This window comes from Providencia sp. PROV261 (assembly GCF_028477945.1).
In the GTDB taxonomy this organism is placed as follows: Bacteria; Pseudomonadota; Gammaproteobacteria; order Enterobacterales; family Enterobacteriaceae; genus Providencia; species Providencia stuartii.
In genome coordinates, this window is sequence record NZ_JAMPMC010000010.1 from 1 (window position 1) to 115,343 (window position 115,343).

The 115,343-nt window shown below is 40.9% G+C and carries 110 protein-coding genes, 1 tRNA gene, 2 pseudogenes, 1 riboswitch and 1 other annotated feature (1 of these 115 running past the window's edge); of the genes and pseudogenes, 53 read left to right on the forward strand and 60 right to left on the reverse strand.

Annotated elements, in window-relative coordinates; genetic code table 11:
* The 7 genes and pseudogenes from PR675_RS05890 to osmB all read left to right on the forward strand — a co-directional run.
* Positions 1-320 (forward strand): annotated as a pseudogene (locus tag PR675_RS05890) (electron transport complex subunit RsxC); the annotation flags it as partial.
* A gap of 13 nt (positions 321-333) precedes the next feature.
* Positions 334-1,419 carry an electron transport complex subunit RsxD gene (rsxD, locus tag PR675_RS05895; protein WP_060561041.1) on the forward strand — a complete coding sequence of 362 codons (1,086 nt, stop codon included), beginning with the start codon at positions 334-336 and terminating at the stop codon, positions 1,417-1,419.
* A 9-nt stretch (positions 1,420-1,428) separates the two neighbouring features.
* Positions 1,429-2,055 (forward strand): electron transport complex subunit RsxG, encoded by a 627-nt coding sequence (gene rsxG / locus PR675_RS05900; protein ID WP_060561042.1) that lies wholly within the window; start codon positions 1,429-1,431, stop codon positions 2,053-2,055.
* A 2-nt stretch (positions 2,056-2,057) separates the two neighbouring features.
* Complete coding sequence (locus PR675_RS05905; RefSeq protein WP_004920103.1) at positions 2,058-2,774, forward strand: electron transport complex subunit E; 717 nt, start codon at positions 2,058-2,060, stop codon at positions 2,772-2,774.
* A gap of 15 nt (positions 2,775-2,789) precedes the next feature.
* A complete protein-coding gene (gene nth, locus PR675_RS05910; RefSeq protein ID WP_014656041.1) occupies positions 2,790-3,431 on the forward strand; it encodes an endonuclease III in 642 nt (213 codons plus the stop codon).
* 109 nt (positions 3,432-3,540) lie between these two features.
* Positions 3,541-5,484 carry an exoribonuclease II gene (locus PR675_RS05915; protein WP_060561043.1) on the forward strand — a complete coding sequence of 648 codons (1,944 nt, stop codon included), beginning with the start codon at positions 3,541-3,543 and terminating at the stop codon, positions 5,482-5,484.
* A gap of 190 nt (positions 5,485-5,674) precedes the next feature.
* Positions 5,675-5,893, forward strand: a complete 219-nt coding sequence (osmB, locus tag PR675_RS05920; RefSeq protein ID WP_004920113.1) for an osmotically-inducible lipoprotein OsmB — start codon at positions 5,675-5,677, stop codon at positions 5,891-5,893.
* Between the two features lie 42 nt (positions 5,894-5,935).
* Here osmB and yciH read toward each other — a convergent pair whose 3' ends face one another.
* From yciH to pgpB, 5 genes are all read right to left on the reverse strand, one after another.
* Positions 5,936-6,262, reverse strand: coding sequence for a stress response translation initiation inhibitor YciH (yciH, locus tag PR675_RS05925; RefSeq protein ID WP_004920116.1), 327 nt, complete (start codon positions 6,260-6,262; stop codon positions 5,936-5,938).
* Complete coding sequence (pyrF, locus tag PR675_RS05930; RefSeq protein ID WP_004920118.1) at positions 6,259-6,996, reverse strand: orotidine-5'-phosphate decarboxylase; 738 nt, start codon at positions 6,994-6,996, stop codon at positions 6,259-6,261. The genes yciH and pyrF overlap by 4 nt, the downstream gene beginning before the upstream one ends.
* A gap of 42 nt (positions 6,997-7,038) precedes the next feature.
* Entirely contained in the window at positions 7,039-8,208 is a 1,170-nt protein-coding gene (lapB, locus tag PR675_RS05935) for a lipopolysaccharide assembly protein LapB (RefSeq protein ID WP_060561044.1), read from the reverse strand.
* Between the two features lie 6 nt (positions 8,209-8,214).
* Entirely contained in the window at positions 8,215-8,532 is a 318-nt protein-coding gene (locus PR675_RS05940; protein WP_004920126.1) for a LapA family protein, read from the reverse strand.
* Positions 8,533-8,661: 129 nt separating this feature from the next.
* Entirely contained in the window at positions 8,662-9,393 is a 732-nt protein-coding gene (gene pgpB, locus PR675_RS05945) for a phosphatidylglycerophosphatase B (RefSeq protein ID WP_036940348.1), read from the reverse strand.
* Positions 9,394-9,597: 204 nt separating this feature from the next.
* Between pgpB and ribA the strand changes: the two genes are divergently transcribed.
* Both ribA and hemB read left to right on the forward strand, forming a co-directional pair.
* A complete protein-coding gene (ribA, locus tag PR675_RS05950; RefSeq protein WP_014656044.1) occupies positions 9,598-10,194 on the forward strand; it encodes a GTP cyclohydrolase II in 597 nt (198 codons plus the stop codon).
* A 191-nt stretch (positions 10,195-10,385) separates the two neighbouring features.
* Positions 10,386-11,369 (forward strand): porphobilinogen synthase, encoded by a 984-nt coding sequence (gene hemB, locus PR675_RS05955; protein WP_014656045.1) that lies wholly within the window; start codon positions 10,386-10,388, stop codon positions 11,367-11,369.
* A gap of 102 nt (positions 11,370-11,471) precedes the next feature.
* Here hemB and PR675_RS05960 read toward each other — a convergent pair whose 3' ends face one another.
* The 3 genes from PR675_RS05960 to cysB form a co-directional block, all read right to left on the reverse strand.
* Positions 11,472-11,927, reverse strand: a complete 456-nt coding sequence (locus PR675_RS05960) for a hypothetical protein (protein WP_004920143.1) — start codon at positions 11,925-11,927, stop codon at positions 11,472-11,474.
* Positions 11,928-12,233: 306 nt separating this feature from the next.
* Positions 12,234-14,906 carry an aconitate hydratase AcnA gene (gene acnA / locus PR675_RS05965; RefSeq protein ID WP_004920147.1) on the reverse strand — a complete coding sequence of 891 codons (2,673 nt, stop codon included), beginning with the start codon at positions 14,904-14,906 and terminating at the stop codon, positions 12,234-12,236.
* Between the two features lie 349 nt (positions 14,907-15,255).
* Positions 15,256-16,230 (reverse strand): HTH-type transcriptional regulator CysB, encoded by a 975-nt coding sequence (gene cysB, locus PR675_RS05970; RefSeq protein ID WP_004920151.1) that lies wholly within the window; start codon positions 16,228-16,230, stop codon positions 15,256-15,258.
* Positions 16,231-16,552: 322 nt separating this feature from the next.
* Here cysB and PR675_RS05975 point away from each other — a divergent pair, with 322 nt between their 5' ends.
* A complete protein-coding gene (locus PR675_RS05975; RefSeq protein ID WP_060561045.1) occupies positions 16,553-18,586 on the forward strand; it encodes a M13 family metallopeptidase in 2,034 nt (677 codons plus the stop codon).
* Between the two features lie 247 nt (positions 18,587-18,833).
* On the opposite strand, the gene sodC is transcribed toward PR675_RS05975, so the two are convergent.
* Both sodC and topA read right to left on the reverse strand, forming a co-directional pair.
* Positions 18,834-19,358, reverse strand: a complete 525-nt coding sequence (gene sodC, locus PR675_RS05980) for a superoxide dismutase family protein (RefSeq protein WP_060561046.1) — start codon at positions 19,356-19,358, stop codon at positions 18,834-18,836.
* A gap of 355 nt (positions 19,359-19,713) precedes the next feature.
* Positions 19,714-22,308, reverse strand: a complete 2,595-nt coding sequence (gene topA / locus PR675_RS05985; RefSeq protein ID WP_036940356.1) for a type I DNA topoisomerase — start codon at positions 22,306-22,308, stop codon at positions 19,714-19,716.
* 290 nt (positions 22,309-22,598) lie between these two features.
* On the opposite strand from topA, the gene PR675_RS05990 reads away from it, so the two are divergent.
* On the forward strand, positions 22,599-22,847 hold the full coding sequence (locus PR675_RS05990) for a DUF2498 family protein (RefSeq protein WP_004920169.1): 249 nt from the start codon (positions 22,599-22,601) through the stop codon (positions 22,845-22,847).
* 92 nt (positions 22,848-22,939) lie between these two features.
* Here PR675_RS05990 and sohB read toward each other — a convergent pair whose 3' ends face one another.
* The gene (gene sohB, locus PR675_RS05995) at positions 22,940-23,986 is read right to left on the reverse strand and encodes a protease SohB (protein WP_014656049.1); all 1,047 of its coding nucleotides are present in this window, start codon (positions 23,984-23,986) and stop codon (positions 22,940-22,942) included.
* Between the two features lie 178 nt (positions 23,987-24,164).
* On the opposite strand from sohB, the gene PR675_RS06000 reads away from it, so the two are divergent.
* Both PR675_RS06000 and cobO read left to right on the forward strand, forming a co-directional pair.
* On the forward strand, positions 24,165-24,929 hold the full coding sequence (locus PR675_RS06000) for a YciK family oxidoreductase (protein WP_060561047.1): 765 nt from the start codon (positions 24,165-24,167) through the stop codon (positions 24,927-24,929).
* A 5-nt stretch (positions 24,930-24,934) separates the two neighbouring features.
* Positions 24,935-25,525 (forward strand): cob(I)yrinic acid a,c-diamide adenosyltransferase, encoded by a 591-nt coding sequence (gene cobO, locus PR675_RS06005; protein WP_004920176.1) that lies wholly within the window; start codon positions 24,935-24,937, stop codon positions 25,523-25,525.
* Positions 25,526-25,571: 46 nt separating this feature from the next.
* Here the strand turns inward: cobO and PR675_RS06010 are convergent, their stop codons facing one another.
* The 4 genes from PR675_RS06010 to rnm form a co-directional block, all read right to left on the reverse strand.
* Positions 25,572-26,261, reverse strand: a complete 690-nt coding sequence (locus PR675_RS06010; protein ID WP_131728126.1) for a hypothetical protein — start codon at positions 26,259-26,261, stop codon at positions 25,572-25,574.
* Positions 26,262-26,646: 385 nt separating this feature from the next.
* Entirely contained in the window at positions 26,647-27,564 is a 918-nt protein-coding gene (rluB, locus tag PR675_RS06015; RefSeq protein WP_014656052.1) for a 23S rRNA pseudouridine(2605) synthase RluB, read from the reverse strand.
* Between the two features lie 140 nt (positions 27,565-27,704).
* A complete protein-coding gene (locus PR675_RS06020; protein WP_004920184.1) occupies positions 27,705-28,325 on the reverse strand; it encodes an L-threonylcarbamoyladenylate synthase in 621 nt (206 codons plus the stop codon).
* Positions 28,326-28,594: 269 nt separating this feature from the next.
* Positions 28,595-29,467, reverse strand: coding sequence for an RNase RNM (rnm, locus tag PR675_RS06025; protein WP_060561048.1), 873 nt, complete (start codon positions 29,465-29,467; stop codon positions 28,595-28,597).
* 168 nt (positions 29,468-29,635) lie between these two features.
* Positions 29,636-29,736 (forward strand) — a sequence feature (Trp leader region).
* Positions 29,737-29,763: 27 nt separating this feature from the next.
* Here rnm and PR675_RS06030 point away from each other — a divergent pair.
* From PR675_RS06030 to PR675_RS06055, 6 genes and pseudogenes are all read left to right on the forward strand, one after another.
* Complete coding sequence (locus PR675_RS06030) at positions 29,764-31,338, forward strand: anthranilate synthase component 1 (RefSeq protein WP_036940367.1); 1,575 nt, start codon at positions 29,764-29,766, stop codon at positions 31,336-31,338.
* Positions 31,338-32,967: pseudogene (trpD, locus tag PR675_RS06035) on the forward strand (bifunctional anthranilate synthase glutamate amidotransferase component TrpG/anthranilate phosphoribosyltransferase TrpD). Before PR675_RS06030 ends, trpD begins: the two are co-directional and overlap by 1 nt.
* Positions 32,968-32,969: 2 nt before the next feature.
* A complete protein-coding gene (gene trpCF / locus PR675_RS06040) occupies positions 32,970-34,331 on the forward strand; it encodes a bifunctional indole-3-glycerol-phosphate synthase TrpC/phosphoribosylanthranilate isomerase TrpF (RefSeq protein ID WP_060561049.1) in 1,362 nt (453 codons plus the stop codon).
* A gap of 80 nt (positions 34,332-34,411) precedes the next feature.
* Positions 34,412-35,602 carry a tryptophan synthase subunit beta gene (gene trpB / locus PR675_RS06045; RefSeq protein ID WP_014656054.1) on the forward strand — a complete coding sequence of 397 codons (1,191 nt, stop codon included), beginning with the start codon at positions 34,412-34,414 and terminating at the stop codon, positions 35,600-35,602.
* Positions 35,602-36,408, forward strand: coding sequence for a tryptophan synthase subunit alpha (trpA, locus tag PR675_RS06050; RefSeq protein ID WP_014656055.1), 807 nt, complete (start codon positions 35,602-35,604; stop codon positions 36,406-36,408). The genes trpB and trpA overlap by 1 nt, the downstream gene beginning before the upstream one ends.
* Before the next feature lie 227 nt (positions 36,409-36,635).
* Positions 36,636-36,950 carry a BON domain-containing protein gene (locus tag PR675_RS06055; protein ID WP_004920212.1) on the forward strand — a complete coding sequence of 105 codons (315 nt, stop codon included), beginning with the start codon at positions 36,636-36,638 and terminating at the stop codon, positions 36,948-36,950.
* Positions 36,951-37,269: 319 nt separating this feature from the next.
* Here PR675_RS06055 and ompW read toward each other — a convergent pair whose 3' ends face one another.
* On the reverse strand, positions 37,270-37,908 hold the full coding sequence (ompW, locus tag PR675_RS06060) for an outer membrane protein OmpW (RefSeq protein ID WP_014656056.1): 639 nt from the start codon (positions 37,906-37,908) through the stop codon (positions 37,270-37,272).
* A 415-nt stretch (positions 37,909-38,323) separates the two neighbouring features.
* Here ompW and PR675_RS06065 point away from each other — a divergent pair, with 415 nt between their 5' ends.
* A complete protein-coding gene (locus tag PR675_RS06065) occupies positions 38,324-39,076 on the forward strand; it encodes a YciC family protein (protein ID WP_004920220.1) in 753 nt (250 codons plus the stop codon).
* 72 nt (positions 39,077-39,148) lie between these two features.
* Here the strand turns inward: PR675_RS06065 and PR675_RS06070 are convergent, their stop codons facing one another.
* Complete coding sequence (locus PR675_RS06070) at positions 39,149-40,870, reverse strand: SulP family inorganic anion transporter (protein ID WP_040133199.1); 1,722 nt, start codon at positions 40,868-40,870, stop codon at positions 39,149-39,151.
* A 228-nt stretch (positions 40,871-41,098) separates the two neighbouring features.
* Between PR675_RS06070 and PR675_RS06075 the strand changes: the two genes are divergently transcribed.
* Positions 41,099-41,674, forward strand: a complete 576-nt coding sequence (locus tag PR675_RS06075) for a septation protein A (protein ID WP_060561050.1) — start codon at positions 41,099-41,101, stop codon at positions 41,672-41,674.
* Between the two features lie 43 nt (positions 41,675-41,717).
* Here the strand turns inward: PR675_RS06075 and PR675_RS06080 are convergent, their stop codons facing one another.
* The gene (locus tag PR675_RS06080) at positions 41,718-41,912 is read right to left on the reverse strand and encodes a YqaE/Pmp3 family membrane protein (RefSeq protein WP_004920230.1); all 195 of its coding nucleotides are present in this window, start codon (positions 41,910-41,912) and stop codon (positions 41,718-41,720) included.
* A gap of 288 nt (positions 41,913-42,200) precedes the next feature.
* On the opposite strand from PR675_RS06080, the gene yciA reads away from it, so the two are divergent.
* Entirely contained in the window at positions 42,201-42,617 is a 417-nt protein-coding gene (yciA, locus tag PR675_RS06085; protein ID WP_004920237.1) for an acyl-CoA thioester hydrolase YciA, read from the forward strand.
* A gap of 89 nt (positions 42,618-42,706) precedes the next feature.
* Here the strand turns inward: yciA and PR675_RS06090 are convergent, their stop codons facing one another.
* Both PR675_RS06090 and PR675_RS06095 read right to left on the reverse strand, forming a co-directional pair.
* A complete protein-coding gene (locus PR675_RS06090; RefSeq protein WP_004920238.1) occupies positions 42,707-43,444 on the reverse strand; it encodes a TonB family protein in 738 nt (245 codons plus the stop codon).
* Positions 43,445-43,569: 125 nt separating this feature from the next.
* Positions 43,570-43,743 (reverse strand): YciY family protein, encoded by a 174-nt coding sequence (locus PR675_RS06095; RefSeq protein WP_004920240.1) that lies wholly within the window; start codon positions 43,741-43,743, stop codon positions 43,570-43,572.
* 316 nt (positions 43,744-44,059) lie between these two features.
* Between PR675_RS06095 and cls the strand changes: the two genes are divergently transcribed.
* Positions 44,060-45,520, forward strand: coding sequence for a cardiolipin synthase (gene cls, locus PR675_RS06100; protein ID WP_060561051.1), 1,461 nt, complete (start codon positions 44,060-44,062; stop codon positions 45,518-45,520).
* A 21-nt stretch (positions 45,521-45,541) separates the two neighbouring features.
* Positions 45,542-45,874 carry an HI1450 family dsDNA-mimic protein gene (locus tag PR675_RS06105; RefSeq protein WP_040133201.1) on the forward strand — a complete coding sequence of 111 codons (333 nt, stop codon included), beginning with the start codon at positions 45,542-45,544 and terminating at the stop codon, positions 45,872-45,874.
* A 188-nt stretch (positions 45,875-46,062) separates the two neighbouring features.
* On the opposite strand, the gene oppF is transcribed toward PR675_RS06105, so the two are convergent.
* The 7 genes from oppF to PR675_RS06140 all read right to left on the reverse strand — a co-directional run bounded on the left by oppF (position 46,063) and on the right by PR675_RS06140 (position 54,607).
* Positions 46,063-47,064, reverse strand: a complete 1,002-nt coding sequence (oppF, locus tag PR675_RS06110) for a murein tripeptide/oligopeptide ABC transporter ATP binding protein OppF (protein WP_004920250.1) — start codon at positions 47,062-47,064, stop codon at positions 46,063-46,065.
* The gene (locus PR675_RS06115; RefSeq protein ID WP_004920252.1) at positions 47,061-48,050 is read right to left on the reverse strand and encodes an ABC transporter ATP-binding protein; all 990 of its coding nucleotides are present in this window, start codon (positions 48,048-48,050) and stop codon (positions 47,061-47,063) included. The genes oppF and PR675_RS06115 overlap by 4 nt, the downstream gene beginning before the upstream one ends.
* Before the next feature lie 11 nt (positions 48,051-48,061).
* Entirely contained in the window at positions 48,062-48,970 is a 909-nt protein-coding gene (gene oppC, locus PR675_RS06120) for an oligopeptide ABC transporter permease OppC (RefSeq protein ID WP_014656062.1), read from the reverse strand.
* A 15-nt stretch (positions 48,971-48,985) separates the two neighbouring features.
* Positions 48,986-49,906, reverse strand: a complete 921-nt coding sequence (gene oppB / locus PR675_RS06125) for an oligopeptide ABC transporter permease OppB (RefSeq protein ID WP_004920256.1) — start codon at positions 49,904-49,906, stop codon at positions 48,986-48,988.
* Positions 49,907-49,984: 78 nt separating this feature from the next.
* The gene (oppA, locus tag PR675_RS06130) at positions 49,985-51,625 is read right to left on the reverse strand and encodes an oligopeptide ABC transporter substrate-binding protein OppA (protein ID WP_014656063.1); all 1,641 of its coding nucleotides are present in this window, start codon (positions 51,623-51,625) and stop codon (positions 49,985-49,987) included.
* A gap of 92 nt (positions 51,626-51,717) precedes the next feature.
* Positions 51,718-53,331, reverse strand: coding sequence for an ABC transporter substrate-binding protein (locus tag PR675_RS06135; RefSeq protein ID WP_036940383.1), 1,614 nt, complete (start codon positions 53,329-53,331; stop codon positions 51,718-51,720).
* A gap of 631 nt (positions 53,332-53,962) precedes the next feature.
* A complete protein-coding gene (locus PR675_RS06140) occupies positions 53,963-54,607 on the reverse strand; it encodes a YchE family NAAT transporter (protein ID WP_014656065.1) in 645 nt (214 codons plus the stop codon).
* Between the two features lie 494 nt (positions 54,608-55,101).
* On the opposite strand from PR675_RS06140, the gene adhE reads away from it, so the two are divergent.
* Positions 55,102-57,762 (forward strand): bifunctional acetaldehyde-CoA/alcohol dehydrogenase, encoded by a 2,661-nt coding sequence (gene adhE / locus PR675_RS06145; protein ID WP_004920270.1) that lies wholly within the window; start codon positions 55,102-55,104, stop codon positions 57,760-57,762.
* A gap of 158 nt (positions 57,763-57,920) precedes the next feature.
* On the opposite strand, the gene PR675_RS06150 is transcribed toward adhE, so the two are convergent.
* A complete protein-coding gene (locus tag PR675_RS06150; RefSeq protein ID WP_060561052.1) occupies positions 57,921-58,550 on the reverse strand; it encodes a thymidine kinase in 630 nt (209 codons plus the stop codon).
* Between the two features lie 555 nt (positions 58,551-59,105).
* On the opposite strand from PR675_RS06150, the gene PR675_RS06155 reads away from it, so the two are divergent.
* Positions 59,106-59,516: an H-NS family histone-like protein gene (locus PR675_RS06155; RefSeq protein ID WP_004920278.1), complete on the forward strand. Its 411-nt coding sequence runs from the start codon at positions 59,106-59,108 to the stop codon at positions 59,514-59,516.
* 435 nt (positions 59,517-59,951) lie between these two features.
* Here the strand turns inward: PR675_RS06155 and galU are convergent, their stop codons facing one another.
* Both galU and rssB read right to left on the reverse strand, forming a co-directional pair.
* A complete protein-coding gene (gene galU / locus PR675_RS06160; protein WP_169342231.1) occupies positions 59,952-60,881 on the reverse strand; it encodes a UTP--glucose-1-phosphate uridylyltransferase GalU in 930 nt (309 codons plus the stop codon).
* A 171-nt stretch (positions 60,882-61,052) separates the two neighbouring features.
* Positions 61,053-62,051, reverse strand: a complete 999-nt coding sequence (rssB, locus tag PR675_RS06165; RefSeq protein ID WP_014656067.1) for a two-component system response regulator RssB — start codon at positions 62,049-62,051, stop codon at positions 61,053-61,055.
* A gap of 130 nt (positions 62,052-62,181) precedes the next feature.
* On the opposite strand from rssB, the gene PR675_RS06170 reads away from it, so the two are divergent.
* The 3 genes from PR675_RS06170 to PR675_RS06180 all read left to right on the forward strand — a co-directional run bounded on the left by PR675_RS06170 (position 62,182) and on the right by PR675_RS06180 (position 63,933).
* Positions 62,182-62,661 (forward strand): YchJ family protein, encoded by a 480-nt coding sequence (locus PR675_RS06170; RefSeq protein WP_014656068.1) that lies wholly within the window; start codon positions 62,182-62,184, stop codon positions 62,659-62,661.
* Positions 62,662-62,860: 199 nt separating this feature from the next.
* Positions 62,861-63,709 (forward strand): formyltetrahydrofolate deformylase, encoded by an 849-nt coding sequence (purU, locus tag PR675_RS06175; RefSeq protein WP_272582705.1) that lies wholly within the window; start codon positions 62,861-62,863, stop codon positions 63,707-63,709.
* A 139-nt stretch (positions 63,710-63,848) separates the two neighbouring features.
* Positions 63,849-63,933, forward strand: a tRNA-Tyr gene (locus PR675_RS06180).
* A gap of 1 nt (position 63,934) precedes the next feature.
* Here PR675_RS06180 and PR675_RS06185 read toward each other — a convergent pair.
* A complete protein-coding gene (locus PR675_RS06185; RefSeq protein WP_041705365.1) occupies positions 63,935-64,810 on the reverse strand; it encodes a LysR family transcriptional regulator in 876 nt (291 codons plus the stop codon).
* A gap of 461 nt (positions 64,811-65,271) precedes the next feature.
* Here PR675_RS06185 and xthA point away from each other — a divergent pair, with 461 nt between their 5' ends.
* Positions 65,272-66,087 carry an exodeoxyribonuclease III gene (xthA, locus tag PR675_RS06190; RefSeq protein WP_004920298.1) on the forward strand — a complete coding sequence of 272 codons (816 nt, stop codon included), beginning with the start codon at positions 65,272-65,274 and terminating at the stop codon, positions 66,085-66,087.
* 81 nt (positions 66,088-66,168) lie between these two features.
* Here xthA and PR675_RS06195 read toward each other — a convergent pair whose 3' ends face one another.
* Genes PR675_RS06195 through PR675_RS06205 form a run of 3 tightly spaced genes read right to left on the reverse strand, consistent with a single transcriptional unit; the run spans position 66,169 to position 69,714 of the window.
* Complete coding sequence (locus PR675_RS06195; protein WP_014656070.1) at positions 66,169-68,100, reverse strand: DNA topoisomerase III; 1,932 nt, start codon at positions 68,098-68,100, stop codon at positions 66,169-66,171.
* 3 nt (positions 68,101-68,103) lie between these two features.
* The gene (gene selD / locus PR675_RS06200; protein WP_004920307.1) at positions 68,104-69,144 is read right to left on the reverse strand and encodes a selenide, water dikinase SelD; all 1,041 of its coding nucleotides are present in this window, start codon (positions 69,142-69,144) and stop codon (positions 68,104-68,106) included.
* Between the two features lie 18 nt (positions 69,145-69,162).
* The gene (locus tag PR675_RS06205) at positions 69,163-69,714 is read right to left on the reverse strand and encodes an NAD(P)H nitroreductase (RefSeq protein WP_014656072.1); all 552 of its coding nucleotides are present in this window, start codon (positions 69,712-69,714) and stop codon (positions 69,163-69,165) included.
* A gap of 321 nt (positions 69,715-70,035) precedes the next feature.
* Here PR675_RS06205 and sppA point away from each other — a divergent pair, with 321 nt between their 5' ends.
* The 3 genes from sppA (at position 70,036) to pncA (ending at position 73,760) form a co-directional block, all read left to right on the forward strand.
* Positions 70,036-71,904 carry a signal peptide peptidase SppA gene (sppA, locus tag PR675_RS06210; protein WP_014656073.1) on the forward strand — a complete coding sequence of 623 codons (1,869 nt, stop codon included), beginning with the start codon at positions 70,036-70,038 and terminating at the stop codon, positions 71,902-71,904.
* A gap of 193 nt (positions 71,905-72,097) precedes the next feature.
* Positions 72,098-73,117 (forward strand): asparaginase, encoded by a 1,020-nt coding sequence (gene ansA, locus PR675_RS06215; protein ID WP_004920319.1) that lies wholly within the window; start codon positions 72,098-72,100, stop codon positions 73,115-73,117.
* Positions 73,104-73,760: a bifunctional nicotinamidase/pyrazinamidase gene (gene pncA, locus PR675_RS06220; protein ID WP_014656074.1), complete on the forward strand. Its 657-nt coding sequence runs from the start codon at positions 73,104-73,106 to the stop codon at positions 73,758-73,760. Before ansA ends, pncA begins: the two co-directional genes overlap by 14 nt.
* A 230-nt stretch (positions 73,761-73,990) precedes the next feature.
* Here pncA and PR675_RS06225 read toward each other — a convergent pair whose 3' ends face one another.
* Both PR675_RS06225 and msrB read right to left on the reverse strand, forming a co-directional pair.
* Positions 73,991-74,296, reverse strand: coding sequence for a YeaC family protein (locus PR675_RS06225; protein WP_004920326.1), 306 nt, complete (start codon positions 74,294-74,296; stop codon positions 73,991-73,993).
* A 115-nt stretch (positions 74,297-74,411) separates the two neighbouring features.
* Entirely contained in the window at positions 74,412-74,825 is a 414-nt protein-coding gene (gene msrB, locus PR675_RS06230) for a peptide-methionine (R)-S-oxide reductase MsrB (RefSeq protein WP_004920330.1), read from the reverse strand.
* A gap of 355 nt (positions 74,826-75,180) precedes the next feature.
* Here msrB and gapA point away from each other — a divergent pair, with 355 nt between their 5' ends.
* The 3 genes from gapA (at position 75,181) to PR675_RS06245 (ending at position 78,052) form a co-directional block, all read left to right on the forward strand.
* On the forward strand, positions 75,181-76,176 hold the full coding sequence (gapA, locus tag PR675_RS06235; RefSeq protein ID WP_004920333.1) for a glyceraldehyde-3-phosphate dehydrogenase: 996 nt from the start codon (positions 75,181-75,183) through the stop codon (positions 76,174-76,176).
* Between the two features lie 172 nt (positions 76,177-76,348).
* Positions 76,349-77,230, forward strand: coding sequence for a D-hexose-6-phosphate mutarotase (locus tag PR675_RS06240; RefSeq protein WP_004920336.1), 882 nt, complete (start codon positions 76,349-76,351; stop codon positions 77,228-77,230).
* 204 nt (positions 77,231-77,434) lie between these two features.
* Entirely contained in the window at positions 77,435-78,052 is a 618-nt protein-coding gene (locus PR675_RS06245) for a tetratricopeptide repeat protein (protein ID WP_014656075.1), read from the forward strand.
* A 135-nt stretch (positions 78,053-78,187) separates the two neighbouring features.
* On the opposite strand, the gene PR675_RS06250 is transcribed toward PR675_RS06245, so the two are convergent.
* From PR675_RS06250 to fadR, 4 genes are all read right to left on the reverse strand, one after another.
* Entirely contained in the window at positions 78,188-78,940 is a 753-nt protein-coding gene (locus PR675_RS06250) for a MipA/OmpV family protein (RefSeq protein ID WP_004920345.1), read from the reverse strand.
* A 136-nt stretch (positions 78,941-79,076) separates the two neighbouring features.
* Positions 79,077-80,147 carry an alanine racemase gene (gene alr / locus PR675_RS06255; RefSeq protein ID WP_060561053.1) on the reverse strand — a complete coding sequence of 357 codons (1,071 nt, stop codon included), beginning with the start codon at positions 80,145-80,147 and terminating at the stop codon, positions 79,077-79,079.
* A 47-nt stretch (positions 80,148-80,194) separates the two neighbouring features.
* Entirely contained in the window at positions 80,195-81,496 is a 1,302-nt protein-coding gene (locus tag PR675_RS06260) for a D-amino acid dehydrogenase (RefSeq protein WP_004920353.1), read from the reverse strand.
* Between the two features lie 1,120 nt (positions 81,497-82,616).
* Positions 82,617-83,333: a fatty acid metabolism transcriptional regulator FadR gene (fadR, locus tag PR675_RS06265; protein ID WP_272582706.1), complete on the reverse strand. Its 717-nt coding sequence runs from the start codon at positions 83,331-83,333 to the stop codon at positions 82,617-82,619.
* A gap of 221 nt (positions 83,334-83,554) precedes the next feature.
* Between fadR and nhaB the strand changes: the two genes are divergently transcribed.
* Entirely contained in the window at positions 83,555-85,102 is a 1,548-nt protein-coding gene (nhaB, locus tag PR675_RS06270) for a sodium/proton antiporter NhaB (protein WP_004920360.1), read from the forward strand.
* A gap of 239 nt (positions 85,103-85,341) precedes the next feature.
* On the forward strand, positions 85,342-85,863 hold the full coding sequence (gene dsbB, locus PR675_RS06275; protein WP_036940423.1) for a disulfide bond formation protein DsbB: 522 nt from the start codon (positions 85,342-85,344) through the stop codon (positions 85,861-85,863).
* 371 nt (positions 85,864-86,234) lie between these two features.
* On the opposite strand, the gene PR675_RS06280 is transcribed toward dsbB, so the two are convergent.
* The 3 genes from PR675_RS06280 to PR675_RS06290 form a co-directional block, all read right to left on the reverse strand.
* Positions 86,235-86,543, reverse strand: coding sequence for a DUF333 domain-containing protein (locus PR675_RS06280; RefSeq protein ID WP_053109997.1), 309 nt, complete (start codon positions 86,541-86,543; stop codon positions 86,235-86,237).
* A gap of 36 nt (positions 86,544-86,579) precedes the next feature.
* Positions 86,580-86,912 (reverse strand): SMR family transporter, encoded by a 333-nt coding sequence (locus tag PR675_RS06285; protein ID WP_004920375.1) that lies wholly within the window; start codon positions 86,910-86,912, stop codon positions 86,580-86,582.
* 144 nt (positions 86,913-87,056) lie between these two features.
* Positions 87,057-88,220, reverse strand: a complete 1,164-nt coding sequence (locus PR675_RS06290) for a sugar transporter (protein WP_230494553.1) — start codon at positions 88,218-88,220, stop codon at positions 87,057-87,059.
* On the opposite strand from PR675_RS06290, the gene PR675_RS06295 reads away from it, so the two are divergent.
* Positions 88,132-88,353: a hypothetical protein gene (locus PR675_RS06295; protein ID WP_223854892.1), complete on the forward strand. Its 222-nt coding sequence runs from the start codon at positions 88,132-88,134 to the stop codon at positions 88,351-88,353. The genes PR675_RS06290 and PR675_RS06295 overlap by 89 nt on opposite strands.
* 100 nt (positions 88,354-88,453) lie before the next feature.
* Here PR675_RS06295 and PR675_RS06300 read toward each other — a convergent pair whose 3' ends face one another.
* Complete coding sequence (locus tag PR675_RS06300) at positions 88,454-89,311, reverse strand: NAD(P)H-hydrate dehydratase (RefSeq protein WP_060561055.1); 858 nt, start codon at positions 89,309-89,311, stop codon at positions 88,454-88,456.
* 143 nt (positions 89,312-89,454) lie between these two features.
* On the opposite strand from PR675_RS06300, the gene PR675_RS06305 reads away from it, so the two are divergent.
* Entirely contained in the window at positions 89,455-89,676 is a 222-nt protein-coding gene (locus tag PR675_RS06305; RefSeq protein ID WP_014656083.1) for a DUF2594 family protein, read from the forward strand.
* 6 nt (positions 89,677-89,682) lie between these two features.
* Here the strand turns inward: PR675_RS06305 and PR675_RS06310 are convergent, their stop codons facing one another.
* The 6 genes from PR675_RS06310 to PR675_RS06335 all read right to left on the reverse strand — a co-directional run bounded on the left by PR675_RS06310 (position 89,683) and on the right by PR675_RS06335 (position 94,772).
* The gene (locus PR675_RS06310; protein ID WP_004920387.1) at positions 89,683-89,805 is read right to left on the reverse strand and encodes a hypothetical protein; all 123 of its coding nucleotides are present in this window, start codon (positions 89,803-89,805) and stop codon (positions 89,683-89,685) included.
* A gap of 48 nt (positions 89,806-89,853) precedes the next feature.
* Positions 89,854-90,135, reverse strand: coding sequence for a hypothetical protein (locus PR675_RS06315; RefSeq protein ID WP_004920390.1), 282 nt, complete (start codon positions 90,133-90,135; stop codon positions 89,854-89,856).
* Between the two features lie 229 nt (positions 90,136-90,364).
* Entirely contained in the window at positions 90,365-91,246 is an 882-nt protein-coding gene (gene htpX / locus PR675_RS06320; protein WP_004920393.1) for a protease HtpX, read from the reverse strand.
* 177 nt (positions 91,247-91,423) lie between these two features.
* Positions 91,424-93,466 carry a carboxy terminal-processing peptidase gene (gene prc, locus PR675_RS06325; RefSeq protein ID WP_004920397.1) on the reverse strand — a complete coding sequence of 681 codons (2,043 nt, stop codon included), beginning with the start codon at positions 93,464-93,466 and terminating at the stop codon, positions 91,424-91,426.
* A gap of 19 nt (positions 93,467-93,485) precedes the next feature.
* The gene (gene proQ / locus PR675_RS06330) at positions 93,486-94,178 is read right to left on the reverse strand and encodes an RNA chaperone ProQ (protein ID WP_004920399.1); all 693 of its coding nucleotides are present in this window, start codon (positions 94,176-94,178) and stop codon (positions 93,486-93,488) included.
* Between the two features lie 111 nt (positions 94,179-94,289).
* Positions 94,290-94,772 carry a GAF domain-containing protein gene (locus tag PR675_RS06335; protein WP_004920404.1) on the reverse strand — a complete coding sequence of 161 codons (483 nt, stop codon included), beginning with the start codon at positions 94,770-94,772 and terminating at the stop codon, positions 94,290-94,292.
* A gap of 136 nt (positions 94,773-94,908) precedes the next feature.
* Between PR675_RS06335 and yebS the strand changes: the two genes are divergently transcribed.
* The 3 genes from yebS to PR675_RS06350 all read left to right on the forward strand — a co-directional run bounded on the left by yebS (position 94,909) and on the right by PR675_RS06350 (position 98,830).
* Positions 94,909-96,135, forward strand: a complete 1,227-nt coding sequence (gene yebS, locus PR675_RS06340) for a membrane integrity lipid transport subunit YebS (RefSeq protein WP_014656085.1) — start codon at positions 94,909-94,911, stop codon at positions 96,133-96,135.
* A complete protein-coding gene (locus PR675_RS06345; protein WP_053109989.1) occupies positions 96,110-98,449 on the forward strand; it encodes an MlaD family protein in 2,340 nt (779 codons plus the stop codon). The genes yebS and PR675_RS06345 overlap by 26 nt, the downstream gene beginning before the upstream one ends.
* A gap of 147 nt (positions 98,450-98,596) precedes the next feature.
* Positions 98,597-98,830 (forward strand): DUF1480 family protein, encoded by a 234-nt coding sequence (locus PR675_RS06350; RefSeq protein WP_004920410.1) that lies wholly within the window; start codon positions 98,597-98,599, stop codon positions 98,828-98,830.
* Positions 98,831-99,202: 372 nt separating this feature from the next.
* On the opposite strand, the gene PR675_RS06355 is transcribed toward PR675_RS06350, so the two are convergent.
* From PR675_RS06355 to ftnA, 4 genes are all read right to left on the reverse strand, one after another.
* Positions 99,203-99,550, reverse strand: a complete 348-nt coding sequence (locus PR675_RS06355) for a DUF2511 domain-containing protein (RefSeq protein ID WP_004920411.1) — start codon at positions 99,548-99,550, stop codon at positions 99,203-99,205.
* 41 nt (positions 99,551-99,591) lie between these two features.
* On the reverse strand, positions 99,592-100,488 hold the full coding sequence (gene copD / locus PR675_RS06360) for a copper homeostasis membrane protein CopD (RefSeq protein ID WP_060561056.1): 897 nt from the start codon (positions 100,486-100,488) through the stop codon (positions 99,592-99,594).
* 2 nt (positions 100,489-100,490) lie between these two features.
* Positions 100,491-100,877, reverse strand: coding sequence for a copper homeostasis periplasmic binding protein CopC (copC, locus tag PR675_RS06365; protein WP_004920415.1), 387 nt, complete (start codon positions 100,875-100,877; stop codon positions 100,491-100,493).
* A 190-nt stretch (positions 100,878-101,067) separates the two neighbouring features.
* Entirely contained in the window at positions 101,068-101,571 is a 504-nt protein-coding gene (gene ftnA, locus PR675_RS06370; RefSeq protein WP_004920416.1) for a non-heme ferritin, read from the reverse strand.
* Positions 101,572-101,964: 393 nt separating this feature from the next.
* Here ftnA and PR675_RS06375 point away from each other — a divergent pair, with 393 nt between their 5' ends.
* Entirely contained in the window at positions 101,965-102,195 is a 231-nt protein-coding gene (locus tag PR675_RS06375; RefSeq protein ID WP_014656087.1) for a DNA polymerase III subunit theta, read from the forward strand.
* Positions 102,196-102,275: 80 nt separating this feature from the next.
* Here PR675_RS06375 and yebF read toward each other — a convergent pair whose 3' ends face one another.
* Together yebF and PR675_RS06385 are read right to left on the reverse strand one after the other, a co-directional pair.
* Positions 102,276-102,641 carry a protein YebF gene (gene yebF / locus PR675_RS06380; protein ID WP_004920419.1) on the reverse strand — a complete coding sequence of 122 codons (366 nt, stop codon included), beginning with the start codon at positions 102,639-102,641 and terminating at the stop codon, positions 102,276-102,278.
* A 177-nt stretch (positions 102,642-102,818) separates the two neighbouring features.
* Positions 102,819-103,004 carry a YoaH family protein gene (locus tag PR675_RS06385; RefSeq protein ID WP_004920422.1) on the reverse strand — a complete coding sequence of 62 codons (186 nt, stop codon included), beginning with the start codon at positions 103,002-103,004 and terminating at the stop codon, positions 102,819-102,821.
* Positions 103,005-103,159: 155 nt separating this feature from the next.
* Between PR675_RS06385 and pabB the strand changes: the two genes are divergently transcribed.
* From pabB to mntP, 8 genes are all read left to right on the forward strand, one after another.
* The gene (gene pabB, locus PR675_RS06390; RefSeq protein WP_014656088.1) at positions 103,160-104,536 is read left to right on the forward strand and encodes an aminodeoxychorismate synthase component 1; all 1,377 of its coding nucleotides are present in this window, start codon (positions 103,160-103,162) and stop codon (positions 104,534-104,536) included.
* Complete coding sequence (locus tag PR675_RS06395; protein WP_004920428.1) at positions 104,520-105,080, forward strand: CoA pyrophosphatase; 561 nt, start codon at positions 104,520-104,522, stop codon at positions 105,078-105,080. Before pabB ends, PR675_RS06395 begins: the two co-directional genes overlap by 17 nt.
* Before the next feature lie 173 nt (positions 105,081-105,253).
* Positions 105,254-106,618 (forward strand): L-serine ammonia-lyase, encoded by a 1,365-nt coding sequence (locus PR675_RS06400; RefSeq protein ID WP_036940434.1) that lies wholly within the window; start codon positions 105,254-105,256, stop codon positions 106,616-106,618.
* Between the two features lie 655 nt (positions 106,619-107,273).
* Complete coding sequence (manX, locus tag PR675_RS06405) at positions 107,274-108,245, forward strand: PTS mannose transporter subunit IIAB (RefSeq protein ID WP_204282976.1); 972 nt, start codon at positions 107,274-107,276, stop codon at positions 108,243-108,245.
* Between the two features lie 87 nt (positions 108,246-108,332).
* On the forward strand, positions 108,333-109,133 hold the full coding sequence (locus PR675_RS06410; protein WP_004920443.1) for a PTS mannose/fructose/sorbose transporter subunit IIC: 801 nt from the start codon (positions 108,333-108,335) through the stop codon (positions 109,131-109,133).
* Positions 109,134-109,146: 13 nt separating this feature from the next.
* Complete coding sequence (locus PR675_RS06415; protein WP_004920447.1) at positions 109,147-109,998, forward strand: PTS mannose transporter subunit IID; 852 nt, start codon at positions 109,147-109,149, stop codon at positions 109,996-109,998.
* Positions 109,999-110,088: 90 nt separating this feature from the next.
* Entirely contained in the window at positions 110,089-110,547 is a 459-nt protein-coding gene (locus PR675_RS06420; protein ID WP_004920450.1) for a DUF986 family protein, read from the forward strand.
* Between the two features lie 151 nt (positions 110,548-110,698).
* A riboswitch (yybP-ykoY riboswitch) is annotated at positions 110,699-110,877 on the forward strand.
* A 6-nt stretch (positions 110,878-110,883) separates the two neighbouring features.
* Positions 110,884-111,468: a manganese efflux pump MntP gene (mntP, locus tag PR675_RS06425; protein WP_014656091.1), complete on the forward strand. Its 585-nt coding sequence runs from the start codon at positions 110,884-110,886 to the stop codon at positions 111,466-111,468.
* 45 nt (positions 111,469-111,513) lie between these two features.
* Here the strand turns inward: mntP and rlmA are convergent, their stop codons facing one another.
* The 3 genes from rlmA to PR675_RS06440 form a co-directional block, all read right to left on the reverse strand.
* The gene (rlmA, locus tag PR675_RS06430; RefSeq protein ID WP_040133482.1) at positions 111,514-112,335 is read right to left on the reverse strand and encodes a 23S rRNA (guanine(745)-N(1))-methyltransferase; all 822 of its coding nucleotides are present in this window, start codon (positions 112,333-112,335) and stop codon (positions 111,514-111,516) included.
* A 107-nt stretch (positions 112,336-112,442) separates the two neighbouring features.
* Positions 112,443-112,640, reverse strand: a complete 198-nt coding sequence (locus PR675_RS06435) for a hypothetical protein (RefSeq protein ID WP_004920458.1) — start codon at positions 112,638-112,640, stop codon at positions 112,443-112,445.
* A gap of 585 nt (positions 112,641-113,225) precedes the next feature.
* The gene (locus PR675_RS06440) at positions 113,226-114,539 is read right to left on the reverse strand and encodes a serine hydrolase domain-containing protein (protein ID WP_004920462.1); all 1,314 of its coding nucleotides are present in this window, start codon (positions 114,537-114,539) and stop codon (positions 113,226-113,228) included.
* Between the two features lie 218 nt (positions 114,540-114,757).
* Here PR675_RS06440 and PR675_RS06445 point away from each other — a divergent pair, with 218 nt between their 5' ends.
* Positions 114,758-115,228: a GNAT family N-acetyltransferase gene (locus PR675_RS06445; RefSeq protein WP_004920466.1), complete on the forward strand. Its 471-nt coding sequence runs from the start codon at positions 114,758-114,760 to the stop codon at positions 115,226-115,228.
* 44 nt (positions 115,229-115,272) lie between these two features.
* On the opposite strand, the gene PR675_RS06450 is transcribed toward PR675_RS06445, so the two are convergent.
* On the reverse strand, positions 115,273-115,343 hold the 3' end of the coding sequence (locus tag PR675_RS06450; RefSeq protein WP_004920468.1) for a phosphatase. 667 nt of this gene lie beyond the right edge of the window; only the last 71 of its 738 coding nucleotides appear in the window; its start codon lies off the right edge, out of view; it ends in the stop codon at positions 115,273-115,275.

Genomic DNA, 115,343 nt, shown 5'->3' on the forward strand with positions numbered 1-115,343 from the left:
CTGCTATTGCCCGTGCCAAAGCGAAAAAAGCAGCGCAACAAGCAGAAGTTGAACCTGCAACGGCAGAAACTGAGCCAGCCGACATTGATCCGCGTAAAGCCGCAGTCGCTGCCGCTATTGCCCGTGCTAAAGCGAAAAAAGCAGCCCAAGAGAAAGCACAACTTGAGGCTCAAGTGAGTGAGGAGGAAATGCTGTCACCTGCTGCTGAACAACCCATTGAAGAAGAAACAGATCCTCGTAAAGTTGCGGTTGCTGCGGCGATAGCTCGCGTAAAAGCCAAACAAGCTCAAAAACAAAACGAACAAACAATGATAGAGTAAGTGATTAAACACCATGAAATTTAGGCCTATTGATCCAAATAACCGTCGTTTAAAAATCGCTAGCGCGCCATTTACCCATGATAACCAAAGCACTAGTCTTGTTATGCTTTGGGTTTTATTGGCTGCGATACCGGGTATTGCAGCACAAATTTACTTCTTTGGTATTGGCACTCTCTATCAAATTGTTTTAGCCATGCTGGCTGCTGTGATCACAGAAGGCATCGCTATCCGTTTACGTAAAAAGCCTGTTATTAACGTTCTTAAAGATAATTCAGCCATTGTTACCGCGCTATTACTGGGTGTGAGTCTACCGCCATTAGCGCCTTGGTGGATGATCGTTCTTGGAACTGCCTTTGCCGTGATCATTGCTAAACAATGTTATGGTGGTTTGGGGCAAAATCCATTTAACCCTGCAATGGTGGGTTATGTCGTATTACTAATTTCTTTTCCTGTACAAATGACCAGTTGGCTCCCGCCCTCTGAATTACAGACTCTTAATATCAATGCACTAGAGAGCCTTTCAATTATCTTCACTGGACATACTCCATCGGGGATCACGCTGGATGCCTTGCGAATGGGTGTCGATGGAATGAGCCAAGCAACACCATTAGACAGCTTTAAAACAGGGCTATTAACCCATTCGATTTCTGATGTTTTACAGCAACCAATTTTACAAGGCTCTCTGGCGGGTATTGGTTGGCAATGGGTCAATATTGCCTATTTAATCGGCGGCCTCATAATGTTAAACCGTCGGATTATTAGTTGGCAGATCCCTGTTTCATTCCTTGCCACCTTAGCATTCTGTTCAGTAGTCAGTTGGTTATTAGATGATGGTCGCTACTCGCCACCACTAGTACAGTTACTCTCCGGCGCAACTATGCTAGGGGCATTTTTTATTGCAACAGATCCAGTTACGGCATCGACGACACCAAAAGGCCGCTTGATTTACGGTGTAATGATTGGCTTATTAGTGTGGCTAATCCGTGTTTACGGTGGTTATCCCGATGCTGTCGCTTTCGCTGTGCTACTAACTAATATTGCGGTGCCTCTCATTGACCATTATACGCAACCTCGTGCATACGGGCATGGACATAAGTAAGGAGCCTATATGTTAAACACAATGCGTCGTCATGGAGCCATCTTGGCTATTTTTGCAGCCGGCACAACTGCACTTAGTGCGGCTGTTTATACCTTAACGAAAGAGACAATCGCACAACAAGCGGCGATCGTACAAAAACAGCTACTTGACCAAGTCGTACCAACTAGCCTGTATGATAATGCATTTGGGCAGGAGTGTTATTTAGTCGGAGCAGAAGCTGAGCTAGGCAGCAAGCAGCCACATCGGTTATATATTGCGAGAAAGAATGGTGAGCCTGTTGCCGCCGCCCTTGAATCTACAGCACCCGACGGCTATTCAGGTGCAATACATCTCTTAGTCGGTGCAGATTTTAATGGAAATGTGCTAGGTGTTAGAGTGACAGAGCATCATGAAACACCGGGTCTCGGCGATAAAATTGAAACACGAATTTCAAACTGGATCACTTTGCTCACAGGGAAAGTTGAATCCGACCATGACCCCAAATGGGCGGTTAAAAAAGATGGCGGTGATTTTGACCAATTTACTGGGGCAACCATAACCCCAAGAGCGGTTGTTAATGCGACCAAACGTACCGCCATTTTTATGCAAAAAATACCACAAAATCTCTCTAGCTATCCTATTTGTGGAGCTGAATAATTATGAGTCAATCTAAAGAACTTTTTGTACAGGGCTTATGGAAAAACAACTCGGCACTTGTACAGCTTTTAGGCCTATGCCCATTACTGGCTGTTTCATCAACAGCGACCAATGCATTAGGGTTAGGACTTGCTACAACATTAGTGCTGGTCTGTACCAATGTTGCCGTATCCGCATTTCGTCGTTGGGTACCAGCTGAAATTCGTATTCCTATTTATGTTATGATCATTGCCTCTGTCGTTAGTGCAGTACAGATGCTTATTAACGCCTATGCGTTTGGCCTATATGAATCGCTGGGCATATTTATTCCGCTGATTGTGACCAACTGTATTGTAATTGGTCGCGCTGAGGCTTATGCCTCACGGAATCCTGTACCACTTTCTGCTATTGATGGCCTTGCGATGGGGTTAGGTGCAACGGCAGCCTTGTTCGTTTTAGGGGCTATGCGCGAGATTTTAGGTAATGGCACACTGTTTGACGGTGCGGATTTACTACTAGGATCATGGGCCAAATCATTGCGAATAGAGGTTTTACACCTTGACTCACCATTTTTACTCGCTATGCTGCCACCGGGCGCCTTTATCGGCCTCGCCCTGATGCTTGCGGGCAAATATTTAATTGATGAGAAAATGAAAAAACGAGCCGCCCTAAAATCGGGCCAACAACCTGAACGTGAATACCAAAAAGAACAAGGATGCGGCAGCCATATTTCTAGATAAGATTAATTGTGAGCTATGAATAAATCAAAACGTATTGAGATATTGACTCGCCTGCGCGATAACAATCCCAATCCAACAACTGAGTTACAATTTAACTCCCCTTTTGAGCTGTTGATAGCGGTTTTGTTATCTGCACAGGCGACTGATGTCAGCGTTAATAAAGCAACAGCCAAATTATATCCTGTCGCTAATACTCCTGAAGCCATGCTCGCTTTGGGCGTCGATGGTATCAAAGAGTATATAAAAACAATTGGTCTGTTTAACACTAAAGCTGAAAGTGTTATCAAAACCTGCAAAATCTTAATTGAAAAGCATAATAGCCAAGTTCCTGAAGATCGCGCAGCTTTAGAGGCCTTACCCGGCGTTGGTCGTAAAACAGCAAATGTGGTGTTAAACACGGCTTTTGGCTGGCCAACCATTGCTGTTGATACGCATATTTTTCGAGTTTGTAATCGTACCAATTTTGCTCCAGGTAAAAATGTCGTTGAAGTCGAAGAAAAACTTCTCAAAGTCGTTCCCACAGAGTTTAAAGTCGACTGCCATCATTGGTTCATTTTACATGGTCGCTATACCTGTATCGCACGCAAACCGCGCTGTGGGTCTTGTATTATTGAAGATCTCTGCGAATTTAAAGATAAGGTGTACCCTGAGAATTAACATTACACTGCTCCCAGTTATTTGTTCACAATGCAAATTTTTTCTTGCTCTAAGACTTTGTCTTACGTAACAATGGGAGCCAAACTCAACCTCCATAAAAACGGTAAGTATGTTCCAAGACAACCCATTGCTCGCGCAACTTAAACAGCAACTGCACTCCCAAACGCCTCGCGTTGAAGGATTGGTAAAAAGCACCGATAAAGGTTTCGGTTTTCTCGAAGTAGATGGCCAAAAAAGCTACTTTGTTCCACCTCCACAAATGAAAAAAGTGATGCATGGCGATCGCGTTATCGCGGCCATTCATACAGACAAAGACCGTGAATTCGCTGAACCAGAAGAACTTGTTGAACCCTTTCTCAGCCGCTTTGTCGGGCGCATTCAGAAGAAAGATAATGACAACCGCTTATTTGTGATCCCTGATCATCCACTGCTAAAAGATGCTATTTCTTGTCGCCCAGTAAAAGACATCGACCATGAATTTGCTCAAGGTGATTGGGTTGTTGCACAGATGCGTCGCCATCCTTTAAAAGGTGATAAAGGTTTTTACGCTGATATCACTGAGTACATCACCGATGCTAATGACCATTTCGCCCCTTGGTGGGTCACTTTACGTCGTCATCAACTTGATCGTGCTGAGCCGCAAATGGTTCACAGTGAACGCGATGATGAAGGCATTGAGCGTGTTGACCTTACCGACCTGCATTTCGTGACTATCGACAGTGCAAGTACAGAAGATATGGATGATGCTCTGTATATTGAAAGAACAGCAGACGGTCATTTAAAACTTTATATCGCTATCGCGGATCCAACCAGTTATATCAAAGAAGGCAGTGAATTAGATAAGCTCGCTTTAGCTCGCGCTTATACGAACTACTTGCCTGGCTTTAATATTCCGATGTTACCTCGTGAGCTTTCAGATAACCTCTGCTCTTTACGCCCAAATGAGCGCCGTCCAGCATTAGTGTGTGCCGCAACCATTTTGGATGATGGTAACCTAGCTGAAGATATTCAGTTTTTCAGTGCATGGGTTGAGTCTAAATCAAAGCTGGTTTATGACGAAGTTTCCGATTGGCTAGAAAAATCAGGTAGCTGGCAACCAACTAATGATGTAGATCAGCAACAGATTGAATTACTGAAAGAAATGGCGGATAAGCGTCATCAATGGCGTCAACAAAATGCGTTAGTCTTTAAAGATCGCCCTGACTATCGTTTCTTGTTAGATGACAAAGGGAATGTTATTGACATCGTCGTCGAAAGCCGCCGTACGGCAAACCGTATTGTCGAAGAAGCGATGATCACCGCTAACTTGTGTGCCGCAACACAGCTCAAAAACACATTAGGTTTTGGCGTATTCAACGTTCATATGGGCTTTGAGCCATTACAAATAGAGCAAGTTGTACAAACATTGAAAGAGCATGGTATTGAGACAACGGCCGAATCCCTGCTCACCTTAGAAGGTTTCCGCCAACTACGCCGCCAATTAGATGCACAACCGACACAATTCTTAGATAGCCGCATTCGTCGATTCCAAACCTTTGCAGAAGTCAAAGGCGAACCCGGCCCTCACTTTGGATTAGGTTTTGAGGCTTACGCAACGTGGACATCACCAATCCGTAAATACACGGATATTGTTAACCATCGTCTACTTAAATCGGTTATTGCGGGTAAACCCTCAACTGATAAACCGACAGAAGAGTTATCGATTAAATTAGCGGAGCGTCGCCGAGCCAATCGCATGGCTGAACGTGATGTTGGTGATTGGTTATATGCGCGCTTTTTAAAACCTTTCGAAGGTACAGACAAGGCATTCCCTGCGGAAATTATCGATATCACACGTGGTGGTGTACGAGTGAGGTTAACCGACAATGGTGCCGTAGCCTTTATTCCAGCGCCGTTCTTACACGCTGTACGCGATGAGATCCAGTGCAGCCAAGAAACAGGTAGCGTGTTAATCAAAGGCGAACCCGCATACAAACTCAACGATATTATTAATGTTAATATCGCTGAAGTACGTATGGAAACTCGCAATATTGTTGCTCGCCCTGCCGCATAATTACTTTTGATGCTATAATAAATATGCTACTGGTTTTAGCAGTAGCATATTGTTTCTTACTTTTCCTTCTTAATGAGTTCCACTCAGATATATTGTCGCTTTTTATATACATTAATTCCCGATAATTCTGATTCGTATAATTACTGATTGTGATAATTTGGTAGCGTCCTTAAAACTCGGAGTCACTAAAATGAACACGACAAGTAAACGCATTATGACATTCACACTTGCAACCCTTATCGCAATAAGCGTTAGCGCATGCTCTAATATGTCAAAGCGAGATAAGAATACGGCTGTAGGTGCTGGCGTAGGTGCTGTAGGCGGTGCTATCCTAACGGGCGGTAGTGCACTGGGAACGGTTGGTGGCGCTGCAGTTGGTGGGATTATTGGTAACCAAGTCGGAAAATAAATCTATGGATAAGGGGGGATGCCCCCCTTATCCTATATTGTGTTATCCACCCGCTAACTTCACTTGATAACCTTTTGCTTCAAGAAGTTGCTTAATCAGCTCTCTCTTATCACCCTGAATTTCAATATCACCGTCTTTTACTGAGCCACCGCAACCACATTTTTTCTTTAATTCCGCGGCCAATTTAGCCAGTGCATCATCTTCAAGATCGAGTCCTGTCACCACGCAAACGCCCTTGCCTTTGCGACCCGATGTTTCACGGCGGATCCTGACAATACCATCTCCTTTTGGGCGTTGTGCTTTCGGTTTTTCCTCTTCGATGCGACCGATATCCGTGCTATACACTAAACGGCTATTTGTATCCTTCATGCACAATCCTTAATAGATTGGTTGATCTGCTTTAATGTGAGTGCAGGGTTATCACTACGCGTAATAGGACGGCCGATAACCATATAATCAACCCCGACTTTTAATGCTTCTTGAGGTGTCATGATACGGCGCTGATCCCCAACATCACTACCAATTGGGCGAATACCTGGTGTCACTAATTTAAAATCATCACCACACAATGATTTCAGTCTTGCAGCTTCATGTGCTGAACACACCACACCATCTAAGCCACATGCTTTTGTCAATAAAGCTAAACGTTCAGCATGCTCAGCTGGCGTAGCATTAATACCAATGCCAGTCAGATCGGATTGATCCATACTGGTTAAAACAGTGACCGCTGTTAATAATGGCGCCTCTTTTCCATAAGGCTCTAATGCCTGACGAGCCGCTTCCATCATACGGCTGCCACCACCAGCATGAACGTTAACCATCCAAACGCCCATTTCTGCTGCTGCCCCAACCGCACGCGCAACCGTATTAGGAATATCGTGAAATTTTAAATCGAGAAATACATCAAAACCACGTTGGTGTAGTGATTTCACAAATTGAGGGCCATTGAAGGTAAACATCTCTTTACCGACTTTCAAACGACATTCACGCGGATCAATAAGGTCAACAAATGCCAATGCCGCGTTTGCATCTTCATAATCGAGCGCAACAATAACTGGCGAGTGAGTAGATACGCGAGCGTGGTTCTCAGTTGAAGAAATCATTTAGTAGTAGCCTTAATCATATTTGGTAATAAAGTGACGCTGTCACTGCCCATCTAAACCACGAATTGGCTTAATGGTGTCCCATGAACGACAAGACGGGCAGTGCCAATATAATGAATGCGAAGTAAAACCACATTTGTGGCAACGATAGTCAGGTTTGGTTCTAATTTGTTCCCCGACCATTTTCCGCAGCAAAATCAGGCTCTCTTTTGCTCGCCCTTCTTCTGCTTCTTTTAAATGGTAATCCATCAAACGATAAAATAACCGCATTGTTGGGTGACGTTGAATCTGATCGTTAATATAACTTGCGGCGGCTTCATGACTTTGCTTCTCAACAATAATGTCGGCGAGATACAGTTCAGCGACTGCCCCCGTATTACCCGCAACACATTGACGGAGATACACTTCCCAAGCATCCATATCTGCGATTTGTTGATAGCAATCATAAAGTAAAGGTAAAGTTTCAGCCACCAGCTCTCTATCTTGTTCGTAGACTTGTTTAAGAACATTGATAGCTTTGTCGTAATGTTCCTGCTCGATAAAAATTCGCCCTTTCATAATTGAAACACGGGCACAATTTTTATCCGCCTGTTCGGCTTTATTCAGAAGGTTTAAAGCCCCATCAAGATCGTCACTGCCTAAGTGTTGATTGGCTAATTCACAATAAAAATGCGCAATATTTTCGCGTAACTCTTCATTACCCAATTTAACCAACTTAGTCGCCGTTTCGATTGCTTTCGTCCAATCACTGGTTAATTGAAAAATCGCCAATAATGACTGTAGTGCACTTTGCTTAAAATCCACCTCATCCGTCAATTGCTGGAACATATTTTCAGCACGATCGTAAACCCCTGCGGCCATATAATCACGACCGAGTTGTTGCGTGGCTAATAAGCGTTGTTCAAAGGATAATGCGGCACTTTCAACAAGTGACTGATGAATACGGATGGCTCGTTCAACTTCACCACGTGAACGAAATAAATTACCTAAGGTTAAATGCGCTTCAAAGGCGGAACTGTCTTCCTTGAGCATATCAAGGAATAAATCAACCGCTTTGTCTTGCTGATTTGATAAAAGAAAGTTAACGCCCGTAACATAATCACGTGACAGGCGGTTAGCATGTTGCTGCTTGTCTTGTTGAGCGCTTCGACGCCCCATATACCAGCCGTATGCAGCGGCGACAGGTAACAACAGAAACAGCAACTCAAACATACAAGATTATTCCTTGCTCTTTTGAGCCACAACTTCTGTAGATTCAGAGATGGTTTTATCATCCACACTCAATTGTGATTCAAGACGTCTAATTTTACGGCGTGCATTTTTCAAGCTCACCACAGCACGCAGATAAAATAGCCCTGCAACTAACCAACCCAGTACAAAGCCGACACCAAACAAAGAGGCTAAAAGTGAAGATAATGCAAAATCTCCTTGTGCAATCAGGTAGTTAAATGTAATAACCTGATTATTGCTTGAGCCTAGCGTGATTGAAATAATAAAAATAACCACAGCTAGTAATAATATCAGAAAATATTTCACATTCTTTCCCGTTATCCGTTCTTATGAAAACAAATTATCTACCTGATAAGGTAGCATTTCTGGCGCACTCAGACAAAGTAATTTATCTTATACGCCCACTTTGTTAATGTATATTGAACCTTATTTAACCTACATGTTTTTACTTTCACTCAAATTGGGTGTTTTATCCCTTAAGAGCGTACACGCCATCATCGCCAAAATTGCACTAATGATAATAGAAGCGATTGCATCTGAAGGCCAATGCATTCCTAATAATAACCGACTAAATACGATAGCTTCCGCCCATACCGCCAGCACGATGGCAAGTGCATATTGACGACGCTGCCAAAATAATCCAATCAATAAAAGTGCCCAGCCAGCCGCAAATAGTACATGCCCAGAAGGAAATGAGTAGCCAGTTTCCGCTTGCCAATGTTTGCGTAACCATGAAGGAACCTGATCACTTTGTTTAACGGTTTGTTTGATAACGTCTGCTCGCTGCTTTCTTTTTAAGTCATAAAATTCTGTCGCTGAAAGCCCATATTCTTTTTCTAGCCAAACCACATATGGGCGTGGCTCTTGGAAACTATTCTTAACAACGCTTTTGATCCCTTGTCCTACCAAAATACAGCATACAACAATAACAACCCATTGAAGGACACTTTTCAACTTTGGTTTACAGATATAAAGGGCCAAGGCTAATAATACGATAGAGGTTATCAGACTATAAGGGAGACCAGCCGTTTCTGTTAGCCAAAATAACCATTTAACCGATTCTACATTCTGAGACGGCAGCCAACTCCACCCTACCATCAGTAACGCTGTAGGAGGTATGATTAATAAAACAGCAAAGACTAATATCGGGTAAATTGATTTATTCATTTTATGCTATCCATGTCAGTTGACTGTTCGAATCAATAAAATTAGATTCACAAATGATTAACTCTGTTATAGTAATGCATAGTGGACTGTGTGCAAATAAATGTCTGCGCTATATGCTAGATGTCATATAGTATCGATAAGCAATATTTTTATCGATTAACGTTATTAATTAAGCAAGAGTTATCTCAACTAATGAATGAAAATATGCAGCTAAAACGCGTTGCCGAAGCCAAATTACCAACTCCTTTCGGCGAATTTTTAATGGTAGGGTTTGAGGAAATCGCAACAGGTCGTGACCATGTCGCACTGATTTTTGGCGATATTTCAGGTCCAGAGCCTGTTCTCAGTCGGATCCACTCGGAATGCTTAACCGGAGATGCATTATTCAGTTTACGCTGTGATTGTGGCTTCCAATTAGAAGCGGCACTGTCTCAGATCAGCAAAGAAGGTCGAGGCGTACTGCTCTATCATCGCCAAGAGGGTCGTAATATCGGCCTACTTAATAAAATTCGTGCTTATGCCTTGCAAGATCAAGGTCTAGACACCGTAGAAGCCAATCTCAAACTAGGCTTCAAAGCGGATGAACGCGACTTTACGCTCTGCTCTGACATGTATAAGTTATTAGGTATTAATGAGGTTCGCTTATTAACTAATAATCCAAAGAAAATAAATATCATGCGTGAAGCAGGTATTAATGTCGTTGAACGTGTGCCATTAATTGTTGGTCGCAATCCAAGTAATGCTCATTATCTCGATATTAAAGCTGAGAAAATGGGCCACATGTTATTTAAACATCAATAATCCTTCTCATAATGGAAGAGTATGACACTGCTCTTCCTTGACTAATATTAAAATGATAACAATCGGTTGTAGCACTTTTACCGATTGATATATTCACTTTCATTTCATAAGGTTTATACTGTTTATCAACAATGATCTCGATGAATAAATTTAATACGTTAAGTTTATTTTTCTGATAACAAGGAGCTACGGTGAATAACCTGCATTCTATCCAACGCATGAGAAGATTACGTAAGACTGAAAAAATGCGTGATCTCTTCCAAGAAACGCATCTTTCTCTTAATGACCTGTGCCTTCCAATCTTTGTTGAGGAAGGGCTTGATGATTATAAGCAAATTGACAGCATGCCAGGTGTTGTACGTATTCCAGAAAAACGTTTAGCTTATGAAATAGAGCGTATTGCCAAAGCAGGTATTAAATCTGTTATGACTTTTGGCGTCTCTCATCATTTGGATGAAACAGGGAGTGATGCTTGGCAAGAAAATGGCCTTGTCGCACGTATGTCTCGTATCTGTAAAGAGACAGTACCTGAAATGATTGTGATGTCGGATACCTGTTTTTGTGAATACACTTCACACGGCCATTGTGGGGTAATGCATGGCGATATCGTTGATAACGATGCCACTATCCATAATTTAGGTTTACAAGCTGTTGCAGCCGCCCGTGCAGGTGCTGATTTTATCGCCCCTTCTGCTGCAATGGATGGGCAAGTTGCCGCTATCCGCCAAGCTCTAGATGCAGCTGGTTTTAAAGATACCGCCATTATGTCTTATTCGACTAAATTTGCGTCAGCACTCTATGGCCCATTTAGAGACGCGGCAGGCTCTTGTTTAAAAGGGGATCGCAAAACCTATCAAATGAATCCAATGAACCGCCGTGAGGCAATTCATGAATCCTTAATTGACGTACAAGAAGGCGCGGATGCATTGATGGTTAAACCAGCAGGTGCCTACCTTGATATTATTCGTGACCTACGTGAACGTACTGAATTGCCTATCGGTGCTTATCAAGTCAGTGGTGAATATGCACAAATTAAATTTGCTGCAATGGCTGGGGCTATCGATGAAACCCGCGTCACTCTGGAAACATTAGGCTCTATCAAACGGGCTGGCGCTGATATGATTTTCACCTATTTTGCCCTGCAATTAGCTGAAGATAAAATTTTGTCACGATAATGAGCGCGTGAGAAATAACAACATGCCCGCTGTCGAGTCGATTAGCGGGCATGTTATTTTAATAAACAGCAATGTTTGAGGGTACTTAAACAAAATCGCCTGTTATGCTTTTTGTGCTGCCAGTTGCTCTGTAAAGCGCTGAGCATAATTTAACGCAATGCGAGGTTCATAGAGACCCGTAATAAGTAATTTCTGTTCGCCATTCAATGTATTAGCCACAACGCCCCATGATCCAATATCCTCTCTTGTTTGATAGATTTCATCTGGAACTGGCGATTTTTCTGGCATTGTCACTATCTCATTAGCGAAAGATAATGGTACGATTTCAAACGAGGCATAATCGGCATTTCGTCCTAATGGGAATTCCCTATCAACCAATAAACGAAGATCGCAGACTTCAGTTTCTGGGGTTTGCATGACAATGGAATAGAGATTCGGAATATGTTCAAGAATATCTCGGACTTCATCTAAATAATGATGATTTGGCGAGGTGGTAATTAAAATGTCAGCCGCCCAAAGCGCCCCTTTGTAAAAATCCGTTGCGTTAATATCTGCCATATATTAATACCTCACATTGGTGATTTTATTGGTTTTGTGACGTCTGATTTAATGTCAGCAACCCCACATTTATCTTGGCTAGTTTAAATATGAGCCATAATCTCTACTCGTTTTTGCCTCACGATAAAAAGTAAAACATACCTCTTTCCAATAACGAAATTTTTAAAATGATATCTCTGCATCACTCAATATAGATAGGCAATCATCATAGCCTAGACTCAATCCTCATATATTGCGAAATAACAATAAAAAACGCCCATCGTGCAAACAAACACAGATGGGCGTTGTTAACTTAGAGATTAAAAATTAATGGAGCATTTGGCGGATCACATAATGCAGGATGCCACCATGACGGTAATATTCCATTTCTGTTGAGGTATCAATACGGCAACGTGTTGCAATTTCTTTGACCTGTCCATCACCATAGGTAATTTTCACAATAATATGTTGACCCGGCTCAATGGATTGCAAGTGTTCTATATCGATACGTTCATCCCCTTTAAGGCCCAATGTCTTACGCGTTGTACCTTGTGGGAACTCTAATGGGATAACCCCCATACCAATTAAGTTAGAGCGGTGAATACGTTCGTACGATTCCGCAATAACGACACGGACACCAAGTAAATTAGTACCTTTAGCCGCCCAGTCACGGCTTGAACCAGAACCGTATTCTTTACCTGCAATGATAGCGAGAGGCAGCTTTTCCTTTTGATACAGCATCGCCGCATCATAGATCGCCATCTGTTTACCTGTAGGGATATGTTTCGTATATCCACCTTCAACCCCCGGCACCATTTCGTTGCGAATACGGATATTGGCGAACGTACCACGCATCATCACTTCATGGTTACCACGACGAGAGCCATATGAGTTAAAATCGGCGGCAGCTACGCCATGCTCTTGCAAATAACGCCCCGCTGGACTATCCGCTTTGATATTACCCGCAGGTGAAATATGGTCAGTCGTTACCGAATCACCCAATATTGCCAAGATATGTGCGCCATGAATATCTTGAACCACTTCCGGCTCTGCTTTCATCCCTTCAAAGAACGGTGGATGGCGAATATAAGTCGAATCTGGCTGCCAATCATACGTGGAAGAGCTTGCCACTTGTAATGCTTGCCATGCCTCATCACCATCGAAAACCGCACTGTACTCTTTGCGGAACATTTCTGTTTTAACTTTTTCAACGGCTTGAGCAATTTCAGCACTGGATGGCCAAATATCTTTTAGATAGACATCATGACCTTGTGCGTCTTTGCCTAATGAGTCAGTTTTAACATTAATATTCATGTTACCCGCTAACGCATAAGCAACCACCAGCGGGGGTGACGCTAACCAGTTCGTTTTGACTAAAGGATGGATACGGCCTTCAAAGTTACGGTTACCCGACAATACCGCACCAACGGTTAAATCCGCCTCTTTGATCGCTTGCTCAATCGGATCAGGTAATGGCCCAGAGTTACCTATACAGGTTGTACAGCCATACCCCACTAAGTTAAAGCCGAGTTTATCAAGATAAGGTGTTAGTCCTGCCAGAGCTAAATAATCCGTTACCACCTTAGAGCCTGGTGCCAACGAGGATTTCACCCAAGGTTGACGAGTTAGACCTTTTTCTACCGCTTTTTTAGCGAGTAAACCTGCCGCCATCAACACACTTGGGTTTGATGTGTTCGTACAAGAAGTAATCGCTGCAATCACAACAGCACCATCGGTCATTTCAAAGGTTTGTCCTTGATAATTGACTGTCGGATGTGCACCTTTCTCTTTTTTGTTAAGCTCCAGCTCAATAGCGGCTTGGAATGCTTGCGGAACTTGACCCAGTTCAACACGATCTTGTGGACGTTTAGGACCGGCTAAACTAGATTCCACCGTCGACATATCCAATTCTAATGTGCTCGTAAAGATAGGTTCATCACCCGCATGACGCCATAAACCTTGCTCTTTACAATAGGCTTCCACCAGCGCAATTTCATCATCGCTGCGCCCAGTTAACTTCATATAATCTAATGTGACGTTATCGACAGGGAAGAATCCACAAGTAGCACCATACTCAGGAGACATATTGGCGATAGTCGCCCTATCAGCCAGCGGAAGATCAGCTAAACCATCACCATAAAATTCAACAAATTTACCGACAACACCATGCTTACGTAGCATTTGTGTGACTGTCAGTACCAAGTCTGTCGCTGTAATACCTTCACGCAATTTACCCGTCAGTTTAAAACCGACAACGTCTGGGATCAGCATGGATACCGGTTGACCTAGCATTGCAGCTTCGGCTTCAATCCCACCAACCCCCCAGCCTAATACGCCAAGACCGTTGATCATCGTGGTATGCGAGTCGGTGCCCACAAGGGTATCTGGATAAGCATATAACTTCCCATCCACCTCTTCATACCAAACCGCTTTACCTAAATACTCTAAGTTGACTTGGTGGCAAATACCGGTTCCTGGTGGCACAACCCTAAAGCGATTAAAGGCTTTTTGCCCCCAACGTAAAAAGAGGTAGCGTTCATGGTTACGCTTCATCTCAATTTCAACGTTGTCATCAAATGCTTTATCCGTGGCAAATTCATCAACCATTACCGAGTGGTCAATGACCAGATCAACTGGCGAGAGAGGATTGACTTGCTCAACATTACCACCTAATGATTTAACCGCTTCACGCATTGCAGCTAAATCCACGACCGCAGGTACACCCGTAAAGTCTTGCATTAGTACCCGAGCTGGTCGGTAAGCAATTTCTCTATCTGCATGCCCTGTTTTCTGCCAATCAATAATGGCTTGCAGATCGGCTTCTACTACCGATTTGCCATCAATATTTCGCAATAAGTTTTCAAGTAATACTTTAAGGGATTTGGGTAGCTTTGTGGCATCACCGAGTTGCTGAGTCGCAATCGGTAGACTGAAGTAATTATAGAGCTTGCTTCCGACACTGAGTGTTGCTGCACTCTGTGTTTTAAGACTCAACGACATAACTCCTCCTTGGTTTTTTATGATGATTATCGGTCATCTTATTTACCTAACAAATTACAGTGAATTTGTTAATTAGTTGTAATTATAGTTGCTGAAAATATTTACTTTATGGATTTTGTGTCAAATCCATAAATTTGCTGTGCTTATCATCAAAAAAACAGTAAATGGCGGGGAAATTTAGCCAAGTGACTCATAAAAAGAGTAGTAGAATGCTAGGATTTTGAACTTGTCAATTGAACGCTGACATTGGAATAGCTAAATAGAGAACAAAAAAGTGAGTCACTAAGCTTCTAGTTGAATTCACATCAGTCACTAAAAGCTTAGCTCTCGTTTGAAAGGCAACCTAAAGTTAGATGATAGGCAATTTAATGTCTTTAAACATTTCCTCAATATCTTCATTGTTGCGCAGTGCAATCGCCCTATCTACAACATCACGGGTTAAATGAGGGGCAAATCGCCAAATAAAGTCATACATATAGCTACGTAAAAAACTGGTACGTTTGAAGCCAATTTTCGTTGTGCTATAACTGAATTTATCGCGCATATCGATGACAACCAGATCACTATCCAACTCTGGGTTAACCGCCATACTGGCAATAATCCCAATGCCCAACCCAAGCCTTACATAGGTCTTGATAACATCCGCATCTGTCGCCGTAAAAATAATTTTAGGTTCTAAATTGGCTTTTTGGAATGCCACATCTAATTCAGAACGCCCCGTAAAACCATGGGTATATGTTACGATTTGGTATTGTGCAACATCTTCAATCGTCACATTTTTCTTTTCGGCTAACGGATGCCCTTTTTGCACCACAACACAGCGGTTCCAGTGATAACAAGGTAGCATGATCAAGTCACTGTATAGGTGTAACGCTTCAGTAGCGATCGCAAAATCACTATTCCCTTTGCAAACTTCCTCTGCGATTTGCGTTGGGGAACCTTGTTGCATATGCAGTGAGACATGCGGATAGCGCTCGATAAAACCTTTGATTACCGGCGGAAGCGCATAACGTGCCTGAGTATGTGTTGTTGCAATATGCAAAGTGCCTTTATCTGGATAAGTATGCTCCCCTGCAACGGAACGGATCGCCTCAATTTTTGAAAGCACTTCCCGTGAAATACGGATAACTTCTTCCCCTGCTGGCGTAACATGAGTGAGATGTTTTCCGCTGCGAGCAAAAATTTGGATCCCCAATTCGTCTTCCAACATACGCACTTGTTTGCTAATACCCGGCTGTGAGGTAAATAACCCTTCAGCGGTTGCAGAGACATTCAAGTCATGATTAACCACCTCAACAATATAACGTAATTGCTGCAATTTCATTTTTAGGTCCACCTATACAGAGCCGTAAGGAATTCGCTATAGCTAAAAATTATTATTTATAACTAAAAGCTATATGTATATGATTTGATATAACCAATATATCATCATTATGCTGAGTGTGAATAGCTAGATGATAAAATTTCACCTAAAATAGTTTAAATTTGAAATTATCTTCATTGTTAACTAGTAAGAAAATGCAAAGTTACATTTAAATTTTCCCAATCTATGCTTGAATAGCTGATAGGCAGTTTTGCAAGATAAATGAATCGGCTTTAATCTTAAGTAATGGAAACAATAATTCTCAACGAAGAGAGGGTATTACATGCAGAAAAAAATTTTGGCGCTCCTTATCAGTATGTCAACCATCGCTATAGCGCCTAGCCTTTATGCCAAAGAAGTTTCTTATGGCGACCAAAAGATTGTTTTATCTGATAATATCGCTTCAGGGGATGATTTTTATCGCTACGTCAATCAGGACTGGATAAGCAAAGCGAAGATCCCAACAGGCATGCCGCGCATTAACTCATTTGTTGAGTTATACCTCACGACAGAGAAACAACTACAAAGCATTATCGATCAGTTGCAAAGCTCACCAGAGAACGAACTCAATCATAATCAACGCAATATTCGTAATTTATATGTAAGTTATCTTAATGAAGACGCGATAGAAAAAATAGGAATAAGCCCTCTCAAAGATGACCTTGATGCAATTACTAATGCAAAAAATCATAATGATATTAGTAAATTAATGGCACTTCCGGCCTATACGCCATTTATTTCTTATTGGGTAGACTTGGATGCTAAGCAGCCGGATACTTATGTTTTATACCTTGGGCAAGGCGGTTTAGGCTTACCGAACCGTAATTATTACCTCGACGATACCCCGCAGATGGAGGAGATCCGCAAAAATTATATCGCCTATATTGCCACTATCTTAAAACTGGCGGGCGAAAATGATGTTGAGAAAAAAGCCCAACAAATTTTCGCACTGGAAAAATCAATGGCACAGGCTCATTGGAGCCCAGAAGCGCGCCGTGACACAATCAAAAATTATCACCCAATGACACTGAACGATATGAAAAAGTTCACTCAAGGCTTTGCATGGGATAACTTTATTCAACAGTGGCAACTTTCAGACAAACAATTGAATAAGGTGATAGTTGAAACGGATACCGCAGTAGAGCAATTAGCCCAAATTTATGCCAATACCCCTGTATCGACACTTCAAGACTACCTACGTTTTCACTATTTAAGTGATCAAGCCCCCTATTTGAATCGCGATTTTTCTGACGCCCGCTTTGATTTTTATTCGCGTAAACTTAACGGCGTAGAAAAACAGCGGACACGCAAAGAGCGTGCTCTGGAAACCGTCAATCGCTTACAGGGCGAGCCTATGGGGCAAATCTATGTTGAGAAATATTTCAACCCTGAATCAAAAGCGAAAATTACCGATCTTGTCAGCTATGTCAGAGGAACGTTTAATTCTCGCTTAAAAGATAATGATTGGATGGATGATGCAACACGCCAAGAAGCGCTTAAAAAACTTGAGCAATTTACCGTTAAAGTGGGTTACCCTGACAAATGGAATGATTTCAGTAGTATCAATCTAAAACCCGATACGCTACTGGATAACTACAAACAGGTCTTAAACTGGGTCTATAACGACAATATGAGTAAGATAGGACAACCTGTCCGTAAATGGGAATGGGGGATGACGCCTCAAACCATTAATGCATACTTTAACCCAGTGCAAAATGAGATAGTGTTCCCAGCCGCAATACTACAGGCACCTTTCTTTGATCCTAATGTTGACCCTGCCTATAACTATGGCGCAATTGGCGCTGTAATTGGCCATGAAATGGGCCATGGGTTTGATGACCAAGGCAGCTTGTATGATGGTACTGGTCAGTTGCGTAACTGGTGGAGTGATGACTCTAAACAGCACTTTAAACAAAAAACCGATAAACTGGTTGAACAATATAATAGCTTCTCCGTTGATGGACAAAAGGTTAATGGTCAACTCACATTGGGTGAAAACATCGGTGATTTAGGCGGGCTGAACATTGCTCTGAGCGCTTATAAGCAATTCGTTAAAGAGAATTATCCAAATGGCGAAGCGCCAATTATTGATGGGACAACCGGTCTGCAACGATTCTTTATTTCTTGGGCAAGAACTTGGCAAGAGTTATCCAACAAAGAGTCCGAGCGTAATAAAATTTTGACCGACCCACATAGCCCTAACCAGTTCCGTGCCAATGGTGTTGTTCGTAATATGGATGAATGGTATCAAACTTTCGGTGTCGATAAAGACAGCAAATTATACCTTGAACCTGAACAACGCATTCGTATTTGGTAAATGCGCTTTCCCCCTTGATATCTGCGGCTTTCATTTGAAAGCCGCAACCTTCAATTCTCATATCGGTTATATCTACAGGTAATGTTCAATCGTATTAACCATCCCCTGTTAAAAACAAATAAATTTTCTTTAAGCACTTATTTTATTAGTTTTCAAATAGTTAAAAGCTCTGAGTATTTCAGAGCTTTTAGATTAAGTCTCAAAGTAGTACGGTTTTATCAATTACTGTTTAAATATACAGTGTCAACTATTTGATCACACCACAAGCCATGCGTGCACCACCACCACCTAACGCTTCAGGATGGTCGGAGTAATTATCCCCACCCGCGTGTACCATCAGTGCACGGTTTTCAATCTCTTTTAGTGTTTTTAAGCGCGGTGCTAATACGGCATAATCGGCATTACCTTTGGCATCAACCACTAAGCCCGGAAGATCCCCTAAGTGGCCTGTATTGTCATAAGGCCCTTTATGGACACCTGTTTTTGCCGGATCCATATGTCCACCTGCTTTTAATGATGGTACTGATTTGCCATCTTTTTCAGCAGGCTCACAGCTTGGGTTTTCATGGATATGGAAACCATGGATACCCGCTTCTAAACCTGCTAATTTTGGGGTAAACAATAATCCATAATCGGTTTCAGAAATAACAACTTCACCAATCGCCTTGCCTTCACCTTGTGGTGTAGCTTCTTTCAGTACTACTGTTGTTTCTGCTGCATTTGCTGCAAAAGCCGTTAATAAGCCGGCCAGTAAACACATTTTGAATTTCATTCTACCTCCAGTTGTGAGCTTTCTAACCTAATCGCTGCTTGTGATGTTTATTGCTTAAAAGCAAATACACATCAATAAATTATTATTTATTGATAATTGCTATTTATCAGCATAGCAAACCGTCATCATATTGCTTTGCGGTTAGCCACATAAATCAACACTTAAGCCAAATAAGTGCATTTTTAAGACGGCTCCTGAAAGGAGATCAAATCATCATAAAAATAAGATGGAGGGAGAGTCTGTCTGTGGTTAATGATAAAAACCTCGTAGGCTCACAGAAAATGATGAACAACAGAAATGAAAAAGGCGATAGAAATTAACCTATCGCCTTTTAATCGCTAACGTCAGTGAATGATTATTTCTCTTTCACTTCCCATTTGCCGTCTACAAAAAATGCACTCCAACCTGTAGCTTTGCCATTTTTCTCTGAAGAAACATATTGCTGTTTCGTCTTACGGCTAAAACGCACAACGGTTGGATTACCATCAGGATCTTTTGCAGGCGCGTCAGCTAAATAAACCAGCTTTTCAGGTAGTCTATCTCTAAAGCGTTGCAACTCCTCAACCAATGGCGCTCGCGTTTCTCGTGATTTCGGGAAGGTGTTTGCCGCTAGGAATACGCCAGCCGCACCATCGCGCAACACAAAATACGCATCTGATTTTTCGCAAGGTAATTCAGGTAATGGTACCGGATCCTCTTTTGGTGGAGCAATCTCACCATTTTTTAAGATCTTACGGGTGTTTTTACACTCTTCATTTGTGCACCCCATATAAGGCCCAAAGCGCCCTGTTTTTAGGTGCATTTCTGAACCGCATTTATCACACTCAATTACTGGGCCGTCATAACCCTTAATGCGGAACTCACCCTCTTCAATCTCATAACCTTCACAAGCTGGGTTGTTACCACACACATGCAGTTTGCGTTGATTATCAATCAGGTAGCTATCCATTGCTGTACCGCATTTTGGACAGCGACGCTTAGCACGCAGCGCGTTGGTTTCCGCATCATCCCCCTCAAGAATATTCAATACTTCATGTTCAGGGATCAAATTGATGGTTTTTTTGCAACGCTCTTTTGGTGGTAACGCATAGCCTTCACAACCGAGGAACACCCCTGTTGAAGCTGTACGGATCCCCATATGACGTTCACAATCAGGACAAGTAATTGAAGTGATCACCATAGGGTTCGTGCGCATTCCACCTTCTTCAGGATCTCTCTCTGCAATATCTAGCTGTTTGCTAAAATCAGAGAAAAATTCATCAAGCACCGCTTTCCACTCTGCTTCGTGATTAGCAATATGGTCAAGCTGATCTTCCATGCGCGCAGTAAAATCATAGTTCATTAGGTCATTGAAGTTTTCTTCCAACCTATCTGTCACGATTTCACCCATTTTCTCCGCATAAAAACGACGGTTCTCAACCTTAACGTAACCTCTATCTTGGATCGTAGAGATAATTGCCGCATAGGTTGATGGACGACCAATACCGCGCTTCTCAAGCTCCTTAACTAAGGAGGCTTCGCTAAAACGTGCTGGTGGTTTCGTAAAGTGCTGACTTGGCAACAATTCAACCAGCGACAATTCAGAGCCTACTTGGATTGGTGGCAATGTTTTGTCTTCATCATTTTTGCGCAGTGCAGGCATCACTCGCGTCCAACCATCGAAACGCAATGTACGGCCTTTCGCTTTTAGCTCAAAATCCCCTGCTTTCACCGTTAATGTTGTTGAATCATATTTTGCAGGCGTCATTTGACATGCCACAAATTGATTCCAAATTAACTGATAGAGCTTTTTCGCATCTGATTCCATATCTTTCAGTGCATCGGGTAGAACATCAACACTGGAAGGACGGATAGCTTCGTGCGCTTCTTGCGAATTATCTTTGCTAGTGTAAATATTGGCGTCTTTAGGCAGATATTTTTCGCCAAAATTATCGCTAATATAGCCACGTACCATATTTAATGCATCTTGGCTCAAGTTAGTTGAGTCAGTACGCATATAGGTAATATAACCCGCTTCATAAAGGCGCTGAGCCATCATCATGGTCTTCTTCACACCAAACCCAAGACGGGTGCTAGCGGCTTGTTGCAGCGTTGATGTGATAAAAGGCGCACTCGGCTTGCTGGATGTGGGTCGGTCTTCACGGTCAATCACTTGGAAGCGTGCTTTTTCTAGCAAACTCACCGCAGCGTCAGTTTGCGCCTTAGTGACTGGCTTGAACGCTTTGCCTAATTGATGCGTAACCTGCATACGTAATGCAGCCGTACTTTTATCCGCCAAATCCGCATGAAGTTCCCAATATTCTTCCGGCACAAACGCTTTAATTTCACGTTCACGTTCGACAATCAAACGTACCGCAACGGATTGTACGCGACCTGCAGATAACCCTCTCGCCACTTTTTTCCATAACAGCGGCGATACCATATAACCTACTACGCGATCCATGAAACGGCGAGCTTGTTGAGCATTAACTCTATCGATATTGAGTTCGCCAGGGCTATCAAACGCCTGAGTGATCGCATTTTTAGTAATTTCGTTAAACACAACACGGCTAAAGCGAGAGTCTTCACCACCAATCACTTCACGTAAGTGCCATGCAATAGCTTCCCCTTCGCGGTCAAGGTCCGTCGCAAGATAGACATGGTCTGCATCTGCCGCTAAAGCTTGTAATTCAGAAACCACCTTTTCCTTACCCGGTAAGATCTGATAGTTTGCTTTCCAACCATGGTAAGGATCGACCCCCATACGCTTCACAAGCGCGGCTTGAGGATCTTTTTTAACCTTTTTAGTTTTGTCGGTAGATGAGCCTGTACTCTTTTGTGAGCCGGACCCGCTTTTCGGCAGATCGCGAATGTGGCCAACGCTGCTTTTTACAACGTAGCCACTGCCAAGATACTTATTGATCGTTTTGGCTTTTGCCGGGGACTCCACGATAACAAGAGCTTTACCCATATTTACCTTTACCTAAATTTCTACAATGGCGCATTTCTACATGAAAATGCACAAAATGAAAATCTCTTTTTTATATTGCGGCACAATTGCAATATATCAATATAATTTCTTCAAATAGTTTGCGTTTACGCAAAAACTACCAAGCTAATCACGCTATGCTAAAAAGAACATAAAGTGTTCTAGCTGACTGATTTTAGCCATATAATGGCTAATTATTGCCAACGAAAAGCACACACTCTACCTGATAAAACGCCAGACGCAACCAATTATTTTTTTAAGGGGGCTAACTTATGGACAACAATATCCAATCTATAACACAAAATGAACTTCTCGAAAAAGCTAATGAGATCATAAGGAAACACGAAGACTTCATTCATGGCATGTTCGTTGATACGGTAGAGCAGCATCGTGATACCTTAGTGTTCAAAGGTGAATGCTTTTTAGATGCCAATGGTATTCCAACAGCGAAAAGCACGGCGGCATTCAACATGTATAAACATTTGTCTCATATTCTTTCTGAGCAATACCGTCTTAAGTAAAGAGACGTAGCCAAAAAATTACCGGCTAAGCGCCGGTAATTAATGATAGTTACGAAATCTATTTTTTGCGAGAAAACCGAATCTTAATTTAATTACATAAAAGGTTTTTGCCCGCGCTGCCACCAACGCAATAACAATTTATCAACATTTTCAGACATGCTACCCGTAAAACGTTCTAACATCTTTTTACCTTGTGTATAGCGAATACTGATGATTTCTTTAGTCTCTATTGCTGAAATAATAATATCGTCACTCACGCCAATTTGGTCAATTAAGCCTTTATCAAGTGCTTGAGTACCATACCAATATTCTCCAGTAGCCACCGCGTCAATATCTAATGATGGACGATTATGATGCACAAACTGTTTAAATAACTCGTGAGTTTCATTCAGATCTTCGATGAATTTCTTACGTCCTTGTTCGGTATTTTCACCAAGCATAGTTAATGTGCGTTTGTATTCACCCGCCGTATGCAATTCAACATCTACATCATGTTTTTTTAATAAACGGTGAATATTTGGCACTTGTGCAACTACCCCAATAGAACCAATGATGGCAAATGGAGCCGCAACAATCTTCGACGCAATACACGCCATCATATAACCGCCACTTGCGGCCACTTTATCAACCGCGATAGTCAACGGAATATTTTTTTCTTTTAAACGGGAAAGCTGTGATGCCGCTAAGCCGTATCCATGTACCATGCCCCCAGGACTTTCAAGACGCAGCAAAACTTCATCGTCTTGTTCCGCCACGGCTAGAATAGCGCTGATTTCTTCTCTTAAAGAGCCGACTTCACGAGCATCCATACTGCCTTTAAAATCTAAGACATATAAACACGGTTTTTTGACCGTTGATTGGCCTGCTTTTGCCCCTGCTTTTTCACTTTTCGCCTTTGCTTTCTGTTGCTTTTTAAAGGCTTTTACCCAAGCTTTATGCTCAGAATCATTCATTTTTACTTGCTGCATTTGGCGCTGGCGTTCTCGATAACGTTCCCCTAAGTCGGTAATTTTCAATTCACCTCGCCCACCTTGGCGACGCATTCCGACACCAAAAACAAAAACAGCCAAAGCAATAATTGCAACGACTATTGTGACGACTTTTGCCAAAAACAGTCCATACAGAGAGAAATACTCCACAAAATCATCCTTCTCATATTTATCTTGATAAAAATAGTCTCATGATTGCTATTAAACAACCAGTAAAATAACGTCGTTTCTATCGTAATCTTACTTAAATTTCTACGCTACATTAGCCAATAGCATCAATCAATGAGATGATATCGTAACTGTTAACAAATAGGATAGGAAAAATACCATGCTCCACTATCAACCTAAACATGACCTTTTAAGTGGCAAAACCCTTTTGGTTACTGGGGCCGGTGATGGAATTGGCCGTGAAGCCGCATTAACCTATGCTCGCTTCGGCGCCTCTTTGATTTTAGTCGGTAGGACACAGCATAAACTTGAAGCCGTTAGCCAAGAAATCGAAACATTAACCGGTAAGGCCGCAGATATCTATGTCGTTGACTTGTTGACAGCACCTCATGAACAATATGTTGAGTTAGCCAACGATATTGCTAAAAAACACCCTTATCTAGATGGCGTATTGCATAATGCAGGTCTTTTAGGGGTTGTTGCCCCAATTATCGAACAACCTGTCGATTTATGGCATGACGTTATGCAAGTTAATGTCAATGCGTCGTTTATGTTAACTCAAGTGCTGTTGCCTTTATTACTGAAAGCACCAACAGCATCGCTCGTTTTCACCAGTTCCAGCGTCGGTAAAAAAGGCCGTGCAGACTGGGGAGCCTACTCCGTTTCTAAATTTGCCACTGAAGGCTTAATGCAGATCCTTGCCGAAGAGTATAAAAACAGTGGCTTGCGTGTTAACTGTATCAATCCAGGGCGTACTCGCACCAGTATGCGTGCCAGTGCAGCACCAGATGAAGATCCAATGACTATCAAAGCACCAGCCGACATTATGCCAATTTACTTATATCTTATGAGTAATGATAGCTTGCGTAAAACAGGCATTAGTTTTGACGCTCAACCCGCTCAAAATGTTAAAACAACGGAGTAATTTTTATGTCTCAAAGCCGGCATGAAGAGCGTCAACAACGTTTGAAAGAAAAGGTTGATGCTCGAATTGAATCTGCGCAAATCGAACGAGGTATCTTGCTAGTTTTTACAGGAAACGGCAAAGGTAAAACAACAGCAGCGTTCGGTACAGTATGCCGTGCTGTCGGTCATGGACAAAAAGCCGCTGTCGTGCAATTTATTAAAGGCAGTTGGGATAATGGTGAGCGAGAATTATTAGAGCCTCACGGCGTTCCTTTTTATGTCATGTCTACCGGTTTTACCTGGGAGACTCAGGACAAAGAAGCTGATACTCTCGCTTGCCTTGATACATGGCAATATGCGCGGCGGTTACTGGCTGATCCATCCATCGATTTAGTGGTACTTGATGAGATCACCTATATGATTAGCTATGACTATCTGCCATTGGAAGAGGTTATAGACGCATTAACTGATCGCCCTGAGCACCAATCAGTGATTATTACTGGGCGAGGCTGTCACCGCGAACTGCTTACTTTAGCTGACACCGTTACTGAAATGCGCCCTGTGAAACATGCTTTTGATGCTGGAATAAAAGCACAAAAAGGGATTGACTGGTAATCGTATTCATCTGCCGATACATAGCAACTGTGTATCGGCAATTTAATTACATCATCAGAATGCCGGCACCGAAGATCGCTCGGGTTTGCTGCATAAACTCTGCATATTTGCATTTTTCAAGTAATGCCGTGCCATCATTTCTCATTTGGCTATAAATCACTGCCATGTGTGAAATTTTATTGTGGTATTCGTTATAATAGAACTGTTTTCGTTGTGGGTCTAAAGAGCGACGAAAACTATTAACCAACCCAACCACTTCTTGTGCATACATTTGCAGAACTTCATCGGTAAAATTAGGTGTCGTGAGTGGGTAATCGAAATGCACTGTGACCGATTGCTTTTCACCATGAGGCACTTTTTTCACCATTAATTGTGATATAAAGGCATCGCCACGGTGGATTAGGTCAGTCAGCTCCTTATGTGTTAAACACTTCGTTTTTACTTGGCTAACGGCAGCCGAGCTTGATAGCGCTTCTGGTGCTTGTTCACCAACTGGAATATCACAGTTAAACACATTATTATCAATGATATAATCGTTACTGCTATTTATTCTACCACTGAGTTGATAGTGACCCACCACCAGCGATTGTTTGTTCAGATGGTGAAGTGATGGGATCCCTTCTGTCCCATACACATAATTGTACGCGTAATAAAATTGCTGAGTTGGGTTGAGAATGCCACCTTTATTGCCTGGGTAAACAATAAACTGAACAGGTTCACCCGTCGTCGTTATCATAACGTGGACACCAGGCTTCAATAAGAGGCTTCCCACACTTTGATTAGGAACAACAATCGGATGGTAATCCATAAAAAAAATGAAACTATCTGATGTATCATTCGTAAAATAAAAACGCCCGCTTTCTGATATTATGCTTTGATTATTATCACATCCACTAATCATTACGCTTAAGCAAAGTATCATCAACGCCTTTATTAATCGAAAACTAAACATGTAGTATAATTTACCTTTGTTTATTCCTTTACATCATAACGGTAACTTAAACACAGAATATTCTCAAATGAGTTTGTATCATTTTGTGACAAATACATAACCAAAACTAATAAAAAAGGTTATAGATAACTCTATAACCTTTTCGATAAATCAACACAAGCCAAAGTCATTAAATGCGTGTACGACGCTTTGCTGTTGGTCGAGATGATTGACGTTTAGACGCAGGCCTTGCTGCTACTTGTGAATGGCGTTTAACCGCACGACGGATCTGGTTTGCTTTGATACGTCGTTGGTCTCGTTCAACAGCCACCTTAGTTTCTGTTTCAGCTTCAAGCCCAACCAACTCTCTTAGGTAATTGGTTTGTTGTAAGCCTAACTCAGTCCAGCCACCACGCGGCAGACCTTTAGGCAGGTCAATATCACCGTATCGCACCCGGATCAAGCGGCTGACTTGGACCCCAACGGCTTCCCACAAACGGCGTACTTCACGGTTACGCCCTTCTGTTAAGGTCACGTTATACCATTGGTTCATCCCTTCACCGCCACGGAAAGAAACCGTTTTAAATGCGGCCGGGCCATCTTCAAGCTGAACGCCTTGAGTTAATTGACGTATTTTTGCATCAGTGATTTCCCCAAATACACGAACAGCATATTCACGCTCAACTTCGCGACTTGGATGCATTAAACGGTTAGCCAGTTCACCATCGGTAGTAAACAGTAATAACCCACTTGTGTTCACATCGAGGCGACCAACCGCAATCCAGCGAGCTCCCACAAGTTTTGGTAAACGCGTAAATACTGTCGGGCGACCTTCTGGATCATGGCGAGTACACAGTTCACCTTCTGGCTTGTAATAAGCCATGACACGACAGATCTCTTTTTCAGGTTCTTTTATCGCTAATATCCGACCATCTAATCTAATTTTAGTCGCCGGTTTTACTTCAATACGATCACCTAGCGTCGCGATTTTACCATCGACACTAATGCGCCCTTCTTTTAGAAAAGTTTCAATTTCACGACGGGAACCATGCCCAGAGCGGGCAAGAATTTTTTGTAGCTTCTCAGTTTTTTGCGGTTTAGCGCTCATATAACCCTCAAATGTCGCCTTCACAGGCGTCAAATAGTTTTTCGTACACAGTGACGAAAAATAACGAATTGGAAAACCTGCGTATTATACACAGGTTTATGAGGATGCCCTATTATTAATCGACCCGCGATGATTATCGCTTATTCGAAAGGAGATGGGTCACCAGTACCGACACGAACGACAACTGGGCTATCATCCGTGAAATCAATTACTGTTGTGGGTTTTTGACCAATGTAACCACCGTGGATAACTAAATCGACCTGTTTACCGAGTAAATCACGGATCTCTTCAGGATCTGACTGCGTAAAGTCATCCCCCGGCATAATGAGGCTGGTTGACATTAATGGCTCACCAACAGCTTCAAGGAGGTCTCGAGCGATAGGATTAGACGGAACCCTTAACCCAATGGTTTTACGTTTTTCATTCATTAAGCGGCGAGGCACTTCTTTAGTTCCGCGCAGAATAAACGTGTAGTTGCCGGGCGTATTATTTTTAATTAACCGGAATGCCGTATTATCAACATGTGCATAATTTGATAGCTCAGAGAGATCTCTGCACATCAAAGTAAAGTTATGGTTGGCATCAAGTTGACGTATGCGACAAATACGCTGCAATGCCTCTTTCTCTTCCAACCGGCAGCCTATTGCATACCCAGAATCGGTTGGGTAAACGATAACGCCGCCCTTATTTAAAATTTCAACACTCTGGTTGATTAACCGAGCTTGGGGATTATCCGGATGGATATAAAAAAACTGACTCATACAGACCTCTGATCTTTAGTATTGACAGCATCATCCGGTAAAAACCTTAAAATGGCACTATCTATTTACAATAAGAAAACACATCTCTAAAAAGACGCACTACTTTAATGACTTTCCAAATCACTCAGGTTGTTTCACTGGAAATGAGAATATCGAGAGGATAACTATGTGGCTAGCATCGTGCTCGGTATATCACTCCCACTGCACACTCAACCCAAATTGAAGTATCACTGTTATATTTTACACCGCATTTATTATACATCAACGCATTATGTCGTTTTTACTTCGTCCCATAATGTCCAAACCGCCCGTTGATCATCAGGCAGCCACAGGTTACGCCCAAGTTCAATCCACGAACATGGACGATGGAAATCGGAGCCCATTGACGTTTTTAAATTCGCGGATTGTGCAAGTTCATCTAGATACTGCTTTTCATTGGCAGGTTGCTGACAATGAGACACTTCCATTGCATCCCCCTGACACTGTTTAAAATAAGCTATCAAGCGTTTCAGCCATTTATTCGAAAGTTGATATTTCGAGGGATGCGCGAGTACAGCCACGCCCCCAGCTTGCTGGATCACCTTAACGGCCTCATCAATGGTGCACCATTTTGCCGGAACATAGCCCGTTTTCCCCTTTGATAGATAACGCTTAAAAACGTTACTGATAGTTTTCTCTTTCCCCGTTTTTACCAAATATTGAGCAAAATGCGCTCTGGTGACTTGTCCACCTTGGGCTATTTCTAACGCATTTTCCCATGCATCCGCTATACCTGCTTTTTGTAGGCGACGGCCAATCTCCTTTCCGCGCTCGACCCGTAATACCGATTGCCGCTCTAATAGCTCAACCATTGCAGATGCTGTAAGTGAAAAATTTAATCCCACAATATGAATTTCAATATTTTCCCATAAGGTGGAAATTTCAACGCCATTAATCAAGGTTAAAGGGCGTTGTGCGTGTGAAAGGTATTCACGAGCCTCAATAACACCTTCACAGGTATCATGGTCAGTAATAGAAAGTACGTTAACCCCCATCTCAATTGCTCGCTCAACAACCTCAATGGGCGACAAATCACCGTCAGAAGCCTGAGTATGGCAATGTAAATCATATCGGGTCATTAATGGGCTCGAAAATTGTGACATAGCCTATTTCACTCCTTTTTCCCGTTTCTGGATATTTTTCCTAAATATAAATAACAAACCGCTTGACACAACTCACGCGATCCAGTTTACTAGTACACGAGACAAGTTACTGACCCGTATTAATGTGATTATCCAGAGAGGCACTGTATGAATATTCTTAATCTATCAAATCGTTGGTGGCGCAACTTCCCAAATTGGGCGGATGCCGCACACGCATAGATTAAATATGCCTAAGTGCCTAACCCGCCTTCACCCGCGGGTTTTTTTATGTCTAAAAACTGTTAAAAGGCAATAAAATGAATAACCAAAACACAACATTAGCACATTTTAGTTTTCTGGATAGTCCAATTAACTATCAGCAAGATCCAACATTGCTGTTTCATCACCTGTGCCACGACATTCCAGCAACTATGTTACTGGAGTCGGCAGAGATCAACAGCAAAGCCAATTTACAAAGCCTATTGATTGTCGAAAGTGCGCTACGCATTCGTGCATTTGGTCAACGGGTAGACGTTGAAGCATTGACTGAAAATGGTGCTCAATTACTCCCAGTCATCGCAACACAACTAGCTGATAAAGCTCAACATTATGAACTATCAGCACAACATTTGACGATGACATTTAGCCAACCGAATGGTGATCTTGACGAAGACAGCCGCTTAAAAAGCGCATCATGCTTAGATGTATTGCGTTTATTGCCAACATTGGCTCAAGCGACTTCACAAAAATCTGAAAACCTATTTGTCGGTGGGTTATTTGCCTATGATTTAATTGCCAGTTTTGAATCACTTCCTGAAGTGAAAACGATAAATAATTGCCCTGATTACTGTTTTTTTGTCGCAGAACACTATTTAGTGATCGACCATCAAAATCAAGCGGCACGCCTAAAGAGCGCTATTTTTTCGACTGTGGATAGCCATGTAGAAACGGTCACACAACGTCACAACGAGCTGATAGCGGCATGCCGTCCGTTCTTATCACCTCTTCCATTAGGGAAAACGGAACAATTTCACGTTGAAACCAACAAAAATGATCAGCAATACGGTGCGGTAGTCAATGCAATGAAACAAGCCATTTATCGTGGTGATATTTTCCAAGTCGTGCCATCACGGAAATTTTCAATGCCTTGTCCTTACCCATTAATTGCTTATCAAAAGTTAAAGGCACAAAACCCGAGTCCTTACATGTTTTTTATGCAAGATCAGGACTTTTCACTGTTTGGCGCATCACCTGAAAGCGCATTGAAATACAGTGCAAGTGACCGCAAAGTTGAGATCTACCCTATCGCAGGAACTCGCCCTCGTGGTCGTGATGCCTCGGGAGCGATTGACTTAGATCTTGATAGCCGCATCGAACTTTCTATGCGTACTGACCAAAAAGAGTTAGCTGAACACCTCATGTTAGTCGACTTAGCCCGTAATGACTTAGCGCGTATTTGTGAGCCTGGTAGTCGCTATGTTGCAAACCTCACAAAAGTCGACCGCTATTCATTTGTTATGCATCTAGTATCACAGGTGGTTGGCACACTACGCAGAGATCTCGATATCTTTCATGCATACCAAGCGTGTATGAATATGGGCACGCTGACCGGAGCGCCCAAAGTTCGCGCTATGCAATTAATTGCTGAATATGAGCAGGAGCGCAGAGGCTCTTACGGTGGCGCTGTAGGCTATTTTACTGGTAAAGGGGATTTTGATACTTGCATCGTGATCCGCTCAGCCTATGTGGAAAATGGTATTGCTACGGTACAAGCGGGCGGAGGTGTCGTTTTAGACTCCTCCCCGCAAGGCGAAGCCGATGAAACACGTAACAAAGCTCGCGCAGTGATCCGCGCAATTGCCCAAGCACACCAAGCAGAGGAGTTATTTTAATGGCTAACATACTATTACTCGACAATGTTGACTCCTTTACTTACAACCTCGTTGACCAATTGCGCTCAGGGGGCCATCAAGTGGTCATTTATCGCAATACCGTCAGCGCAGAACGTATTCTATCTGTCCTCAATAACATGGATTCCCCTTTGCTGGTGTTATCACCGGGACCTGGGAAGCCAAGTGACGCGGGTTGCATGCCAGCGGTCCTTCAGCAAGTGATCGGTAAATTACCAGTGATAGGTATTTGCTTAGGGCATCAAGCGATTATTGAAGCCTATGGCGGGCATGTTTCCTCTGCTGGAGAAATTTTGCATGGTAAATCATCCATGGCCACCCATGACCAACAAGCGATGTTTGATGGTCTCGATAACCCAATTCCCGTTGCGCGTTATCACTCTTTGGTCGGCAGCCAAATCCCTGAAAAACTGACAATTTGTGCACAATCTAACGGCATGGTTATGGCTGTTCGCAATGACAGTGATCGTGTTTGCGGTTTTCAGTTCCACCCCGAATCTATCCTAACAACTCAAGGGGCTATTTTACTGGAACAAACCGTTGCATGGGCGCTTTCAGCATCGATTGGCACAACAACACCATCATTTTAACCAGGGAAGAGACTCTATTATGCAAACTATTTTCGATAAACTATTCCGTGCACAAGCATTAACACAACAAGAAAGCCAACAGCTCTTTAATGGCATTATTCGCGGTGAATTAACGGAAGCCCAATTGGCTGGAGTGCTCGTCAGTATGAAAATGCGAGGTGAACAACCCGAAGAGATCGCAGGAGCCGCTTTAGCGTGCTTAGAAAACGCACAACCTTTTCCACGCCCTGACTACCCATTTAGTGATATCGTCGGTACTGGCGGTGATGGTGCCAATAGCATCAATATCTCAACGGCGAGTGCTTTTGTTGCCGCTCAAGCGGGGATCAAAGTCGCAAAACACGGTAACCGTAGCGTTTCTAGTCGTTCCGGCTCATCTGATCTACTCGCTGCTTTTGGTATTTCATTAGATTTAAGTGCACAAAGTGCGCGTGACGCATTGGATGAATTAGGCGTTTGCTTTTTATTCGCACCTCAATACCACAGCGGTTTCCGTCATGCGGCTCCTGTACGCTCTCAATTAAAGACACGCACGTTATTCAATGTGTTAGGCCCATTAATTAACCCTGCACGACCGCCTATTGCATTAATCGGTGTGTATCAAGCGTCATTAATTGAACCTGTAGCAAAAACGTTACAAATGCTTGGTTTTACTCGTGCAGCTGTGGTACACAGTGGTGGAATGGATGAAGTTTCTCTTCATGCAACCACGCAAGTTGCAGAATTAAACCAAGGCGCTCTGTCTTTCTATCAGCTCAATGCCGACGATTTTGGGTTGCAAGCTTATCAGCTATCTGATTTAGAAGGCGGAACGCCAGATGAAAATCGAATTTTGCTAAGTAATTTGTTACAGGGTCACGGAAAGCCTGCACATGAAGCCGCCGTTGCAGCCAATGTCGCCATGCTAATGCGGATCAATGGTTATGAAGACCTAAAAGCCAATAGTGAACACGCTCTAAATATTATTCGTAGTGGTGCTGCATTTGATCGCGTCACTGCGCTCGCTTCAAGGAACCAATAAAGATGAAAGCAACCGTACTGCAAAAAATTGTTGATGATAAGCTAATCTATCTGGAAGAGCGTAAACAACAACAACCTTTAGACAGCTTTATTGATAAAGTGCTCCCATCGAGCCGTCGTTTTTATGAAGCACTGTCCGCAAAACGCCCTGTATTTATACTGGAATGCAAAAAAGCATCACCATCAAAAGGGCTAATTAGGGAAGATTTTGATCCTGCCGTCATAGCGAACATTTATGCACCCTATGCGTCAGCTATTTCCGTCTTAACCGATGAAAAGTATTTTCAAGGGAATATGGCGTATTTGACCACTGTCAGTCGTACGGTTAAGCAGCCCGTTTTGTGTAAAGACTTCATTGTTGACCCATACCAAATCTACCTTGCGAGATATTATCAAGGCGATGCTATTTTACTGATGCTCTCTGTCGTGAGTGATGAGCAGTACATTGCACTTGCAGAAGTCGCACACCAACTGAATATGGGTGTACTGACTGAGGTGAGTAACGAAGAAGAGTTAGAGCGAGCCATAAAACTAAAAGCGCGAGTTGTTGGCATTAATAATCGTGACCTCCGCGATTTATCAATCGACCTCAATCGTACCCGCGAATTGGCACCGCGTCTGCCAGAAGGCACCATTATTATTAGTGAATCCGGCATTCACCGCCACCAGCACATTCAATCTTTGAGCCAGTTTGCCAACGGTTTTCTGATTGGTAGTGCTTTAATGGAGCAAGCCGATCTTAACAAAGGATTGCAAAAATTATTAATTGGGGAACATAAAGTTTGTGGCCTAACCCGAAGCCAAGATGCGCAAGCCGCCCTTGCTGCGGGAGCAACTTACGGCGGCTTAATTTTTGCTGAAAACTCCCCGCGAAAAGTGACCCTGTCACAAGCAAGGCAGATAATACATGCCGCTCCACTACAATATGTTGGTGTTTTCCGTGACCAATCTGCTGATTTTGTTGCCCATATGGTCGAACAGCTGGCTTTATCAGCAGTGCAGCTCCATGGTCATGAAGATGCCGATTATGTGAAAAATCTACGTAGCCATTTACCTGAGCATTGTGAAATCTGGAAAGCCGTCAATATGTCACAACCTGATTTCAGCCAGTTTGATGGGCAACCGATTGATTTGCTGCTACTTGATAATGGTCGTGGCGGCAGTGGTCAAACTTTCGATTGGAGCAAGATCCCAAATAGCAGCCAATTTCGCGTGATGGTTGCAGGAGGCTTAAATGCCGACAATTGCCGTCAGGCTGCGATACTATTATGCAATGGATTGGATTTTAACTCAGGCGTTGAAACTGAACCGGGCATCAAAAGCGAGAAAAAACTGAATCAAGTTTTCAGTTCATTAGCACTCTAATCATCAAGAAAAGTAGCGCAATAGTGACTAAGAACTGAAATTGAATATGAATAGCATGACATCAAGAGACGAATAATAATATGAGTAAATTAGACCCCTACTTTGGTGAATTCGGTGGACAATATGTTCCTGAGATTTTAATTCCAGCCCTTAACCAACTGGAAGATGCCTTTATTGAGGCTCAAAACGATCCGACATTTATTAAAGAATTTCATGATCTCCTTAAAAATTATGCCGGTCGCCCTACTGCATTAACACTCTGTAGGAATTTAACCGAAGGCACTAAAACGAAACTATATCTAAAACGTGAAGATCTACTTCATGGTGGCGCACATAAAACTAACCAAGTATTAGGCCAAGCATTATTAGCTAAGCGAATGGGTAAAACAGAAATTATTGCTGAAACGGGTGCAGGTCAACATGGCGTCGCAACCGCTCTAGCGTGTGCTTTGCTTAATATGAAGTGCCGTATTTATATGGGGGCAAAAGATGTTGAGCGCCAATCACCCAATGTTTTCCGTATGAAGCTAATGGGTGCGGAAGTGATCCCTGTACACAGTGGCTCAGCCACCTTAAAAGATGCTTGTAATGAAGCGCTTAGAGATTGGTCTGGCAGTTATGATAAGGCGCATTACTTGCTAGGAACAGCGGCAGGCCCACATCCATATCCAACCATTGTCCGTGATTTTCAGCGTATGATTGGCGATGAAGCAAAACAACAGGTACTCGAAAAAGAAGGAAGGCTGCCTGACGCCGTGATCGCTTGTATTGGTGGCGGCTCAAATGCAATTGGCCTCTTTGCATCATTTATTCCTGAAGAAAATGTGCGCCTTATCGGTGTGGAACCTGCGGGTTTGGGTATCGAAACAGGCCAACACGGTGCACCACTCAAGCATGGTCGCGTCGGCATCTACTTTGGTATGAAGTCACCGATGATGCAAACGGATGAAGGGCAAATTGAAGAGTCCTACTCTATTTCCGCTGGGCTTGATTTCCCATCTGTTGGACCACAGCATGCACATTTAAACAGTATTGGGCGAGCGGATTATGTTTCCATTACCGATGATGAAGCCTTAGCGGCCTTTAAATTGCTATCACGTAAGGAAGGTATCATCCCTGCATTAGAATCATCACATGCATTAGCGTATGCACTAAAACTCGCGGAAAAAGAGCCAAATAAAGAACAATTACTGATTGTGAACCTTTCTGGCCGTGGCGATAAAGATATTTTTACCGTACATGATATTTTAAAAAGTAAGGGAGAAATCTAATGGAACGTTATACTCAACTTTTTGAACGCTTGAACCGCGTTAACCAAGGTGCTTTCGTTCCGTTCGTAACATTAGGCGATCCTGACGCTGAGCTATCCTTAAAAATTGTAGATGCCCTAATTGCTGGTGGCGCTGATGCATTAGAAATTGGTATTCCTTTCTCCGATCCTCTCGCTGATGGTCCTACTATCCAAAATGCGAATTTAAGGGCGTTTAAAAGTGATATTACCCCAACATTGTGCTTTGAACTTTTGGCTCGGATAAGGCAGAAACACCCTGATATGCCCATTGGCTTACTTGTCTATGCCAATTTGGTCTTTAGTAATGGTATCGATAACTTTTATTCACGTTGTCAACAAGCTGGTGTCGATTCAGTATTGGTCGCAGATGTTCCTATGCGTGAGTCAAAGCCCTTTCGCGAGTCTGCCTTAGCACATGGTATTGCGCCTATTTTTATTTGCCCGCCAAATGCTGATGAGCCATTACTCAAGCAAATTGGTGAATATAGCCAGGGCTATACTTACTTATTATCAAGAGCAGGAGTGACAGGAACAGAAAAACGTGCTGAGACACCATTGACTAACTTAATTAGTCGGTTAAATGAGTATCAGGCAGCACCACCACTACAAGGATTTGGTATTTCTGAACCATCTCAAGTTAGCGAGGCAATCGCTAATGGCGCAGCTGGTGCCATTTCAGGCTCTGCCGTGGTTAAAATTATCGAAAATAATCTTCATCGCCCTGATATTATGCTGGCAGAACTTACCCAGTTCGTGGCAAAAATGAAGGCAGCAACACAAAAATAGCGAAATACCCCCACCCTCGATAAACGCCATATCCTGTATGGCGTTTTTTATTTACGATTTTAATTTGCCATTACGGGCGTCTATAAGTTGAATTTTTTCCACTTTCTACTGATACTAAAATTATCAGCGAGAAACTAATTGTAATCATTGTTTATTATGCTGATAAGATCTTGTTGGATGACTTAACCATCACGTATTTTGGCGTTTGACACGTTAGGAGATAAAGGATGAAACTATTCAAATCTGTTAGTGCATTACTTGTCGCTTTCTTTATGGCTTTCACGCTAGCTGCTTGTGCACCAACCGATAAATCTGAAGGCACCGGTGGCTACATTGATGATACTGTCATTACGACTAAAGTAAAATCTGCCCTACTGGCTGAGAAAAACCTAAAATCAACTCAGATTAGTGTTGAAACCTTTAAAGGACGCGTGCAATTAAGTGGCTTTGTCGATTCTAAAGCAGATGCAAATAAAGCCATAGAGGTCACTAAAAAAGTAAAAGGCGTCCAATCTGTCATTGACTCAATGAAAATCCGCTAATACATCATCAATCAACCATTATAAATATCAGCTCAAATTGGGCTGATATTTATATCAGAAATATATCTTACATATTTCCTAAAAATAATAATTACGTTACTTTAATACATTAACAATTGTTGGTATTTTGTTATTTTATCGTTATAAAAAATAGAGGTTATTATTTTCTATGAAATCGTATAATAGATAAATTACATTTTTAGTTAAAAAATTATTCCTAATTTATATCCAAAAAAATCCGAGAATAAATATTCTCGGATTTACTACTACATTCCATTTCAAGTTAGGCATCTGCCTATTATGCATCCTGCAAATTCGATTAGAAGCGATAACCTACGCCAAACATAAATACGAATGGGTCAAGGCGAGTATCAACTTTTTGTTGAGCGCCGTTAAATTTAAATTTAACATCCGTATCAATATCCATCCACCAAAGAGAGGCGTTTAACATCCAATTTTCAGTCAGCATGTAGTCCATACCGGCTTGCGCTGCAAAGCCCCAAGAGCTAGACAGGTCAAGGTCACTCAAGCCCAGCTGTTTTGCCCCTGAATTAAATTTCTCATCAAAGAAGAAAGTATAGTTAATACCTGCACCTAAATAAGGGCGTAATTTATCTTCTTTACTACCAAAATAATATTGTGCCATCAAAGTAGGTGGTAAATGATGAACTGTCGCAATATTGCCTAATTCACCTAAACTAACTTTATGCTCGAATGGCGTTGCAGCTAATAATTCCACACCGATATTATCGGTAACCATGTAGCTGAATGTCAGCCCTAATTGAGTATTATTATTTGCATTAAAATGACCTAGGCCACCTAATACATCATCAGAGCCTGCATTCGGACGGACAGTTGCAGTACCTGCACGGAAAATAAAATCGCCAGCTTCATGAGCAAATGAAGCAGCTGGTGCAAGCGTTGCGGCAGCTAAGACAAGCGCAGTGAGTTTTTTCATTATTAATCCCATTCCTGTGTTTATTATTTTGGTTTAAATATACCGTTTAATTTTATTTAATGTTCAAATCAAGATCACATCTTTTAATAAAGATAACCTAATCTGACTAAGTTGAATTTATTATTCCATTTATAATTTTTTTGATTTTGATGTAAATCAATTTTTGTTATATATACTTTAAAATAAGAATTGATTACCTCGCTTTTAAATTTAACACACCACTTAAAGTTGTATTTAAAATATCCCTTAATAAAGATAGTAAAAATAAATGAAATCGCCTTTGCTAATCAGCCTTCACGCTGACTGCTCCTTTTTTGCTCACCCCCAGTCTTTTCTGATCTTTCTCTACCTATGCGATAGATACTCAGTTACAATCAGCTAAAATTTTATCCCGTTTGTAGATAGGAGCAGTTACATGTCCATTTCGGCCAACTCACTCATCAATGATAGTGTGAATTTTTTCAAAAATCAGTTAGGTGGCCTATTCACAATAGCGCTGTTAGCAGCTGTTGTGAGCGTTATTATTTACGCTATATTGATACCCGATCCACAACTCTTTGTGACTTATCTTGAATCTCTTAAAAAACTCACTGAAGTAGGGAGTCAGGGCGCCCAATACTGGTTGGAAAATATGACAGATCAAGAAAAAAATGCGATCATCCATGTTTTCTTTGGTACACTCCTCCCCACTATCTTAGGTAGCACCATATTAATTTGTGGGGTTTTATCCTATATCAACCGTCTTTCACGTGGTGAAGATATTACTGCTATGCAAGCCCTATCCTCATCATTGCCAAAAATCCCTTCTATTTTTTTACTCGTCCTCATTTGCTCTTTGCTTGTGCAGATAGGGATTAACTTGTTTATCGTTCCTGGGGTTCTTCTTGCAATTGGCTTTTCCTTAGCCCCTGCCGTGCTAATCAGCGAAAATGTGAGTCCATTTAGCGCAATAGGTAAAAGCTGGAAAATAGCCTATGCAAATTGGCGTATCATCTTACCTATGATTATGATTTGGCTAGCATCACAAATGCTGATCGCTTTACTTTTTAATATGTTTGAACTGAATTATATCGTATCTAACGGGATTTCATTTTTTGTCAATAACCTGATTGCAGCCTTTGTCCTGCTTTATTTTTTCCGCCTATATATGCTGGTGAACCTCAAATAGTGTTGTTCACTGGCACCATAAAAAAACTGCACCTAGTTATTATTAGGTGCAGTTTTTCATTTTAAATCGAAACTAGAGCGTAACTTGTTCTTCCATCTCTTTTATCTGTTTTTGTTGCTTACTTTGGATCAAACGGATAGCAAAATAGATATCAGGTACGACTAACAGATCATCATCTGAGCGACTAATTTTATTTTTCTCTAGCCAACTGTTGATTGATGTTCTTCTCCCCGCGAGTACTAACGTCACTCCTTTTGCCTTTAATCCAGTCACGATATCGTTCAAGGCCGAAAAAACACTCACATCATTATGAGTGAAACTAACAGCAGCATCGACAATCACCCATGCAGGACGTTTAGGCTGGTTATCCAAATGCTTATTTAAACGCTCTTTAAAATAGTTAACGTTAAAATAGGTCAATGGAGAGTTAAACCGGTAGATAAGCACGTCTTCAACAGGTTGAACGCCATTATCTTTAGAAATCGAATGCAACATTCCTTGGTCATCGACCCCTAACAATTGGTCTGTTGGGCGAAAAATAACTCTGATAAATTGTAATAACCCCAGTAAAACTGCCAATCCCACGCCGTTAATCAACCCTGCCACCAGCACTGCACCTAACGTAAAAATGCTCAGTGTAAAGGCTTGCTTATTACGTTTACGCATCGATAAAATATTACGAAAACTAAGTAGTGACCATGTCGATACAACCAGTACCATTCCCAACGCTGGCATTGGGATGTACTCTAATAGATCAACCGAAAATAAAAGTACGATTAAAATAGCTAACGCCGCAACAATAGAGACGAGTTGGGTTTTACCCCCCATCATATCATTAACGGCAGTACGGCTGCTGGCGGCACTTACAGCAAATCCTTGTGACAACGCTGAGGCGAGATTTGCCATTCCCAATGCTCGTAACTCTTGATCGGCATCGACAGAATAGCCATTTTTACTTGCAAAACTTCTTGCCGTCATCATAAAACTAACAAAGCTAATAACGGCTAAGTTAAGTGACGGAGTGATCAGGTCACGCATTAAACCAGGATCAAACTGCGGCATTGGAATAAAAGGTAACCCCTCACCTAAATCCCCTACAATACTGATACCATATTTTTCAATATTAAATACATAACTGACCAAGGTTGCCAAAACCATTGCAATTAATAGTGATGGCCACAGATTACGTACTTTTTTGATCACAATGATAACCGCGAGCGTCGCAACTGACATCAGTAACGTAGGAATATGACTATCTAATAGTGCGGTAGGAAACGCCACCAAACGTTCAATAAAACCGCTCGGTAACTGAGTAATACCAAATACTTTCCCTATCTGGCTGACAATAATAGTTAATGCGACTCCATTTAATAACCCTTGCAAAATAGGTCGTGATAAAAAATCAGCAAAAGTCCCTAACCTAAATCGTGCGGCAATTAAACACCAAATCCCTGTCATCAAACTCATGACAATTATCAATTGCCATCGCGTCGCATCATCCCCCATAGCTAAAGGACTGACCGCCGCAGCGATTACCGCACAAGTCGCCGCATCGGGACCAATAATTAACTGTTTAGATGTGCCAAATAATGCGTAGATAATCATTGGAAAAACACAGGCATATAACCCTATAATCGCGTTTATTCCCATGAGTTCGGCGTACGCAATTGCAACAGGCAAAGCGACTGCAGCAACCGATAACCCCGCTTTTATATCAGGACCAAAATCAGCAAAACGATAATTAAATAACGTTTCTAAGCCGGGCATCCAGACAAACAGTCTCGCCTTTATCATTGTCGGAAAACTCTCTAAAAATTAATGAGTTAAATTATTATAAATACTATATATATCCGATATATTAAAGATTATCTATCACTTATCTCAAATAAAAGTAAAATAGTGCAAATATGATTGGTAACAAAGCATGTTTATTGGTAAAAAGAAGCAAATTTTTAACAATTAGCGCAAAAATCAGTTAAACTACCCCATTATTTTTTATGCAAGGCCTCGGTAACCACGGTTATGAAACAACTTATTGATTTTATCCCTCTGGTGATATTTTTTATTGTCTATAAAATTTATGGTATCTATTATGCCAGTGGTGCTCTATTAGTAGCGACGCCTCTTGCGTTACTCGCAACTTATTTAATTTATAAGCACGTCGAAAAAGTGGCCAAAATCACCTGTCTGATTGTGATGATTTTTGCTTCTCTCACTCTTATTTTCCACACGGATTCTTTTATAAAGTGGAAGGTGACCATTATCTATGCACTGTTTGCACTGGCATTATTGATTAGCCAATGGTTTACTGAAAAACCATTAATTCAACGTATGTTAGGCAATAATCAAGAAATTAGGCTGCCAGACAACATTTGGGTCAAGTTAAATAGTGCATGGGTGATTTTCTTTATTGCATGTGCTGCGCTGAATGTTTATATCGCATTTTGGTTGCCTTTAGATGTTTGGATGAATTTTAAGGTATTCGGTTTAACCGCTGGCACTCTGATTTTTACTGTGCTCAGTGTGATTTATATTTATAAAAATATGTCCAAAGAGCCTAGAGAGCAGCCAACAGAACAAACTAAAGAAGAAAAATAAACATATTCAATAAAAAAACCTGCAAGAGCAGGTTTTTTTGTCTTTAACGTCCTTTACCTAATGCTTGTTCGATTTTCTTATCTGTATTGTATTGCGATAATGCATACACTGACCAAATCGCTGCTGGAAGCCAACCGATTAAAGTAATTTGTAAGATCAGACAAATAATACCTGCAAATGGGCGACCAATAGTAAAAAATTGCAGCCACGGTAGCAAAATTGCCAATATTAATCTCATGTCACCTCTCCACTACAGACTTAAAAACCTAGGATATCGCCATTGTAGACAGTCAACTTTCAATATGAAATATAAAAAACACTTCTTGCAGTTTCTTTGCATTTTTTTAGTCTATTACATTGATTATGTTTATGGTTTACCCTGCATAATAAACAATTAAAGCTCCCCTTTGCTGTTTTTGGCAGCAATGAAGTCGTCGAAACATGATTCATCGTGACGAATACTCTGATTCTAGTTTATGATAAAAAACGAATTTGAATCGTTTTATATTTTGATAAAGAGTTTGATATGCAATTACCAAACGGGGAATTAGTTCTACGTACTTTAGCTATGCCTGCCGATACAAATGCAAATGGGGATATTTTTGGCGGCTGGCTAATGTCTCAAATGGATATAGGTGGCGCGATATTAGCCAAAGAGATCGCGCTGGGTCGTGTGGTTACTGTGGCGGTGAATGGTATTAAATTTCAAAAGCCCGTCGCCGTAGGTGATGTGGTATGTTGTTACGCTCGTTGCTTAAAAACGGGCAAAAGCTCCATTACCATTAATATCGAAGTATGGGTTAAAAAAGTGGCAACGGAGCCTGTAGGCCATCGTTATCGTGCAACCGATGCCGTTTTTACCTATGTTGCCGTTAATGATGATAATACACCTCGTGAACTGCCAAAAGAGAAACAGCATTTTCAGTTAGAAAGCACTGAATAGCGCCTGCATATCTATCGCCCTTAACGATAAAACCCCCACAACACTCTCTGTTATGGGGGTTTTATTTAGGGTCTATTTTGATTATTGCTTTAAACTTGGCTCACCGTACCATCAATTTTAAAGTAGATTTCTGTGACATAACCTTTTGCTGGAAGTTTTTCAAAAACCCAACGGTTCATCGCGCGTTTTACATCACGTTCAAATAAACCTTTAGGTGAAGATTCTACAAATTCAATATTCGTAACGCGGCCATCTTCAGTGATGTCATAACGTACTTTAACATAGCCATCTTTACCTAAGCGACGAGCGCGGTCTGGGTATGCAGGTGCCTGCTTGCGTAGCGCTTTAGGGCCACGACGCTCTGACGATTGAGCACTGTTCGTTGCCCCTTTGTTATTCGCCATGACGTTGGTATTCGATTTAGGTGCCCCTGCGTTAAGATTAGATAACGGTTTCAGATCATTTTTCGCTAACTGTTTCTCAACAGGTTTAACATCCTTTTTGATTTCACGCTTTTCTTCTTTCTTAGGTTTTGGTTTTTTCTTAACTTCAGGTTTCTTTTCTAGCGCGATCGCAGGTTTTACAACAGGCTCAGGCTCAACAATCGGCTCGGGTTCAGGTTCTGGCTCAGGTTCCGGTTCGGGTGCAGGTTGAGGTTCAGCGGCAGGCACCTCCGCTGGTTCATCTGATTCAAACGAGACCATGGCAACCGTTATTGGCTCCACCACAGGGGGCATTTTCGGTTGATTGAAAATCCATGCCATAGCAAGCCCTGCGTGAATAGACAATGAAATGATAATAATAAGAGGCCAACGGATCCAACGCATAAGAATTTTCTACCCTACGACTTTAAACCTTAAGAATATGACTGATAGTTTAAATGCAAATAGCAATCATATTCAATAAGGTTTGTCACTCAAAGCGAAAATTGTGAAACCGGACCTCAATCTTTTCACTCACTCCACTGGGTAAATAGCAAGGAGCGACGGCGTTTGTAGATATCAAATTTTCTTATCGCGTAAATAGTCATATTGCGCCTTGAGTGCCCTTCAAGCCAGCGACGACGGCGACGTAATGATTGTCTCAACATCCGCCAGCGACCAACTTCATGCCTACTACGTCTCATTTTTCTATCCTTTTATTACTGAGTTTAACTACGTATGAAATTGGCAAAATATTATAGACCTTTGGTCACGCTAGCCAAGAAATACCTGTCATTTGATAAAAAAACCGTTCGAATAACGATGTTCATGATGCTAAAGGGGAACTTATAAATAGAATTAATTGTTTTTTCACCATTAATCTATAAGATTTAGCAAAGCTTTTACGATGAATGTTTGCTAAATTCTATCAGTGTTAGCATCAATTTTTATTTTTTATCAAATCTGTTTCATTTTTTGACTATTTTTACACTCTCCAATTTGTGAGGCATGTAATCGATTATGGCAACTGTGTATACGCTATTGAGCTGGTTATTATTTTTCGTCTATTGGCTAGTCATTGCAGCAATTACCGTTCGAATCCTTGTTAAACGACGCCCTGTCACTTCAGCGATGACCTGGTTACTGATCATCTACATTCTGCCATTGGTCGGTATCATTGCTTATATTGCCTTCGGTGAGTTGCATTTAGGTAAACGGCGGGTTGATAAAGCGCAACAGATGTGGCCCTCTGTGGCAACTTGGCTCGAGAATTTACGTCACTCTAAACACATTTTTGCCACTGAAAATAGTCCTGTTGCCGAGCCACTGTTTCAATTGTGTGAGAAACGGCAAGGTATTGCTGGCGTTAAAGGCAATCGAATTCAATTGATGACCACTTGTGAAGAGTCATTAAAATCGATTGTCAATGATATCAATAATGCACAGCACTCAATCGAGATGGTATTTTATATCTGGCAACCCGGGGGATTGGTAGATGGTGTCACTGAAGCCCTACTCAATGCCGCTAAGCGAGGTGTCAAATGCCGTATTATGGTTGACTCGGCGGGTAGCTGGCATTTCTTCCGTAGCGATTACCCCGATAAAATGCGTGCGGCAGGTATTGAGTTTATCGAATCCTTAAAAGTCAATTTAATGCGTTTTTTCTTACGCCGCATGGACTTGCGTCAGCACCGCAAAATTATCGTGATTGATAATTATATTTCATATACTGGAAGTATGAATATGGTTGACCCTCGCTACTTTAAACAGGATGCAGGGGTCGGTGAATGGGTGGATATCCTTGTGCGCATGGAAGGCCCTGTCAGCACGACATTAGGTATTGTCTACGCCTTTGACTGGGAAATGGAAACGGGGCAACGTATTTTGCCACCCCCCCCAGACACGAATATTATGCCATTTGAGCAAGCTAACGGTCACACCACTCAAATGATTGCATCTGGGCCAGGGTTCCCTGATGAGTTGATCCAACAATCACTGATGACGGCTATTTTCTCTGCCCGCAAACAGCTTATCATGACGACCCCTTATTTCGTGCCGAGTGATGATCTATTGCACGCGATTTGTACTGCCGCCATGCGCGGAGTTGATGTGAGTATTGTTATGCCAAGGCAAAATGATTCATTTCTCGTGCGCTGGGCAAGCCGTTCGTTTTATACTGAACTACTTGAAGCTGGCGTGAAAATTTATCAATTTGAAGATGGCCTGCTACACACTAAGAGCGTTCTGGTCGATAGTGAACTAAGCCTCGTTGGTTCAGTTAACTTAGATATGCGAAGCTTATGGCTGAATTTTGAAATAACTGTTGTGATTGATGATAAAAACTTTGGTAGTGACCTTACTCTTGTTCAATATGATTATATCGCACGTTCCACACGCCTTGAGATAGAAGAGTGGGAGCAACGGCCTTTCTGGAACCGAGTTGTTGAACGTTTATGCTATTTCTTTAGCCCGTTATTGTAATTTTTTATTTTAGGAACTGTCATGACTAAGCCACAATCCATTAAACTTATTGATGAAGATGAAATCATTGAGATAGCCTATGACCTGTTCCTTGAGCAAGCAATGGATAATTTAGAGCCAGCCGATCAAGTTATTTTTGCATTGCAATTTGAAGAGTGTGGCGCGGCTGAAATTGTTCCTCTCAGCCAACATTGGCGGGATGTTATTCAGCCTGATTTTGATTTAGATACATTGAGTGAAGTGATTATTGGGTTGGCGCAATCCGATGACGATGAAATTGCTGACATTTTTGCCCGCATTTTAATTAGCCGCCATCCAGCCCAACCTTTTCACCATATTTTATGGAAGCGCTAGTTTCGTTAAACATGCCGCAATGAGGATATAGCAACCTGCTATTAAAAGTAATCGTGAATTTAAATTCGCTAAACGCGCCCTAGCTTTTAAGTTAGGGCGCGATTTTTATGGTCAATATCAATAAATGATCCCAAGAAAAATGCCAGTTAGCATCACTAACTGGCATTCTAACTAGGCATACAAATCCGTTATAGTGGATCGACTTTTAAACAAGATACCGCATGTTTAAAGCTCCCTTCTAATAAAGGTTTTGTTTTAGCGCAGCCTTCATCAGCAAGTGGACAGCGAGTTCTAAATACACAACCTGAAGGCGGATTAATGGGTGACGGCAGTTCCCCTTCAAGTAATTCAATGGTTTTATTTTTTTCCTTGTCAGGATCAGGAACGGGTACCGCAGACATTAGTGCTTTGGTATAAGGATGAAGTGGATTGTTATACACTTCATCATAGGTGCCTAATTCAACGGCATTTCCCAAATACATCACTAATACACGGTCAGAGATATGTTTGACGACCGCGAGGTCATGGGCAATAAATATTAAGGATAGGCCCATTTCCCTTTGAAGCTCTTGTAATAAGTTAACGACTTGCGCTTGAATAGAGACATCAAGTGCAGAGACAGGCTCATCACAAATGACCAGTTTAGGCTCAAGGATCAATGCCCTTGCTATCCCAATACGCTGGCATTGCCCCCCTGAAAATTCATGGGGATAACGGTTAATCAGATTAGGTAATAACCCTACCCGCATCATCATTTTTCTGACCTTTTCGATCACTTCAGATTGCGGCATTTTTGGATTATACGTTTTCAGTGGCTCGGCAATAATGTCGCCTATCGTCATGCGAGGGTTCAGCGATGCCAAAGGATCTTGGAAAATCATTTGAATATCGCTACGTATATCCCGCCACTGTTTTTCATTTAATCCTAATAAATTATTCCCCAGCCAGCTCACAGAGCCGCCTGTCGATTTTACTAAGCCAATAATGGCACGTGCGAAAGTTGATTTCCCGCACCCTGACTCCCCAACAACACCTAATGTTTCGCCTTCATACAGACGTAACGTCACGCCATCAACAGCTTTTAAGCTTTTATCAGGCTGCCAGAACCACTGTTTTTTATCTCGAATAGAGAAATGCACTTTTAAATCATTGACCTCGAGCAAAACTGGCCTATTTTCATGTTGTGTCATACCAGCTCCTCCACCGGCTTAAAGCAAGCTCTTAATCGACCCGCTGAAAATGCATTCAGCTCAGGCTCTTGTTCAATACATTGTGCATTCGCATATTGGCAACGTGGCGAGAATGGGCAGCCTTTTGGTAAGCGCAATAAGTTAGGTGGGTTACCCGCTATGGTCGCTAGGCTTTCATCATCGCCATCCAAACGCGGCACTGCGGCAAGTAGCCCTAATGAATAAGGATGAGAGGGTTGATAGAAAATATCTCGGGCTGAGCCATACTCCATAGTGCGCCCCGCATACATCACTAACACTTTGTCACACACGCCAGCGACGACCCCTAAGTCATGGGTGATCAAGATAATAGCGGTATCAAACTCTTTTTTCAGTTCATTTAACAGAGTCATGATTTGTGCTTGAACCGTGACATCTAACGCGGTTGTTGGCTCATCGGCAATCAATAACTTAGGCTGACACAATAACGCCATCGCAATCATAACCCGTTGACGCATCCCCCCAGAAAACTCATGGGGATACATATTCATTCGTTTACGTGCTTCTGGCATTTTAACGGCATCCAACATGCGAACAGACTCCTCAAATGCCTCTTGCTTACTCATCCCTTTATGTAGCATTAACACTTCAGATAATTGTGTGCCAATCTTTAAATATGGATTGAGAGAAGTCATCGGGTCTTGGAAGATGATAGAGATTTCTTCCGCACGCATCTTATTTAACGCTTTTTCTTTTAAATTTAAAATTTCACGTCCGTTAAATATCGCTGAGCCACCTATTTTGCCGTTACGCGCTAACAGCCCCATTAATGCAAATGCTGTTTGTGATTTTCCTGAGCCTGACTCACCGACAATACCCAGTGTTTCGCCAGCACGTAGTTCAAAATTCAACTTGTTGACTGCGGTGACATCACCATCAGGAGTTGAAAAGGTCACATTGAGATCTTTTACACTCAAGAGAGGGTTAGATGATTGAATATTAGACATAATAGCTCCCTCTAACGGTCTTTCGGGTCGAGGGCATCACGTAAACCATCGCCGATAAAGTTAAAACAAAACAGAGTTACTACTAGAAAACCCGCGGGGATCAGTAATAGCCATGGCGTCACTTCCATTGAGTTTGCCCCATCACTCAATAACGCTCCCCAGCTACTAAGCGGCTCTTGTGTCCCTAACCCTAGAAAGCTTAAAAATGATTCAAATAGGATCATACTTGGCACCAGTAATGACGCATACACCACAACCACACCTAATACATTAGGAACGATATGGCGCAAAATAATATGACGCGTACTCACCCCACAAACTAAAGCAGCCTCAATAAACTCTTTGCGTTTCAGTCCTAAAGTTTGCCCACGAACGATACGCGCCATATCCAGCCAAGAAACCATCCCTATCGCAACAAATATCAATAAGATATTTGTACCGAAGAGTGTTACCAACAAGATCACAAAAAACATAAATGGAAATGAGTTTAAGATCTCCAACAAACGCATCATGATGGAGTCCACTTTCCCGCCAACATAACCTGCAATAGAGCCATATAAGGTACCAACAACCACAGCAACCAATGCAGCAGCCACCCCTACCATCAGAGAAATTCGTCCACCAATCGCTACCCTCACCAAAAGATCACGGCCAGAGGCGTCGGTGCCAAAATAGTGACCACTTGCCAAATCAGGAGGCATCGACATCATTTCCCAATCAGTATCATCATATAAAAAGGGAGATAACATGGGTGCAAAGATGACAAATAAGGTGATCAAAAATAGGATAAAGAGGCTAAAAATTGCCGCTCGGTTATGCATAAACCGACGTCGTGCATCCTGCCATAAACTGCGCCCTTCAATATCTAATTGCTCAGAAAGCTTTTCCAGAGCTTCACTATTTTTTTGATTTAATAACATAGCGTTCTCTCCGGACTAATAGCGAATTTTCGGGTCGATAACGGCATACAGCACATCGACAATAGCGTTAAAGGTAATCGTTAATACGCCAACTAAGATTGTTAGGCTAAGCACCAAAGAGTAATCACGGTTTAACGCGCCATTAACAAACAATTGCCCTATACCTGGTAAACCAAAGATAGTTTCAATAACCATCGAACCCGTAATAATCCCCACAAAAGCAGGCCCCATATAAGAAAGCACAGGGAGTAATGCTGGTTTTAAGGCATGTCGTAAAATGATCGTACGCAGTGGTAAGCCTTTTGCGCGTGCTGTACGAATAAAGTTGGAGTGCATGATTTCAATCATGGAGCCACGCGTAATACGCGAAATACTTGCAATATAAGCTAGTGATAATGCCACCATCGGCAAAATCATATGTTTGAGGTTACCACCATCCCAGCCACCACCGGGGAGCCATTTCAAATGAATGGCGAATATCAGCACCAATAACGGTGCCACAACAAAGCTTGGGATGACAACCCCCGTCATGGCGAACCCCATGACTGTAAAATCCCATTTGCTATTTTGATTCAATGCGGCAATAACCCCCGCTGTCACACCAAAGAAGACGGCGACGATAAAAGCAGTTGCACCTAATTTCGCAGACACTGGGAAGGCTTTTGCCACTAAGTCGTTAACGCTGTAGTCTTTATATTTAAATGATGGACCAAAGTCACCTTTAGATAATTGAACTAAATAGCTGAAATACTGTTTATACATAGGGTCATTCAGATGGTATTTCGCTTCAATATTTGCCATAACTTCAGGTGGTAATTTACGTTCCCCCGTAAAAGGGCTGCCTGGTGCTAAACGCATCATAAAAAATGAAATTGTAATAAGAATAAAAAGTGTCGGGATCGCTTCAAGTAAACGCCGTAAAATAAATTTTAACATTGCCCTTTCCTACTTCCGTTGCTTAGTCGGACCAATAATCATATTGTTATCCGGCTCCGAAGAGCCGGATTATTATTGTTAGTGCTTGATAATATAAAGGTCTTTTGTATGCAGGTTGTCTAGCGGGTCTTTTCCTGTATACCCACCTACATACGGCTTAACTAAACGAGTATTAACATAGTAATAAAGAGGCACAACAGCGGAGTCTTTATCTAGGATTTTTTCTGCTTTATTGTACAAATCAGAACGTTCTTCATCTGTTTTTACTTGCAAAGTCTGCTTCATCACCGCATCAAATTCTTTGTTCTTATAGTGAACCGTATTATTACTACTATTAGACAGTAACATATTGAGGAAGGAAGACGGTTCATTATAGTCAGCACACCATCCTGCACGTGCGACATCATAAGCACCTTGGTGTCGGCTATCTAAGAAGGTTTTCCACTCTTGGTTTTCCAATTTCACTTCTGCGCCGATATTTTTCTTCCACATTGATGATGCAGCAATGGCAATACGTTTATGTAAATCGGAGGTGTTATACAGCAGGTTAAATTTCAACGGATTTGATTTATTATAACCAGCCTCTTCAAGTAGCTGTTTCGCTTTTTCATTGCGTTGCTCTTGCGTCATGTTGGTATACCAATCCGGTTTTTCAGTTTTCATGCCACTGGTAAATGGCGGTGTGAAACCATATGCCGGAATATCCCCTTGAGCCTTCACTTTATAGGTGATCACATCCCTATCCATTGATAGCTTCAATGCCTCTCTGACTCGAGGGTCATTAAATGGCGGTTTTTCGTTATTAATTTCGTAGTAATAAATGCACAGATATGGGTTCACGCGTAACTCATTAGGCATGCTTTTTTGTAGGCTCTTAAATTGCTCAATTGGTAAATTGCTATAGGTCATATCAATTTCACCGCTGCGGTAGCGGTTAACGTCAGTCACCTCTGAAGAAATCGGCAGGTAGGTCACTTGATCGATAATGGTATTAGCGTTATCCCAATATGTTGGACTACGCTCAAGAACGATACGTTCGTTAACGGTCCAATCTTTTAGTTTATAAGCACCATTGCCTACAAAGTTTTGTGGTTGCGTCCATTTAGCGCCATATTTCTCAACCACTTTTTTATTAACCGGTGACATTGATGAGTGGATCATCAATTTGGGGATATAAGGAACCGCCTCACTTAACTCCAGCACAAGAGTATGATCATCTAATGCTTTAACACCCAGCTCTTCGGGTTTTTTCTTTCCGGTAATAATATCATCGACATTCTTAATGTGTGCATATTGTAGATAGCTCGCATAAGGAGAAGCGGTATCAGGGTCAACGATACGTTGGAAACTATAAACGAAGTCTTGTGCTGTTACAGGGTCACCGTTTGACCATTTAGCCCCTTCACGAATTTTAAACGTCCACTCTTTAAAATCTTTATTTTCCCAACTTACAGCTGAGCCAGGTAAGATTTCACCATTAGGACCTACGACCGTTAAACCTTCAAAGAGATCACGCGCTAAAGCCGATTCAGGAACACCTTCAATTTTATGTGGATCTAGGGATTGAGGTTCAGAGCCATTATTACGGACTAACGTTTGTTTTTCTGCAAGTTCAACACCAGCAGGCACTGTAGCGGCAAAGCTGCTCGCTATCCCCCCTGTCATCAATCCAGCGGCAACACCTAAAGCAATCATGGTTTTATGAATGTGTTTACTCATTTTATCCGTTACTCCCATACCATATATTATGGTGACATTGTGGATTAATATGTTTACCCATTCGGTAAACTGTTTTTTTAATTATTTAATTACTATTTATTATCTTGATTTATATATAACCGTTTAATATCCATATTATCAAGAGGGTCTTTTCCTTTGAATCCACCAACCGAAGGTTTAATTAAACGCACACTGACCCGATAATAGACGGGAATAATCGCTGAATCTTGATCGAGTAGTGCTTCCGCCTGCTGATAGATTTGTTTACGACTGGCGTCATCTGGCGCGCTCAATGCCTTTTCTAACAAAGCATCGAATTTTGAGTTTTTATAAAATGCGGTGTTATTACTGCTATCTGACGACATAATATTTAAAAATGCCGATGGTTCATTATAATCAGCGCACCAAGTCGCACGCACAACATCATAGTTACCATCATGGCGACTCTGTAACGACGTCTTCCATTCTTGATTTTGTAAACTTACCTCGGCCCCAATATTTTTTTTCCACATTGAAGCTGCGACGATAGCCTGCTGTTTATTTTGATCGGATGTGTTATACAGAAGTGAGAATTTCAGTGGATTTTGCGCATTGTAACCCGCTTCTTCCAAAAGAGCCTTTGCACGCTGGTAGCGTTTTTCATTACTCCAATTTGCCCACTCTGGTGGGGAAAAATCGCCATTATTAATGAAAGTAGGTGTAAAACCATAAGCAACAATTTGCCCTTGTGCCATTATTTTATTCGTAATGGTTTCCCTATCTAACCCGAGCTTTATCGCCTCTCGCACTCTCGGATCGGTAAATGGTGGTTTGCTATTATTAATCTCGTAGTAGAACGTACATAGGTAAGGACGAATATATAATTCGTTCGGTCGTTCTATTTGCATTTTTTTATAAAGAACAGGCGGAATTGCTGAATTACTGATATCAATTTCACCGCTACGATAACGGTTTACATCACTCACTTCTGAAGAAATAGCTAAAAATGTCGCTTCATCAATTTTACTGTTTTGATTATTCCAATACTGTGGATTACGCTTCAAAACAATCCGTTCATTGACAACCCATTTATCTAATACATAGGCTCCATTGCCGATAAAATTTTTGGGCTGAGTCCATTTATCGCCATATTTTTCAATCGCCTTTCTGTTTACGGGCTTCATCGCCGTGTGATTAAGCATATCGATAAAATAAGGTACTGGATGGGTCAACGTGACTTGCAAATGTTTCTCATCCAACGCTTTCACACCAAGAGACTCAATTGGCTTTTTACCTTTTAAAATTTCAGAAGCATTCTCAATATAGGCATTTTGCAAGTAACTTGAGTAAGGAGAGCCTGTTTTAGGGTCGGCTAACCGCTGCCAGCTATACACAAAGTCTTGTGCAGTCACTGGTGTACCATCGCTCCACTTGGCATTATCTCTGAGAGTAAACACCCATGTAGTATAATTATCATTAGTCCAACTTTCGGCAACACCGGGTGTCACCTTACCATCCACATCCGTATAAACGAGCCCTTCAAGAAGATTAAGAATAATATTGCTCTCAGGGATCCCTTCGACTTTATGGGGGTCTAATGACGAAACCTCTGTGCCGTTATTAATGGTAATCGCTTGCTTAATCGACGCAGACACTGGATCTGCATTAGTGTGTAATGCAACTAAAAATATAGGTAGTGAATACAAACTCTTGGTAAAAAAATTCATTATCACCCTCAACGGTTATTTGGTTGCTACAACAAACTTCAGCATCCTATCTGGTTATTTTGTTTCGCGTCATACCCTGAAACTTAGAGTATTTCCCTTTGGATTAGTTTTAATAATCCACTTTTGGCCTCTCACATTTTTGTTGCAAAATGTTAAAATTGTGTAATCACCCGCAAACTAGACAAGCCTGTGTTAAACTAAAAGCGTTATGATTTTATTGTATAAATAGATGATTATTCTGTTATTCATCTATTCGCGCAATTGAGACTTGTTTAAACATATCATTAACATTGAATAAATTAAATAGCGCAAAAATTTACTTGGCTCACATTTCCTTACTTTTTATGCCTTATTTAGCAAAAAATGCGACATATTATTATAAGAAAAGGGAATTGAAATCAGCACAAAATAACAGCAGATTAGCAGGCAAAAGATAATCTATTTATGACTATCATTTAATAGAATAACACCATCATTTTTTATTAGTGATACCTATAAGGTAAAAAACGATAATGGTGTTTATTTGTTTGGCGTTTTTTTAATCGGAATATTATTACTAATGTAATAGACACTTATAGATCACCATATAATAGTGATCTATGAGCAAGAGAATTAGTATGTCAAAAAATGATTATAGAAGACCGGGAAATATTGCTTTAACCCCCGTAACAATAAACTCTATCCCCAGAGACATCAGAAGCAGTCCCATAATTCGCGTCACCACGTTAATCCCTGTTTGCCCTAAGTAGCGAACAAGCAATGATGCCGAGCGGAACAGTAACCAACAGCAAAATGCAAACACAATACTTGTCAGCGCCAGACCGATAAAGTTTTGCCAACCATGCCACCGAGATGACCAAACGATACAAGAGCTAATTGCCCCCGGTCCTGCCATTAGCGGTAATGCAAGTGGTACTACCCCGATACTATCTCGCACTGCTGTTTCTGTTTTCTCTTGTTTATTTTGTTTGTCTTCACCGATTTTCCCACTGATCATCGACATTGCAATCGTTACAATTAATATTCCACCCGCAATGCGGAATGAATCGATAGAAATACCAAATACTTGCAGAATTGAATCGCCGATTAATAATGATGTACATAAAATGATAGCGACAGAAGTATTCGCTATCGTATTTGTTTTGTTACGCCCAGCGCTACTTTGATAATTAGTCATGCTAATAAACACAGGCAGAATTCCCACTGGGTTTACTAACGCGAAAAGACCAATAAAAAATTTTATATAGCCTGATAAATCAAGTAATCCTGCACTCACGCATCAGCACCTTTAAATAATCAGATTTAAGAAAATCACAGATAGTTAAAGTTTATCACTAAATAAATAAAATAGATTCTGCTAAGTTTTATTTTAGCGGTTACTGTTAGTTATTCGCTTAAACTTCATGCAAATAATATGATTTTTTAGCTCTTTTTATTCGTTATCAAAAAATATTGTGTCTAATTTCAACAAAAAACATGCATTCCCTCAAAATAGGCTTGCTGAAAGGAGTCAGCTTTGAATTTTTGTGATCTGGATCACATCAATAAACACAAATAATGCTAATCTATTCTTAACTGATAGAGGGAGTTAATTTAAGAAAAGTACGCTTTTCACCTTGTACTAAAAGCTTTTTAAGCCAATAAGCGGATAAATAAAATATGTTAATAAATATAAACTATAATTTATCTACTCAGTTTTTAGCGTTTTAATGTTTCAAGAAGCACTGCTCATTGGCTTAAAAAGTTTAACATTTATCAGGAGTAATCTCTATGTCAGTAACTAATGTTACCGAACTCAATGACCTCGTTGCTCGTGTCAAAAAAGCTCAGCGTGAATTCGCTAACTTCTCTCAAGAGCAAGTTGACCGCATTTTCCGCGCAGCAGCGCTTGCAGCAGCAGACGCACGGATCCCACTCGCTAAACTTGCTGTAGAAGAATCAGGTATGGGTATTGTTGAAGATAAGGTGATCAAAAATCACTTTGCCTCTGAATATATTTATAATGCCTATAAAGACGAAAAAACCTGTGGTGTGCTTTCTGAAGACCCAACTTTTGGAACAATTACTATCGCTGAACCTATCGGTATTATCTGTGGTATCGTTCCAACCACTAACCCAACCTCAACCGCCATTTTTAAATCTTTAATTAGTTTAAAAACGCGTAATGCAATTATTTTTTCTCCGCACCCTCGCGCTAAAAATGCAACCAATAAAGCGGCAGAAATTGTTCTTAAAGCAGCTATCGAAGCTGGTGCACCAAAAGATATTATCGGTTGGATCGATGCACCATCGGTCGAATTATCTAATGCATTGATGCATCACGAGGATATCAACCTGATTTTAGCAACAGGTGGTCCTGGTATGGTGAAAGCGGCATACAGCTCCGGTAAACCTGCTATTGGTGTAGGCGCAGGTAATACACCGGTTGTTATCGATGAAACGGCCGATATCAAACGTGCTGTGGCGTCTATCTTGATGTCAAAAACCTTCGATAATGGCGTCATCTGTGCATCCGAGCAATCCGTTGTTGTCGTCGATGAAATTTATAATCAGGTTCGTGAACGCTTCGCGACCCACGGTGGCTATATACTGCAAGGTAAAGAGCTTAAAGCCGTTCAAGATGTTATTTTGAAAAATGGTAGTCTGAACGCAGCAATTGTTGGTCAAACTGCATATAAAATCGCTGAAATGGCCGGTGTTACTGTACCTGTAACCACGAAAATACTTATTGGCGAAGTCAAGGTGATTGCAGATTCAGAGCCATTTGCCCACGAAAAATTATCGCCACTCCTCGCCATGTATCGCGCTAAAAACTTTGAAGAGGCTGTAGACAAAGCCGAGCAATTAGTCGAAATGGGGGGTATCGGTCACACCTCTTGTCTATATACAGACCAAGATAACCAAGCTGAACGTGTTAATTACTTCGGCGTCAAAATGAAAACCGCGCGTATCCTCATTAATACGCCCGCTTCACAAGGGGGTATCGGTGACCTCTATAACTTTAAATTAGCGCCTTCTCTCACACTTGGTTGCGGTTCATGGGGTGGTAACTCAATCTCTGAAAACGTTGGACCAAAACATTTGATCAATACTAAAACCGTGGCGAAAAGAGCTGAAAATATGTTGTGGCATAAACTTCCTAACTCAATCTATTTCCGTCGCGGTTGTCTCCCTATTGCACTTGAAGAGATCGCAACGGATGGCGCAAAACGTGCATTTATCGTCACTGATGGCTATTTATTTAACAATGGCTATGTTGAAGAAGTGGTAAATGTACTGAAAAAACATCATATTGAAACCGACGTTTTCTTTGAGGTTGAAGCTGATCCTACATTAACGGTCGTCCGTAAAGGTGCCGCTCAAATGAACGCCTTTAAACCTGATGTCATTATTGCATTAGGTGGTGGCTCCCCAATGGACGCGGCCAAAATTATGTGGGTTATGTACGAACATCCAGAAACGCATTTTGAAGAATTAGCACTACGCTTTATGGATATCCGTAAACGTATTCACCGTTTCCCTAAAATGGGAGTGAAAGCAAAATTAGTTGCGATTACAACGACCTCAGGAACAGGCTCTGAAGTTACCCCATTTGCAGTGGTAACGGATGATAAAACAGGTCAAAAATACCCATTAGCGGACTATGCACTGACTCCAAATATGGCTATCGTCGATGCAAACCTTGTGATGAATATGCCGAAATCACTGACCGCATTTGGTGGTCTGGATGCTGTGACTCATGCGATGGAAGCCTATGTTTCTGTATTAGCGAATGAATACTCTGATGGTCAAGCATTACAAGCGCTTAGCTTATTAAAAGAGTACCTACCGACGAGTTATCATGAAGGGGCAACCAATCCTGTTGCAAGAGAGCGTGTCCATAACGCTGCAACCATCGCTGGGATTGCATTTGCAAACGCATTCTTAGGGGTTTGTCACTCAATGGCCCATAAATTAGGCTCTGAGTTCCACATACCACATGGATTAGCGAATGCCTTATTAATTAGTAACGTCGTTCGTTATAATGCTAACGATAACCCAACTAAACAAACGGCATTTAGCCAATATGACCGTCCACAAGCACGACGCCGTTATGCTGAAATAGCCGATCATTTAGGTTTAACAAAATCTAGCGACCGTACCGATGCTAAAATTGAAAAACTATTAGCATGGCTTGAGGAAATCAAAGCAGATTTAGGTATCCCTAAATCCATACGTGAAGCGGGTGTGCCTGAAGCAGACTTCTTAGCACGCGTTGATAAGCTCTCTGAGGATGCATTTGACGACCAATGTACCGGTGCAAACCCTCGCTATCCATTAATTTCTGAATTGAAACAGCTATTACTGGATTCCTATTATGGACGCGAATTCACTGAACAAACATCCACAGCAACAGCAGCAAAAGTGGAAAAGAAAAGTTCAAAAAAATAGTTAGGTAGCTAATTAATAAGAGAGGCACTGATTTAAAACTCAGTGCCTCTCTTTTTTAATAAGGATAATAAATGATTATTATCCTTATAATTTTTATGGGAAAGTGACTTTCCCTATTACACGATTAACTTAAATCTACTTTTAATTGTTATACGCAATTAATTAAAGTGAATCGTTTTTTTGGGAATAATGCCTTGGTTCATTAACTTAGCCTGTTCGATGGCTTCTGTATAATGCTTACGGCAGACAGAAATATACTTCTCATTACCGCCTATATCGACCTGTGCCCCTTCATAAAGAGGAATACCATCACTCCCTATCCTTAATACTTTATTGGCCTTACGGCCGCAATAACACACGGTTTTTAATTCAACTAATTTATCAGCCCAAGCTAATAAATATTGGCTTCCAACAAATAGTTCACCTGAAAAATCAGTTCTCAGCCCATAGCATAAAACAGGTATATCACTGTTATCGACAATATAGCATAACTCTTCAACTTGCTGTTTTGTTAAAAATTGACACTCATCAATTAAGACACAATGTACCTTTTTTGTGCTATTTTCATTTTTAATGACTTCCGCCATATTTGTGGTTGGCGTAAATAAAAGTGCATCTGCAGACAACCCAATACGCGATGAAACTTTACCCTGCGCAAAGCGATTATCGATTTCTGCCGTGAAAATCAGCGTACGCATCCCCCGCTCATTATAGTTATAAGAAGATTGCAACAAGGATGTCGATTTCCCTGCATTCATCGCAGAATAGTAAAAATATAGCTGAGCCATCAGCCTAGTTCCTCTAAATTAATAAACAAGATAATTTTACCATAAAACATGTCATTAGATTAACAGTCATCATCTGGAAGCACTTAAAAATACAGGCATCAAATAGAGATATCGCCATTGATTTTGCTAAAGCTTACCAATAGTAATCACTCTTTTCCCTCTTAAAACAGGTAAAATATCGAACTATCATTGGTAAAAATATAGCGTGCTCCCTAAAACATAGTACTAATTTACTGTATCAAAAAAAGAAAATTTACGTTTAGTCTCTCTTATTTGCTTCATTATCATGCCACTAATAACCTGACGTATTCTCGATGCGCCCTTCAAATTATAATCAAAAAAATTTCCAGCTAATTGAATCCGTTTTTCATTAGTTTGGATATTGATAATAGTGGTATATATATATCAGTGAAAAGTTAATATTTCTTTTGTAAAAAAATTGCTTTTACTAAAGATAACTTTTAAACTAATAGTGCAAATTAGCTATTGCAGAAAATAAAATAGCATTCTATTATTAGTGTACACAGGCCAACAATTAAATTTGAGACCAGGAAAATGAGCGAATCTTTAAAAGCATTAAATAACATCCGTACTCTTCGTGCTCAAGCAAGAGAAATTGCTTTAGAATCACTGGAAGAAATGCTGGAAAAATTAACTGTCGTTGTTGAAGAACGTCGTGAAGAAGAAAATCAAGTTCGTGCAGAGCAAGAAGAAAAGAACCGTAAGCTAGAAAACTTCCGTCAAATGGCAGAAGAGCAAGGTATTGATCTGAACGAACTGGTTCAAATTTTAGATACAGGTAAAGGCTCAAGCACTCGTGCTAAACGTGCTGCTCGCCCAGCTAAATATAAATACGTTGATGAAAATGGCGAAACTAAAACTTGGACTGGCCAGGGTCGTACCCCAGCAGTTATCAAAACCGCCATTGAAGAACAAGGTAAATCTTTAGACGATTTCCTAATCTAAGATCCATAACCTTATTCCCCAAAAACACCCTTATATAAGGGTGTTTTTTTTATCCTACGTTTAAGTTTTATTATCACTTATGCCGCTATTAGCCATTAAATTGTTAATCCCCTCCTGCTCCAAGGATAAGCAATCCTCTTTCGCTCGTTTTAGTCATCCTTTTATCTGCTAGTCATTTATTAATATTATTTAAATTTAAGCCATCGCTAAAAGTAAAGTTATGTAATCCTACTCAAACTTTTTAAGCATACGATTGAATAATAAAACTTATACGATACAAAAAAAATTGATGTATTTTTCTTCTAAATACGTAAATTAAATTAAGCAATAATTTACATTAATTGATACTTAACTATTGAAAAGCTACAAGGCGCACAAACAAAAAAAGCTAACATCTAGAGTTAGCTTTTATAAATCATCATAAGAAGAAACTGTTTATTTTTCTGCTTTAGAACTGTTCAATTTATTCGATATGGTTTGGATCCACTCAGAAAAATCTTCCCCTAATGAATCATGTTGCATACCATATTCTACGAATGCCTTCATATAACCTAGCTTATTACCACAGTCATGACTTTTACCACATAGATGGTACGCCTCTACAGGAGACTTATTTTCCATCATAATCGCAATAGCATCGGTTAATTGAATTTCATCCCCTGCCCCTGGTGCTGTTTTTGCTAGTGCATCCCAAATTTTTTCCGATAATACATAGCGGCCAACAATCGACAGATTTGATGGTGCTTCTTCTTTCTTCGGTTTTTCTACCATGCGGCTAATCGGTTTGCTTTCACCAGGAAGCAACGTTGCACCATTACAATCTACAATCCCATAATTAGAAACTTCATCTTCAGGAACAGGCTCAACCAAAATTTGGCTTGCTCCCGTTTCTTCAAAATGGGCCAGCATTTCGCTCAAATTAAACTTGGTTAAATCGGTGCTATAACGATCTAAAATAACATCGGGCAGAATAACCGCAAAAGGCTCATTACCCACAAGAGGCTTAGCACATAAAATCGCATGACCTAGGCCTTTAGCAATACCTTGACGCGTTTGCATGATAGTTACGTGACTTGGGCAGATAGATTGCACTTCATCGAGTAATTGACGCTTAACACGAGCTTCTAAAATTGCCTCAAGCTCGAAACTCGTATCGAAGTGGTTTTCAATCGAGTTTTTTGATGAATGAGTCACTAAAACAATTTCATTAATACCAGCAGCGATACACTCATTAACAACATACTGAATTAAAGGTTTATCAACGAGTGGTAACATCTCTTTGGGAATTGCTTTAGTCGCGGGTAACATACGAGTGCCAAGACCTGCGACAGGGATTACTGCCTTGCGTACCTTTCTATTTGTCATTTTAGTCATAACTCCAGAATTCTCCTAAGCACCCAAACTCTTTATATAATCAACGGTAATAAAGGTGCGTTTTTAGTGCGAGGCAGTATAACAGGAATAATTTTTGGATAAATAGTACAAAGCCCTAATTAGAGCCAATATGACACTTACTGGAGTAAATTTAAACAAAACTTAAGATTCAGGATTAAACATTAATTTAATATTTTGGTGGTTATTCCAAATTCGACATTGCCAAAATGTCCCTCGTACATCGAGATGATTGGAGGGTTGATGTTTTAAAGTTCCCAATGGAACACTCCTAGATAAGCTATATTGAGCATTCTCTGTTGCAACTTCCGCTTCTAACCCTCCACTAGCCAGAATAATCGCTTTATTACGCGTATTGAAGTACCCCAGTAATATCGGAAATTGCCCACTAAACCCGGAATCCTCTAATAAATAATTTATTTGATTAATAATTTTATCGATATTAGGTAGTTTTTTATCTGGAAAACTTACCGCATTTTTTAATAAATCGTTAAATACAACACGGATCAAGAACGCTGCCATAATTCCCTCCTGTGGAGAGCGTTCTATATCAAGGCAATAAAAACCAATTTGAGTATCTGATATTGGTGCGAGATCAAGAAGTAGCCCAAACCGGTTAATTTCATTTAATTGACGGTAATTAACGCGATAGCCATTAATCACTTGATTTATAGGTGGCTGCAATTGCTTTAACACTGGCGTGATATCTTGGTTATCATAGTTTATCAGTGTGGGTTGTAACCTATTAACAACTTGATCGTTGTATTGCTCAGGATACAGGTTACTCTGAATAGTAACTTTCAACTCCTCTAAATTTTTTATTGGTTTCAATAAAGCATCTTTTGCACCTAACCGTAGCATACGGTCAAGCTGCGTGAAATCTGTTGTTGCAGAGATGACAATAACAGGGATGTGAATATTTCGTGTGACTAACTCTGCCATAAAATCTTCACCACTCATGACAGGCATATTCAAGTCACACAAAATCACATCAGGGTTAAGGTTTTCTTCGGTGAGACGTATTAATGCACTCTGACCATTATCCGCGACAAAGACTTGCATCCCCTGAGCATGTAAGTACCCTTCTAACATTGAACGAAAAACTTTTTCATCTTCAACGATGAGTATCTTTTTATTTTTCATATTTAACCTACTTCTAGCTTTCATCGGTTATTTACTACCAATACTATTATTCATATGACAAAATCATTGTACTGTCATTTTTAAAGTATAGTTATTTTTATACCTTATACTTATTTTTATAGAGTAGAAGATGGAACAATCCCTAAACAACTGTTGTTTTTGTGGCAATTCACTCCCTTTTAGCCAATGCTGCCAACCTTATCTCGATAATCAGGCAATCCCTGAAACACCCGAGCAATTGATGCGCTCTCGCTATAGTGCTTATGTGACAAAAAATGCCGATTACCTTATCGCAACTTGGCATCCTGATTGTCATGCCAATAACTGGCGTGAAGAAATAGAACAAAGCTTCTTACAGACACAATGGCTTTCTCTTCGTGTCATTAGTTCTTCTTATGCTAAAAATAGCGATGAAGGTTATGTGGAATTTTCAACTTGCTTTATTGATGAAAAAGCTGATCATAAACAGCTTATTCATGAACGTTCCCGTTTTCTGCGTATAGAAAAACGTTGGTATTACATAGATGGTATTACACCTAAAACAGGTCGAAATGATCTATGTCCATGTGGTTCCGGCAAAAAATTCAAAAAATGCTGTAACAATCATTAGTGGTCATGTTTTACCCATCGTAACGGAAATGCATAATGTATCGTTTGCTTATGTGCGCTCTAAGCCCTTCAAGCTACTGCTAAAACGATGCGCGAAAACATCTATTTATCGGATAGATGCAAGCCCTGTTTGCGCTATTTACAGTCACTTGAAGTATGATGAGTATGTAAGCTTTGTAAGTTAAGGATCAGACACTTCCATGCAACAAAAGAATGTACAAAAAAAAGTCCTTCGCACCATTTGTCCTGATGCAAAAGGCTTGATCGCAAAAATCACCAATATTTGTTACAAACACCAGCTCAATATCGTACAGAATAATGAATTTGTTGATCACCGCACTGGTCGCTTCTTTATGCGTACAGAGCTTGAGGGGATTTTTAATGATGAAACCCTACTCGCTGATCTCGATGACGCCCTACCGGCAGATTCAAAACGTGAATTAAATTCATCAGGCCGTCGCCGTATTGTCGTTATGGTCACCAAGGAAGCTCACTGTCTAGGTGACTTATTGATGAAGAGTGCATACGATGGTTTAGATGTAGAAATTGCGGCGGTTATCGGTAACCATGACACATTGAAAGGCCTTGTCGAACAATTCGGTATTCCTTTCCACCATATTAGCCATGAAGGTCTAACGCGTGAACAGCATGATGAAAAAATGATTGCGCAAATTGACCAATATCAGCCTGATTATGTGGTCTTAGCAAAATACATGCGTGTATTAACCCCAGCGTTTGTACAGCATTATCCGAACCAAATCATTAATATTCACCATTCATTCTTGCCTGCATTCATTGGTGCCCGTCCATATCATCAGGCATATGAACGGGGCGTTAAGATCATTGGTGCGACGGCTCATTTTGTTAATGATAATCTTGATGAAGGCCCTATCATTACGCAAAACGTTATTAATGTAGACCACACCTTCACAGCCGATGATATGATGCGCGCAGGTAGGGATGTTGAAAAAAATGTCCTTAGCCACGCATTATATTGGGTATTAGCTCAACGTGTTTTTGTTTACGGAAACCGTACTATTATCTTGTAATACGAATATTTGCTGTTTAAATATGCATGAAGCGCAAAAAAACAGCATTTGAACAGCTTTTAAAAAATTAATACTTTACAGGGGCGCGTCATTTGATATGATGCCGCCCGCTGTCAACGAATACAGCAACTCAAAATCTGGTGGGATACCCAAGCGGCCAAAGGGAGCAGACTGTAAATCTGCCGTCACAGACTTCGAAGGTTCGAATCCTTCTCCCACCACCATTCAAGCGTTCCCTTCACCTAAAGTATCAATTGTGTCTATAAATCGATTTAACACACTAGAGTGTGACTTAGACTTATAAACATAGCAGCAGCAATCCTCAATAATTGAATTTAACGGAATATAGTTAAGCAACTTATCATTCACGTCATTTTCAGGGTAGTAATCGATAATTGCAATAAAATCACCAACTTGAAGAAAACTCTGGCAGTTACCAATATTATCCATTTGCCGAATACTGGCCTTATTACCTTCTAGTTCAACCTGATTAAGCAGCTCCCCCATTAAACTGCTCTTATAAAATGCAGGATCACACAGCCATGTGCATTGCCTTAATAGCGCCATAATATTGTAATGATATTTTTCATATAATTCATTACGACAATAAATCCCTAATGATGCATTCTCTATTTTTCTTTGTAAGGAAAAACGCTCACTGACGACAGGTTGAGAACTTAAAATAACCGTATTACCATCGTAATCAACAATTTCATCAACCTCCTCATAATTAAACCTCAATATATTAATTTGAACATTATTTTTATTTGCTGCCTGATAAAGGTGAATAAGAAAATTTTCTTTCCCCCAGTCATAATAAATATTGGCTTCATTGACAATATAACCTGTAAAATGTTTCTTAGTTATTTCCTTCTCTTGTAAGTAAAGATCACGTAAGTCATTATATAACTCTTGACCATCCTTAGTTAAAGTCATACCAAACTTTTCTCGTTTAAATAGGCGTTTTCCTAAGCTTGTTTCAAAGTCTTTAATTGACTTAGCAATTGGTGGCGTCGTTCGGTTCATTACCCTAGCAGCCTTACTTAATGAGCCATTTTCAACAACTGCCATAAATGCCTCTAATTTTCTTGAAAAGAACATATCTATGACCCCATTCTGTTTATTAAACATGCAAAATTCAACATTATTAATCATTAAAAACAATATGTTGAATAGCCCATCACTTGACATATCAGATGAAAATTTTAATTTAATTTTTCATTGAATGAGTAACAATTTTTCATAAAACTATTTTTATATTTTCCAACAATGCAAAGCAATATATTATACTGTTTCATTTCATTATTTTTTATGACTCGACTATTAAATCACATTAAATATAAATCACCAATTTGAAATCAGTGAACATATTTTTCATTAATTGTATAACTAATAATCTTATTTAAATTTTAAGATAAAACATTACGATTATAATTAGAGCTATAAATATTCATTAAGCATAATTCAATTTATATTTAAATAGTTATTTAATAGTTACAGTCTAGTCATCATCTGTTAGAATCTCGATGTACAGACAAAAATCTAATAGGTGATAAAAGACCATGAAATTTATCTCTTTCAACATAAATGGCCTCCGTGCTCGCCCACACCAATTGGCAGCTATCATTGATAAGCATCAGCCAGAGGTGATAGGTCTACAGGAAACCAAAGTTCACGACGAAATGTTTCCTTACGATGACGTTAGCAAGTTAGGCTATCATGTATTTTATCATGGTCAAAAAGCACACTATGGCGTCGCTCTCCTGACTAAAAATAAGCCTGTTGCAGTTCGAAAAGGCTTTCCTACCGACGATGATGATGCACAACGCCGGATCATCATGGCAGATATTGAAACCAATCATGGTTTATTAACTGTCGTAAATGGCTATTTTCCTCAAGGCGAAAGCCGTGAACACCCAGTAAAATTCCCTGCTAAAGAGAAATTTTACCAAGACTTACAAGACTATATTACATCAACCCAGACCCCTCAATCACAGCTATTGATCATGGGTGATATGAATATTAGTCCAACTGATCTGGATATTGGTATTGGCGAAGCGAACCGTAAACGCTGGCTAAAAACAGGTAAATGCTCATTTTTACCCGAAGAGCGCGCATGGATGGAACGACTGCTAAATTGGGGGCTTGTCGATACTTATCGCGCAATGAACCCTGACGTGGATGATTGTTACTCGTGGTTTGACTACCGTTCAAAAGGTTTTGATGATAACAGAGGCTTACGTATAGATTTACTCTTAGCGTCTACGGCTCTTTCTACACGTTGTGTGGCAACAGGGATTGACTACGAAATACGGGGAATGGAAAAACCTTCAGATCATGCCCCCGTTTGGGCCGAGTTTGATTTAACCAAAGGCTAACTGCTCTTTTTTGTTCGATAGGGAAGATTTTCCCTATCGACCTCTCCGATAACCATCAAATGGCTCACACTCACTAGTAGACTACTCTTGCTCACTTTTTTTCGGTTTTTTCGCCGATTTTACGGGCTTTTTAGTCGTTTTATTCTTTGTGACAGGCGGTAACTCTCGAAATGCTCGTAAGTTAGTAAACTGACGGGCGTGATGAATAAGCTGCGTTAATGTCGCACTAAGCGGATTCATAAAATCAATATAACGCGTTTGTTTTTCACTGATTTGCGTCAAAATAGATTCCCAATGCGCCGTCATATCTGGCAATGTGGCCATATCAGGCAATACATGAATTAACGCTCTACCCGCTGGGGTTGAGTGAATATAGCGACCTTTTTTATATAAAAACTGACGCTTAAATAGCAGATCAATAATACCTGCTCGCGTCGCTTCAGTACCTAACCCATCAGTTTCACGCAATACCTTTTTTAAGGCTTTATCTTGAACAAAACGCGCAATCCCCGTCATCGCGGATAATAGTGTCGCATCCGTAAAAGGCCTTGGGGGTTGCGTTTGTTTTTCAAGCACTTCGCCTTTTTCACACAGTAACTCATCCCCCTTAGCAACAACCGGTAATGGGCTACCGTCATTTTCAGCATCGCGCTCTTTACTGCCTAATACGACTCGCCAACCCGCTTCCGCTAAAAAACGCGCTTTCGCAATAAACTTGCCCTTTTCAATGTCAAGCTCAATCGTACATTTACGGTAAACGGCATCTGACATAAATTGAATGATATATTGACGGGCGATCAGTTGATAAATATTGGCTTCATGCTCCGTTAGTTTTACTGATACGGCTTTTGCGGTTGGAATAATAGCATGGTGAGCATCCACTTTTTTATCGTCCCAGCAGCGATTTTTTTTATCTAATTCAGGTAATTCAAACTGGGTTAATTCAGGTTGATGTACTGAAATCGCATTCAACACAGAATGACGTCCAGCAAAATGCTCATCCGGTAAATAACGGCTATCTGAACGTGGATACGTGATCAATTTATGAGTTTCGTATAAACGCTGGCAGATATCTAAGACTTCTTGAGCGCTTAGCCCAAACTTTTTAGCAGCTTCAATTTGTAGTGCAGAAAGGGAGAATGGTAATGGCGCAATTTCAGATTCGCGTTTGTCCTGATACTGCGTAACAAAAGCAGGCTTCCCTGTAATACGCGACACCACATGTTCAGCAAGAGGACGATGAAATAAACGCCCTTCTTCATCTTGATAATCAATACAAGATTCACTTGGTTGCCAAGTAGCCACAAAACGTTCATTTTCTGGCGTCACAATATGGGCGCGTACCTCAAAATAATCTTTAGGTACAAAGTTTTCAATATCTTCATCACGGCGAACAACAAGGCCTAATACAGGGGTCTGTACTCTCCCTACTGATAATACGCCTTGATACCCGCCACGTTGCCCCAACAATGTGTAGGCACGCGTCATGTTAATACCGTATAGCCAATCCGCTCTTGCTCTTGCTAATGCCGAAACGCATAAAGGAATAAACTCTCGGTTTTCACGTAACCGTTCGATGGCTCTTTCAACGGCTTGAGGGTTAAGGTCATTGATTAAACAACGTTTGACTTGCTTTCTTTTCTCATCAGAAAGCTTCAAAAAATCTAATACCTCATCCACCAGCAGTTGCCCTTCTCTATCAGGGTCTCCGGCATGAACGACTTCCGTTGCCTGTTTGAGAAGGGAATCAATCGTTTTAAGCTGCTTTGTCACTGCGGAACGTGGTTTTAACAACCACTTTTCAGGAATGATCGGCAGATCTTGCAGATTCCAGCGAGCATACCGAGGCTCATACGCATCTGGCTCAGCTTGTTCCAATAAGTGGCCTATACACCATGTCACTATTTGGTCATCACCGCACTGGATAAAACCATCCCCTCTCTTATGAGGTTTTGGCAACACATCCGCTATTGCCCTAGCGAGGCTGGGCTTTTCCGCAATAAACAAACGCATGAATTAATCTATCACTTCAATTAAAGGTACATTTTCCCGATGGGGTAATAATTTGCCGATAGACTGTAACAAAACACCTTGCTGCTGTGCAATGTCTTTAATTTTAGCGACCTCAGAAGGTTCTACTGCTATCAGTAAACCACCCGATGTTTGTGGATCGCATAATAATTTGCGTTGAGCCTCTGTCATCGGCCCAATAAGATGCCCATAACTTTCAAAGTTGCGTTGGGTTCCCCCAGGCACACAACCGGCATCGATATAATGTTCAACATTTGCAAGTTTCGGTACTCGGCTAAAGGATATTTCTGCTCGTACCTTTGAGCCTTCACAAATTTCACTCAAATGCCCAAGTAGACCAAAACCCGTCACATCAGTCATTGCAGTCACGCCCGGTAACGGTGCAACAACAGCTCCCAGTTTATTCAACTGACACATTGTTTGTGCCGCAAGATTTTGGTGCTCTTCGGCTAATAACCCTTTTTTCTCTGCGGTCGTTAATACGCCAATGCCCAGCGGCTTAGTCAGAAAAAGTTCACAACCTGCTGTTGCTGCACTATTTTTCTTCACATGCTCTGTATTTACCACCCCAGTTACCGCTAAACCAAAAATCGGTTCTGGTGCGTCAATAGAGTGACCACCTGCAAGCGTAATCCCTGCATCGGCACAAGCCGCTCTCCCTCCTTCAATGACTTCTCTTGCCACTTCGGGAGATAGTTTCGCAATAGGCCACCCTAAAATAGCAATTGCCATAATGGGTTTACCGCCCATAGCAAACACATCACTAATCGCATTAGTCGCCGCGATACGACCAAATTCATATGGTGAATCAACAATGGGCATAAAAAAATCTGTCGTACTGATAATCCCTATGCCATTGCCTAAATCATAAACAGCCGCATCATCTTTTGTTTCGTTACCTACAAGCAGATGAGGATCATGAAATTTGGCCTGCTCTGTATGAAGGATTTGTTCCAAAACTTTTGGGGCAATTTTGCAACCACAACCTGCACCATGGCTATACTGTGTTAATCTAATTTTTTCCATTACGCTCGGCCTTATCAATTAAAAGTAAGAAACAAATTCTTGCATATCAGGGATCTGTACTTTTGCAGGTGCTTTCAGTTCAGGCGTACCTAAATATAAAAAGCCCACAATGCGATCTGTCGGTGCACAACCTAATCCTTCACGCACAACCGCATCTTCCGTCCAAGAACCTGAACGCCAAATTCCCCCAAACCCTTGGGCAACCGCCGCCATTTGCATCGCTTGTACCGTACAACCAGCAGCAACAACTTGTTCCCACTCAGGTACTTTAGGGTGTGCTTGAGTCTTCGCGATAACTGTAATAATCAAAGGTGCTCTAAACGGGGCATTACGCGCTTTCTCTTCCACTTCCGGCCCTAAGTTGCCCTCTTTCGCTGCTTTTTCAAGTAATTGGCTAAAGCGATTTAACCCTTCGCCTTGCATCACAATAAAATGCCAAGGCCGTAAAGCACCATGATCAGGAGCACGCATACCTGCCGCTAAAATATTTTGCAATTCATCGCCTTGTGGTGCTGGGGTTGTTAGCCGTGAAGCTGAACGGCGGTTCAATAAAAGGGTTAAAGCATCCATATTCCTCTCCGATTCAGAGTAAACTGATATAATAGTCATTCAAACAAGCAATCATTATTGCGCTGATTAATGATTAAATACCCCAACCAGGGTTAGGTACTCAGCTTAAAAACTTATCATTCATCTTATTCGCTAACGAGTACCATGGTGTTATATTGATTAATTGATTGAATTATATCATTTGTGTATGTTGAAAAATATCATCACGACATTGTACAACGCTCCAAAGCGTATTGTTATGAATAAAAATATTATTCATTTGCAGACAACTGTTTTTATTTCGTTAAGATAACAAGTGCAAATTCGTGTGTCGGAGAAATTATGCGTCAAACATGGAAAATCATCGCCACTGTATTTAAATTCAGTTGGCGAATACTAAATTTTATTCGGGAATTGGTTTTCAACACTATTTTTCTTATATTGTGTTTTTTAGTTATTGGTTCGATAGCGCTATATCAATCCGATTCTAAACCTGACCAAAACTATTTTGGTGCACTTTATGTTGACTTACAGGGTATTGTCGTTGATCAGGTCTCAACCCCCGATCCTTTTGGCCGCATGAGTCGTGAGTTATTGGGAACCCCTAACAACCGCATGCAAGAAAACTCACTATTTGACATTGTCGATACCATTCGTAGTGCAGCAACCGATGATCGTATTACTGGCATGGTATTACGTTTAGATAACCTCGTTAGTGCAGATCAGCCTTCCCTAAACTTTATCGGGAAAGCGATTACTGAATTCAAAGAGTCTGGAAAACCTATCTATGCTGTTGGCGATAGTTTTAGTCAGTCTCAATATTATTTAGCCAGTTACGCTGATCATATTTTTCTATCCCCTCAAGGTATGGTGGGGATCCAAGGCTTTTCAACAAACACCCTTTACTACAAATCCTTGTTAGAAAAATTAAAAGTCAGTAGCCATATTTTCCGTGTGGGGACTTATAAATCTGCTGTTGAACCGCTAATGCGAGACAATATGTCACCAGAAGCACGCCAAGCGACTAAACAGTGGCTAGATGCGTTATGGAATAACTATCTTGATACACTAGCCAAAAACCGCCAAACCACTGCGAAAGGTATCTTCCCTGGGGCAGATGTGTTACTTAGTAAGTTACGTGCCTCCGGTGGTGATAACGCAAAATACGCATTAAATCAAAAATTAGTTGATAAGATTTATACGCGTGAGCAAGCAGAAAATGTACTTAAGAATCAATTTGGCTGGAATAAACAAGAGAAGCATTTCAATTACATCAGTATTTATGATTATTCAGGTAAGCTGACCAGCACAACTGGCTCTGAAACATCAGCCACAGCGGGTAATATTGCCGTTATCATCGTTCAGGGCGCTATCATGGATGGCCCTCAATCTCCGGGTATTGCAAGTGGTGATTTAATTAGCTCACAAATTCGCGAAGCCCGTTTGAACGAAAATATTAAAGCAATCATCTTACGCGTTAATAGCCCTGGTGGTAGCGTAACGGCTTCTGATCTTATCCGCAACGAACTCGCGTCTGCACGTGCTGCGGGTAAACCCGTCGTCGTTTCAATGGGCGGCATGGCTGCATCTGGCGGCTATTGGGTTTCAACCCCTGCGAACTATATTGTGGCAAGCCCGAATACGATTACGGGTTCGATAGGCATCTTTGGCGTAATCAATACCTTTGAAAATGCCTTAGATTCTGTCGGAGTGTATACTGACGGTGTATCAACCACCCCACTTGCCGATATCTCTGCAACCAAAGGAATTAGCCCTGAATTTTCCGATATGATGCAAATTACTATCGAAAATGGTTATAAAACCTTTATAGGTTTAGTCGCGAAGTCACGTAATAAAACGCCAGAAGAAATTGATAAAATCGCCCAAGGCCGTGTTTGGATTGGCAGTGACGCGAAAAAAATTGGCTTAGTCGACCAATTAGGGGATTTCGATGATGCCGTGACTAAAGCGGCTGAATTAGCCAAACTCAATGACGTCTCATTAGATTGGATGCAACCTGAGTTGTCATTTATGGATCAGTTAATTTTAGAACTCAGTAGCACTGCCCAAGCAGTGATGCCTGACGTTCTACAGGTCTTCTTACCAGAAGCTGTTGCTACCGACATTCGTCAACAAGCACAATTCTTCTTAAAAATGAACGATCCTCAAAATCGTTACGCATTCTGTTTAAATTGCGCCGAAATTAACTAACTTCCCTGATCCCCTTTAGCACACCTAAAGGGGATCCCTCTATTTATCTTGCCTCTCCTCTCGCAAATCCCACTTAAACAGTAGATAACAATAATTAAATGAGTCAAAATTGTTATATCTTCATATAAAACAAAGGATAGTAATAGCTGCTTATATTGTTATTCATGCTATTCGTCGAACATTAGGTAACTCAATGCAGAAGAAATCGATTTATGTTGTGTATACTGGCGGAACCATTGGTATGCGCCACTCCCCACAAGGTTATATTCCAGTTTCAGGGCACCTTCAGGCCCAATTAGCTAAAATGCCCGAGTTCCATCGCCCTGAAATGCCTGAGTTTACCATCAAAGAACACCAGCCTTTAATCGACTCCTCTGATATTACGCCAGAAGATTGGCAAATCATTGCCGATGATATCAGTGAAAACTATGCGCTGTATGATGGCTTTGTTATCTTACATGGCACTGACACAATGGCTTATACGGCATCAGCATTATCATTTATGCTAGAGAACCTACGTAAGCCTGTAATTGTGACAGGGTCACAAATCCCCTTAGAGGCATTGCGTTCAGACGGCCAAACTAATCTACTTAATGCCTTATATCTCGCTGCGAATTACCCCATTAATGAGGTCGGTTTGTTCTTTAACAATAAACTGTATCGAGGAAACCGCACCGTAAAATCGCATGCCGATGGTTTCGATGCGTTCACTTCCCCCAACTGTCCACCATTAATGGAAGCAGGTATTCATATTCGTACTTTTAATACCTGCCCAGCCCCAATCGGTGTTGGCCCATTAATCTGCCACCGGATCACACCACAACCGATTGGTGTCGTTATGCTCTATCCCGGACTGTCTATTGAAATTGTACGTAACATACTCCAACAACCTGTAAAAGCTCTGATTTTACGCTCCTATGGTGTCGGAAATGCCCCACAACGCCCTGAATTACTGAAAATTCTCCATGATGCTACAAACCGAGGCATTATTGTGGTAAATCTGACACAGTGCATTTCAGGTCGAGTCAATATGGAAGGCTATGCGACAGGACATGCACTTGCCGAGGCAGGCGTTATCAGTGGATTTGATATGACATTTGAAGCTGCATTGAGTAAGTTACATTACTTACTTAGTCAAGAATATACACCGGCACATGTTCGGGAATTAATGCAACATAATCTTAGAGGTGAACTCAGCTATGCCGATGAATAAGCCAAATGAGGATTTAGTTAAATCCGCTTTACTGTTAGTTGATCTACAAAATGATTTTTGTACAGGTGGTGCCCTTGCTGTCGCCGATAGTGAAACGGTAATAAAAACAGCGAATAAGGCGATAGAGCTATGCCAACGACAAAATATTCCGATTATCGCTAGTCAAGACTGGCACCCCGCTAATCACCTGAGCTTTGCTGTTAATTCAGGAACACAAGTTGGTGACATTGGTACGCTTAATGGCATTCCCCAAGTGTGGTGGCCCGTTCATTGCGTTCAAGGGGAAGTTGGCGCTGAGTTTCATCCGGAACTCAACCGAGATGCCATTTGTGAAGTTTTTACGAAGGGTGAAAATCCGCAAGTAGACAGCTACAGTGCTTTTTTCGACAATGATAAAGTAAGCCAGACGCGATTACACGCTTGGTTACAAGAGCAACAAATTACCCAATTATTCATTATGGGGATAGCGACCGATTATTGTGTCAAATTCACGGTACTTGATGCGTTAAAGCTGGGATATAACGTTGATGTACTTACCGATGGTTGCCGAGGCGTAAATTTATCCGCAATGGATAGTGAACTCGCATTAGCCGAGATGTCACAAAAAGGGGCGACCCTACTCACCACCGATTCTCTGCAATAATTAACAACGACGTACCTTGCCCTTTTAAGGCAAGGTATTGGCTAGTCGCTAACACTATTGGTTGTTTGACATAGATTGAATAAAAAGCACACGCGAGTACCTCTCCCCCATATCCATGTTTTATCAACGCTGATTGCGCCATTTTCAATCACGGCGACAAGGCACACTGTTCATTTCGTTTTTCTGTATGCCTAGCGTGTTATTTCGCCTGTCGCTGCCTCTAATTGCGATTATTCGTCTTTATTTTGTGGCTTCAAGGTTGCCAACATTTCCCCTTGAAACATCGATTTAAGTTCCTGCTTACTTTTCATCGTGATCTGCCCATCCGTACCAATGGTCATATGTTCAGGATCATGATTATGACGAGACTGCCATAACATCACCATCTGTAAGCTATGCTCTTTTTGCTCAGGGGTTAATGCGACACCATCAGGCCATTTTCCTAATTCAACAGCTGTCACCAAACGCTGATAAATTTCAGGGGTCATCACTGATAACAGTTGCTCTAATTGCTCTGGCTCTAAATTTACACTCACTTCACAACTCCTTCAAAGAGACCCAGTTAGTAGTTCATTTGACATATTATCTATTTCAACTTAGCTGAATCGATATTGCTTAATTTAGTTTTCAGCGTCAGCTAGCTTCAGCACCCTATCCACGGGTCTTTTCGCCAGTTTTCTCATCGATAAAACTTAATGATGCTGAATTAATGCAGTAACGTTGCCCCGTTGGTTGTGGACCATCAGGAAACACATGTCCTAAGTGGGCATTACAATTTTGACAACGCACTTCAATCCGATGCATTCCATGGGAGAAATCTTCGATATACTTAATCGCATCTTCAGTCATTGGTTGATAAAAACTCGGCCACCCGCACCCCGCATCAAATTTAGTGTCTGATAGAAAAAGTGGTGTACCACAACACAGGCATTCATACACCCCATCTTTACGATTATGCAATAACACGCCAGTGAACGGACGCTCGGTCCCTGCCTGCTGAGTGACATATTGCTGAATATCATTTAGCTCCGAGATATCAATCGGTTGCTTACTTTTATCTGTCATATCAAACCCAAATATTGAAATAACTGAGTGGTATTAAGCTAAGAATACCCCCATTTGGTGCAACAAAAAATTAACAACACGTTTTATAAAGATATTCTAAACTAATTAACATAGTGCTTTGTGTTTTGATTTGTGACGAGTTTCACATATATCACTGATAGCAGGTTTCATTATCCCGCACAATCCCGATAATACGTGCGGATGTATTTGCCTCTAAAGTGGCTGACAAGTAAGCAATTAGTGCGAGTTGTTTTGATTTTTTTCAATAATTGACACGATTCCGCTTGACGGCTGGCAAGGTTTTGGTAACTTTAACTACAACTTAATTCACGAATAAATAGCTGGTGGAAATACTATGACTATCAAAGTAGGTATTAATGGTTTTGGTCGTATTGGCCGTATCGTTTTCCGTGCTGCACAAGAGCGTTCTGATATCGAAATCGTTGCTATCAACGACCTGCTCGATGCAGACTATATGGCATACATGCTGAAATATGACTCTACTCACGGTCGTTTCAACGGTACTGTTGAAGTTAAAGATGGTCACCTAGTTGTAAATGGCAAAAAAATTCGCGTCACTGCAGAGAAAGATCCTGCAAACCTGAAGTGGAACGAAGTTGGTGTTGACGTTGTTGCAGAAGCAACAGGTATCTTCTTAACTGATGAAACTGCACGTAAACACATCCAAGCAGGCGCGAAAAAAGTTGTTCTGACTGGCCCTTCAAAAGACGACACGCCAATGTTCGTTATGGGTGTTAACCATAAGAGCTATGCAGGTCAAGAAATCGTTTCTAACGCTTCTTGTACAACTAACTGCTTGGCACCTCTGGCTAAAGTTATCAATGACAAATTCGGCATTATCGAAGGTCTGATGACGACTGTTCACGCAACAACAGCAACTCAAAAAACTGTTGATGGTCCTTCTCACAAAGACTGGCGTGGTGGTCGTGGTGCTTCTCAAAACATCATCCCATCTTCAACTGGTGCTGCTAAAGCGGTAGGTAAAGTTATTCCTGAGTTGAATGGCAAACTGACTGGTATGTCTTTCCGTGTTCCTACTCCAAACGTTTCAGTTGTTGACTTAACTGTACGTATGGAAAAACCAGCCACTTACGCTCAAATCTGTGACGCTATCAAAGAAGCGGCTGCGGGCGAGCTGAAAGGTGTTCTGGGTTACACTGAAGATGACGTTGTATCAACTGACTTCAACGGTGAAAAACTGACTTCAGTATTCGATGCTAAAGCAGGTATCGCACTGAACGACAACTTTGTAAAACTGGTTTCTTGGTATGACAACGAAACAGGTTATTCAAACAAAGTTCTAGACCTGATCGCTCACATCTCTAAATAAGAGTTATTAGCGTTTTATGGTTAATTTGAGCCGCCTTTAGGCGGCTCTTTTGCTTTTATTCGCTCCTAAATTGTCAGGAGCCCCTCACTTACCTCTTAGAGTGAATGACGGTTTTCCTAAGTTCTGCTAACCTATTTGTATTCACTGTTTCTCTATTCACAGGCAAATAATTATGCACGATAAACTCTTTGCTTTACCGGTGATTAAGCAACTTTCAGCCTACATTAGCCAACGCCAATTGGGTGAATTACCCTTAATTATTGTTTCGCATCCTAAAGTGCGTGGTGCCGTTAGTATTCAAGGTGCACAATTAATCGATTGGCAACCTTGTGGTCAAAAACCGTGCATCTGGCTAAGCAGTGAAAGTGCTTTCAAAGCAGGTACAGCCATTCGTGGGGGTATCCCTATTTGCTGGCCTTGGTTTGGCCCCGCGGGTAGCCCAAGTCATGGTTTCGCCCGCATTTTACCGTGGCAATTTACTGCACATAATGAACATGAAGATGGCGTGATCCTCACCTTCACTCTGACAGATAACGAATATACACGCAAACTATGGCCACATGAGTTTACATTGATATTGCGAATGAAACTCGGTGAGACCTGTGAGTTAGAATTAGAAAGCTATGGTGATTTTGAAACCACAGCCGCAATGCACACTTACCTCAATATTGGTGATATCCAAAAAACCACGGTATACGGTTTAGGTGGCCACTACTTTGATAAAGTCAGTGACCGTGAAGTTTATGAAGATAAGCCGCTAAAAATTAATAGCCATACCGACAGAATTTACTCTGAGCCAGAGGAATATAGTTTGATCCGTGATGATAGCTGGTCACGAACCATTGAAATACACCATTACCATAACTCTGACGTTGTATGTTGGAACCCATGGGCTGAATTGTCATGTAGCATGCAAGATATGCCAAACAATGGCTACAAACAGATGGTTTGTGTTGAAACGGCGCGCATTAATCAACCGATGAAAAGTGAAAATCAGCACCCCGCTCGCCTTTCTCTCGTTATGATGACACGCGATAATAAGCCACAAGACTGATAGTGACCTCCGCGATGAGGCGGGCTCTTTTCTCGCCTCATCATTCTGTTACGTCACTAAGGATGGCGCAAGCAGCACTTCTTCATATACCTTTTCTCTCCAACGAAATAGTACGTGATATAAAAAACCGTCTACACGTTGTAAAGCATCAATAATTAAATTTAAGATAAGTATTGATTTCTATCCCACTAAAAAATGAACTCAATGAATAAGTACACCTTGTTATTATTATTGTCTGCCCCTATTGCCGTCTCTGCCAACTACTGTGACGACTTATATAAAAAATATAGTAATAGTTGGATGAGAGATATGCCAAAACAGGTATGCGAAGATGCGGTTAATGGTGATGCCGAAGCACAATTTAGCGTCGCGTCATGGAACACACGGTATCTAAGGCAACCTGAAGAAACTTATCGCTGGATAAAGATGTCAGCAGAACAAGGTTGTGCTAAATCACAGTATGTTTTAGGACTGCACTATTATGACGGAAAAGTTGTTGATACAGATTGGCTTAAAGCGTTTGCTTGGATTAAAAAAGCGGCTGATAATGGGATTCCCGATGCTCAGGCTATGCTTGGTTTCATGTATCAACATGGTCATGCAATTGGCCAAAATTATACAATAGCTCTAGAGCTGTATCATAAAGCGGCTGCACAACATAACGAAGATGCCTATCTCTATTTAGGCCGAATGTACGAAAATGGCATGGGGGTTACCAAAGATTATGCAAAAGCTTATGAGTATTTTGCAAAAGCCAAGATCGCTCACGTCTTATCCTACCTCCCCGATTATCCTTGCGATATTTATAAAGATCCTGACTAAAATAGCCATCTACCACCAGCAAATTCGCCATAATCAACCATGTCAGCAACTATTCGTGCCCTGTTCAAATACCAATAAAAAATCCCAAAAGCACAAAGCGCATTTTGGGATTTTTTGTCAAGTCGTGGTTAGCAATTAGAAGGTATAAGTTACCCCACTCCAAACAATTGCAGAAACTGATTTATTAACCATTGGACTATCTTTCACTTCATTTGGCAGACGGTCAATACGCCCCATTGCAAAGGCACTCCAATTATCATTGAACTTATAGTTACCTGATAATTCAACATATGGAGTCCAGCTATCACCCGGACGATAGCGAGCTAAACCACTATTACGCGACTCTTTTGAAGAGACACCATACTCATAGCGGTTTTGATTTTTGCTATCCCACTTGATACCTACACCTGGAACTAACGACCAATTGTCGCCATAGAAACCATAAAGGTAAGCAACTTCTGCACGCAAACCATTACTGATCCCTAACATATCCCCCGACGCAACGGTACGGATTGTTCCCCAATCGGCTTTGTGTTTGTACGTCAAGCCCCCCATTACCGTATCGCGGCGACGATCAAGCTCACGCATATCACGGTCGTCGTTATCTTTCGGTTTGAAGAATTGAGGGTAATAATAAGCATCAAGCGAAAGTTGATCCTCTTGGTCATTCCACAAGTAGTAACCTACTGCTAACGTACGAAAATAGAAGTTTTCACCTTCATAGTTAACAATCGGTACTGGCGTAACATAGTCTTTCGATTTTATACCTTTATAAGGTGTTGATTGCGCCAAAACCGAACCCCCTACAGACCAAGTTCCAGCCATAGCTGCGGAGGATAATAAACCTAATGCGACAGCAAGTGATGTTAATTTGATTGTTTTACGCATATTAACCTGAAATATTAGAAGATTGAACAATAGTGCGCATCATACCTTGATGTGCTCTTTAGCCAAAACACTCCCACGACTGATCACATTTTTAGTTAAATTTATAACCATGTCTAATACTGTTTACACAATCATTCTAATTTTCATATACGACTGGTACTCTTTTCGCCAACGCGCACATCAATTCATAACCAATAGTGCCTGCCACCTGAGCAACGTCGTCTATCGGTAAGTTTTTACCCCATAGCTCAACGCGATCACCAATCTTAGCAGTTGGGCATTCGCTAACATCTATTGTTAGCATATCCATTGAAACAGTTCCTAATAGAGGACAACGCGTTCCATTTAACCAAATGGGGGTGCCTGTTGGCGCATGACGTGGATAGCCATCCGCATAACCACAGGCGACCGTGGCTATCTTCATTGGGTAAGGTGCTGTAAATTTACTGCCATAACCAATAGATTCCCCAGCTGTAATCTCATGTGTTGCAATAATTTGTGATTGCAATGTCATTGTCGCACGTAAATCTTTATCCGCAATGTCTTGCCAACGACCACTTGGCGATGCGCCATATAAGATCACACCAGAGCGAACCCAATCATAATGGGTCTTTGGGTGCCATAACGTCGCCCCTGAATTGGCAATACAGACAGGAAACTGACCATCGATAAACTGTTTAATTATCGCATGAGGTTTATCTGTGCCTGTCGATAAATCCGAATTCGCAAAATGTGTCATTAAGGTGACCGTCTCTACATTTTCCATTGCAGACAATCTATGCACCACTTGAGCATATTCCGGCGGCTCAAAACCTAAGCGATTCATTCCGCTATTTAGTTTGACATACACGGAGATGGGATTTTGAAAGTGCCTATTTTCAATCGCATCCAATTGCCAATAACTGTGCACCGCCGTAGTCAATTGGTATTGATCTATGACTTTTAAATCATCAGGCTGGAAAAAGCCCTCCAATAACAAAATAGGCCCCTTCCAACCTTGTTCACGCAATAAAATGGCTTCATTTAGATCTAAAATCGCGAAGCCATCCGATGCCGCCAGTGCTTTCCACACATGTTTAATACTGTGACCATAAGCGTCTGCCTTCATGACAGACCATATTTTTGCATGCCCAACGTGCTGACGAACTACGGACAAATTATGAGTAAAATTTTGCAGATGAATTACCGCACTGATTGGGCGAGGCATATCTCTTCCTTCTTTTTATACTATCCGAATATTTTTCAGCCAATTGCTCAACGCGCAGGCGATAAATCACCACTATGGGTTAATTTTGTATTAAAGCCATCAATATATCTAAATACCGATAAATCGTCGGATGCAATGTCAGGCTTATTCCCTGAAATCAGATCAGCTAATAACTTACCTGAACCACATGCCATCGTCCAACCTAGCGTTCCATGCCCCGTATTTAAATATAAATTGCTATAAGCCGTTGGGCCGACTATCGGCGTTCCATCTGGCGTCATAGGCCTAAGCCCCGTCCAAAACGTTGCTTGAGAAATATCACCGCCACCTTGATAGAGATCTTGTACTACCATCTTCAATGTTTCGCAGCGTTTTTTCAGCACATCCAAATTAAAGCCAACCACTTCTGCCATGCCCCCAACACGAATGCGGTCATCAAAGCGCGTTACTGCGATCTTATAAGTTTCATCCAAAACTGTTGATGTCGGTGCGCGCTCAGCATTAATAATTGGCATTGTTAATGAATACCCTTTTAATGGATAAACGGGTATTTTCACTAAATTATGCAGTAATGATGTGGAATATGAGCCCATCGCAACTACATAACGATCCGCTTGTAATATTTCACCATCACAACGAATACCACTCACTTTATTGCCATCCGTCAGGATCTGTTCAACATGACGACCAAACTGGAATTTAACCCCCGCATCTTGGGCCATTTTCGCCAGTTTCTTAGTAAACTGTTGGCAATCACCCGTTTCGTCATTAGGTAAACGTAAGCCCCCCGTCAATTTATCCTTCACATATTCAAGTGCAGGCTCCGCTTTCGCTAACTCATTGGCGGTCAACAGCTCGTATGGTACGCCTTCTTTCTGTAAGACAGCGATATCATTGGCGGCATTATCAAATTGCTTTTCGGTCCTAAACAGTTGCAATGTTCCACCTTGACGGCCTTCATAACTAATCCCTGTATCTGCACGTAATTGGCGAATACAATCACGGCTATACTCCGCTATCCGCACCATACGGCTCTTATTCATCGCATAATGTTGAATATCGCAATTTTTAAGCATTTGCCACATCCAACGTAATTGGAATAATGTGCCGTCAGGCCTGATGGCTAATGGAGCGTGCTTTTCGAACATCCATTTAACCGCTTTTAATGGGATCCCTGGGGCACCCCATGGAGTCGCATAGCCCGGGGAAATTTGTCCAGCATTACCCGCACTCGTCTCTTCAGCAACATCCATTTGCCTATCTAATACGGTCACTTCATGCCCTTCTTGTGCTAAATACCAAGCTGTAGTAACACCGATGACCCCCGCACCTAAGACCAAAACTTTCATCACTCCCCCTGCTGCTTAGCACGAATATTTTCATTAGAATAATATTCTAGTATTCATTTTCCAATATGGTTAATTAACACTTTTAACAATTCAGTCAATTAATTCAAAAACAGTTACAATTACTTTACGCCTCAGATTTAAATGCTAGTGCCCATTTCTAATTGAATAGTTAAAAACAGAATAAAAACAGTCAATTAATAGAAAATTAATTTCGATTGAATTATTTTTTCATACGTTAATTTAGAGTTTTATACTATCTTGTTGGTATATTATTTTGATGGCCTATTTTTTAATATATGTTATTTCCATGCAATAACATAGAAAATAAATTCACAAATTTACCTTAAAATGAATTATAGTCTTGTTGATTTTTTTATTTCAGAATTGTAGATAATTTAGTGATTTCAAGCACAAAAACAATTACCCATTTTTATCGCAAAAATGGTTTTTGCTCTTTTCTCGTATTGGATGAATCAGATTTACAAAGTATAAACCTTCTGGGTCTCAGTCTGCTGAAAACGCCTCTTTCTCTATCTTATTGAATCCACAGTGTATAAAACAATATAGAAACGAACGTTAATAAACGTTAATTATTACTATAAATCAAAATGTTACCACGTGAAATTAGCTGCTAAAGTCAGCAGTCAATTAATAAAATCTGACGGAGGGAGCATGATAAAAAAACGACCATTTCTTATTTTAATCGTAATGTCCTGTTTAATGGCCAATCGCAGTGTGGCAGATTCAGATTGCATATCATTTAAACATTTTAAAGTGGAGCACGAGGGAAAAATTTGTTTTAGCATTCGCCCTCTGCTCACTTGCCATACTGAATGTGAGGCTGTCGAAACAATCCATAGCAAAGTACTATTTCAATGTTATTATCCTGATATAAAGCCACAATCACCCAAAATGATCACTCAAGCAGAAAATATTGCTCTCAATATTGAATACCCCATATCATGTGTGCCCAAAAAAGCGTCAGGCAATATTCAGTAACTGACCAAGTCACTTGCAATTTCTGGTTTTCTGACAGCCAAAAGGCCAGTTGGTTAATAGCACCAAACTGGCTTCAGACATCATACAGTAACGTGAGTTAAAATTAGGATGCGCGGAATGGTTAGCACGCATTTGCGAGGTCGTTAGGCATATTCCCTTGCATACTATGCCAAATCGTACCACTTTCTTTACCGTAATTTCTAACGGATTCCATAATACGATCGTACGCTTGTTCGCGGCATAAGTTTGACAATTGTTGATAGAAATTGAGCGCAAGGCGTCGTGCTTCCGGGTTAGAGAAATAGTAACGACCAACACGGGTATAAAGCCCTTTTAAGCCATTAATAATCAAGCCATAAATAGGGTTACCCGACGCGAAAGCCAACCCGCGGAATATATTGTAATCTAAGGCACTAAACGCATCTGCGTTATCTTCGACCTTCTCACGCTCAGACAAAACTTCCAATGATTTTTCAGGGTTTTGACGAAAAGCAGTACGGATAAAAATAGCAGCGATATTGGTTCTCACCGCTAGCAAATTATCAATCAGTTGTGGCACACGGTCATGATCTAACCTTGCTAAGGTTTCAAGAATATTCAGGCCTGAAGTCTCCCAATAATTGTTCACTTTGGTTGGTTTGCCATGTTGTATCGTCAACCAACCATCACGCGCTAAACGCTGTAATACTTCACGAAGCGTCGTACGTGTTACACCAATTAACTCCGAGAGTTCCCGTTCAGCAGGTAAAATCGACCCTGGTGGAAAGCGATTGTTCCAGATGCTCTCAATAATATACTCTTCCGCAAACCCTGCAGGACTTTGAGCTTTTATGACCATATTTTTATTATTCCAAACATTTTCAGACGGATTATTATAGAAATCATACCAGATTGTCGTAAATTGAGATAGTTAGACCCCACATAAACAACAAAACCAATCATAAACTCCCATATAATGAATATATTATCTATTACTGATCAGACTTAATTTATGTAAAAGATAAGAGTAGTATGTGAATTTACTGTACAATACATCAAGTAAGAGGAAAACAATTCATAATGGATTTTAGTGTAAAAAGAGCTTTTTTAAAAAATTTTCTAGGGAATTCTCCAGATTGGTATAAGCTCGCAATAATAATATTTCTAATTATCAATCCACTGGTATTTTATTTTGTCAGCCCGTTCATCGCCGGGTGGTTACTTGTAGTAGAATTTATCTTTACCCTCGCCATGGCACTCAAATGCTATCCGCTGCAACCCGGTGGGCTTTTAGCCATTGAAGCCGTCATCATTGGCATGACAACCCCAAAACAGATCTCTCATGAGATCAGTAACAATTTGGAAGTCATACTGCTGCTGATCTTTATGGTCGCCGGTATCTATTTTATGAAACAACTGTTGTTGTTCGTCTTCACCAAACTGTTACTGAATGTTCGTTCTAAACGTACGTTGTCATTAGCTTTCTGCTTAGCAAGTGCCTTCTTATCTGCTTTTTTAGATGCACTCACTGTTATCGCCGTTGTGATTAGCGTCTCCATCGGTTTCTATTCTATCTATCACCAATACGCTTCTAGCCAACACAGCAATACTGATCTACAAAATGACAGTTATATCGATACAGCTGAGAAGAAACAAACACTTGAGCAATTTAGAGCTTTCTTGCGCAGCCTCATGATGCATGCCGGTATCGGTACAGCATTAGGGGGAGTCATGACGATGGTTGGTGAACCCCAAAACCTGATTATTGCTAAGCATGTCGATTGGGATTTCGTGACTTTCTTTATACGTATGGCCCCCATTACATTACCTGTTTTTGCGTGCGGTTTAATTGTGTGTTTTTTGGTCGAAAAATTTAAATTATTTGGATATGGGGCGGAATTACCTGCAACCGTTCGCCAAGTCCTGACTGATCATGACCAAAAAAATAGCACTAAACGGACACAAAAAGAGAAAGCACAACTTATTGTGCAAGGCTTGATTGGTATTTGGTTAATCGTCGCCCTTGCCTTCCACCTCGCTGAGGTCGGGCTTATCGGTTTATCCGTCATCGTATTAACCACCGCCTTCTGTGGCATTACAGAAGAGCATGCCTTAGGTAAGGCGTTTGAGGAAGCATTGCCCTTTACCGCACTACTGACCGTCTTTTTCTCCGTCGTAGCGGTGATCATCGACCAGCAGCTATTTACACCATTTATTCAATTTGTATTGCAATCGTCTGAATCATCACAACTCTCCTTGTTCTATCTATTCAACGGTCTTCTTTCCGCTGTTTCAGATAACGTCTTCGTCGGTACTGTCTATATTACCGAGGCATTAAAGGCATCAAGTGAAGGGCTAATTTCACACCATCAGTACGAGTTACTCGCCGTTGCCATTAATACGGGAACCAACCTTCCGTCGGTTGCCACGCCAAATGGGCAAGCGGCTTTCCTATTCCTGCTGACGTCTGCATTATCGCCATTAATTCGCCTCTCCTATGGCCGCATGGTATGGATGGCTTTACCTTATACCGTCGTCATGACTGTGGTTGGGTTAATCGGTGTTGAGTTTTGGTTAATACCTGTCACACACTGGTTAGAAAGCTTAGGTTGGATTAGCCTACCTTAAGTTTAATCACCACCAACTCACCTATATTCAAAGCTACTCACATCGTCAGATGGAGTAGCTTTTGTTTACTCTATCCCCCTAATTCGGCATTACTCCTTATTTGAAATTACAAATAAAATGGTTTAGTTTGTAATGTTAGGTAAAGGCTTATTTAAAATCGCATAATTATTCTCTGGCACCTTTTTTTGTCTTACCAATAGGGGCAAAATGTGCGTACCATTAATTTAGGGAAGTAAAGTATGTTCAGATTCTTTAACTACTGCTCACAAGGACGAGGCGCTTGGCTGTTAATGGCCTTTATTGCGTTTATGCTTGAATGTGCAGCGCTCTATTTTCAGCACATTATGAAATTGCAGCCTTGTGTCATGTGCATCTATGAACGTGTTGCACTGTTTGGCATTATGATTGCAGGGTTAATTGGCGCAATAGCGCCACGCAAAATCGCTTTACGTTGGGTTGCCATCATTATTTGGGGCTACGCTGCATGGCGCGGTTTAGATCTTGCTTGGGAGCATACCATGCTGCAACTCAACCCTTCACCATTTGCATCATGTGATTTCTTCGTCAATTTCCCCGAGTGGTTACCATTAGATAAATGGGCGCCTGCTGTCTTTGAAGCAACGGGTGACTGTACGGTTAGGCAATGGGATTTCTTAGGGTTAGATATGCCACAATGGCTAATTGGTATTTATGCAGCTTATCTTTTAGTGGCTATCATTGTCGCTATCAGCCAATTTTTTCCATCACACAAAAAAGCATAGCGTAAATAGTACAATTCGCGTCCTATAAAGCGCATTGGCAGGCGCTAATGCGATGGCTCCCGATGAATGCCATTGGGAGCCACTTCTTATCATGGCATCTAGATTAAAAAATAAAAACTCATTCTGTTTTATCCACTCATGCGCTGCATTCATCCCCCTAGCTAAAAATAGCCGACCTACTGCCAACGATTTTTAAATAAATAACAGCCGAAATTACCCGCATTATTTAGATAATTGCGTGCGCTTTATCATTTAAATGAAAAGCAAAGGAGCGAAACGTGGAAATAAACTCAACAAATGGGTTAACTACAAAATTGATATAAAAAAGCCCAACATGATGCGTGATGGACTTTTTATCTGAGGGAATTTAACTAAATACAACTGCCTGTAAGTATGACATCAGCGGCACAACGTTTACCATTAGCAAATTGACAAACGGCGGTTTGGGCGCCATTCAATTCTAGGTTTAATGAAGGTAATCCACCCGCAGAAACACACGCTTCTTGCGCTTGAGGCCCTAAATTAACCACCTGTTGCGCATATTGGGAAGCTGAGCGATCGACATGATGTGCCGTATTTATGGTTTCTGAACTCCCACAACCTGCTAAAACAAACAGACTACCAACGAATAGGCTATTCCAAAAAGTAACCTTAAGCAGACTGCTTTTTTTTCGATTCATCCTAATCCCCATCCATAACTGTTTCTGTTCCCTGAATCAGTGAACACTGCTTTTAGAAAACAGATTGATGACCAAAACACCGACTATGATTAATAGCATACCAATAATTGCAGGTAAATCGAGTTTCTGTTGATAAATAAATATTGCAGCGACCGAAACGAGTACAATGCCTAAACCGGACCAAATTGCATAAGCTATCCCTAAAGGGATCAATTTAACCACTTGGGATAATCCCCAAAAAGAGACCGCATACCCAATGACGACAATCAACGATGGCCAAAAACGACTAAAACCATCTGATGCCTTTAATGTCGTTGTAGCAATCACTTCTGCGACTATAGACATCAATAAAAAACCTAGCCCCTTCATCAAGTCACCTTTTTATTATCTAACTTTATCAAAATGCTAAGAAATTTAGCATAGTTATCAATTGCTGTAATGACCAAATATAAAAAAATACCCTGCAATAGAATCATTACTATTACAGGGGATTAAACATGTTAAGTAGTTTATTTAGTGTGCCATTGGCGCTGTTTTAACTTGTTCGCGAAATGACGCGCTATAGCGTCTAAATATAAAAGTACACCAAATTAATGAGATCAAGCCAAATATCGCCCCCACATAACCGATACTTGCCATCCCCATATGCACAATCACTTGGTTACCGAGCAAAGCACCACCACCGATACCAATATTGAAGATCCCCGAATAGATTGCCATTGCAAGGTCAGTGGCATCCGGTGCAAGATCAATCACCTTCACCTGCATACCCAAGCCCACGCACATGATGGCGATCCCCCAGAATATGCTTAAGATAACCAGCCAGCTTACATGACCACTGATTGGCATTAACAATAATAAACATATCGTCAAAACAGCAATCGCCACAGGTAGAAATGATAGTGTATATTTACCACTATAACGGCTAAAGATCATACTTCCCGCAATCCCCGCCACACCAAAAATCAGCAATAATAGGGTTGCAAAATTTTGGCTCTGTAGCGCGATATCGCGAACAAAAGGTTCGATATAGCTGTAGGCGGCAAAATGCGCTGTGACGACCACGACCGTCAGAACAAACAATCCGACTAACGCTTGGCGTTTAAAAAGTACTGGCAAGCTTTTTAATGAACCTGAATGCTCACTCGGCAATTTAGGTAAAAAGCGAATCAATGCAATCATGGTTAATAATGCGATAGCACCAATACATAAGAAAGTGACACGCCACCCTAATAACTGACCAATAACACGCCCTATTGGTAAACCTAACACCGTTGCTAACGCAGTACCTGTCGCTAATAAACCTAACGCTTGAGCCTTTTTACCCGCAGGTGCAACGCGGATAGCTAACGAGGCGGTGATCGACCAAAATATCGCATGCGACAATGCAACCCCTACTCTCGCCACAATCAAAACTTCAAAATTCCATGCAAAACCAGAAAGGATATGGCTTAAAACAAAGACAATAAATAGTAATGCTAATAACTTACGCCGTTCAATTTTGCTCGTAAGTAGCATCAGCGGCAATGACATAATGGCCACTACCCACGCATAAATGGTGATCATCAACCCAGTATGGGCTACTGTCATGTTAAAACTCGCCGCAATATCACTCAGTAATGCAACGGGAACGAATTCGGTGGTATTGAAAACAAATGCGGCGACCGCTAGTGCCACAACTCGGATCCAAGCTGTTTTTCTAGAAACCTGTGTCATTGTCTTTGCTTGCGCCTTTGTTGATATCAGCAAAAACCCATCCCCCAATCAAAAGCTGATCGGTATAGAAGCCACGTTATTGGATTTAAGCTGAGGTTTGATATTGCTTCGTTTCAAGGATCGAAAAGCAATCTAATTTATGTGAATGGTATCACATTTTTCTCAGGTATTTAAAGTGAGTCAATGCGAGAACATCAATAAAAAGTTGCTCTATTTCTGATAGCTCGCGCCTCATCAATAATTTCATGAGCCGTTAACCCAATAGGGCCTATACCTTTTTCTATTAGTAAGTCTGCCGCTTTACCATGCAACCAAACGCCGGCTCTCACCGCTTCTTCAATGGGTAATGATTGCGCCAATAAACTGCCGATAATCCCTGATAACACATCCCCACTCCCCGCTGTAGCTAACCCACTATTACCCGTTTCATTGCGCCAAGTTTGGCCATTGGGGGCAGAAATTATTGTATGGTGACCTTTTAACACTGCCCAGCAACCAAACCGCTGGCTGAGATGTTGCGCGGCACTCAACCTATCCGCTTGTATCGCCGTGACTGTTGTTTGTAACAACCTTGCGGCTTCTTTAGGGTGCGGCGTGAGTACTGTTTGTGATGATAAGGTTTGAGATAGGGGCATCTGAGCAAGTAGATTCAGTCCATCAGCATCAATTAACACGCTTTGCTGCTGTTCAACAAATGATAATGCTCTATTTATCAATAATTGCGCATCTGAAGATACACCTAAACCACAACCAATAACCCATGCTGTTGGTGTTTCACCATTTATCACTTCATTGGCTTGGCGCAACATTAATTCGGGGGCATGCTCTATAAGTTGCAATGTGAGTGGCGATTGATTAAACCCAATAATCACTTTGCCACAGCCACTTTTGAGCGCGGCAACGCCAGCAAGTACGCAAGAGCCGGTCATTCCTGCACTACCACCAATAATATTTAGCGTTCCAAACGTGCCTTTGTGACTCTGCTCTGGTCGAGGCTTAACAAATAGAGGGAATTGCTCTGCTAGCCACTGTTTTTCTATTGAAGTTAACATCACTAATCCTTTTGATATTGCATTACGACCTTTTAATTCCTATCTGAATTCTTCATCTTAATTCATCATGTTATGGCGCAATCTATAACCTTTCTATGATATAATATTAGCAAACTCACGAATTTTTAAAGGATACTTTATTAATGAAAGCACATTTTCCAACTCAACCTGATGTGAATGAATTAGCAGCAGAAGTGACCTGTATAAAAAACCTGCTTGCACATATGCTCAAAGCAATTGGTCAAGCTGATGCAGGTAAAATTCTGATTAAAATGGAGCGTGAAATTGCATCGATGGAAGATGAAAAACAAGCTGAGACTTATCGTAATACGCTTGAACAGATCAAAGCAGGTTTTCGCCAATAGATTATTTTAACGATAAGTGCTATTTAAGGGGCTTTGTTGTTCAATTACACTTAAAACTGCACAAATAACTAAATATCCTTTATCGAAATAATTTATCTTTGCTCTCGAATTAAACCATTCTTTATTCATTTAGCTCCCCCTTCAAATCTCTATGAAGGGGGCTTTTTTTATTCTAGATTAATCTTTGACTTTTCCGTTATAAATATCTTGGCAATGTTGGATATATTTTTCCAACGTTATTTCGCCAGATGGGTCACGGTGCGCTTTTTGTTCTTCAAAAGCCCATACAGTAAAAGCCTGACCTAAATTAGCACCGGACATTCCTACTTCTTTATACATGCGGTGATAAAAACCCGTTGGAGATTGGTAAATTTCAAATTTAAAGGGAACTAAGCGCGCTGGATTTTCTACCGTCATAAACTCATTGCCAAAAACCAACGTTTTTACAAGTATGTCCATTTTATATCCTTAATATTATCTAATTCTGTTAAGGCTCATTTTCATCATTTCTTCGTTCATCATAGACCCTTCATCTACCTGACCCCAAAGAAAATCTACGAAATTCCACTTAAAGAATACACTAATTTGATCTGCATTAAATTAATTTTTGCCCATAATAAAAAACCCATGATAGATTTTTCACTACCATGGGTTTTCATCAATTTTTATGGCTAATTAGCCAACTTAACTATTTCAAATATTCGCCAGAACGTAGCGCTTCAATACGTTTATCTAATGGCGGGTGTGACAAGAAAAGTTCACTAAATGCTTTGCCACGACCATTGATACAAAACGCCATTAAACGGCCTTCTTCTTGTGGTTCATAACTGGTTTTCAAACGTTGCAGCGCAGCAATCATTTTTTCTTTACCGACCAACTTCGCTGAACCAGCATCTGCATGGAATTCACGATAACGAGAGAACCACATGGTAATAATGCTCGCTAAGATACCGAATACAATTTCTAATACCATTGAAACGGCAAAGTAAACCATTGGGTTACCGTTACTGCTTTCGCTTTCTTCATCATTGCTCGACATAAAGCCAGAAACGAATTGAGCGATGATACGGGAAATAAAGATCACAAACGTGTTCACAACACCCTGTAATAGCGTCATTGTCACCATATCGCCATTTGCGATATGACTGATCTCATGGGCAATAACCGCTTCTGCTTCATCACGGCTCATATTTTCTAGTAAACCCGTGCTAACCGCTACTAATGATGCGTCACGACGTGCTCCTGTAGCAAATGCGTTAATATCCGGCGCGTGATAAATCGCAACCTGTGGCATTTGAATACCCACTTGCTGAGCTTGGCGGCTTACCGTATTGATTAACCATTGCTCAGTTTCATTGCGGGGCGATTCAATCACTTCTCCACCAACCGATTTAAGTGCCATCCATTTTGACATTAACAGCGAAATAAACGCGCCACCAAAACCAAATAGGCCAGCCATAATCATCAGGCCTTGAACACTGCTCCCTTTAACACCTGTTAAGCTTAAAATTATCCCAAACACAAACATAACGGCTAAGTTTGTGAGTAAGAATAAGGCAATTCGCATCATCTTTTTTTGATTCCTTGGTAAAAATAAATATCACGAAGAATTTAGGGTATAAATAAGGTTTTTTCATACTTTTTCAAGTGTTTTAACACGAAAAAACCAAAAATTAACATAACTTTACACAGACTATGAAAAAGGCCAGCGATTGCTGGCCCTAATTTAATTTACTGTTTAACCAAATTATTTTTTATTTGGCAATAAATGGGTATCAGGATTAGCAAGATCAATAGCAATTTTAACTGTTTCGTCCAAATACGGGTCAGGCCCTTCGTAATCCTTAGGTAAATCATCAATTGACTTCAATAGAGGCTTACCTTCTTTTGCATTACGCTCATTGATACGTTTTAGTTTCGTTGCTTCAATTTCATTATCTTCCTTCAGACGTTGTGCATAATTTAACGAAATAAGATTTTTACTCTCTTTATTCGCTTTATAATGTGCAATGTCCTCATCGATATACTTAAACTCTGTATCTTGGCTAATACGTGCTAAGTGTTTAGTTTTTAAGTCTGATAAATCGGAAGTCACATCCCCGACCTTGCTATAATTGGCAGGCGGAATACTATCCCATGGCAATGCGTTATCTTCAAAGCTTTCCCCCGTTTCAGCAGGATCTTGCCCTGTAGGCATAACAATATCCGGTGTTACCCCTTTACGCTGAGTACTGCCACCATTAACACGGTAGAATTTTTGAATGGTGTATTGCACTGAGCCTAATGCAGGCCAATCAGGCTTCAGCATTTGGTCATAAACACGACTCAAACTTCTATGTTGTTGAACAGTCCCTTTACCAAAAGTTGGTTCGCCGACAATCAGCGCCCGACCATAATCTTGCATTGCCGCCGCAAAAATTTCAGAGGCGGAAGCACTAAAGCGGTCAACAAGAACAACTAATGGCCCTTTGTAGTAAATGACATCGTCATCATCTGCATCCTGACGCACTTGCCCATTATTGTCACGGACTTGCACAATTGGCCCTTTAGGAATAAACAAACCGGATAATGAAACGGCCTCTGTCAATGCACCACCGCCATTACCTCGCAGGTCAATAACTAGGGCAGAAACGTTATCTTTCGCGATTTTCTGTAGTTGCGTTTTAACGTCATTGGTTAAACCAACATAGAAACCCGGAATATCTAGTACGGCGACTTTTTCATTCCCGACTTTTTTAATGTTCAGTTTAACGGCACGATCTTCTAAACGAATTTGTTCACGAACGATAGTGACCACATGGGGCTTAGCCCCTTTTGTGTCAGATACCACTTCCAAACGGACCTTACTTCCTTTAGGCCCTTTGATCAGTGCGACCACATCATCGAGTCGCCAACCAACCACATCAACCATCGGCTTACCAGTTTGGCCTACACCGATAATTTTATCGCCTACTTTTAATTCTTTACTTTTTGCTGCCGGCCCACCCGCAACCAATGAATTAATCACTGTATTTTCATCGTCTTGCTGCAAGACTGCACCAATCCCTTCTAACGACAAACTCATTTCAGAATTAAACTGTTCAGTATTGCGCGGAGAAAGGTAGCTGGTATGAGGGTCGATTTCACGAGCAAAAGCATTCATGATTAATTGGAAAACATCTTCACTTTGCCCTTGCGTCAAACGTCTTAAAGCAAAGTTATAACGCTTAGTGAGTTTTTCCTTAATCTCTTTATCATCTTTGCCCGATAGCTTCAGGTTCAGCCAATCATATCTGACCTTTTGATCCCAAAGCTTATCTAATTCTTGCTTATCCTTTGGCCAAGGCATTTTACTACGATCGACTTCAATAAAGTCATTCGCATCAAAATTCATTGGTTGCTCAAGACGAGCTAATGCATATTGGAAGCGTTCAAAGCGTCTTTTCTGAGAAAGGTTGTACAGGTCATAGAACGTATCTAGTTTTCCATTTTCCAGCCATTCACCGACTTTAGCTTTATCTTTTGCATACTCATCAACATCTGACTGAAGCAAAACGTTATGACCGTAATCCAACATATTCAGATAACGATCAAAAATTTTACCGGAAAACGCTTTATCCAAATCAAATTGGCGATAATGAGAGCGGGTAAACCTAGATGTTACCCTTTCACTTACTGTGCCATGCTGAGTATCCTGTTTTAATACAGGTAACTGAGCAGCAGTGAACTGTGTCACTGCTTGAGGATTCGCAATTGCACTACCAAAAGTGGCAACACTAACGACTAATGCAATCTTTAAAAGTTTGTTCATGCCCTGATTGACCTCCGTATCAGAACTTTAAATGTTCCGCGCGCACAATCATTGCCATTCCTGTTGGCAACTGAACTCTGACACCATCTTTAGCAATTTCCAGCACAGACGCATCCATCAGACTTGTACCAACTTTCACTTTCAGAGTCTGGCCGACCTGAAGTGCGTTAATATCAGTCACTGATTTCAATTTTTGCTCTGGAGATGCTGCACCACTACGGCGCTGAGGTTTAGTCGAAGAGTTTTGTGGGCGTTCTTTATTTTCTGACTGGCGATGGCGCGGCGCTTTGTCTTTTGCTGCTGCCGGATTGCGGGTATTTTTATCACCTGATTTTTTGGCTGCTGGTCGTTTCTGCGCTTTTTGCTCTGCACGTTGCGCTTGAACTCGAGCTTTTGCCTCAGTCAATTGTTGACGAGCATGCGTAATATGCTCCGCCTCTAATTCACCACAATCATTACCATCTAAGTCAACGCGCTTAGCGCCTTCTTTAACACCGTAGAGATAACGCCAGCTAGAGGTATACATACGCAATGCCGAACGCAATTGCGTTTTGCTAATACCATCTTCTTCGGTCAAACGCCCTACGATATCTTGAAAAATTCCGACTTTTAACGGACGTGCTTCGCCTTCAGCGATAAAACAGCGTGGAAAACGCTCAGCCAAAAACGCGATAACTTCTTTACTACTATTCAACTTAGGTTGATTTTCCATGAAATTTCCTGATAACAACGATTTTGCCAACCAGCACGGGCATGAACAAGCCGACATTATAATAGCGTTGCAGACAATTGCCACGTTCCTATTAAGTTAACATACCAATATTTAATGATAATTTGGCATCGAACACATTGCCAGATGTTGACACAACTGGCTTACAAGATGTTTTAAACCAATTTCATCATTTTGATCAAAGTGATTGAAATTTGGACTATCAATATCCAGCACGCCTAAAACCTGACCATTAACTTCCAATGGAAGCACGATTTCGGCATTACTTGCCGAATCACAGGCTATATGACCAGAGAAAGCATGCACATCATCAACACGCTGAATTTTATTTTGGCTATATGCCGTACCGCAGACACCTTTGCCAAACGGTATTCTGACACAGGCTATCTTTCCTTGAAAAGGACCAAGCACTAACTCTTGTCCACTTCTTAAGTAAAAACCCACCCAGTTAATACCTTCTAGGCGCTCATACAACAACGCGCTTGTATTCGCCAAACTTGCAATTAAATCATATTCTCCTGCCAATAGTGCAGACAAACTATCTGAAAGTTCGTGATAATACTTGTTTTTATCCATAAAATTTTCTTGTAATAATTAAATGATGCAATAGAGTAAACAATTTGTGCACCCTGTAGGTTAGCAAGTTGTCACTAAGCCGTAAATTTTTTTACACTAGATTACACGCGCGGCTAACAACTCCATGAGTAAAACAATGAATCACATTAATCATAGTGACATAATTTCGCAACACTGCTGCTATTGCAATCTTAAATTATCTATTCCTTCACATGATACTCAACAGGTTGTGATATGCCCGCGTTGCCACAGTCAGCTTGACGATGGCCGTTCTTGGTCACTAAACCGCTTATTTATTCTTTCTATTACATTATTAATGTTGGCACCTATCGCATTTTGGCAGCCATTGATTTCAATCCATTTATTGGGGACACAAATCTATGCCAACGTGATCGAAGGTATTAGGCTCATCAATTCTCAAGGTGACCCATTCACTGCGAGCATTATCGCCTTCTGTGCCATCGGCGCACCTCTGCTTTTGCCGATTTCTATCGTTTATCTCTATATAGGAAGGCGTGTTCGCCTAAATCTACGCCCCGTCCTACTGATACTAAGTCGTTTAAAAGAATGGGTTATGTTGGATGTCTATCTTATTGGATTGGGGATTGCTGCAATCAAAATGCAAGATTACGCCAGCGTATTTTTGGGAAATGGTTTAATCGCTTTTATTACCATGACAGTAATTAGTCTGTTAATATTAATCCACCTAAATGTCGAACAACTTTGGCAGCTCTTCTACCCTAAAAAAGAGCAAGCTAATGACCCTCATGCTTTAACATGCCAAGCTTGCCACTATACCGGGCCTGCAAATTCACGAGGAGTCTGCCAACGCTGCCATCGCCCCTTACACTACCGCGAGCCATATAGCCTACAAAAAACATGGGCCGCACTGATTGCAGCGATGATCTTGCTTTTTCCTGCTAACTTAATGCCAATTTCCGTTGTCTATCTTAACGGGCAACGCATGGAAGACACCATTTACTCTGGTGTCGTTTCATTAATTGAATCAGGTAATTGGCCCATTGCTATCATTGTTTTTATCGCCAGTATTTTAGTGCCTTTTATTAAGATCCTGATCATGATTTTACTGTTATGCTCCATTCAACGTTGCAGTCAGACGGATCCGGTATTGAGGATGAAGTTATTAAAATTTGTGACATGGATTGGCCGTTGGTCAATGCTGGATTTATTTGTTATCGCACTCATGATGACGCTGATTAACCGTGATCAGCTAATGTCTTTTACTATGGGCCCTGCCGCATTGTTTTTCGGTATCGCTGTAATTTTAACCATACTCGCTGTCGAGTGGCTTGATAGTCGTTTAATTTGGGATTCTTATGGAAAATCAAAATCAACAAAATGAACCTGTAGAGCAAGAACAAGAGGCGATTTTACGTAAACGAGCACGTATATCACCCTTTTGGCTATTGCCTCTTGTCGCTGTGTTTATCGCAGGTTGGTTACTTTTCCAACATTGGTTGGAACAAGGTACTGAGGTGACAATTGAATTTTCCTCTGCTCCCGGTGTAGTTTCAGGTAGAACACCGATCCGCTACCAAGGTGTCGAAGTTGGATTGGTGCAATCTGTCACCGTTAGCCAAGATATGAAGAAAATTATTGTTAAGGCCAGTATCAATAAAGATATGAAGCCCGCACTCACCTCTGGCACCAAATTTTGGCTCGTCACACCTAAAGCCTCATTAGCCGGTGTTTCTGGCTTAGATGCACTTGTTGGCGGTAACTACATCGGTATGCAACCTGGGGCTGGTGAAGAGCAACACAACTTTATCGCTCAAGACTCCCCGCCACAACTACAAACCGAAGAGGGGCAATTACTCATTTATCTCACGGCTAAAGACTTAGGCTCATTGCATGAAAACTCACCGATTTATTATCGCAAAGTGCCCGTTGGTTATATTTCTGACTACACGATTTTGCCTAATGACCAAGGGGTTTCTATCGCTGCCATAATAGAAAAACGGTATACCCGATTAGTGAGAGAAAACAGTCAATTTTGGAATGTTTCAGGCTTCCAAGGCGGCTTTGATTTAAAATCTGGTGTGAATGTCAAAATGGAAAGCCTTTCTGCTGTAATCAATGGTGCTGTTGCATTTGATTCACCGACTAATAGTGCCCCAGCACAGGAAGGGCAACAATTTGTTTTGCATCCAAACAGGCATGATATTGGACAGGATGAACAGCAAAATAAAAATAGTTTAGTGGTTTCATTATGGTCTCCTGACACCTATGGCGTCGATGCCGGACAACCTATCATTTATCGTGGAATAAAAATAGGTGAAGTGTTACAGCGTAACTTACTTGATGATAAAGTTACCTTCCAAGTCGCGATTTTGGATGAGTACCGCCATCTTATCCGTAACGATACCAAGTTTGTTGCCAATAGCCGCGTTGATGTCCAACTTGGCTTAACGGGGATCCAGTTTCAAGGTGCAACGCCGCAAGAGTGGTTAGATGGTGGAGTTCATTTATTGGTTGGAAAAGGTAAAGAGCCATTGCCTGAAACGTTCCCATTATATCGAAGTGATGATAATGCTAAGGCGGGTATAACAGGTTCATCACCCACTACCACAATTACATTAAACACTAACACCCTTCCTGATATTCAGGCAGGTTCAGTAGTACTTTACCGCCAATTTACTGTCGGTGAAATAGTCTCAATTAACCCAACCAAAGACGGTTTCGCGGTTAATATTCATATTTCTAGTCAATACCGTCATCTACTAACAGATAAAAGCGTCTTTTGGGCAGAAGGCGGCGCTAAAGTCAAACTCAATAGCAGTGGATTAACCGTTCAGGCCGCTCCTCTTACACGAGCAATTAGAGGTGCCATTAGTTTTGATAATATTCCAACGGCCAAACTTGATAGTGCAAGGCAACATACCCTCTATCCAAACGAAACTGCGGCAAAAGCCATTGGGAGTGTCGTGACTTTAACCACTTTTGATGCGTCTAAATTGTCAGAAGGGATGCCGATTCGCTATTTAGGTATCGATATTGGACAAATCGATTCATTGAAATTATCGCCAAATAACCGCGAAGTGAATGCACGCGCGATCCTTTATCCAGAGTATGTGCAAGCTTTCACGAAGAGTGGCAGTCGCTTTGCTATTGTCACACCAGAGCTTTCTCCTTCTGGCGTCAATAACCTCGATACCTTGATCCAACCTTATATCAGTGCCGAGCCAGGACGAGGAAATAGAAATCGTTACCAATTTGAACTACAAACGGCCAATATTACAGACTCGCGTTACTTAGATGGCTTAACAATTATATTAGATGCCACCGAAGTTGGCTCTATTCAGGTTGGAACCCCTCTTCTCTTTAGGGGAATGGAAATTGGTACAGTTACTGGTTTATATTTGGGAGAGCTTTCCGACCGCGTATATGTTGCGACTCGAATTGGTAAAGAGTTCCAATACCTGATCCGCGACAATACCCAATTTTGGATCTCTTCAGGTTATAACCTCTCCTTTGGCCTCACAGGCGGCATGATCAAGAGTGGCACCTTCAAGCAGTTTGTTCGGGGAGGTATCTCCTTGGCGACCCCACCAACGGTGCCTCTCGCGCCGAAAGCGAAGCCAGATCAGCATTTCATTCTAAAATTAGAACCTCCTAAAGACTGGTTAGAATGGGGAACATCCATCCCTAAACAGTAATCACTAGAAAGGTGCATATTTTAACAATATTGCACCTTTCTTTTAACTTGCCCTTAAAAAACATTTTGGAAATCGATTCCATTTGTACTATGCTTAATTTTGTTGAGTCGTAACGCCACAGCTACACATTAATCGAGAGGTAACATTATGCGCATAGTTAATTTGAAAATATCTTCCTATGAAATCAATGACGCCATCATGTCAGATCATAAAAGTGATACCCTCAGTATACCTTGTGACTCTGATACTGAGTTTTGTATGCAATTAGATGGTTGGGATGAAAATACCAGTATTCCTGCACTCATCAATGAGAAACCCGTTCTGTTATACCGTCATCGTTATGACAAAGATAATCATCATTGGGTGATGAGAGTGGCTTAATTGATGAAATCACTATTAGGTGGGCTACAAACAACAGGCAAAAAAAGAGGCCTGGTAGATTCCGATTACCGGGCCTTGGGAAATGGCTCTGGCAGAGCCGTGCGCTAAAAATTGCCATTGAGACGTAACAAAGTACAATTTAATACTAGCTTGCTAAACGCACTCTTACCATACTAATTATCAATTATTTTACATATTATTAACACAATTTATTTCTTAATATTCCAATATCGAGCTATTTGATTGATAGGTACACCCTATATCAATGATAAGTACAACCTTTCAACTTTTTGTTGATAATAAAAAATGCCACAAGTTATAAGCATAATCGCCTATAACCTATGGCATTGTTCTTCTTTAATAAAGATGAGGTTACGAGTTGTTACACAGCTTCTTCGCCGCTAATTTGAGTGGTTCTACGCGCTCTTCCGCACTTTTTTCCGTCTCAATTGGCTTTAATAAAATATCGATCGGCTGTGCTTTGATCTCTTTTTTCTCCATTTGAGCCTGTGCCACATCATTGAGTGGGTACTGCATGAGTGTGGCAGGGTTGATAACAATCAGTGCACCATTACTTCTACATTCCAGCATCACTTCTTCTCGGGTAAATGGCCAATCATCACCAAACTGCTTTTTACTTACTGTCTCAATGGGTGCCGCAGCCACCGTAAAGCTAGTACTTGCCAGTAATACAGAACACAGCGCTAATTTCAGTTTCATACAACTTACCTTGTTAAAACATCAAGTTCACTATCAGGTGATTATACAGGTTGATAGGTCGCAAAAATAGCAACGGCTAAAATTGCCGTAGTACCTAACAGTAGCTCAATCCAACTATTAATAATCAAATACTGTAACCGCCCTTTTCTTTTAATATTCGGGACCAGTATATAGCGGTTCACTAAGGCTAAAATGACCATTAGTGCAACTAAGCTGATTTTTAACCAAAGCCACGATTGGTATTCTGAACCGGTATAATTAAACGGCCAATTTGGCAGTAATGTCATCGAGCTGATTATGCCTGTCACCACAACAATAACGACAGCAACGTGCCCTACACGAGAAAAACGGATCAAACTAGCAAAAATTTGCTTATCTAAGCCTGGCGCTAATTCTTTTTTATCTCGCAAGAACTGAATGCAAATCAAAAACGGCCATAATCCGCCAAACCAATAGGCTGAACTTATAAGATGAAGAAATTGATTTAAACGGTTTAACTCCCCAATGACACCACCATACATCGCGGCATGGCCAATCAAGGCATGTAAACCGAGGAGCACAATAGAAAGTAGTAATAACAGATAAAGCCGGATATTTTGTGAACGGATAAAAATCACACCTAATGTGATGACAGCAAACACCAATTCCCAACGCCAAACCAGCCCAAACGTTGTGCCAAATACACTTGACCAAATATCAAAGTCTAGTGCTTCTTCCCAGCCATCCCCCATCAGCCCAGCTTGGGCAGCCATCCAGCCAAAGGCTGTAACCACGGTGACTACTGCACTAAAGATAATCGCTCGATTAAGATAGCGACGAAGGATTTGACTAAAAGCACCCACACTTAATATCGCTGCGAATATTGACATTCCACACATCAACATCGCAGCAATAAAATGGGAAAAGCGTATAACTGTATAAAATGCCTCTAAAGACATGATTATTTCACAGTAAAGCTATATTCGCCTTTCGTTTTATGACCATCAACGGATACCACACTCCAATTTACATCATACTTTCCTGCTTCTAATTTGCTTTCAATTGGAATGATAACCTTGGTGTCATTGTTTGAATCTAACGCAGGCTTGCCTGTTTTCACGACGCTGTCATTAGGCCCCGTCACTTTCACTTTTGCAAAATTAATCTCAATACCTTCAGAGAAATTAAGGGTGATTGATTCAGGAGCCTTTTCAACCGCCGCACCTTCTGCTGGTAGTTGATCTTTTAAGTGCGCATGAGCGAATGCCTGTTGAAATGACATACCTAAAAATAGGACTGCAACAGCACTCAATTTACGCCAAGATGATTTGATTTGATAGATTGCCATAATTAGTAACCCCTTAATTTGCAGGTGAATTTGGATTATTTAGCAATCATTATACGAAAGAAACAAGCTTTCGCTGCCAAAAAATGAATTTGGCTGTTGAAGATGTGATTATCAACACAAAATGAAAAGAAAAAGGCTCATGAGCATTGAAATTAATCACTACAAATCATGAACCTATTGATGTTTTATATTAAACGTGGGCGGATGTAGACATATTTTTTAAATCTTTATCCAATAGGAATAGCGCTTTGCCACTTTCACCGACCATATCCAATTTGTCTAAGATTGATTTGAACAATTTCTCTTCTTCGTGTTGTTCAGCAACATACCACTGTAAGAAGTTAAATGTGGAATAATCTTGGGTAGTGATGGCTAAATGAGCCAGTTTATTAATTTCCGCAGTAATTTGTTGCTCGTGCTGATAAGTCAACGTAAATACATCACCGATTGATTTAAAATCAACAGGAGGCGCGGCGATTTGACCTAATTTTGGCAGTGCACCAGTATCGCTAAGATAGTCAAATAAACGCTGCATATGCTCCATTTCTTCTTGAGAATGTGCTTTTAAAAATGCCGCAGCACCTTCAAAACCTTTATCGCTACACCATGCGCTCATCTGTAAATATAAATTCGCAGAATAAAACTCGAGGTTTAACTGCTCATTTAATTTATTGATCATGTCATTCGTTAACATATTTTCTTTCCTTAGTTATCAAGATTAATGCTTTTATTATGCACATTCTAAAAATAATTAAAACCCTAAAACAATAATAAAACAAAAAAATACAATTTACTGATAATTAATAACTTTTTGTAAAATTAATAATAATCAATCTCATTATCCTTAGTGGTATTTACCTGTGTTTTAATGAAAAAAATTATCATTGTTATTTAATAAAATAATACATTCTCATTATAATCAATAGTTGAGTTATTAAATATAATCTTACGTGAAAATGATTATTTCCCTCAATCAATTCAAAATATTATTTCCCTATATTTACGCCATAAGTAACGAGGCAGCTAGTGATTTTTTCCGATAAATTGCTACACTACCCCCTCTACATTGAAGTGATTGAGAGTGGATATGAGTCATAACCTTGCATTGTTACCCAAAGACGAAATGGATAAAGTCAATGTTGACCTACAAGCCTCGGGGGTTGCCTTTAAAGAGCGCTATAATGTTGCCGTGATCGCAGAAGCTGTCGAGCAGGAGCAACCTGAGCACCTTAGAGCCTATTTTCGTGAACGGTTAGCCCACTACCGCCAGCTTTCACAACATTTTTCTCGTCTACCCTACGAGCCCAAAAATCGCTAAATATGATTTTTAGGCACGAATAACTAAAAAGGAGAAGCATCACTTCTCCTTTTTAGGACATCGCTACAAATCGAGATAGATTATTTTACAGAGTGATATGTAATAGTGGATTTTTCACAATCAACAGTCACATTATATTGCAGATCTTGCTTAGAGCCTCTGACTGTTAATGGCACTTGGTAACCCGTCTCTGTTTTCGTCACATCTTGATTATTAACCCATGCGACGGCTTTTTTACCAACTAATGCCTTTTCTTCTGCCCAACGTGGCAAGCGATTATTCATAAAATCGTTTTTAACTTGTGCAGCAATTTGAGGCTCTGCCAATTTTCCACAACTAATAAACGGAGCCGCTTTACCTTCTTCTTGGTTGGCGCTGAATGCAATCGAACTAAATAACAGTGCGCAGCCACCTAAAGCAAAACCAATTTTCTTACCAGCCTTCATGCTTCCTCCGATCCCTATAAAAATGTTGGGTAACAAATTATATCAGTGACCATAGTTAATTTTATACGACATTTATCTAATATAACTAAAATAGTAGAAATAATTATAAACTGCCAGAATGGTATGACTTAACTAATATGTATCAGATTTTAGCATAAATGTTAATAGTTTGTTTTGTTAACGTTCATTTTCTTCATCAAAACGTACTTGGATCTGCTCTTTATCTTTGTATCTTTCACGGATTTCCTGTGCAACGAGCGCAATCGCTTCTCCGCTACTCATCCCATCAGCCATTAATTGGTGGATACGTTCAACCGCTTCTTGCTGTTGTTGATGATTAAGCGCTGGCATACCTGAAAACATGTCAAAACCCCTTCTTAACTGGTTAGTTTTAAATCGTGCGGAGAGAAAATAAAAAATTTTAGCTTAATTTTAACAGCTCTTGGCTTCTTAAGATAAGATATATGCTAATCTGGTTATCAGTTCTTTTTTATCGACTTAGCGTTTAGTATATACAAATGGTTATCAATAAAATACAACTCCCCTATTATCCTGATGTTGCTATTGACTATTTTACGCCACTAGCCCATCAACCTTGGTCAATGCTGCTCCATTCAGGCAATGCCGAGCATTCGCATAACAGATACGATATTGTTGTGGCTGATCCTATTGCAACGCTAACCACTATTGGCGATAAAACGACGATCACCCACCCGCATTCGGTTGAGAGTTCAGACGCAGACCCATTTAACCTCCTTCAACAAACTATTGAACACTACGCCCCTGACCATGCTAGTGATGATACGCTTCCTTTCACTGGCGGTGCTCTCGGTATTTGGAGCTACGATTTAGGTCGTCGTATCGAAAAAATGCCACACATAGCGACTACGGATTTATCGTTTCCAGATATGGCCGTTGGGATATATCAATGGGCGTTGATTGTCGATAATCAAGAAAAAACGGTCACCTTATTCAGTTATTCTGATACCAATAAACGCCTTGATTGGTTGAAGAAACAAAAAGCTTCACGTAAAACCAAGTTCGCCCTTACCAGTTCATGGCATTCAAATATGTCACAAGAGCAGTATCACGAGAAAATCGGCCAAATACATGAATACTTGCGTAGCGGTGATTGCTATCAAATAAATCTAGCGCAGCGTTTTCAAGCAAAATATAAGGGTAATGAATGGGATGCATTTTTATTATTAACCCGAGCAAATCGCGCCCCTTTCTCTTCTTTCATTCGTCTTCCTAATAATGCGGTGATCAGCATCTCGCCTGAACGCTTTATTCAGTTACAAGATGGTGAGATACAAACACGTCCAATCAAAGGCACACTACCTCGTTTAGAGGATGAACACGCCGATGCCATGCAAGTCGAAAAATTGGCGAATTCCCCTAAAGATCGTGCTGAAAACTTGATGATTGTCGATTTACTCCGTAATGATATTGGTCGAGTTGCACAACCAGGAACAGTCAAGGTCCCTGAATTATTCGCTGTCGAAGCCTTCCCAGCGGTTTATCACTTAGTTAGCACAATTACTGCAACACTTGATAAACCCTATACGGCAACAGATCTTCTGCGTGCAAGTTTCCCGGGAGGCTCAATTACTGGTGCCCCTAAAATTCGGGCGATGCAAATCATTGAAGAGCTTGAACCTCATCGTCGTCATGGCTATTGTGGCGCTATAGGCTATATTAGTTTTTGTGGCAAAATGGATACCAACATTACCATCCGTACACTGTTAACAGATAAAAAACGGATTTTTTGCTGGGCTGGCGGTGGTATTGTGGCAGATAGCCAAGCGGATAAAGAGTATCAAGAAACCTTTGATAAGTTACGGCTGATATTACCCGTGTTAGGAGAAGTAGAGCACGATGACCAAACTGAATGAGTTTATAAACCGCTTTCAGTTTACCCTGCCAGTGACTCGCCGAACTCAACGGACGGCGAGCAAATCTGCTGCCGTTCTTCTGCCTATTATCAATAAAACCACTCCCACATTATTATTAACGCAGCGTTCCCCTTTTTTGCGTTCGCATGCCGGACAAGTGGCTTTCCCAGGAGGGGCACGTGACCCTGAAGATGGCTCTCTAGTGACTACCGCGCTGCGAGAAGCCTATGAAGAAGTGGCTATTCCCCCAGAGAAAGTCCAAGTACTTGGGCAACTCTCGCCACAACAAAGTATTGGCGGTTACGAAGTCACCCCAATCGTCGGCCTGCTCCCCGAAGGCATTAATTATCGCCCTAATCCTAGTGAAGTCGCCTCTGTATTCGAGGTTCCGCTATTTGATGCGCTGTCACTGAATCAACATAAATATGTTGATATCAAACGTGCTGGTCAAAGTAACCGTATTTTCTTCTATTGGCATAACGGACATCTCGTTTGGGGTCTCACTGCCGCCATCCTTCATCAGCTAGCTCTGCAACTCAAGTAGTCATTTTGTGCCGTAATTGAATACATTTTGTGCTATTCTGTAGCAATTGGCCTTTTGTTACTACCTTATTTTAAAAAATAATTTAAACTTACTGGTTAACACTACTAAATAACAGTAAAGTAGCGCCCTTTAAAATAAATCACTAAATATCTACTTTTTTTAAGGAGTCCTGCGTGATAAGCGTATTCGACATGTTTAAAGTGGGCATAGGTCCTTCAAGCTCTCATACCGTCGGCCCAATGAAGGCGGGAAAAGAATTTGTCGATGATTTGGTAAGCAAACAATTATTACCAAGCGTCACACGCATTGCGGTCGACGTTTATGGCTCTCTTTCACTCACTGGAAAAGGCCACCATACTGATATTGCAATCATTATGGGCCTTGCTGGCAATTTACCTGCTACTGTTGATATCGAATCTATTCCTAGCTTTATTGAAAACGTTGAAAAGACTGAAAAGCTACCCTTAGCTAACGGCACTCACACGGTAGATTTCCCACGGGAAGGTGGAATGAACTTCCGCCTAGATAATCTGCCTTTACATGAAAATGGTATGACTATCCATGCCTTTGCAGGCGAAGAAGAAATTTATACCAAAACTTACTACTCAATTGGTGGCGGTTTTATTGTTGATGAGGAACATTTTGGTCAATCTGTTCTGGATAGTAAACCCGTTTCCTACCCATTTAACTCAGCAGAAGAACTTTTGCTTCACTGCAAAAAAACAGGGTTATCCATCTCTAGCTTGATGATGAAGAATGAGCTTGACCTTCACACGAAAGAAGAGATCGATGCCTATTTTGCCGATGTGTGGAAAACCATGCAGGCTTGTATTGAACGCGGGTTAAATACCGAGGGTGTTCTACCGGGGCCACTGCGCGTACCTCGTCGTGCGCCAGCATTGAACCGTCTTGTCACATCATCAAGCAAACTGTCCAATGACCCGATGAATGTCGTTGATCTCATTAATATGTTTGCATTAGCGGTTAACGAAGAAAATGCGGCAGGTGGTCGCGTTGTTACTGCCCCAACCAACGGTGCCTGTGGTATCGTTCCTGCGGTTTTGGCTTATTACGACCACTGCATTGAGCCTGTTACGCCGGAATTATACACACGTTATTTCCTTGCGTCGGGGGCTATTGGTATTCTTTATAAAATGAATGCGTCTATCTCTGGTGCGGAAGTGGGTTGCCAAGGCGAAGTTGGTGTTGCTTGCTCAATGGCAGCGGCAGGTCTTGCTGAATTGTTTGGTGGTAGCCCTGAACAAGTTTGTGTTGCCGCTGAAATCGGTATGGAGCACAACCTTGGTTTAACCTGTGACCCTGTTGCAGGACAAGTTCAAGTACCTTGTATTGAGCGTAATGCGATTGCATCCGTCAAAGCCGTCAACGCAACGCGTATGGCACTCCGCCGTACGAGTGAGCCACGTGTTTCTCTCGATAAAGTGATAGAAACGATGTACGAGACGGGCAAAGACATGAATGCCAAATACCGCGAAACTTCTCGCGGAGGTTTAGCAATAAAAGTCCAATGTGACTAGGGTCTTTATTCACTAGTCATTAATTGAATCACTTCACCGATGCCGCGTATTTTACTTTGATTAAACACGCGGCATTTTTTATCAAGTATTGTTGATTATTATCTGACTTAATTGTTTAGGGTGATCTTTAATACGTCATTTTTCGCCTACTTGGCTTTTCTATTTTTAATTTGTAACAAAAACTTAATTAGATCGTTACTTAAATCCCTTGTTTACAAAACAAACGTTTTTCAGAACTTCCTACTGCTGAAACGTGTCATTTTTCGTCTATTTTTTGCTCAACATTTTAAATCCCTTACTCTTTTTGCTATTTTTTTGTTACCGATAACAGTCACATACACTGTTTTTGTCATATATATAGTTTATTTATTTAATAAAACCAATATACTCAGACAATATATGTATTTTATTTAAAATAAAATACATGTTTTTAATTTTCTGACGCAAAACAAGTTTTTACACTAATGCGAAATGTTATGCTACGGATATTGACTCTAATGGTTAGCAAATTAACAGTTTTCTAACTGAATAAAATAGAGTGAATTTATTCAGCTAAAATTATCAATATCATTTTCTATTAGGAGGTTTAATTAAGCTGATTTAATTTTGACCTGATTTACAAATTCCGTTCTATATCTGTTAAGAGGGAAATCAAGTGAGTATAGCTATTATGATTGGTACACACGGTGTGGCGGCAGAGCAGCTTCTACGAACCACCGAAATGTTGATAGGCGAGCAAGAAAATGTCTCGTTTATTGACTTTGTACCAGGGGAAAACGCAGACACCCTATTTGATAAGTACACAGCAAAACTAGCTGATTTAGATACCTCCCAGGGGGTAATATTTTTAGTTGATACATGGGGAGGTAGTCCCTTTAACGCAGCTAGCCGTATCGTAAACGAGCATGAAAACTATGAAATAGTCACTGGCGTTAATGTGCCTATGTTAGTTGAAACTTTTATGTGTCGTGACGATAACCCTTCAATAGACGAATTAATCTCCGTTGCTTTAGAAACAGGCCGTGGTGGTATTCGGGCACTGAAATTTAAAGAGCCAGAAGCCGCTGCTACTCCATCCCCAGCACCCGTTCAACAACCTGCTCCAGTACAAACAGTCACTGCTGGCCCTGGCGAACATATGGTGATTGCACTTGCGCGTATTGATGACCGATTAATCCATGGTCAAGTAGCTACACGCTGGACAAAAGAAACTCGCGTTAAACGCATTATTGTCGTCAGCGATGAGGTGGCAAAAGATCAGGTACGTTCAACATTACTAAAACAAGTTGCTCCTCCTGGCGTAACAGCACATGTCGTTGATATTGCTAAGTGTATTCGTGTTTATAACAACCCAAAATACGCAGGCGAACGCGTCATGTTATTGTTCACAAACCCAACGGATGTACAACGTTTGGTTGAAGCTGGTGTTGATATCACCTCTGTCAATATCGGTGGTATGGCGTTCCATGAAGGAAAAACTCAAGTTACGAATGCGGTTTCTATCAACCAAAAAGATATTGAAGCGTTCAACTATCTGAATGATAAAAATATTGAATTAGAAGTACGAAAAGTCGCTTCTGACAGCAAAGTTCAGATGATGGATTTGATTAAAAAATTTAAAAATTAGTCTTAGTTAAACCGTTAATATTATTTAATTTTAACCATTACTCGAAAACAGATTTACCAAACTTGTTTGGTTACAGGAGATTAAACAATGGAACTCACCGTTGTTCAAATAGTACTGGTTTTCATCGTGGCCTGTATCGCTGGTATGGGTTCTATTCTCGATGAATTCCAGTTCCATCGCCCACTCGTTGCCTGTACGCTTGTCGGTATCGTTTTGGGAGATATGAAAACCGGTATCATCATCGGTGGTACGCTGGAAATGATCGCATTAGGTTGGATGAACATTGGGGCTGCTGTCGCACCTGATGCCGCACTTGCATCAATTATTTCAACCATTCTGGTCATTGCTGGTGGACAAAATATCGGGGCTGGTATCGCCATCGCAATTCCACTAGCGGCGGCTGGACAAGTCCTTACCATTATTGTGCGTACCGTTACCGTTGCATTCCAACATGCTGCTGACCGTGCTGCCGTCAGTGGTAATTTAACCGCTATCAGTTGGATCCATGTTTCTGCATTATTACTTCAAGCAATGCGTATTGCGATCCCAGCGCTTATCGTTGCAGTTTCTGTTGGTACCTCTGAGGTAAGAGAACTACTGGATTCAATTCCACAGGTCGTTACTGATGGTCTGAACATTGCTGGTGGTATGATCGTTGTTGTCGGTTATGCAATGGTTATCAATATGATGCGTGCAGGCTATCTAATGCCATTCTTCTACTTAGGCTTTGTTACTGCGGCATTTACCGAATTTAACCTTGTTGCGCTGGGTGTGATCGGTGCGGTTATGGCTATCCTGTATATCCAACTCAGCCCGAAATACAATAAATCTCAAGTTGTTGTCGCACAAAATAATAGCAACAACAACCTTGATAATGAATTAGACTAGGAGGAGCGCAACCATGGTAGATACAACAAATCCAACAGCGAAAAAGCTTACACAAAGCGATATTCGCGGCGTCTTCTTGCGTTCTAACTTGTTACAAGGTTCTTGGAACTTTGAACGTATGCAAGCGCTGGGCTTCTGTTATTCAATGGTTCCGGTGATCCGTCGCCTGTATCCTGAAAATAACGATGAGCGTAAACAAGCAATCAAACGCCATCTTGAGTTCTTTAACACCCACCCTTACGTTGCTGCGCCTGTTTTAGGTGTCACCATGGCGATGGAAGAGCAACGTGCGAATGGTGCAGATATTGATGATGGTGCCATCAACGGTATTAAGGTGGGTTTAATGGGACCTCTTGCCGGGGTTGGTGACCCAATCTTCTGGGGTACTGTTCGTCCTGTATTTGCAGCCCTAGGCGCCGGTATTGCAATGACTGGTAACCTACTCGGCCCAATCCTCTTCTTTGTTCTATTCAACCTTGTTCGCCTATTAACGCTCTACTATGGCGTTGCGTATGGCTATAAAAAAGGGGTTGATATTGTTCAAGATATCGGTGGCGGATTCTTACAAAAACTGACTGAAGGTGCATCAATACTGGGGCTATTTGTTATGGGTGCCTTGGTGAATAAATGGACCAAGGTCAACATTCCCGTCGTTGTTTCCAATATTGAGAACCCAACAACAAAAGTTATGGAAATCAAAACCATTCAAGATATTTTGAATGATTTGATGCCTGGTTTAGTTCCATTATTACTAACTTTTGCATGTATGTGGCTACTTCGCCGTAAAGTTAACCCACTGTGGATCATCATTGGCTTCTTTGGCCTTGGTATCTTAGGTGCTTGGTTGAAGTTCTTAGCACCATAATTTGCTGTAATAAACTGAAATGGGAGGTTGCAGCCTCCCATTTTTACTTTTAAGCTCTCTAGCACGTTTACTTAGCCAAGGGCACTGAAAATGACCTTAAATGATTTCATACTAGCCATTATTATTTTACTGATGCTGCTGTATGCAATTTACGATGAGTTTATTCAACATTTACTTAAGGGAAAAACCCTACTCAAAATTAACCTCAGACGTAAACATCGTGTCGATGCAATTATCTTTATTGTCTTAATCTGTATCGTTATTTATACCAATATTTCACGACACGGTAGTATGTTAACCACTTATTTATTAATGGTTACAATTTTAATGTCAGTCTATTTGGCTTTTATTCGAGCACCAAAGCTATTTTTTAAACAAACAGGTTTTTATTTTGCAAACACATTTATATTGTACGACAGAATAAAAACAATGAATTTATCAGAAGACGGAATTCTAATTATCGGCTTAGAGCATAAGAAAATCCACATTCAAGTTTCTCAACTTGATGATTTACAAAGAATATATGAATTTTTCATTAATCATAAATAATGGTTATATATATTCACATTAAGATTGAGGTTAATAACAAATTTAATTAACCTCAATTTTTTTATTTCTGCAAATGAAAATTATTCTCAATGAGTTTTAATATCCACATAAAATTAAGTGTTGCCTTTCAATTAATTTATGATATCTTTCGAACCACGTCATTGGGGAGTAGCCTGTTCTGGAAATATATCCAGAATGTCCGTATCAACATACTCGTTTGTTTTTTAAACGTGGTGCGGACGCCATCTTGGTTGGCAAGACCATAGACACATGAATAAGCCTTTTGGTTGGGGGTAATTCATGTGTATATGGATGCACCCAACCGAGGTTTATATTATGAGCTTTTACGCTACGCTTATTTTAGCACTCGCCCTTTCCATGGACGCATTTGCTGTCGCTATCTGTAAAGGTGCTGTTCTGCACAAACCCCGCTTTAAAGAGATCCTCCGCACTGGTTTTATTTTCGGTATTATTGAAGCACTCACCCCAATTATAGGCTGGGGAATTGGTATTCTCGCAAGCCAATATGTTATTCGTTGGGATCATTGGATTGCTTTTGGCCTGCTCTTCATTCTTGGCTCTCGTATGATTTGGCAAGGTATTAAAGCCAAAAGCGATGATGACTGCTGCACACCGCCTTCACGCAACAGCTCTCTTAGCTTAGTACTTTCTGCTATTGCCACTAGTCTTGATGCAATGGCTATCGGACTTGGTCTTGCATTTTTACAAGTTGATATTGTGCATACCGCAATGACAATTGGCCTCATGACCATGATCATGGCCACGGTAGGTATGATGATTGGTCGTTATGTGGGGCCACTATTAGGAAAAAAAGCAGAAATTATCGGTGGGATAGTATTAATCGCTATTGGCTTTAATATCCTCTTCGAACATCTCGAAGTATTTATGTACAGCGCATAATTTATACCCCCCTACTGAACTGGTAGGGGGAGTAATCTCATTTTGTTAATCAATAAGTTGATACACCCGTATCAGAAAATCAGCCGTATAATCTTTTGGTTCTGACTGTTGTAATGTATTTTTAACATCCACAGAAGCTCGCCATGCAAAAGGGGTCATTTGTAATAATGCAAATGCTTCATCCCCTGTTAAGTGCATTGAGTACTTTAAATTGGTTTCATCCACTAATTTAAATTGCGGCAAGGCTTCTTCTTTAATTGGATGTAATTTAACCTCACTATAAATCAACTGTTTCAATTCCTGTAAGTGTTCAGGAGCCGGTGTTACAGTAATCAGTATTCCCGAACGTTGCAGAACTCTAGCTAATTCTTCCGCTTTGCAAGGTGCATAAATACGAACAATCGCATCAATACTTTGTTCAGGGAAAGGCAAACGGTGACTAGAGGCAACACAAAAATTGACTGATGGATAGCGTTTTGCTGCATAACGAATAGCGGCTTTTGATACATCTAACCCAAAAACAGCTTTAATTGCCCGCTGTTTTATTAAGCTTTGCATAAAATAGTCAGTGTAATACCCTTCTCCACAACCAATATCTAATACATTTTCACTCTGCTCAGAAAGGTATTGCGCTAATTTCTCAGTCACACATTGACGCATTGGATCATAATGACCTGCATTTAAAAATTGCCGCCGAGACTGCATCATTTCGGCACTGTCACCAGGATCCTTAGAACGCTTATGTTGTACTGGCAGTAAGTTCACATAACCTTCTTTTGCACGATCAAATTGATGGTTATTGGAACACTGCCAACTATTATTATTCAACTTTAAAGGACTAAAACACAGGGGGCATTGATAGCTCATAACAGGTATATCTTGATAAATAAAAAGCAGTATACCATATAGATTCAGCGCCACGGGCTGTATATTTCCCATGGCACTGAGACTGGATTGACATTAGTGGTGGCTCATTAACCTTTAGTAGAGTCTGGAGTCTTTTTCTTTACTGGTTGATTATGAGCTTTGCTGTTGCTCGATGAATGCGATTGGCTACTTTGCTGTGTTTTCACCGTAGGCGATGTTTTCCCCTCTTTTGCTGTACCTGCAGCGAGTGCCGAACCCGAAATGGCTAATGACAATACCGTCGCAATTGCTAATAACTTTTTCATTCTAAATACCTTCAAATTTATGTATACAAGGATGTTCTTGCGATATCAATAAATCATATTTTTTAAATACACTACAATAGGAAAAACTTAAAGATTTATAAATTTTTTATAGGTTATTTATGAGGTAATATTTATGCGATTTGTTGATGTTCTATTTACTTTATTAACAATGAGTCTAATGATAGAAAATTCCTTTTAGTGATAACTTTATTTTCTTTACCTATTCATTTTTATTAAAAAATAACATCAATTACTCATTGATTTATTTATCCAATAAAAACAATAAGATAACAAAAGGCGAGGCACTCATAAAAACCAATTGAATTTATTTATTGAGTAATATCATGATAAAGAAGCCATTTTACCGCTTCAAAGTAAATATAAAAAACCACATAACACAAATTACAACATTTTAAATTATCCGATAGGCAAAAAATCAAAAAAATCGTCATCTATTGGCTGTGAAATATCAATGAAAGCTCAACAAGGAGTCAATCTATTTTTTATTTTCCAAATTAGCTCTTTTTACATATAAAAACGATCGCTTGTTTTAATTGAGCGATCGTTTCATATTTATTAAGTATATTATTTGTTTAGATAGTTATTAATTGCATTAAAAACTAATGAGGCTTCTAACGGCTGCCCATCTTCTGCTGGATGAGCAACTGGCCATGTGGACCACTGAACAATGACTAGCTGCTCTTTTGGATTGACCACAATAATTTGCCCAAAAATTCCCAATGCCCACAATGTATTGTTCCCATCTAGGCCCTCTTTAGGTTGTGCATTTTGCATTTTTTGCGGAACGCTATTGTTCCACCATTCAAAGCCATAGATCCCTTCTGGGTAACTTGGATTCACCGAGTTTTTCGCTTGTACCCAGCTTTTAGACTCATTCACCCAATTATCCGGTAATGATTTGTGACCATCTGGCAAGACTCCATTCCCTGCAAAAAATAGCCCAAACTTACCCCAATCCTCTAACGTGGCATTAAAACCATGTGCCCCTGTATTATGTTTATTTAATTCATAGCTTTGCCATACCCCGTCGCTCGTCATACCAAAAGGTTGCCATATCTTATTTTCGAGATATTGTGCTATCGATACACCCGTTGCTTTTTCAAGTGTATCCCCTAATAACCACGCACCGCCTGAATTGTATTGCCACACTTCCCCAGCTTTTGCATAGGATTTTCGTTTAGGATTGATAACTAACTGTTGCACACACTCATAGATTTTCGGGTTTGCTTCACACTCGGTCATTTTGGCAAAATCTGAGTTTAGGTTTTCATAATCTTCCCCCCACTCAACCCCAGAGGTGTGTTGTAACAACTGCCTTATTGTCACATCTTCCCAAGCGGTTCCTTTAACACTTGGATTGTATTTAACTATGGCATCGTCTAATGAGGCTATTTTACCTTCCTGTAGTGCTATCCCAACTAGAGTTGAAACAACTGATTTTCCGACCGAACGCGAGGTCCATAACGTTTTTGGCGTGTTTCCTTTACCATAATATTCAAAGACGACTTTTCCCTGTTTTATCACCATTAATGCAGTAACATCATTACGCTTAATATAGTCATCAAGGTTATATGTCATCCCTTTCAATTGGTAAGTGACATCAACTAAGTTTTGAATTTCTCTTTCTAGCGGTTTGGGATTAATTGCATGGAATACATCTCCGGGGTAAGAGCGGTAATCATTACGAAAACCAAGCAATCGTTCATTTTGATCCCATGTCAGCATGTCTTTAACATTTGGGTAGTGACTATCAACAGGCTGAGGGCATTGCGATAAAGCAGGCACATGACATTCGTTGTCAGTTTGATTTGCATAACCATAGAGCGATGTAAAGAATAAAGCCGAGAATAAACATACATTTACTTTGTATTTTTTCATAGGGTGACCTTTTATAATAATAATAACAACTAGCTCTTTTTATTGTCATTAATATCTTAGCGTTGGATTTTATTATCGCTATCGACCAAAAAGACGAAGGGATACGGCTCTTTTATGGGATTACTTTTAATCTTCAGCAGTACTTTGGTGATTAAGTTGTTTATTAATCTGATTTCTGATTTGATAACACAGAAATTTATTATGTAACTGGGGGCTTAATGGAAATTAGACTCGCTGTACCATCTGAAGCCGAACAACTTTGGTTTATCAGAAATAACGCGATTCGTCACTCTTGTAAACAAAGCTTTAGCCATAGTGTGATTATGGCGTGGACGCCAGACAAAATGCCAGAAAGCTATCGAACTATGGTGGAAGAAAATCCATTTTTTGTGGTTGTTAATGAGCTTAATATTCCAATCGCCACAGGTTTCTTAAACCTTAAACAGCACAGTGTTGATGCTATTTTTACTTTACCTGAATATTCAGGTTTAGGCGCAGCCCGTTTAATTATGGACAGGATCAAACAAGAAGCTAAATTCCGTCATATCAAACAACTCACTTTAGAATCGACACCTAATGCCGAACGGTTTTATCAAAAGCAAGGGTTTATTTCTCAAAACAAAGGCCAATATTATTCTGCATTAGCTCAAAGCTATCTTCCTTGTATTAATATGACCTTATCGCTTTAGCAACCTATTTCAGCCGTTTAATGATGACTAAACGGCTTTATAATTTAAAAATCAGCAAATTCAGGAATGGCTTTTCTTCCATGTGATTCAAGAAAATCCAATACCCTGCGGGGAG

Bases quoted from the DNA above. Each gene is read 5' to 3' on its own strand.
- dsbB (WP_036940423.1), top strand. From the start codon at position 85,342: ATGTTCAGATTCTTTAACTACTGCTCACAAGGACGAGGCGCTTGGCTG.
- rnm (WP_060561048.1), bottom strand. From the start codon at position 29,467: ATGTCACAATTTTCGAGCCCATTAATGACCCGATATGATTTACATTGC.
- PR675_RS06075 (WP_060561050.1), top strand. From the start codon at position 41,099: ATGAAACAACTTATTGATTTTATCCCTCTGGTGATATTTTTTATTGTC.
- PR675_RS06245 (WP_014656075.1), top strand. From the start codon at position 77,435: ATGAATAAGTACACCTTGTTATTATTATTGTCTGCCCCTATTGCCGTC.
- PR675_RS06305 (WP_014656083.1), top strand. From the start codon at position 89,455: ATGAAAGCACATTTTCCAACTCAACCTGATGTGAATGAATTAGCAGCA.
- oppC (WP_014656062.1), bottom strand. From the start codon at position 48,970: ATGTTATTAAATCAAAAAAATAGTGAAGCTCTGGAAAAGCTTTCTGAG.
- ftnA (WP_004920416.1), bottom strand. From the start codon at position 101,571: ATGTTAACGAATGACATGATCAATAAATTAAATGAGCAGTTAAACCTC.
- PR675_RS06030 (WP_036940367.1), top strand. From the start codon at position 29,764: ATGAATAACCAAAACACAACATTAGCACATTTTAGTTTTCTGGATAGT.
- PR675_RS06395 (WP_004920428.1), top strand. From the start codon at position 104,520: ATGACCAAACTGAATGAGTTTATAAACCGCTTTCAGTTTACCCTGCCA.
- trpB (WP_014656054.1), top strand. From the start codon at position 34,412: ATGAGTAAATTAGACCCCTACTTTGGTGAATTCGGTGGACAATATGTT.
- cobO (WP_004920176.1), top strand. From the start codon at position 24,935: ATGTCTCAAAGCCGGCATGAAGAGCGTCAACAACGTTTGAAAGAAAAG.
- ompW (WP_014656056.1), bottom strand. From the start codon at position 37,908: ATGAAAAAACTCACTGCGCTTGTCTTAGCTGCCGCAACGCTTGCACCA.
- cysB (WP_004920151.1), bottom strand. From the start codon at position 16,230: ATGAAATTGCAGCAATTACGTTATATTGTTGAGGTGGTTAATCATGAC.
- cls (WP_060561051.1), top strand. From the start codon at position 44,060: ATGGCAACTGTGTATACGCTATTGAGCTGGTTATTATTTTTCGTCTAT.
- rluB (WP_014656052.1), bottom strand. From the start codon at position 27,564: ATGAGCGCTAAACCGCAAAAAACTGAGAAGCTACAAAAAATTCTTGCC.
- osmB (WP_004920113.1), top strand. From the start codon at position 5,675: ATGAACACGACAAGTAAACGCATTATGACATTCACACTTGCAACCCTT.
- rlmA (WP_040133482.1), bottom strand. From the start codon at position 112,335: ATGAGCTATCAATGCCCCCTGTGTTTTAGTCCTTTAAAGTTGAATAAT.
- PR675_RS06420 (WP_004920450.1), top strand. From the start codon at position 110,089: ATGACCTTAAATGATTTCATACTAGCCATTATTATTTTACTGATGCTG.
- PR675_RS06000 (WP_060561047.1), top strand. From the start codon at position 24,165: ATGCTCCACTATCAACCTAAACATGACCTTTTAAGTGGCAAAACCCTT.
- proQ (WP_004920399.1), bottom strand. From the start codon at position 94,178: ATGGAAAATCAACCTAAGTTGAATAGTAGTAAAGAAGTTATCGCGTTT.
- pncA (WP_014656074.1), top strand. From the start codon at position 73,104: ATGCCGATGAATAAGCCAAATGAGGATTTAGTTAAATCCGCTTTACTG.
- fadR (WP_272582706.1), bottom strand. From the start codon at position 83,333: ATGGTCATAAAAGCTCAAAGTCCTGCAGGGTTTGCGGAAGAGTATATT.
- PR675_RS06375 (WP_014656087.1), top strand. From the start codon at position 101,965: ATGAGTCATAACCTTGCATTGTTACCCAAAGACGAAATGGATAAAGTC.
- PR675_RS06095 (WP_004920240.1), bottom strand. From the start codon at position 43,743: ATGAGACGTAGTAGGCATGAAGTTGGTCGCTGGCGGATGTTGAGACAA.
- rssB (WP_014656067.1), bottom strand. From the start codon at position 62,051: ATGAAAAATAAAAAGATACTCATCGTTGAAGATGAAAAAGTTTTTCGT.
- trpCF (WP_060561049.1), top strand. From the start codon at position 32,970: ATGAAAGCAACCGTACTGCAAAAAATTGTTGATGATAAGCTAATCTAT.
- oppB (WP_004920256.1), bottom strand. From the start codon at position 49,906: ATGTTAAAATTTATTTTACGGCGTTTACTTGAAGCGATCCCGACACTT.
- sodC (WP_060561046.1), bottom strand. From the start codon at position 19,358: ATGAAATTCAAAATGTGTTTACTGGCCGGCTTATTAACGGCTTTTGCA.
- acnA (WP_004920147.1), bottom strand. From the start codon at position 14,906: ATGTCGTTGAGTCTTAAAACACAGAGTGCAGCAACACTCAGTGTCGGA.
- rsxD (WP_060561041.1), top strand. From the start codon at position 334: ATGAAATTTAGGCCTATTGATCCAAATAACCGTCGTTTAAAAATCGCT.
- PR675_RS05975 (WP_060561045.1), top strand. From the start codon at position 16,553: ATGCAGAAAAAAATTTTGGCGCTCCTTATCAGTATGTCAACCATCGCT.
- htpX (WP_004920393.1), bottom strand. From the start codon at position 91,246: ATGATGCGAATTGCCTTATTCTTACTCACAAACTTAGCCGTTATGTTT.
- PR675_RS06135 (WP_036940383.1), bottom strand. From the start codon at position 53,331: ATGAATTTTTTTACCAAGAGTTTGTATTCACTACCTATATTTTTAGTT.
- gapA (WP_004920333.1), top strand. From the start codon at position 75,181: ATGACTATCAAAGTAGGTATTAATGGTTTTGGTCGTATTGGCCGTATC.
- PR675_RS06115 (WP_004920252.1), bottom strand. From the start codon at position 48,050: ATGTCTAATATTCAATCATCTAACCCTCTCTTGAGTGTAAAAGATCTC.
- PR675_RS06385 (WP_004920422.1), bottom strand. From the start codon at position 103,004: ATGTTTTCAGGTATGCCAGCGCTTAATCATCAACAACAGCAAGAAGCG.
- pabB (WP_014656088.1), top strand. From the start codon at position 103,160: ATGGTTATCAATAAAATACAACTCCCCTATTATCCTGATGTTGCTATT.
- lapB (WP_060561044.1), bottom strand. From the start codon at position 8,208: ATGTTTGAGTTGCTGTTTCTGTTGTTACCTGTCGCCGCTGCATACGGC.
- PR675_RS06345 (WP_053109989.1), top strand. From the start codon at position 96,110: ATGGAAAATCAAAATCAACAAAATGAACCTGTAGAGCAAGAACAAGAG.
- PR675_RS06195 (WP_014656070.1), bottom strand. From the start codon at position 68,100: ATGCGTTTGTTTATTGCGGAAAAGCCCAGCCTCGCTAGGGCAATAGCG.
- PR675_RS06445 (WP_004920466.1), top strand. From the start codon at position 114,758: ATGGAAATTAGACTCGCTGTACCATCTGAAGCCGAACAACTTTGGTTT.
- PR675_RS06440 (WP_004920462.1), bottom strand. From the start codon at position 114,539: ATGAAAAAATACAAAGTAAATGTATGTTTATTCTCGGCTTTATTCTTT.
- PR675_RS06055 (WP_004920212.1), top strand. From the start codon at position 36,636: ATGAAACTATTCAAATCTGTTAGTGCATTACTTGTCGCTTTCTTTATG.
- PR675_RS06185 (WP_041705365.1), bottom strand. From the start codon at position 64,810: ATGTTCTTTTCAAGAAAATTAGAGGCATTTATGGCAGTTGTTGAAAAT.
- PR675_RS06315 (WP_004920390.1), bottom strand. From the start codon at position 90,135: ATGGACATACTTGTAAAAACGTTGGTTTTTGGCAATGAGTTTATGACG.
- PR675_RS06070 (WP_040133199.1), bottom strand. From the start codon at position 40,870: ATGATAAAGGCGAGACTGTTTGTCTGGATGCCCGGCTTAGAAACGTTA.
- PR675_RS06065 (WP_004920220.1), top strand. From the start codon at position 38,324: ATGTCCATTTCGGCCAACTCACTCATCAATGATAGTGTGAATTTTTTC.
- PR675_RS06155 (WP_004920278.1), top strand. From the start codon at position 59,106: ATGAGCGAATCTTTAAAAGCATTAAATAACATCCGTACTCTTCGTGCT.
- PR675_RS06435 (WP_004920458.1), bottom strand. From the start codon at position 112,640: ATGAAAAAGTTATTAGCAATTGCGACGGTATTGTCATTAGCCATTTCG.
- copD (WP_060561056.1), bottom strand. From the start codon at position 100,488: ATGTCTTTAGAGGCATTTTATACAGTTATACGCTTTTCCCATTTTATT.
- PR675_RS06285 (WP_004920375.1), bottom strand. From the start codon at position 86,912: ATGAAGGGGCTAGGTTTTTTATTGATGTCTATAGTCGCAGAAGTGATT.
- PR675_RS05960 (WP_004920143.1), bottom strand. From the start codon at position 11,927: ATGGCAGATATTAACGCAACGGATTTTTACAAAGGGGCGCTTTGGGCG.
- yebS (WP_014656085.1), top strand. From the start codon at position 94,909: ATGAATCACATTAATCATAGTGACATAATTTCGCAACACTGCTGCTAT.
- PR675_RS06010 (WP_131728126.1), bottom strand. From the start codon at position 26,261: ATGATAACGACGACGGGTGAACCTGTTCAGTTTATTGTTTACCCAGGC.
- PR675_RS05915 (WP_060561043.1), top strand. From the start codon at position 3,541: ATGTTCCAAGACAACCCATTGCTCGCGCAACTTAAACAGCAACTGCAC.
- yebF (WP_004920419.1), bottom strand. From the start codon at position 102,641: ATGAAGGCTGGTAAGAAAATTGGTTTTGCTTTAGGTGGCTGCGCACTG.
- msrB (WP_004920330.1), bottom strand. From the start codon at position 74,825: ATGACAGATAAAAGTAAGCAACCGATTGATATCTCGGAGCTAAATGAT.
- PR675_RS06355 (WP_004920411.1), bottom strand. From the start codon at position 99,550: ATGAAACTGAAATTAGCGCTGTGTTCTGTATTACTGGCAAGTACTAGC.
- galU (WP_169342231.1), bottom strand. From the start codon at position 60,881: ATGACAAATAGAAAGGTACGCAAGGCAGTAATCCCTGTCGCAGGTCTT.
- yciA (WP_004920237.1), top strand. From the start codon at position 42,201: ATGCAATTACCAAACGGGGAATTAGTTCTACGTACTTTAGCTATGCCT.
- copC (WP_004920415.1), bottom strand. From the start codon at position 100,877: ATGGCAATCTATCAAATCAAATCATCTTGGCGTAAATTGAGTGCTGTT.
- adhE (WP_004920270.1), top strand. From the start codon at position 55,102: ATGTCAGTAACTAATGTTACCGAACTCAATGACCTCGTTGCTCGTGTC.
- PR675_RS06410 (WP_004920443.1), top strand. From the start codon at position 108,333: ATGGAACTCACCGTTGTTCAAATAGTACTGGTTTTCATCGTGGCCTGT.
- PR675_RS06280 (WP_053109997.1), bottom strand. From the start codon at position 86,543: ATGAATCGAAAAAAAAGCAGTCTGCTTAAGGTTACTTTTTGGAATAGC.
- PR675_RS06170 (WP_014656068.1), top strand. From the start codon at position 62,182: ATGGAACAATCCCTAAACAACTGTTGTTTTTGTGGCAATTCACTCCCT.
- nhaB (WP_004920360.1), top strand. From the start codon at position 83,555: ATGGATTTTAGTGTAAAAAGAGCTTTTTTAAAAAATTTTCTAGGGAAT.
- selD (WP_004920307.1), bottom strand. From the start codon at position 69,144: ATGGAAAAAATTAGATTAACACAGTATAGCCATGGTGCAGGTTGTGGT.
- alr (WP_060561053.1), bottom strand. From the start codon at position 80,147: ATGCCTCGCCCAATCAGTGCGGTAATTCATCTGCAAAATTTTACTCAT.
- oppF (WP_004920250.1), bottom strand. From the start codon at position 47,064: ATGACACAACATGAAAATAGGCCAGTTTTGCTCGAGGTCAATGATTTA.
- PR675_RS06295 (WP_223854892.1), top strand. From the start codon at position 88,132: ATGTTAAAACTCGCCGCAATATCACTCAGTAATGCAACGGGAACGAAT.
- oppA (WP_014656063.1), bottom strand. From the start codon at position 51,625: ATGAGTAAACACATTCATAAAACCATGATTGCTTTAGGTGTTGCCGCT.
- sppA (WP_014656073.1), top strand. From the start codon at position 70,036: ATGCGTCAAACATGGAAAATCATCGCCACTGTATTTAAATTCAGTTGG.
- trpA (WP_014656055.1), top strand. From the start codon at position 35,602: ATGGAACGTTATACTCAACTTTTTGAACGCTTGAACCGCGTTAACCAA.
- PR675_RS06335 (WP_004920404.1), bottom strand. From the start codon at position 94,772: ATGGATAAAAACAAGTATTATCACGAACTTTCAGATAGTTTGTCTGCA.
- ansA (WP_004920319.1), top strand. From the start codon at position 72,098: ATGCAGAAGAAATCGATTTATGTTGTGTATACTGGCGGAACCATTGGT.
- PR675_RS06105 (WP_040133201.1), top strand. From the start codon at position 45,542: ATGACTAAGCCACAATCCATTAAACTTATTGATGAAGATGAAATCATT.
- xthA (WP_004920298.1), top strand. From the start codon at position 65,272: ATGAAATTTATCTCTTTCAACATAAATGGCCTCCGTGCTCGCCCACAC.
- PR675_RS06150 (WP_060561052.1), bottom strand. From the start codon at position 58,550: ATGGCTCAGCTATATTTTTACTATTCTGCGATGAATGCAGGGAAATCG.
- mntP (WP_014656091.1), top strand. From the start codon at position 110,884: ATGAGCTTTTACGCTACGCTTATTTTAGCACTCGCCCTTTCCATGGAC.
- PR675_RS06080 (WP_004920230.1), bottom strand. From the start codon at position 41,912: ATGAGATTAATATTGGCAATTTTGCTACCGTGGCTGCAATTTTTTACT.
- PR675_RS06250 (WP_004920345.1), bottom strand. From the start codon at position 78,940: ATGCGTAAAACAATCAAATTAACATCACTTGCTGTCGCATTAGGTTTA.
- pyrF (WP_004920118.1), bottom strand. From the start codon at position 6,996: ATGATTTCTTCAACTGAGAACCACGCTCGCGTATCTACTCACTCGCCA.
- PR675_RS05990 (WP_004920169.1), top strand. From the start codon at position 22,599: ATGGACAACAATATCCAATCTATAACACAAAATGAACTTCTCGAAAAA.
- PR675_RS06020 (WP_004920184.1), bottom strand. From the start codon at position 28,325: ATGAGTCAGTTTTTTTATATCCATCCGGATAATCCCCAAGCTCGGTTA.
- ribA (WP_014656044.1), top strand. From the start codon at position 9,598: ATGCAGCTAAAACGCGTTGCCGAAGCCAAATTACCAACTCCTTTCGGC.
- nth (WP_014656041.1), top strand. From the start codon at position 2,790: ATGAATAAATCAAAACGTATTGAGATATTGACTCGCCTGCGCGATAAC.
- rsxG (WP_060561042.1), top strand. From the start codon at position 1,429: ATGTTAAACACAATGCGTCGTCATGGAGCCATCTTGGCTATTTTTGCA.
- PR675_RS06260 (WP_004920353.1), bottom strand. From the start codon at position 81,496: ATGAAAGTTTTGGTCTTAGGTGCGGGGGTCATCGGTGTTACTACAGCT.
- PR675_RS06300 (WP_060561055.1), bottom strand. From the start codon at position 89,311: ATGTTAACTTCAATAGAAAAACAGTGGCTAGCAGAGCAATTCCCTCTA.
- pgpB (WP_036940348.1), bottom strand. From the start codon at position 9,393: ATGAATAAATCAATTTACCCGATATTAGTCTTTGCTGTTTTATTAATC.
- PR675_RS06415 (WP_004920447.1), top strand. From the start codon at position 109,147: ATGGTAGATACAACAAATCCAACAGCGAAAAAGCTTACACAAAGCGAT.
- PR675_RS06205 (WP_014656072.1), bottom strand. From the start codon at position 69,714: ATGGATGCTTTAACCCTTTTATTGAACCGCCGTTCAGCTTCACGGCTA.
- purU (WP_272582705.1), top strand. From the start codon at position 62,861: ATGCAACAAAAGAATGTACAAAAAAAAGTCCTTCGCACCATTTGTCCT.
- PR675_RS06310 (WP_004920387.1), bottom strand. From the start codon at position 89,805: ATGAATAAAGAATGGTTTAATTCGAGAGCAAAGATAAATTATTTCGAT.
- prc (WP_004920397.1), bottom strand. From the start codon at position 93,466: ATGAACAAACTTTTAAAGATTGCATTAGTCGTTAGTGTTGCCACTTTT.
- PR675_RS06350 (WP_004920410.1), top strand. From the start codon at position 98,597: ATGCGCATAGTTAATTTGAAAATATCTTCCTATGAAATCAATGACGCC.
- PR675_RS05905 (WP_004920103.1), top strand. From the start codon at position 2,058: ATGAGTCAATCTAAAGAACTTTTTGTACAGGGCTTATGGAAAAACAAC.
- PR675_RS06240 (WP_004920336.1), top strand. From the start codon at position 76,349: ATGCACGATAAACTCTTTGCTTTACCGGTGATTAAGCAACTTTCAGCC.
- PR675_RS06090 (WP_004920238.1), bottom strand. From the start codon at position 43,444: ATGCGTTGGATCCGTTGGCCTCTTATTATTATCATTTCATTGTCTATT.
- yciH (WP_004920116.1), bottom strand. From the start codon at position 6,262: ATGAAGGATACAAATAGCCGTTTAGTGTATAGCACGGATATCGGTCGC.
- topA (WP_036940356.1), bottom strand. From the start codon at position 22,308: ATGGGTAAAGCTCTTGTTATCGTGGAGTCCCCGGCAAAAGCCAAAACG.